Source organism: Actinomadura chibensis NBRC 106107 (assembly GCF_001552135.1).
GTDB lineage: Bacteria > Actinomycetota > Actinomycetes > Streptosporangiales > Streptosporangiaceae > Spirillospora > Spirillospora chibensis.
Window position 1 is genome coordinate 1 of record NZ_BCQP01000053.1, and the last position, 94,912, is coordinate 94,912.

92 protein-coding genes, 1 tRNA gene and 1 pseudogene are annotated in these 94,912 nt (G+C 72.3%); 55 read left to right on the plus strand and 39 right to left on the minus strand.

Features of this window, described 5'->3' with window-relative positions:
- Both ACH01S_RS29250 and ACH01S_RS29255 read left to right on the plus strand, forming a co-directional pair.
- Positions 1-699, plus strand: a 699-nt coding sequence (locus tag ACH01S_RS29250) for a helix-turn-helix domain-containing protein (RefSeq protein ID WP_067898680.1), incomplete at its 5' end; no start/stop codon positions are given.
- Positions 700-709: 10 nt separating this feature from the next.
- Positions 710-1,429: an SDR family oxidoreductase gene (locus ACH01S_RS29255; RefSeq protein WP_067898683.1), complete on the plus strand. Its 720-nt coding sequence runs from the start codon at positions 710-712 to the stop codon at positions 1,427-1,429.
- A 15-nt stretch (positions 1,430-1,444) separates the two neighbouring features.
- On the opposite strand, the gene ACH01S_RS29260 is transcribed toward ACH01S_RS29255, so the two are convergent.
- Entirely contained in the window at positions 1,445-2,464 is a 1,020-nt protein-coding gene (locus tag ACH01S_RS29260) for a TerC family protein (RefSeq protein WP_067898686.1), read from the minus strand.
- A 146-nt stretch (positions 2,465-2,610) separates the two neighbouring features.
- Between ACH01S_RS29260 and ACH01S_RS46935 the strand changes: the two are divergent.
- Positions 2,611-3,150 (plus strand): annotated as a pseudogene (locus ACH01S_RS46935) (DUF2238 domain-containing protein); the annotation flags it as partial.
- Positions 3,151-3,186: 36 nt separating this feature from the next.
- On the opposite strand, the gene ACH01S_RS42705 reads toward ACH01S_RS46935, so the two are convergent.
- Entirely contained in the window at positions 3,187-3,549 is a 363-nt protein-coding gene (locus tag ACH01S_RS42705) for a DsrE family protein (protein ID WP_083981270.1), read from the minus strand.
- A gap of 217 nt (positions 3,550-3,766) precedes the next feature.
- Between ACH01S_RS42705 and ACH01S_RS29275 the strand changes: the two genes are divergently transcribed.
- The 4 genes from ACH01S_RS29275 (at position 3,767) to ACH01S_RS29290 (ending at position 6,564) form a co-directional block, all read left to right on the plus strand.
- The gene (locus tag ACH01S_RS29275; RefSeq protein ID WP_067898694.1) at positions 3,767-4,252 is read left to right on the plus strand and encodes a heme-binding beta-barrel domain-containing protein; all 486 of its coding nucleotides are present in this window, start codon (positions 3,767-3,769) and stop codon (positions 4,250-4,252) included.
- Between the two features lie 336 nt (positions 4,253-4,588).
- A complete protein-coding gene (locus tag ACH01S_RS29280) occupies positions 4,589-5,005 on the plus strand; it encodes a Fur family transcriptional regulator (protein ID WP_067898697.1) in 417 nt (138 codons plus the stop codon).
- A 9-nt stretch (positions 5,006-5,014) separates the two neighbouring features.
- Entirely contained in the window at positions 5,015-6,001 is a 987-nt protein-coding gene (ygfZ, locus tag ACH01S_RS29285; protein ID WP_067898700.1) for a CAF17-like 4Fe-4S cluster assembly/insertion protein YgfZ, read from the plus strand.
- 80 nt (positions 6,002-6,081) lie between these two features.
- Positions 6,082-6,564 (plus strand): hypothetical protein, encoded by a 483-nt coding sequence (locus tag ACH01S_RS29290; RefSeq protein ID WP_067898704.1) that lies wholly within the window; start codon positions 6,082-6,084, stop codon positions 6,562-6,564.
- A gap of 9 nt (positions 6,565-6,573) precedes the next feature.
- On the opposite strand, the gene dtd is transcribed toward ACH01S_RS29290, so the two are convergent.
- Positions 6,574-6,999, minus strand: a complete 426-nt coding sequence (dtd, locus tag ACH01S_RS29295) for a D-aminoacyl-tRNA deacylase (protein WP_067898707.1) — start codon at positions 6,997-6,999, stop codon at positions 6,574-6,576.
- A 19-nt stretch (positions 7,000-7,018) separates the two neighbouring features.
- Between dtd and ACH01S_RS29300 the strand changes: the two genes are divergently transcribed.
- Together ACH01S_RS29300 and ACH01S_RS29305 are read left to right on the plus strand one after the other, a co-directional pair.
- Positions 7,019-7,846, plus strand: a complete 828-nt coding sequence (locus ACH01S_RS29300) for a beta-keto acid cleavage family enzyme (RefSeq protein WP_067898922.1) — start codon at positions 7,019-7,021, stop codon at positions 7,844-7,846.
- Between the two features lie 501 nt (positions 7,847-8,347).
- Complete coding sequence (locus tag ACH01S_RS29305) at positions 8,348-8,737, plus strand: hypothetical protein (RefSeq protein WP_067898710.1); 390 nt, start codon at positions 8,348-8,350, stop codon at positions 8,735-8,737.
- 174 nt (positions 8,738-8,911) lie between these two features.
- Here ACH01S_RS29305 and ACH01S_RS29310 read toward each other — a convergent pair whose 3' ends face one another.
- From ACH01S_RS29310 to ACH01S_RS29330, 5 genes are all read right to left on the minus strand, one after another.
- Complete coding sequence (locus ACH01S_RS29310) at positions 8,912-9,319, minus strand: hypothetical protein (protein ID WP_067898713.1); 408 nt, start codon at positions 9,317-9,319, stop codon at positions 8,912-8,914.
- 40 nt (positions 9,320-9,359) lie between these two features.
- Positions 9,360-10,616 (minus strand): CynX/NimT family MFS transporter, encoded by a 1,257-nt coding sequence (locus ACH01S_RS29315; RefSeq protein ID WP_067898716.1) that lies wholly within the window; start codon positions 10,614-10,616, stop codon positions 9,360-9,362.
- A complete protein-coding gene (locus tag ACH01S_RS29320) occupies positions 10,613-11,302 on the minus strand; it encodes a FadR/GntR family transcriptional regulator (protein ID WP_067898719.1) in 690 nt (229 codons plus the stop codon). Before ACH01S_RS29320 ends, ACH01S_RS29315 begins: the two co-directional genes overlap by 4 nt.
- A gap of 188 nt (positions 11,303-11,490) precedes the next feature.
- The gene (locus ACH01S_RS29325) at positions 11,491-11,889 is read right to left on the minus strand and encodes a hypothetical protein (RefSeq protein ID WP_067898722.1); all 399 of its coding nucleotides are present in this window, start codon (positions 11,887-11,889) and stop codon (positions 11,491-11,493) included.
- A gap of 83 nt (positions 11,890-11,972) precedes the next feature.
- Positions 11,973-13,700, minus strand: coding sequence for a DUF2207 domain-containing protein (locus ACH01S_RS29330; RefSeq protein WP_255220353.1), 1,728 nt, complete (start codon positions 13,698-13,700; stop codon positions 11,973-11,975).
- 102 nt (positions 13,701-13,802) lie between these two features.
- Between ACH01S_RS29330 and ACH01S_RS29335 the strand changes: the two genes are divergently transcribed.
- The 5 genes from ACH01S_RS29335 (at position 13,803) to ACH01S_RS29355 (ending at position 17,190) form a co-directional block, all read left to right on the plus strand.
- A complete protein-coding gene (locus ACH01S_RS29335) occupies positions 13,803-14,843 on the plus strand; it encodes a neutral zinc metallopeptidase (RefSeq protein ID WP_083981272.1) in 1,041 nt (346 codons plus the stop codon).
- A 95-nt stretch (positions 14,844-14,938) separates the two neighbouring features.
- Positions 14,939-15,388 (plus strand): helix-turn-helix domain-containing protein, encoded by a 450-nt coding sequence (locus ACH01S_RS29340; protein ID WP_067898731.1) that lies wholly within the window; start codon positions 14,939-14,941, stop codon positions 15,386-15,388.
- On the plus strand, positions 15,385-15,897 hold the full coding sequence (locus ACH01S_RS29345) for a hypothetical protein (protein WP_067898733.1): 513 nt from the start codon (positions 15,385-15,387) through the stop codon (positions 15,895-15,897). The genes ACH01S_RS29340 and ACH01S_RS29345 overlap by 4 nt, the downstream gene beginning before the upstream one ends.
- Before the next feature lie 169 nt (positions 15,898-16,066).
- Positions 16,067-16,429, plus strand: a complete 363-nt coding sequence (locus ACH01S_RS29350) for a DUF2516 family protein (protein WP_067898736.1) — start codon at positions 16,067-16,069, stop codon at positions 16,427-16,429.
- 41 nt (positions 16,430-16,470) lie between these two features.
- On the plus strand, positions 16,471-17,190 hold the full coding sequence (locus tag ACH01S_RS29355; RefSeq protein ID WP_218010442.1) for an alanyl-tRNA editing protein: 720 nt from the start codon (positions 16,471-16,473) through the stop codon (positions 17,188-17,190).
- A 69-nt stretch (positions 17,191-17,259) separates the two neighbouring features.
- On the opposite strand, the gene ACH01S_RS29360 is transcribed toward ACH01S_RS29355, so the two are convergent.
- Positions 17,260-17,889, minus strand: coding sequence for a TetR family transcriptional regulator (locus tag ACH01S_RS29360; protein WP_067898741.1), 630 nt, complete (start codon positions 17,887-17,889; stop codon positions 17,260-17,262).
- Between the two features lie 71 nt (positions 17,890-17,960).
- On the opposite strand from ACH01S_RS29360, the gene ACH01S_RS29365 reads away from it, so the two are divergent.
- Entirely contained in the window at positions 17,961-20,264 is a 2,304-nt protein-coding gene (locus ACH01S_RS29365; protein WP_067898744.1) for an MMPL family transporter, read from the plus strand.
- A gap of 7 nt (positions 20,265-20,271) precedes the next feature.
- On the opposite strand, the gene ACH01S_RS29370 is transcribed toward ACH01S_RS29365, so the two are convergent.
- Genes ACH01S_RS29370 through mshA form a run of 3 tightly spaced genes read right to left on the minus strand, consistent with a single transcriptional unit; the run spans position 20,272 to position 22,887 of the window.
- A complete protein-coding gene (locus tag ACH01S_RS29370) occupies positions 20,272-21,072 on the minus strand; it encodes a phosphoglyceromutase (protein ID WP_067898747.1) in 801 nt (266 codons plus the stop codon).
- Between the two features lie 28 nt (positions 21,073-21,100).
- Positions 21,101-21,592 (minus strand): type III secretion system chaperone family protein, encoded by a 492-nt coding sequence (locus ACH01S_RS29375; protein ID WP_067898750.1) that lies wholly within the window; start codon positions 21,590-21,592, stop codon positions 21,101-21,103.
- Positions 21,589-22,887 (minus strand): D-inositol-3-phosphate glycosyltransferase, encoded by a 1,299-nt coding sequence (gene mshA, locus ACH01S_RS29380; protein ID WP_067898753.1) that lies wholly within the window; start codon positions 22,885-22,887, stop codon positions 21,589-21,591. The genes ACH01S_RS29375 and mshA overlap by 4 nt, the downstream gene beginning before the upstream one ends.
- 142 nt (positions 22,888-23,029) lie before the next feature.
- Between mshA and ACH01S_RS29385 the strand changes: the two genes are divergently transcribed.
- A complete protein-coding gene (locus ACH01S_RS29385; protein WP_067898756.1) occupies positions 23,030-23,791 on the plus strand; it encodes an SDR family NAD(P)-dependent oxidoreductase in 762 nt (253 codons plus the stop codon).
- Here ACH01S_RS29385 and ACH01S_RS29390 read toward each other — a convergent pair.
- Positions 23,776-24,597 carry a class I SAM-dependent methyltransferase gene (locus ACH01S_RS29390; RefSeq protein WP_246237204.1) on the minus strand — a complete coding sequence of 274 codons (822 nt, stop codon included), beginning with the start codon at positions 24,595-24,597 and terminating at the stop codon, positions 23,776-23,778. The two genes, ACH01S_RS29385 and ACH01S_RS29390, sit on opposite strands and share 16 nt — an antisense overlap.
- Before the next feature lie 91 nt (positions 24,598-24,688).
- Between ACH01S_RS29390 and ACH01S_RS29395 the strand changes: the two genes are divergently transcribed.
- Both ACH01S_RS29395 and ACH01S_RS29400 read left to right on the plus strand, forming a co-directional pair.
- Positions 24,689-25,513: a TIGR03084 family metal-binding protein gene (locus ACH01S_RS29395; protein WP_067898762.1), complete on the plus strand. Its 825-nt coding sequence runs from the start codon at positions 24,689-24,691 to the stop codon at positions 25,511-25,513.
- A gap of 61 nt (positions 25,514-25,574) precedes the next feature.
- Positions 25,575-26,051 (plus strand): universal stress protein, encoded by a 477-nt coding sequence (locus ACH01S_RS29400; protein ID WP_067898765.1) that lies wholly within the window; start codon positions 25,575-25,577, stop codon positions 26,049-26,051.
- Between the two features lie 3 nt (positions 26,052-26,054).
- Here the strand turns inward: ACH01S_RS29400 and ACH01S_RS29405 are convergent, their stop codons facing one another.
- A complete protein-coding gene (locus ACH01S_RS29405; RefSeq protein ID WP_067898768.1) occupies positions 26,055-26,567 on the minus strand; it encodes an O-acetyl-ADP-ribose deacetylase in 513 nt (170 codons plus the stop codon).
- A 261-nt stretch (positions 26,568-26,828) separates the two neighbouring features.
- Between ACH01S_RS29405 and ACH01S_RS29410 the strand changes: the two genes are divergently transcribed.
- A complete protein-coding gene (locus ACH01S_RS29410) occupies positions 26,829-27,692 on the plus strand; it encodes an NAD-dependent epimerase/dehydratase family protein (protein ID WP_067898771.1) in 864 nt (287 codons plus the stop codon).
- 57 nt (positions 27,693-27,749) lie between these two features.
- Here ACH01S_RS29410 and ACH01S_RS29415 read toward each other — a convergent pair whose 3' ends face one another.
- Positions 27,750-28,529 (minus strand): dioxygenase family protein, encoded by a 780-nt coding sequence (locus ACH01S_RS29415; protein WP_067898774.1) that lies wholly within the window; start codon positions 28,527-28,529, stop codon positions 27,750-27,752.
- 98 nt (positions 28,530-28,627) lie between these two features.
- On the opposite strand from ACH01S_RS29415, the gene ACH01S_RS29420 reads away from it, so the two are divergent.
- Entirely contained in the window at positions 28,628-29,125 is a 498-nt protein-coding gene (locus ACH01S_RS29420; protein WP_067898777.1) for a MarR family winged helix-turn-helix transcriptional regulator, read from the plus strand.
- Here the strand turns inward: ACH01S_RS29420 and ACH01S_RS29425 are convergent.
- Entirely contained in the window at positions 29,122-30,333 is a 1,212-nt protein-coding gene (locus ACH01S_RS29425; RefSeq protein ID WP_083981273.1) for a winged helix DNA-binding domain-containing protein, read from the minus strand. The genes ACH01S_RS29420 and ACH01S_RS29425 overlap by 4 nt on opposite strands.
- On the minus strand, positions 30,323-30,961 hold the full coding sequence (locus tag ACH01S_RS29430) for a TetR/AcrR family transcriptional regulator (RefSeq protein ID WP_067898780.1): 639 nt from the start codon (positions 30,959-30,961) through the stop codon (positions 30,323-30,325). Before ACH01S_RS29430 ends, ACH01S_RS29425 begins: the two co-directional genes overlap by 11 nt.
- 126 nt (positions 30,962-31,087) lie before the next feature.
- Between ACH01S_RS29430 and ACH01S_RS29435 the strand changes: the two genes are divergently transcribed.
- A complete protein-coding gene (locus tag ACH01S_RS29435) occupies positions 31,088-31,897 on the plus strand; it encodes a class I SAM-dependent methyltransferase (RefSeq protein WP_067898783.1) in 810 nt (269 codons plus the stop codon).
- A 55-nt stretch (positions 31,898-31,952) separates the two neighbouring features.
- A complete protein-coding gene (locus ACH01S_RS29440; RefSeq protein ID WP_067898786.1) occupies positions 31,953-32,570 on the plus strand; it encodes a TetR/AcrR family transcriptional regulator in 618 nt (205 codons plus the stop codon).
- Positions 32,571-32,927: 357 nt separating this feature from the next.
- On the opposite strand, the gene trpS is transcribed toward ACH01S_RS29440, so the two are convergent.
- The gene (gene trpS / locus ACH01S_RS29445; RefSeq protein WP_067898789.1) at positions 32,928-34,007 is read right to left on the minus strand and encodes a tryptophan--tRNA ligase; all 1,080 of its coding nucleotides are present in this window, start codon (positions 34,005-34,007) and stop codon (positions 32,928-32,930) included.
- A gap of 250 nt (positions 34,008-34,257) precedes the next feature.
- Here trpS and ACH01S_RS29450 point away from each other — a divergent pair, with 250 nt between their 5' ends.
- Positions 34,258-34,746: a MarR family winged helix-turn-helix transcriptional regulator gene (locus ACH01S_RS29450; RefSeq protein WP_067898792.1), complete on the plus strand. Its 489-nt coding sequence runs from the start codon at positions 34,258-34,260 to the stop codon at positions 34,744-34,746.
- 74 nt (positions 34,747-34,820) lie between these two features.
- A complete protein-coding gene (locus ACH01S_RS29455) occupies positions 34,821-36,266 on the plus strand; it encodes a DHA2 family efflux MFS transporter permease subunit (protein ID WP_083981275.1) in 1,446 nt (481 codons plus the stop codon).
- Positions 36,267-36,413: 147 nt separating this feature from the next.
- Here ACH01S_RS29455 and ACH01S_RS29460 read toward each other — a convergent pair whose 3' ends face one another.
- The 4 genes from ACH01S_RS29460 to ACH01S_RS29475 are packed head-to-tail and all read right to left on the minus strand — an operon-like array spanning position 36,414 to position 40,484.
- Positions 36,414-37,322: a M56 family metallopeptidase gene (locus tag ACH01S_RS29460; protein ID WP_067898800.1), complete on the minus strand. Its 909-nt coding sequence runs from the start codon at positions 37,320-37,322 to the stop codon at positions 36,414-36,416.
- A complete protein-coding gene (locus tag ACH01S_RS29465; RefSeq protein WP_083981276.1) occupies positions 37,319-37,702 on the minus strand; it encodes a BlaI/MecI/CopY family transcriptional regulator in 384 nt (127 codons plus the stop codon). Before ACH01S_RS29465 ends, ACH01S_RS29460 begins: the two co-directional genes overlap by 4 nt.
- A 38-nt stretch (positions 37,703-37,740) precedes the next feature.
- On the minus strand, positions 37,741-39,348 hold the full coding sequence (locus ACH01S_RS46845; RefSeq protein ID WP_370671588.1) for a response regulator: 1,608 nt from the start codon (positions 39,346-39,348) through the stop codon (positions 37,741-37,743).
- Positions 39,345-40,484 (minus strand): sensor histidine kinase, encoded by a 1,140-nt coding sequence (locus ACH01S_RS29475; protein WP_067898927.1) that lies wholly within the window; start codon positions 40,482-40,484, stop codon positions 39,345-39,347. The genes ACH01S_RS46845 and ACH01S_RS29475 overlap by 4 nt, the downstream gene beginning before the upstream one ends.
- A gap of 139 nt (positions 40,485-40,623) precedes the next feature.
- Between ACH01S_RS29475 and ACH01S_RS29480 the strand changes: the two genes are divergently transcribed.
- The 3 genes from ACH01S_RS29480 to ACH01S_RS29490 all read left to right on the plus strand — a co-directional run bounded on the left by ACH01S_RS29480 (position 40,624) and on the right by ACH01S_RS29490 (position 43,392).
- Complete coding sequence (locus ACH01S_RS29480) at positions 40,624-42,138, plus strand: glycosyltransferase 87 family protein (protein WP_067898806.1); 1,515 nt, start codon at positions 40,624-40,626, stop codon at positions 42,136-42,138.
- A gap of 628 nt (positions 42,139-42,766) precedes the next feature.
- On the plus strand, positions 42,767-43,006 hold the full coding sequence (locus ACH01S_RS29485) for a ribbon-helix-helix domain-containing protein (RefSeq protein ID WP_067898808.1): 240 nt from the start codon (positions 42,767-42,769) through the stop codon (positions 43,004-43,006).
- Positions 43,003-43,392: a hypothetical protein gene (locus ACH01S_RS29490; protein WP_067898811.1), complete on the plus strand. Its 390-nt coding sequence runs from the start codon at positions 43,003-43,005 to the stop codon at positions 43,390-43,392. The genes ACH01S_RS29485 and ACH01S_RS29490 overlap by 4 nt, the downstream gene beginning before the upstream one ends.
- Positions 43,393-44,308: 916 nt before the next feature.
- Here ACH01S_RS29490 and phoU read toward each other — a convergent pair.
- A complete protein-coding gene (phoU, locus tag ACH01S_RS29495; RefSeq protein ID WP_067898814.1) occupies positions 44,309-44,968 on the minus strand; it encodes a phosphate signaling complex protein PhoU in 660 nt (219 codons plus the stop codon).
- 243 nt (positions 44,969-45,211) lie between these two features.
- Between phoU and ACH01S_RS29500 the strand changes: the two genes are divergently transcribed.
- Positions 45,212-46,471, plus strand: coding sequence for a sensor histidine kinase (locus ACH01S_RS29500; protein WP_067898817.1), 1,260 nt, complete (start codon positions 45,212-45,214; stop codon positions 46,469-46,471).
- A gap of 5 nt (positions 46,472-46,476) precedes the next feature.
- Positions 46,477-47,148, plus strand: coding sequence for a winged helix-turn-helix domain-containing protein (locus ACH01S_RS29505; RefSeq protein WP_483902920.1), 672 nt, complete (start codon positions 46,477-46,479; stop codon positions 47,146-47,148).
- A gap of 239 nt (positions 47,149-47,387) precedes the next feature.
- Here the strand turns inward: ACH01S_RS29505 and ACH01S_RS29510 are convergent, their stop codons facing one another.
- Entirely contained in the window at positions 47,388-48,356 is a 969-nt protein-coding gene (locus ACH01S_RS29510; RefSeq protein ID WP_148344786.1) for a hypothetical protein, read from the minus strand.
- A 175-nt stretch (positions 48,357-48,531) separates the two neighbouring features.
- A complete protein-coding gene (locus ACH01S_RS29515; RefSeq protein WP_067898825.1) occupies positions 48,532-49,365 on the minus strand; it encodes a hypothetical protein in 834 nt (277 codons plus the stop codon).
- A 345-nt stretch (positions 49,366-49,710) separates the two neighbouring features.
- Here ACH01S_RS29515 and ACH01S_RS29520 point away from each other — a divergent pair, with 345 nt between their 5' ends.
- Positions 49,711-50,193 (plus strand): CarD family transcriptional regulator, encoded by a 483-nt coding sequence (locus tag ACH01S_RS29520; RefSeq protein ID WP_067459337.1) that lies wholly within the window; start codon positions 49,711-49,713, stop codon positions 50,191-50,193.
- Positions 50,194-50,227: 34 nt separating this feature from the next.
- The gene (gene ispF / locus ACH01S_RS29525) at positions 50,228-50,698 is read left to right on the plus strand and encodes a 2-C-methyl-D-erythritol 2,4-cyclodiphosphate synthase (protein ID WP_067898828.1); all 471 of its coding nucleotides are present in this window, start codon (positions 50,228-50,230) and stop codon (positions 50,696-50,698) included.
- 568 nt (positions 50,699-51,266) lie between these two features.
- Here the strand turns inward: ispF and fahA are convergent.
- The 3 genes from fahA to ACH01S_RS44635 all read right to left on the minus strand — a co-directional run bounded on the left by fahA (position 51,267) and on the right by ACH01S_RS44635 (position 54,882).
- The gene (gene fahA / locus ACH01S_RS29530) at positions 51,267-52,496 is read right to left on the minus strand and encodes a fumarylacetoacetase (RefSeq protein WP_067898831.1); all 1,230 of its coding nucleotides are present in this window, start codon (positions 52,494-52,496) and stop codon (positions 51,267-51,269) included.
- A 30-nt stretch (positions 52,497-52,526) separates the two neighbouring features.
- Positions 52,527-53,354 carry a hypothetical protein gene (locus tag ACH01S_RS29535; RefSeq protein WP_148344788.1) on the minus strand — a complete coding sequence of 276 codons (828 nt, stop codon included), beginning with the start codon at positions 53,352-53,354 and terminating at the stop codon, positions 52,527-52,529.
- A gap of 61 nt (positions 53,355-53,415) precedes the next feature.
- Positions 53,416-54,882 carry a DUF2637 domain-containing protein gene (locus ACH01S_RS44635; RefSeq protein WP_067898840.1) on the minus strand — a complete coding sequence of 489 codons (1,467 nt, stop codon included), beginning with the start codon at positions 54,880-54,882 and terminating at the stop codon, positions 53,416-53,418.
- Between the two features lie 129 nt (positions 54,883-55,011).
- Between ACH01S_RS44635 and ACH01S_RS44640 the strand changes: the two genes are divergently transcribed.
- The 5 genes from ACH01S_RS44640 to ACH01S_RS29565 all read left to right on the plus strand — a co-directional run bounded on the left by ACH01S_RS44640 (position 55,012) and on the right by ACH01S_RS29565 (position 60,431).
- Complete coding sequence (locus ACH01S_RS44640) at positions 55,012-55,794, plus strand: DUF6585 family protein (protein WP_067898842.1); 783 nt, start codon at positions 55,012-55,014, stop codon at positions 55,792-55,794.
- 177 nt (positions 55,795-55,971) lie between these two features.
- Complete coding sequence (locus ACH01S_RS29550) at positions 55,972-56,811, plus strand: alpha/beta hydrolase (protein WP_067898846.1); 840 nt, start codon at positions 55,972-55,974, stop codon at positions 56,809-56,811.
- 122 nt (positions 56,812-56,933) lie between these two features.
- The gene (gene cysS / locus ACH01S_RS29555; protein ID WP_067898849.1) at positions 56,934-58,328 is read left to right on the plus strand and encodes a cysteine--tRNA ligase; all 1,395 of its coding nucleotides are present in this window, start codon (positions 56,934-56,936) and stop codon (positions 58,326-58,328) included.
- Positions 58,329-58,485: 157 nt separating this feature from the next.
- The gene (rlmB, locus tag ACH01S_RS29560) at positions 58,486-59,403 is read left to right on the plus strand and encodes a 23S rRNA (guanosine(2251)-2'-O)-methyltransferase RlmB (protein WP_067898851.1); all 918 of its coding nucleotides are present in this window, start codon (positions 58,486-58,488) and stop codon (positions 59,401-59,403) included.
- A gap of 122 nt (positions 59,404-59,525) precedes the next feature.
- Complete coding sequence (locus tag ACH01S_RS29565; RefSeq protein ID WP_067898853.1) at positions 59,526-60,431, plus strand: EamA family transporter; 906 nt, start codon at positions 59,526-59,528, stop codon at positions 60,429-60,431.
- Here the strand turns inward: ACH01S_RS29565 and ACH01S_RS29570 are convergent.
- Genes ACH01S_RS29570 through ACH01S_RS29580 form a run of 3 tightly spaced genes read right to left on the minus strand, consistent with a single transcriptional unit; the run spans position 60,415 to position 62,497 of the window.
- Positions 60,415-61,581 carry an RNA polymerase sigma factor gene (locus ACH01S_RS29570; RefSeq protein ID WP_246237205.1) on the minus strand — a complete coding sequence of 389 codons (1,167 nt, stop codon included), beginning with the start codon at positions 61,579-61,581 and terminating at the stop codon, positions 60,415-60,417. The genes ACH01S_RS29565 and ACH01S_RS29570 overlap by 17 nt on opposite strands.
- A gap of 8 nt (positions 61,582-61,589) precedes the next feature.
- Positions 61,590-61,937 carry a YciI family protein gene (locus tag ACH01S_RS29575; protein WP_067898856.1) on the minus strand — a complete coding sequence of 116 codons (348 nt, stop codon included), beginning with the start codon at positions 61,935-61,937 and terminating at the stop codon, positions 61,590-61,592.
- Positions 61,934-62,497, minus strand: a complete 564-nt coding sequence (locus tag ACH01S_RS29580) for a dihydrofolate reductase family protein (protein ID WP_083981278.1) — start codon at positions 62,495-62,497, stop codon at positions 61,934-61,936. The genes ACH01S_RS29575 and ACH01S_RS29580 overlap by 4 nt, the downstream gene beginning before the upstream one ends.
- A 124-nt stretch (positions 62,498-62,621) precedes the next feature.
- Between ACH01S_RS29580 and ACH01S_RS29585 the strand changes: the two genes are divergently transcribed.
- The 5 genes from ACH01S_RS29585 (at position 62,622) to ACH01S_RS42720 (ending at position 68,665) form a co-directional block, all read left to right on the plus strand.
- Positions 62,622-62,694 (plus strand) — tRNA-Thr (locus ACH01S_RS29585).
- A 262-nt stretch (positions 62,695-62,956) separates the two neighbouring features.
- Entirely contained in the window at positions 62,957-63,397 is a 441-nt protein-coding gene (locus ACH01S_RS29590) for a hypothetical protein (RefSeq protein WP_067898859.1), read from the plus strand.
- Positions 63,394-66,654 carry a tetratricopeptide repeat protein gene (locus ACH01S_RS29595; RefSeq protein WP_148344789.1) on the plus strand — a complete coding sequence of 1,087 codons (3,261 nt, stop codon included), beginning with the start codon at positions 63,394-63,396 and terminating at the stop codon, positions 66,652-66,654. Before ACH01S_RS29590 ends, ACH01S_RS29595 begins: the two co-directional genes overlap by 4 nt.
- Before the next feature lie 198 nt (positions 66,655-66,852).
- Positions 66,853-67,944: a hypothetical protein gene (locus tag ACH01S_RS29600; protein ID WP_083981279.1), complete on the plus strand. Its 1,092-nt coding sequence runs from the start codon at positions 66,853-66,855 to the stop codon at positions 67,942-67,944.
- A 43-nt stretch (positions 67,945-67,987) separates the two neighbouring features.
- Complete coding sequence (locus ACH01S_RS42720; RefSeq protein WP_083981280.1) at positions 67,988-68,665, plus strand: metallophosphatase domain-containing protein; 678 nt, start codon at positions 67,988-67,990, stop codon at positions 68,663-68,665.
- A gap of 73 nt (positions 68,666-68,738) precedes the next feature.
- Here the strand turns inward: ACH01S_RS42720 and ACH01S_RS29610 are convergent, their stop codons facing one another.
- Positions 68,739-70,022 (minus strand): hypothetical protein, encoded by a 1,284-nt coding sequence (locus ACH01S_RS29610; RefSeq protein WP_148344790.1) that lies wholly within the window; start codon positions 70,020-70,022, stop codon positions 68,739-68,741.
- A gap of 187 nt (positions 70,023-70,209) precedes the next feature.
- Between ACH01S_RS29610 and ACH01S_RS29615 the strand changes: the two genes are divergently transcribed.
- Positions 70,210-71,388: a hypothetical protein gene (locus ACH01S_RS29615; RefSeq protein ID WP_067898869.1), complete on the plus strand. Its 1,179-nt coding sequence runs from the start codon at positions 70,210-70,212 to the stop codon at positions 71,386-71,388.
- 4 nt (positions 71,389-71,392) lie between these two features.
- Here the strand turns inward: ACH01S_RS29615 and ACH01S_RS29620 are convergent, their stop codons facing one another.
- Positions 71,393-71,842, minus strand: coding sequence for a group II truncated hemoglobin (locus ACH01S_RS29620; RefSeq protein WP_067898873.1), 450 nt, complete (start codon positions 71,840-71,842; stop codon positions 71,393-71,395).
- Positions 71,843-72,000: 158 nt separating this feature from the next.
- On the opposite strand from ACH01S_RS29620, the gene ACH01S_RS29625 reads away from it, so the two are divergent.
- Positions 72,001-73,305, plus strand: a complete 1,305-nt coding sequence (locus tag ACH01S_RS29625) for a cytochrome P450 (protein WP_169809379.1) — start codon at positions 72,001-72,003, stop codon at positions 73,303-73,305.
- Here ACH01S_RS29625 and ACH01S_RS29630 read toward each other — a convergent pair.
- Positions 73,292-74,752 (minus strand): DHA2 family efflux MFS transporter permease subunit, encoded by a 1,461-nt coding sequence (locus ACH01S_RS29630; RefSeq protein WP_067898876.1) that lies wholly within the window; start codon positions 74,750-74,752, stop codon positions 73,292-73,294. The two genes, ACH01S_RS29625 and ACH01S_RS29630, sit on opposite strands and share 14 nt — an antisense overlap.
- A 43-nt stretch (positions 74,753-74,795) precedes the next feature.
- Entirely contained in the window at positions 74,796-75,974 is a 1,179-nt protein-coding gene (locus tag ACH01S_RS29635; RefSeq protein WP_067898878.1) for an FAD-binding oxidoreductase, read from the minus strand.
- A gap of 125 nt (positions 75,975-76,099) precedes the next feature.
- Here ACH01S_RS29635 and ACH01S_RS29640 point away from each other — a divergent pair, with 125 nt between their 5' ends.
- The 7 genes from ACH01S_RS29640 to ACH01S_RS29670 all read left to right on the plus strand — a co-directional run bounded on the left by ACH01S_RS29640 (position 76,100) and on the right by ACH01S_RS29670 (position 84,294).
- Positions 76,100-76,810, plus strand: a complete 711-nt coding sequence (locus ACH01S_RS29640) for a TetR/AcrR family transcriptional regulator (protein ID WP_067898881.1) — start codon at positions 76,100-76,102, stop codon at positions 76,808-76,810.
- A gap of 36 nt (positions 76,811-76,846) precedes the next feature.
- On the plus strand, positions 76,847-77,131 hold the full coding sequence (locus ACH01S_RS29645) for a transglycosylase (protein WP_067898885.1): 285 nt from the start codon (positions 76,847-76,849) through the stop codon (positions 77,129-77,131).
- A 189-nt stretch (positions 77,132-77,320) separates the two neighbouring features.
- A complete protein-coding gene (locus ACH01S_RS29650) occupies positions 77,321-79,345 on the plus strand; it encodes a TerD family protein (protein ID WP_246237210.1) in 2,025 nt (674 codons plus the stop codon).
- 107 nt (positions 79,346-79,452) lie between these two features.
- On the plus strand, positions 79,453-79,785 hold the full coding sequence (locus tag ACH01S_RS29655) for a DUF485 domain-containing protein (RefSeq protein ID WP_067898889.1): 333 nt from the start codon (positions 79,453-79,455) through the stop codon (positions 79,783-79,785).
- Complete coding sequence (locus tag ACH01S_RS29660; protein WP_067898892.1) at positions 79,782-81,458, plus strand: monocarboxylic acid transporter; 1,677 nt, start codon at positions 79,782-79,784, stop codon at positions 81,456-81,458. The genes ACH01S_RS29655 and ACH01S_RS29660 overlap by 4 nt, the downstream gene beginning before the upstream one ends.
- 191 nt (positions 81,459-81,649) lie before the next feature.
- The gene (locus ACH01S_RS43895) at positions 81,650-83,881 is read left to right on the plus strand and encodes a S8 family peptidase (RefSeq protein WP_067898897.1); all 2,232 of its coding nucleotides are present in this window, start codon (positions 81,650-81,652) and stop codon (positions 83,879-83,881) included.
- A 113-nt stretch (positions 83,882-83,994) separates the two neighbouring features.
- Complete coding sequence (locus tag ACH01S_RS29670) at positions 83,995-84,294, plus strand: SHOCT domain-containing protein (RefSeq protein WP_218010443.1); 300 nt, start codon at positions 83,995-83,997, stop codon at positions 84,292-84,294.
- Between the two features lie 35 nt (positions 84,295-84,329).
- Here the strand turns inward: ACH01S_RS29670 and ACH01S_RS29675 are convergent, their stop codons facing one another.
- Positions 84,330-84,983: a MarR family winged helix-turn-helix transcriptional regulator gene (locus tag ACH01S_RS29675; protein WP_083981282.1), complete on the minus strand. Its 654-nt coding sequence runs from the start codon at positions 84,981-84,983 to the stop codon at positions 84,330-84,332.
- Positions 84,984-85,315: 332 nt separating this feature from the next.
- Between ACH01S_RS29675 and ACH01S_RS29680 the strand changes: the two genes are divergently transcribed.
- The 3 genes from ACH01S_RS29680 to ACH01S_RS29690 all read left to right on the plus strand — a co-directional run bounded on the left by ACH01S_RS29680 (position 85,316) and on the right by ACH01S_RS29690 (position 88,429).
- Positions 85,316-85,639 (plus strand): DUF3263 domain-containing protein, encoded by a 324-nt coding sequence (locus tag ACH01S_RS29680; RefSeq protein ID WP_148344792.1) that lies wholly within the window; start codon positions 85,316-85,318, stop codon positions 85,637-85,639.
- A gap of 102 nt (positions 85,640-85,741) precedes the next feature.
- Positions 85,742-86,560: a trehalose-phosphatase gene (gene otsB, locus ACH01S_RS29685; protein WP_067898903.1), complete on the plus strand. Its 819-nt coding sequence runs from the start codon at positions 85,742-85,744 to the stop codon at positions 86,558-86,560.
- Positions 86,561-87,697: 1,137 nt separating this feature from the next.
- A complete protein-coding gene (locus ACH01S_RS29690) occupies positions 87,698-88,429 on the plus strand; it encodes a hypothetical protein (RefSeq protein ID WP_067898905.1) in 732 nt (243 codons plus the stop codon).
- Positions 88,430-88,502: 73 nt separating this feature from the next.
- Here the strand turns inward: ACH01S_RS29690 and ACH01S_RS29695 are convergent, their stop codons facing one another.
- Both ACH01S_RS29695 and ACH01S_RS29700 read right to left on the minus strand, forming a co-directional pair.
- Complete coding sequence (locus ACH01S_RS29695) at positions 88,503-89,096, minus strand: PadR family transcriptional regulator (protein WP_067898908.1); 594 nt, start codon at positions 89,094-89,096, stop codon at positions 88,503-88,505.
- A 170-nt stretch (positions 89,097-89,266) separates the two neighbouring features.
- Positions 89,267-91,525: a serine/threonine-protein kinase gene (locus tag ACH01S_RS29700; RefSeq protein ID WP_148344793.1), complete on the minus strand. Its 2,259-nt coding sequence runs from the start codon at positions 91,523-91,525 to the stop codon at positions 89,267-89,269.
- Between ACH01S_RS29700 and ACH01S_RS29705 the strand changes: the two genes are divergently transcribed.
- The gene (locus ACH01S_RS29705; protein ID WP_067898913.1) at positions 91,524-92,075 is read left to right on the plus strand and encodes an RNA polymerase sigma factor; all 552 of its coding nucleotides are present in this window, start codon (positions 91,524-91,526) and stop codon (positions 92,073-92,075) included. The genes ACH01S_RS29700 and ACH01S_RS29705 overlap by 2 nt on opposite strands.
- 133 nt (positions 92,076-92,208) lie before the next feature.
- Positions 92,209-93,258 carry a sulfotransferase family protein gene (locus ACH01S_RS29710; RefSeq protein ID WP_067898916.1) on the plus strand — a complete coding sequence of 350 codons (1,050 nt, stop codon included), beginning with the start codon at positions 92,209-92,211 and terminating at the stop codon, positions 93,256-93,258.
- Between the two features lie 35 nt (positions 93,259-93,293).
- On the opposite strand, the gene ACH01S_RS29715 is transcribed toward ACH01S_RS29710, so the two are convergent.
- Positions 93,294-94,742 (minus strand): alpha,alpha-trehalose-phosphate synthase (UDP-forming), encoded by a 1,449-nt coding sequence (locus ACH01S_RS29715; RefSeq protein WP_067898919.1) that lies wholly within the window; start codon positions 94,740-94,742, stop codon positions 93,294-93,296.
- Positions 94,743-94,912 lie beyond the last annotated feature (170 nt).

The following is a 94,912-nucleotide window of genomic DNA, read 5'->3' on the forward strand; positions in this document are numbered from 1 at the left end:
TTCCGGATCGGGACGGCGGGCCCCGCCGCGCGCCGCGTGCTGCCGCTGAACCTGGTCACCGTGATCGTCGACCTCGCCGGGCGGGGCCCGCTGGTCTTCGGGGCGCGCGGCGCGCCGCTGGTGCACGCGGGCGCGGCGTGGGAGCACGGCGTCACGGTCGGGCTGACGCCCGCCGGGGTCCGCGCCCTGTTCGGGACGCCGATGAGCGCCCTGACCGGCGCCGTCGTCCCGCTCGGCGACCTCCTCGGCCGCGGCCGCGCCGCCGAACTGGAGGACCGGTTGTCCGGAGCGCCCGGCTGGACGGCCCGGCTCTCCCTCCTCGACGGCCTGCTCGCCGGATGGCTGAACCCGGACGGCGCGGGCCCCGACGCCCCGGCGGCCCGAGCCTGGTGGCGGATCCACGAGGTGGCGGGACGGACGAAGGTGGGCCCGCTGGCGGCGGAACTCGGCATCGGCAGGCGCCGGCTGGAGACCGGTTTCCAGCGGGAGTTCGGCCTGAGCCCGAAGACGGTGGCGCGCGTCGCGCGGTTCCAGCGGGCGGCGTCCGTGCTCGGCGCGCCGTCCGGCGATCTCGGCGCGGCCGCCGCCTGCGGATTCGCCGACCAGCCGCACTTCACCCGCGAGGTCCGGACGATGGCGGGCGTCACCCCCACCGAACTGCGCGCGATTCTTCAATACACCGGACCGCTCGACGGCTAGCGTCCGGGGCATGGTGCTCAACGGCAGGCGGGCGCTCGTGACGGGCGGTTCGCGGGGGATCGGCGCGGCGATCGTCCGGCGGCTCGCGCGCGACGGCGCCCGCGTCGTCTTCAGCTACCGGGACGCGAAGGACGCCGCCGACGCGCTCGTCCGGGAGGTCCCGGGAACGGTCGCGGTCCGCGCCGACCAGTCCGACCCGGCGAGCCTCGACGCCCTTTTCGAGCACGTCGCGGACGGCCTGGACATCCTCGTCAACAACGCCGCGCTCGTCCCGAAGGCGCCGATCCCCGACATCACCTCGGAGTTCTTCGACCGGGTGATGCTGGTGAACGCGAAATTCCCGCTGCTCGCGATGCGCCGCGCGGAGCCCCTCATGCCGGACGGCGGCCGGATCGTCAACATCTCCACGCTCAACACCGTCCTGCCGATGGCGGGGCTGGCGCTGTATTCGGGGAGCAAGGCGGCGCTGGAGCAGTTCACGGCGGTCGCGGCACGCGAATTCGGCGCGCGCGACATCACCGTCAACACCATTTCCCCGGGCGCCACCGACACCGCCGCGCTGCGCGCCGGGAACCCGCCGGAGAGCCTGGAGCAGACCGCCGGGTTCACCGCGCTCGGCCGGATCGGCGAGCCAGCCGACATCGCGGACGTGGTCGCCTTCCTCGCCGGTCCCGACGCGCGCTGGATCACCGGCCAGAACATCCGCGCGACCGGCGGCCTGCTCCTTTGAAGACGGCCTGCTCCGCTAAAGGCGGGCGGGTTCCTCTTCGCGCGGCTTCTTCTCGCGGCGCTTGCGCAGCGAACCCGCCTGCGCCTTCTCGTCCGGATGGTGGTGGACGCGCACCAGGCTCGCCGCCGTGGTGATCATCAGGATCAGCAGGATCACGCCCAGCGAGAAGGGCGTCGGGATCTCGGGCACCGAATGGGAGACGTCCTCGTGCAGGAACTGCAGGATCAGCTTCACGCCGATGAACCCGAGAATCGTCGACAGCCCGATCGACAGATAGACGAGCCGTTCCAGCAGCCCCTCGATGAGGAAGTAGAGGGCGCGCAGGCCGAGGAGCGCGAACGCGTTGGCGGTGAAGACGAGGAACGGATCCTTCGTCACGCCGAACACCGCCGGGATCGAGTCGAGCGCGAACAGGACGTCCGTGCTGCCGATCGCGATGAAGACGAGCAGGAGCGGCGTCATGACGCGCCGCCCGTCCTCGTGGGCGAGCATCCGCCCGCCGTGGAAGTCGTCGCTCACCGGCAGGATCTTGCGGGCGCGGCGGAGCAGGAAGGTGTCCTCCACGTCGGGCTGCTCGTCGCGGTGCCGGACGAGCTGCACCGCCGTCCAGATCAGGATCAGCCCGAACAGCAGGAACGTGAACGAGAAGAGGTTGATCGCCGCCGCGCCGATCGCGATCAGCACCGCGCGCAGGGCCAGCGCCGCCGCGATGCCGAACAGCAGGGTCCGCTGCTGGAACTCGGCGGGCACGGCGAACCGCGCCATGATGATCACAAAGACGAACAGGTTGTCGACGGACAGGCTCTTCTCCACGATCCACCCGGAGAAGTACTCGGTGCCCGCCGTCCCGCCGCCGACCGCCCACACGGCCAGGCCGAAAAGGAGGGCGACCGCGATGTAGAACACCGACCAGAACGCCGCCTCCCGGATCCCGACCCGGTGCGGGCGGCGGACGGCGACCAGCAGGTCGAACACGAAAAGCGCGATTATCAGGCCGATCGTCGCGGCCCAGGCCCAGGCGGGTACGTCGACCATCCGGCTGCTCCACTCGGTTCGGGGCGTCGGCAGTCCTATTTCCGATCCGCGGCGCTTCTACCGCGCGCGGCACGGCGCACGCACTCAGGCGGATATGAGTATCCGCACAGATGTCGCGGCACCGCGCGGCCGGTCATCCTCGACCCATGCACAGTTCTCGCTGGCGGACGCCGGCGCTCGCCGCCAAGGCGTCCCTGGCCGCGCTCCTCGCGCTCGCCGTCGCCTTCCCCGAATGGGACAGGTTCGCTGACAAGGCCATGGGCGCCCGCGCGATCGCCTACCCGGCCGCCGTCATGGTCGTCACCCTCGGCTGGGCGCTGCGGGGGCGCGCCCGGCCGTTCCCCTGGGACATCGACCTCCTCGTCACCGCGCCGTTCGTCATCGACGTCGGCGGGAACGCCGCCGACCTCTACGACACGATCGGCTGGTTCGACGACGCCTGCCATTTCGGCAACTGGGCCCTGCTGTGCGCCGCCGCCGGAATCGCGCTGCGGCGATGGGGCGGCCTCTCGTCCTGGACGCTCGGCCTCTGCTGCGCCGGAATCGGCGCCATCGCCGCCATCCTCTGGGAATTCGTCGAGTACGAGCTGTTCATCCTCGACACCCCCGAATCGGTCACCGCCTACCGCGACACCATCGGGGACCTGATGCTCGGGCTCACCGGCGCGGTCGTCGCGGGCCTCGCCCTCGCCGTCCGCGCCCGTCCGGCGAAGGCCGCCCCATCAGTAGACGAGCGCCTGGACGTCGTCCATCGTGATCTCCTCCACGAAGGTCGGCGCCCCGGCGATGCGGACGCCGGGCAGGACGTCGTCCGGCCCGATCTCGCGGCGGGCGGCGCACTGCGTGCAGAGGGTGACGCGCCCGGCCGTGAGGATGACGGACAGCAGGTCGTCGAGGGGGGTGGCGTGCGGCAGTGAGAACGCGGCCGCGCGCCCCGGCAGCGAGAACCACGCGGACTCGCCGGTCAACCACAGCGACACCGGCACGCCGCTCGCCGCGGCCGCCGCCGCGACCGTGAACGCCTGGTTGCAGCGCTCGGGCGCGTCCGCGCCCGCCGTCACCTTGATCACCAGTGGTCTCGCCATGCCTCGCACTCTAGTCGCGCCGTCCCGCGTAGCATCCCGCTATGGAACGGCGGAGGGGACGGGCATGAGCGGGATGGCGAACGCGGTAATCCTCGTGCTCTTCCTGGGCGTAGCGGCGGTCGCCGCCATCCTCCTCGTGATCCGCCTAGGACGCCTCCGCTAGGACAGACGCCGCGAACTACGGCTACGGCGTCCGCCGCCGCTACGCTCGGTGCCCATGGATCCTGAGCTGCACCCGGACCTTGAGCCCCTGAAATTCCTGCTCGGTACGTGGGAGGGCGCCGGTGTCGGCGGCTATCCGACGATCGAGTCGTTCAACTTCGGTCAGGAACTGTCCTTCACCCACAACGGGAAGCCGTTCCTGATCTACTCCAGCCGGACGTGGCTGATCGAGCCGGACGGCACCCTCGGGCGTCCGCTCGCCACGGAGACGGGGTACTGGCGCGCCCGTCCGAACAACGAGGTCGAGGTGACGCTCGCCCACCCGACCGGGATCGTGGAGATCTACGTCGGGACGGTCGCGTTCAGCCGCGTCGAGCTGCAGACGGACGTGGTCGCGCGGACCCGGTCGGCCAAGGAGGTGACGTCCGGCCACCGCCTCTACGGGATGATCGGCGAGGACCTCGGCTGGGCGTACGACATGGCGGCGATGGGGCAGCAGCTCCAGTCGCACCTGTCCGCGCAGCTCAAGCGCGTCGGGTGAGACCGGCCGGGACGCCCTGGAAATGAGCGATCCCCGGACCTTCCCGCCATGGGGCGGGGCGATGGACAGGACGGGTCCATCGGTCCGGGGACCGGGTAACTGCCTGGTATTCGCCGGTCACCGTCGCGACCGGTTGCCGCCGCGAGCGGCGGCGCCGAGGCGGAACGGCGACTAGCGGACAGCCACCTCGCGAGTCCTACAATCAACCATTGCTTGGACCACCTCCTTTCGCGCGTGACTCGAACGTATGCGAGGGCCGCGCGGGGAGGCAAGTGAGTTTCCGGCGAGCGAACAAGAACCGGATGGGCACCCCGGGCCGGGATCTAGACTCGGAGCATGGTCGAGTCGTGGCAGGAGGAGCTGCGGGCGAAGGGGTACCGGGTCACCCCCCAGCGCCAGTTGGTCCTCGAAGCGGTCACCAACCTGGAGCACGCGACCCCCGAGGAGATCTGCACGGAGGTGCAGCGCACCGCCCGCGGCGTGAACATCTCCACCGTGTACCGGACGCTCGAACTCCTCGAAGAGCTCGGGCTGGTCAAGCACGCGCACCTCGGGCACGGACCGCCGAACTACCACCTTGCCGCCGAGGCCGAGCACATCCACCTGGTGTGCCGGGGCTGCGACACCGTCGAGGACGTCGATCCCCGCGCCGCGGCCGGGCTCGCGGACGTCCTCGCCCGCGACTACGGCTTCGAGACGGACGTGCACCACCTCACGGTCTACGGACGGTGCAAGGACTGCCGCGCGACATAACCTGGACGCATGGAGAGCCCGTTGCTGAAGTCGCCAGGGGCCGTCCCCGCGGACGAGCCCGACCAGGAGGTCGCCGCCCACTACGGGGAGCCGTCCCAGGAGCAGCGCGCCCTGGCCGACGGCGCCGCCTTCGTCGACCGGAGCAACCGGGGCGTCGTGCGGGTCTCCGGGCCCGACCGGCTGAGCTGGCTGCACAGCCTGCTGAGCCAGCACCTGGACGGCCTGAAGCCGTTCGAGCCGACCGAGGCGCTGCTCCTCGGCCCCAACGGGCACATCGAGAACCACCTCTTCCTGATCGACGACGGCGAGGCCGTGTGGGCGCAGGTCGAGCCCGGGTCGGCGGCGCCGCTGGTCGAGTTCCTCGACCGGATGCGGTTCATGCTCCGCGTCGAGGTCGCCGACGTCTCCGCCGAGCACATGGTGATCACCGGCCCCGAGACCCCGGCGGCCGGTGACCTCGCCTGGCCGGACGTCGCCGGGACGGTCACCCGGATCGTCCCGCGCGGGGAGTTCCCCGAGGGGCTCCGCCCGGCGGGCCTCTGGGCGTACGAGGCGCTGCGGATCGCCGGGCACCGGCCGCGCTTCGGGCTCGACACCGACCACCGGACCATCCCGCACGAGGCGGGGTTCGTGGAGACGGCCGTCCACCTGAACAAGGGCTGCTACCGGGGGCAGGAGACGGTCGCGCGGGTCCACAACCTGGGGCGCCCGCCGCGCCGCCTCGTGTTCCTGCACCTGGACGGCAGCGTCGACCGGCTGCCCGCGCACGGCGACCCCGTCGAGATCCCCGGCGGCCGGACGGTCGGGTTCGTCGGGACGGCGGCCCGCCACCACGAGCTGGGGCCGGTCGCGCTGGCGCTGGTCAAGCGGAACGTCCCGGTGGACGCCGAGCTGCTGGCGGGCGGCGTCGCGGCGGCGCAGGAGATCGTCGTCTCGCCGGACACCGGTGCGAACGCCAAGATCGAGCTGCGGCGGCGGCCCGCGCGGCACGGGTAGCACCCGAATCCCCTGGGCAATATCGTCGGGTATAGACGATTTTCAACCGGCCACCGCTCGGGGAGGTGGGGTTCCTACCGATGGTCGCGAACCTGGGGGAGGATGAGCCGTCGGCGTCCCGCAAGGGGGCCCGGCGGCTCCCGCGTAGGGAGTCCGCGCTCGTGTGGTGGGCCCTGTTCGCGGCGTTCGCGGGCGTCGCCCTGTGGCTGCATTCGTGGCGGATAGCGCTGCTCGGGCTGCTCACCTGGTGCCTTTACCAGTTCCTCCTCGTCCCCACGTTGTGCCGGGTGCTGAAAGTACAGGGGCATCCGTGTACGAAACGGGTTCGCGGACGGTTGTTCGCCTGCGGGCCCGCGCATCAGCAACTGAAGTCCGACGCGCTGTGGCGGCTGGTCTGGCTGCGCAACCCGTTCCAGAAAGGCGACGTGGAACACGAGCCTGGTGGGGTCGTCTATTCGTCGGACGTGCGCGGGCGCCTCACCCCGGTCGACAGGACCCTCATCGTCCTCGCCCTCCTCGGGACGATCGGGACGCTCGTCGGAATGGTCTACGGCTTCCGCTGACCGCCGTCCTCAGAACTCCAGGATCAGGGTGATCGGGCCGTCGTTGACGAGCTCGACCTTCATGTCCGCGCCGAACCGGCCCGTCTCCACCTTGGCTCCGAGGCCGCGCAGTTCGTGGACGACCGCGTCCACCAGCGGCTCGGCGACCGGGCCGGGCGCGGCGGCCGTCCAGGTCGGGCGGCGGCCCTTCCGCGTGTCCCCGTAGAGCGTGAACTGGCTCACGACGAGAAGGGGCGCGTTCAGGTCGGAGCACGACTTCTCGTCCTCCAGGATGCGGAGGCCCCACAGTTTCGCCGCGAGTTTCCGGGCCTTGGCGGGGTCGTCGTCGTGTGTGACGCCGACGAGGACCATCAGCCCCGGGCCCTCGATCGCGCCGACGACGCGCCCGTCCACGGACACGCTGGCCTGGCTCACCCTCTGGACTACAGCACGCATGACCATGCATTCTGCCGCCATGGGAGCAACGACGCTCATCACGGTGGCGCCCACGGGCGCGGAGTCCGCGAAGGCGGACGTCCCGGCCCTGCCCGTCACCCTTGAGGAACTCGTCCAGACGGCCAAGGAGTGCGAGGCGGCCGGCGCGGCCGTGATCCACGTGCACATCCGCGACGACGACGCGCGGCCGACGCTCGACCCGTCCCGGCTGCGGGACACGGTGACGGCGCTGCGGGAGAGCACGGGCCTGATCGTCCAGCTCTCCACAGGGGGCGCGGTCACCGACCCCTACGAGGACCGCCTCCGCGTCCTGGACGCGGGCCCCGACATGTGCTCGCTCACCTGCGGGACGGTCAACTTCGGCAGCGACGTCTTCATGAACCCCTGGCCGTTCATGGTGGAGCTCTACCAGCGGACGCAGGAACTGGAGGTCGTCCCAGAGTTCGAGCTGTTCGACCTAGGACACGTCGCCGCGCTGCACCGCCTCCTGGACAAGCACGGGCTTCCCTATGGCGGCCACGTCCACTGCGACCTGGTGATGGGCGTGCCCGGGGGCATGCCAGGCGACGCTCGGACATTGGTAGCCGCAGTGGAGGCACTCCCGTCCGGCTCAACGTGGTCGGCGACGGGCATTGGGCGGACGTCCTTGCCCGTCATGTTCGCGGCCCTCTCGGCGGGCGGACACCTCCGCGTGGGCATGGAGGACACGGTCACCTTGGCGAAGGGCAAGCCGGTGACGGCGAACGTCCAGCTGGTGGAGCGCGCCGCCCAGGCGGCCACGCTCGCCCAGCGCCCGCCGATGCCCTCAGCCGACGCCCGCGCACTTCTGGGCACGAAGTCCCGCTGACCCGCCCCGTTCTTCCCGGCCTCCCCCGGACGCCTTCGGCGCTGTTCGGGTAACTTTCGGTGATCTCCCGATATGGCCGCTATTACCATCGGCGGCTCGGGATTATACCGGTCCATCGGGATAGAGAATTCTCACCCCTCCGTCCATATTGATGCCCCGCGGCCACGTATCACCGCTGGTGGCGGGGGTTCTCGTGCGAGAGTTCCGCGGAGAGTTCGTCCTGATAAGGCCATCTGTTAGCCAATCGGACATGATCGGTATATATGGCGGAACTGCGCGCGCCGGTGTGCAACGAAGTCTGACCGCATGCGGTCAGTAGTGCCGTTTTCCTGGGGGAATGTGGCTGGACCGCCGAGTGGCCGATCATGGACACGGACGGCCTCTTGATCTTGCATCGAATGTGTTCGATAAATAAATCGAACACACGGCGTCCAGTCAGAAGTGGGAGAACGCATGAAATTAAGAGGTGCTCGCCGGGCCGCGGTCGTCACGGGTGCGGCGGTGCTCGCCACCGCCATGAGCGGGGCGGTCACCGCCTCCGCCCGGACCCCGGAAAGCGTCTGCAGCGCAGAAATCTACGCCGGCGCGATCTCTTACAAGCTCTGTAGCAACACCTACTACATCGGATCCACCGAGTACGGCACCGAGCCGTTCGCGGCCATCACGAACCATGGCATCGTGTCGGCCAATGTGACCGTCACGCACCAGCTCTGGAACTACTCGACGAATGCCTGGGAGACCGACTCCAGCGGCGGGAAGCTGGTCGGGGCCGGTTCCTCGACCCAGTACTACAGCCCGTCGCGCCTCTGGCCGTGCGGCACGGACGCGCCGGAGCGCGTCCAGGTCGACTCGGGCGCCTGGGCCGAACTGACCACCCTCGCGGAATGCTGATCTAACCGCACTCACCGGTCGGGTTCAGCCGCCTGAACCGCCTGAACCCGACCCGCGGCGGGCGCGCGCCACCGGTTCCGGCCGGGCGGTGGGCGCCCGCCGCACCCGTTCCGGCCCCGGCGATCCTGGCGCCGCGCTCCGTCCCGTCGACGGGACTTCCCCCACCGGGCCCGCCTAGGACGGCTCGCCGGACTCCGTCGTCTTGGCCTTGAGCTCCTCGAACTCTTCCTTGAAGATCGTCTGCTCGTACAGGACGCCGTCCGGCCACGGGTTCTTCGGCTCCCGGCCGGGCTGCGGGTTGTCGCGCCGGAACTCCTCGTACTGCGATTCCCGGCTCGGCGGGTAGCTGTGCGAGAACATGCCGGGACGGTAGGTGTAGAGCCCGCCCTGCTCCATCCCGCGCCGGTTGTACTGGTCGTTCCGGCGCTCGGGGTGGATCCGCCGCGACGACGCGAGGACGGTCATCGCCAGCCGTCCCACCAGCGCCAGGACGGCCACCACCGGAATGACCCACACCCAGTCGGGCGCGCCGCGGGGAGCGGTGTTGGCCAGGACCGGGTCTGCCAGGATCGTGGCGATCATTTGGGTCCACCTCCCGGTGGGATTTCGGCCTCGCTCGGGGTTATCTAGGGATGTGTCCGCTCATGGACGTGTTAACCCCGTCGGAGGCCCCGTCCGCCCGGGGCGGCGGGCCGCCGACCGTGCGGAGGCGTCCGGCGGCGAGGCCGGGCAGCGCCATGGTGACGCAGACCAGCAGCACGGCGCTCATCGGAACGGTCCAGCCGCCGGTGGCGTCGTGCAGCGCGCCGAGGCCGAGCGGGCCGAGCGCCGCGATCACGTAGCCGACGCCCTGCGCCATCCCGGAGAGCTGCGCGGCGGCCTGCGCGTCGTGCGCGCGGAGCCCGATGAACGACAGCGCGGTCGCGAACCCGAGGCCCTGCCCGAAGCCGAGGACGACCGTCCACACCCACACCGACCCGATCGGCGCCCAGGTGATCCCGGCGAACCCGACCAGGGACACCGCCGCGATGGCCGGGACGAGCGGACGCTGGTCGCGGGCCCGCCGCGCGAGCACCGGCACGGCCAGCGACCCCGCCGCCTGCACCGCCGAGACCAGCGCGAGGACGTATCCGGCGGAGGTCTCGTCCATCCCGCGGTCCTGGCAGATCGTCGGGAGCCAGCCGAGCGACACGTAGGCGAGCAGCGACTGCAGGCCCATGAACACCGTGACGTGCCAGGCCAGCGGCGACCGCCACACCCGCGCCGCCGCGCCGCGCGCGATCGGCGCGGGCGCCGCCGACCGCGCCGCGCGCGCGGCCCGGCGCGCCCGCGGCAGCCACAGCAGCCCGGCGAGCGTGGCCGGGACCGCGAGCAGCCCGAGCGGCAGCCGCCACGACGCGCCGAACGCGTCCTCGACCGGGACGGCCGCCCCGGACGCGGCGGACGCCCCGACCGTGATCGCGACCGTGTAGACGGCGGTCACGGTCGTGATGCGGTCCGGATGGTCGCGCTTGATGATCCCGGGGATCGCGATGTTGCCGATGCTGATCGCGATCCCGGCGGCCAGGGACCCGGCGAACAGCGGGAACGGGGCGTCCAGCAGCCGGAGCAGCAGGCCCGCGACGAGCAGGGCCATCGCGCCGACCAGCAGCGTCTCGCCGCGCGGCGCGCGACGCAGGAACGGCGCGACGAGCCCGTACGACCCGAAGAACACGACGGGCAGGGTGGTGAGCGCGCCCGCGGCCGTCCCGGACAGGCCGAAGGCGTCCCTGATCTCGGTCAGCACCGGCCCGACCGCCGCGACCGCCGGACGCAGGTTGACCGCCACCAGGACGATCATCAGCAGCGATCCGGCCGTGCCGGCCCGCCGCCCCGTCACCCGGGCGCTCCGCCGGTCAGCGACTCCAGGACGGCCAGCGTCGGTTCGACCACGGCGGCGGCGGCCGCCGCGGCGGCCGCCGGGTCGCGGGCGGCGACCGCGTCCAGCACGGCGCGGTGCGCGGCCGGGCCCGCCTCCGGGACGTCCCGGTCCAGCCTGACGTCGCGCATCGACTCGCGCAGGCGCCCGATGGAGAACCGCATCGCCTCGATCAGCACCGGGTTGCCGGACGCCTCCGCGACGCCGAGGTGGAAGGCCGCGTCGGCGGCGCCGAACTCGTCCGGCTCGACGGCCTCGTCGCGGGCGCGCAGCAGCCCCGCAAGCCGCGCGAGGTCGGCGTCCGTGCGGCGGCGGGCGGCGAGCCTCGCCGCCTGGACGTCGTAGCCGAGCTGCACCTCGAAGAAGTCCCGGGCGGACGCGCGGGCCATCCGGTTCAGCAGCGGGCGCGGGTCGGCGGCGCTGCGCACGTACGTCCCGTCACCGCGCCGCACCTCCAGCACCCCGACGTGCGTCAGCGCGCGGATCGCCTCCCGGACGCACGGACGGCTCACGCCGAGCCGCGCGGCCAGCTCCGTCTCCGCCGGGATGCGCGTGCCGACCGTCCAGGAACCGCCGCTGACCTGCGCCTGGAGCTGGTCCAGGACGGCGTCGACGGTCGATCCGCCGGGCACCCGGTTCAAAACCACCCGAACCCCCCAAAAGTAAGACGTCTGACATCTTACCGAGGTGGTTCCGGCGAGTCGGACCCGCGGTGACCGCCAGGAGGGGCCTCAGCGGTCACCGCGGGCTCGGACGACGCCCGCCGGGGCAGGGTGTGGGGCGTGCGAGTCGGCCCCGGCGGGCGTCGCGCTCCTCGCTCTCTTCGGTGGACGTGTCAATGCGGCTTCGGCGGGCCGAACCGGCGCTTCCCGGGTCTCCCGCGACCTCTCGTCCCGCGAGCTCTCGTCCCGTGTCCAGCGGCCGTCTCCTCGGCACGGGCCGCCTCCTCGGCGCGGGCCCGTTCGACGTCCGCGATCACCTCGCGGTACGTGACGGACGGGGCCGGGTCGCGGCGCGACCGCTGGGCCGGGCTGCCCGCGATGATCCCGCCCTGCACCGGCCCCCGGTTCGGCAGTCCCCCGGTCTCCCGGCGCGGGCGCGGCGGCTTGCGCGCCGCGAGCAGCGTCACGAGCACCCAGGCCAGCACCGCGAGGAAGATGACGGCCGGTCCGACGGCCATGAAGTAGGCGTCCCCGACGCGGGTCGAGTTGGCGAGGACGTCGCCGGCGGGCATGAGGCGCCACCTCCTCACCCGCGACCCCTACCCGCCGACAGATCTTTAACCGTCCGACAACGGACAAAAGCCGCGCCGCGCGGTCACATGCCGCGCGACTGGGAGATGGAGCCCGAGGTGGCGAGGGTGAACACGCGCATCGACTCGGCGAACTTCGACAGGTCCCATTCGGCGGGGCCCTCGTACCAGTAGAGGTTGTCGGCGCCCTCGGCCCGCTCGCCCGCGTCCTTGACCGTCTCCGCCCACTTCGGGACGGCGTCGAACACCACCGCGTACGGCAGGAAGCGCGAGAACAGCGCGATCCGCTGCCGCGACGCCACGGCGTCCCCCTCCGGGATGGCGCCGCGCTCCAGGAACGCGCGGAAACCGATCGTGTGCGCGAGGACGGTCGCGCCGCGCGCCGTCTTCGCGGGCATGTACTGGCCGCCGTACGCGAGCGCCGCGCCCGCGATGATCAGCGCGAGCCCGGCGAGCGCCCACTCGGTGGTGAGCGCCAGCGCGACCGTCGCGCCGACGCCGAGGACGGTGATCAGGATGCCGGTGACCGTCCAGCGGGACCGGACGGTGTCGGGCCGCCGCGCGAACCAGCCCTGCTTCACGACGTCCTCGTACATCGCGGACCTGACCTGCGCGAGCTTCGTCGCGAACGTCCCGCCGAGCTCGGACAGCTTCACCGCGTCGCGCGGGGTCCCGTCCGGGGCGGTGAGCAGCGCGTCCAGCAGGATCCGCTCGTAGGGGAGCAGGTCGACCTGCGGACGGTCGAGGCGCCGCAGCGTCCAGTCGGTGCGGCCGGTCCGGGCCCGGTCCTCCTCCTCGATCAGCAGGTAGCCGCGGACGGCGAGGTCCACGATCGTCGCCGTCACGTCGATCACGTCGGCCTGCTCGTCGATCAGCGTGCCGATCTGGCCGGGGCGCACCCCGTCCGGCGGCTCGAACTCGTCGCCCGCGACCGGCGCCTGGTCGCCCTCGGCGGCCTTCTTCACGACGACCCGGGCGTCGCGCCCGCGCAGCAGGTAGAGGGCCGCGACGCCGCCGCCGAGCAGGACGAGCAGCCCGGCGAGCGCCGCGCTCGTCACCGCGTTGACCGAGAACGCCGTCGCCAGCGTGTGGCGGCGCTCGTAGAGGGCGCGGCCGCCGGTCGTCCCGGCCGGGAGGCCCGCGACGACCGTCAGGTACTCGCCCGGCAGCATCCCCTGCTGCGCGTACACGCCCTGCGTGTGCGTGTGGTTCGTGTAGTACTGCGTGCAGCCGATCGTGCTGCCGATCGGGCCGGTGAAGCAGTTGACGCTGCGGATCGCGGCGCCCGCGTCGACCGTCGCGCGCGCCTCGTCCAGCGGGACCTTCCAGCCGCCGATCACCGGCCAGCGCAGCTCCTCCGCCGCGCCCATCGGCGTGATCGCGCCGCGCAGGTCGTACTCCAGGACGACCGTCCTGTCGCCGGTCAGGTTCCCGCCGCCGGACACCTTGAGCGTCGTCCGGGTGCCCTTCTCGGACGTCGCGACCTTCGTCGGGCCGCCGTCCGGGCTGCTCGCCCGCACGTTCTCGATCTTGTAGACGCGGTCCTCGGAGAGGCTCTCGTGGGTGCGGGTCGGGTACGACCGGGTGAACCCGGAACGCCCCGCGAACCGGTAGACGATCGTCTCCTTCACCCGGGTCACGCCGCGCTGGCCCGCGGTGAGGGCTGCCTCGTCCTTCACCACCCGCTCCGCCGCGCCCGCCGCCGACGCCGCGCCGCGCCCCGGCTCCGCGGCGGACGCGGGCGCGCCGACCAGCCCGGACAGCAGGAACACGCCCGACACGGTGGCCGCCACGGTGGCCGCGGATGTCGCAAAGACCGGCCGCGACCGGAACATCGCCGCAAGAGCAGACATGGCCGCAAATGGTATCGGCAAAGCATGCGATGATGCCGTCCTATGGCAGGTCAGTACCCCCCGCCGCCGCCTCCGCCGCGGCCTCCGGCTTCGCCGTACGGGCATCCGGGCTACGGTCCTCCTGCTTACGGGCCGCCGCCCGGGCCGCCGCGTCCGCCCGGCGGGTACGGGCCGCCGCCCGGCCGGCCCTACCGGTACGTGCCGCTGCGCCCGCCGCCGCGGCGCAGCGCGGGCGGGACGATCGCGGGCGTCTTCGGCGGCCTGACCTCGCTGGTCGTCATCGCCATCGTCGCGTTCGCGGTGATCGGCGGGCAGGACGGCGTCGCCGGGACGCGGGCGCCCGCCTCGTCCGGCGGCGGGGCGTCCGTCCGCGAGAAGGCGACCGACAGCAAGCTGTACCGGACGGGCGCGCTGACGCCCGTCGACTGCCGGCTCCCGCGGATCCTGCCGAGCGCCGAGTCCATGCGCCAGTTCATGAACGTGCTGAGCGACTGCCTCGACGCCACCTGGGCGCGGCAGTTCGCGAAGGCGGGCATGGCGTTCGACAAGCCCGACCGCGTGTTCTGGCTGGAGCCGGGGCGCAGCCCGTGCGGGACGTACCCGGCGCCCGGCGCGTCCGCGTTCTACTGCCCGGCCAACAACACGATGTACGTGGGGCTGCGGCACGTGGTGGAGACGTCCGGCGGCGAGCCGCTCACGCACTACGCGGTGTTCGCGCGGGTCATCGCGCACGAGTACGGGCACCACGTCCAGGATCGGGCGGGCATCCTCCTCTACGGCGACCAGCAGATGGAGTCGGGGGACAAGGCGTCGGGCAACGAGGCGAGCCGCCGCATCGAGCTGCAGGCGCAGTGCTTCGCGGGCGCCTTCCTCGGCTCGGAGCGGACGACGCTGCCGATGACGCGCGAGCAGTACGCCGCGCTGCTCGTCGACCTGCGCGGGCGCGGCGAGGACCGGCTCCCCCCGGACGAGCGCGACCACGGCACCGGACGCCACTACGAGGGCTGGGTCATCGCCGGTTTCACCAACGGCAGGCTCACCGTCTGCAACACCTGGACGGCCCCGGCGTCCAAGGTGAGCTGACGCCCACCCGTCCGTAGGCAAACGTGAGCGGTTTCACGGGCAAAGTGCTAGCAAGGCCGCTTGCAATAGCAAGCACCATGACGCAGGGTGGAGACATGGCAGGTTCGAAGGTCGGCTCGATCGGCGAGTACATCCGGGAGCAGCGGACGCGCGCGAAGATCTCGCTGCGCCAGCTCGCGGACGTCTCCGGGATCTCCAACCCGTATCTGAGCCAGATCGAGCGCGGCCTGCGCAAGCCGAGCGCCGAGATACTCCAGCAGATCGCGAAGGGGTTGCGGATCTCCGCCGAGGCGCTCTACGTGCAGGCCGGGATCCTGGAGGCGCGCGAGGCCGACACCGACGTGCAGGCCGCCGTCCGCGCGGACCTTCTGCTCACCGAACGGCAGAAGCAGGTCCTGATCGACATCTACGGCTCGTTCCTCAAGGAGAACGAGGCCGCCGGGGTGTTCCCGGCGGAGGCCGCCGCCGAGGAGCCGGTCGCGGACGAACCCGCCATGCCACAGCGAACCGAACCAGCACAGCACGGAAGGGATGAGGTCGGATGACGCTGGCCAGCAACCTGCGAGAGAACAAGGCCGTCTACGCCGTGGCCGGCGCCGGCGACTTCGCGGTGGAGAAGCTCCGCGAGATGCCGGAGCAGATGACCCGGTACCAGGACCGCGCCCGCGAGCTCTCCGAGCGCTACCAGGGCGAGGTCCGCGAGACCGTGGACCGCTACCGCGGCCAGGTCCGCCAGGCCGCCCGCCGCTACCGCGGCGAGGTCTCCCGGTACCAGGGGCGCGTCGACGCCAGGGACCTGCCCGGCGCCGCCGTCGCGTACGCGACGGAGTTCGGCACCCGGGCCGTCGGGTTCTTCGACGAGCTCGCCGAGCGCGGCAAGCGCGTCGTGCACCGCGAGGCGGTCGACGTCGCCGAGATCACCGACGCGCCGGCGCGCCCGGCGGCCAAGCCGACGCCGAAGCCGGCCGCCGCGAAGCCGGCGCCGAAGGCCCGCGCCGCGCAGCCGCGCAAGAGCGCCCAGACGCGGTCCACCGCGAAGAAGAACGGCGCCTGAGCACGCCCGTCGGGGCCCGGCCGGAACATCCGGCCGGGCTCCTTCGTCTTCCCCGGGCAGGACGGTCGCGGTCGTCCGGTGGACGGCGCGCATAGGGTTGGGGTATCCGAGGCCCCGTGTGCGCGACGCATGAGTCGCCGTCCGAGACGAGCAGGAGCGCTGATCGCCGATGTCGGACTTCAACGTGCTGGACTACTTCTTCTGGCTATTGCTGATCATCGCGTTCGCGATGGAGGCGTGGGCGCTGATCGACTCGCTGACCGTGCCGGAGGGGGCGTTCTCCGCCGCGAGCAAGCAGACCAAGAAGCTGTGGACGATCATCCTGATCGTCGCGACGGTGGTCGGCGCCGCCTACGCGATCGCGCCGGTCGCGCTCGGCGCCAGCCCGATCGCGCTGCTGCTCGGCATCCTCCCGGTCGCCGCGTTCATCGCCGGGGCCGTCTACCTGGCGGACGTCCGCCCGGCGGTCGCCCCCTACAAGAAGAAGGGGCGCGGCGGCTCGTCCCGCTCGGGCCCCTACGGCCCCTGGTAACCGGTGTCGGGTCCCCTCACTAATGTGAGGGGATGGAGAGCATGGGACGCACGGCCCGCCTGGAACTGGACGACCAGGGGCTGCGGGAATGGGAGGCGGTCGTCCTCGACGCCGGGCCGGACGGGATCGTCCTCGACCGGTCGGCGTTCTACCCGGGCGGCGGCGGGCAGCCGCCGGACCACGGGGTGCTGCTGTGGCAGGGCGTCCAGACGCGGATCGCGGGGGTCCGCAAGGGCGACGACCTGGTCCTGATCCCGGTGGAGGGCGACCCGGTCCCGCCGGTCGGCGCCGCCGTGCGGTGCGCGGTGGAGGACGACCGCCGCACCGCGCTGATGCGCACCCACTCGGGCCTGCACCTGCTGTGCGGGGTGGTCTTCCGCGACTACGGCTGCCTCGTGACCGGCGGGAACATGGAGCCGCTGAGCGCGCGGATGGACTTCGACCTCCGCGAGGTCCCGCCGGGGTTCAAGGAGACCGTGGAGGACGCCTGCAACGCCGAGGTCGAGGCCGACCGGCGCATCGACGTCCGGACCTTGCCGCGGGCCGAGGCGTTCGAGATCCCCGACATCATCCGGACGGCGACGAACCTCGTCCCGCCCGAGGTCCGGGACGTCCGGATCGTCGACATCGTGGGCCTCGACACGCAGGCCGACGGCGGCACGCACGTCGCGTCCACGAAGCAGATCGGCCGCATCAGGGTCGCGAAGGTCGAGAACAAGGGCCGCGGCTTCCGCCGCCTCCGCATAAAGATCGAGGACTGACCCCGCGGGACCGGCGCGGCGCGGGCCGGGCACCGGCGGCGGGCGCCTCCGCCGGCCGGTGCCCGGGGCCTACGGGGACGGGCGCGACAGGGCGTCCACCGAGGTCAGGCCGTGCTCGACGATGTCCACGGCGCGGTCGAGGGCGGCGCGCATGGCGTCCGGGTCGTAGCCCGCGCGGCGGCAGTGCGCGATGACGGCCTGCATGCCGCCGACCGCGATGCCGGCCGCGGCGACGGCGTCGATCTCCGCGATGCCCGGACACAACTCGCGCAACAGCGCCTCGATCGCCTCCTGGGTGTGCGTCATCCGCTGCAGCGCGCGGGCCTGGAGGCCGGGGCGCTCCAGGATCAGCGCGATCTGGACGGCCCCGTACTCGCCGTGCTCGGTGACGATCGCCTCCAGGACGTCCACGACGCTGCGCCGGATCGTGTCCATCGGCGACTCGCCGGGGGTGCGGCGCAGCCGCTCGGACACCTCGGCGAGCCGGTCGTCGACCTCGGCGAAGACCACGTCCTCCTTGGACGGGAAGTAGCCGAAGAACGTCCGCGGGGACACCTCGGCCGCCGCGGCGATGTCGGCGATCGTCGTCTCCTCGTAGCCGCGCTCGGCGAACAGGCGCAGCGCGGAGGTCGCGATGGCCCGCCGGGTGCGCTGCTTCTTGCGCTCCCGCAGGCCGGCCCGGGTTCCGCCGCCGTCCATGTGACGGACGTTACCACGACTGCAAAGTTGCAGCTATTGCAAAACTGCACGCTGTCCGGTTTTCTGCGGACATGGCGCGTTTCCTGGACGCCCTCGGACGTCTCTGCGTGCGGCGCCGGCGCGCGGTCTTCGAGCTGTGGTTCGCCGCGATGCTCGGCGCGGCCGTCCTCGGGCTGCTGCACGGCGGCATGTTCGTCCAGCAGAGCACGCTGCCCGGCACCGAGACGCAGCGCGCCATCGACGCCCTGTCCCGCGACTTCCCGGCGATGACCGGCCCGACCGCGACCGTCGTGTTCCACGAGACGCGCGCGGCGAGCCCGGCGGACTGGCGGGTCGCGCTCACCGTCGGCCGGTCGATCGAGAACCTCACGAAACTCGACCGGGTCGCCTTCTGCGAAAATCCCTACGCCCAGGGAATGGGCGGGTTGAAGGACGACGACGCGGTCGTCGTCCGGCTCAATTTCGCCGGGACGATGAGCGATGTCGGCGCCGCCGACCTCGACGCGCTGAACCGCGCCGTGGAGCCCGCGCGAATGGCCGGGCTGGAGGTGAAGTTCGGCGGCATCGTCGCGATGATCCTGAACCAGCCGAAGGGCGGGCCGCAGGAGGGGGCGGGCATCCTGCTGGCCCTCGTTGTGCTGCTGCTGGCGTTCGGCTCGTTCCTCGCGGCGGGCGTCCCGATTCTCGTGTCCCTGTGCGGGCTGGTCGTCGCGTATTCGCTGGTGCATTTCTCGGCATCGCTGTTCCAGATCGCGCCGACCGCGCCGATGGTGGCGGCGATGCTCGGCATCGGCGCGGGAATCGACTACGCGCTGTTCATCGTCACCCGTTACCGACAGCAGCTCGCGGAGGGCGACGACGTCGAGACCGCGGTCGGACGCGCCATGGCCCATTCCGGGCACGCCGTACTCTTCGCCGGGGGAACGGTGGTCTTCGCGATCTGCGGCCTTTTCCTGTCGGGCATCGCGTTCATCGGACGGATCGGCTTCGCCGCCGCGCTCGCCGTCGCCGTCATGGTCGTCGCGGCGCTGACCCTGCTGCCCGCGATCCTCGGCGCGCTGGGCGGCCGCATCGACCGCTACCGCCTGCCGCGCGTCCGCCCCGACCGGAGTTCGCGCAGATGGGAGGCGTGGGGACGGCACGTGGACCGGCACGCCTGGCCCTACGCGATCGGCGCGACCCTGGTCCTCCTGACCCTGTCCGTCCCGACGCTGGACCTGAAGTTCGGCGTGATGGCGGACAGCATGTCCTCACGCCGAATGGAGGCCCGGCAGGCGTACGACATCGTCGCGGAGGAATTCGGCCCCGGGCACTACAGCCCGTTCGTGGTGGTCGCGACGGTCCCCGGGCGGCAAAAGGCCGCGGAACCCGGGAACCCGGTGCCGACCGTCAAAGGCCCCCAAGGACTCAGCGGCCTGACGGGCCCCGCCGCCACGGCCCCGCCACCGCCCGCCCCGCGGCAGCCGAAAGGCGCCCCGGACCTCACCAAGAAGCCCGACAAACGCGCGATCCTCATCGGCCAGGAATTGCGGCAGCGGCTTTCCGAGGCGCCCGGTGTCGTCTTCGCGGGCGAACCCGTCGTGATCGGGACGACCGCGATGGTCCAGGTCGTCCCCCGGGACGCGCCGCACGCCGATTCGACCACCGCCCTCGTCCGCCGCCTCCGCGAGGTGGAGATCCCCGCCGTCCGGGACGCGCACCCCGGCGCGCGGATCTCCCTGGGCGGCGAGAACCCCGCCATCATCGACATCGCGACGACCGTGGGGAACCGCATGCGGAACGTCGTCATCGCGGTCGTGGGCGTCGCGCTGCTGCTCCTCGTCATCGCGTTCCGGTCGATCGTCGTCCCGGTGAAGGCGGCGCTGATGAACCTGCTGTCGATCGGCGCGTCGTTCGGCGTCGTCACGGCGGTCTTCCAGTGGGGCTGGGGCGTCGGCCTGCTCGGACTCGACCAGCCCATTCCCATCATGTCGTTCGTGCCGCTGTTCATGTTCGCGCTGATATTCGGCCTGTCCATGGACTACGAGGTGTTCCTCCTGTCGCGCATCAAGGAGGAATACGAGCGCACGGGCGACCCGCACGAGTCGGTCGTGACCGGCATCGGCGCCACGGCCCGCCTCATCTCGTCGGCCGCGCTCATCATGATCTTCGTGTTCGCGGGTTTCGTCCCGCAGCCGGACGCGACCGTCAAGATGATGGCCCTCGGCCTGGCGGTGGCGGTGGCCATGGACGCCACGATCGTCCGCCTGGTCCTCGTCCCGGCCCTGATGAGCCTCCTGGGCCACGCGAACTGGTGGTGGCCGGGGCGCTCCCGTCCCAGACCGGTCCCTCCGGACCCGGCGCCCGAACAACTCGAACTGAAGGTGCCGAGCTAGCGGCGGGCTACTTCTTCTTGCGGCCCTTCTTCGGCTCCGGGGGCTTGGGGAGGGGCGGGGCGGAGGCGGCGCCCTGGTTCTTGACGGCTTCGATGGCGGCCTTGGCGGCGGCCGGGTCGAGGTACTCGCCGCCGCGCTTCAACGGCGCGAAGTCGTCGTCGAGTTCGTAGACGAGCGGGATCCCGGTGGGGATGTTGAGGCCGACGATCTGCTCGTCGGAGACGTCGTCCAGGTGCTTGACGAGGCCGCGCAGGGAGTTGCCGTGCGCGGCGACGAGGACGGTCCTCCCGGCGGCGAGGTCGGGGACGATCGCGTCGTACCAGTAGGGCAGCATCCGGTCGACGACGTCGGCGAGGCATTCCGAGCGGGGGATCAGCTCGGACGGCAGTTCCGCGTAGCGGAGGTCGTTCACCTGGGAAAGGGGGTCGTCGTCCTTGATGGGCGGCGGCGGGGTGTCGTAGGAACGGCGCCAGATCATGAACTGCTCTTCGCCGAACTCCTCGCGCGTCTGCGCCTTGTTCTTCCCCTGGAGGGCGCCGTAATGGCGTTCGTTGAGCCGCCAGGACCGCTTGACCGGGATCCAGAGCAGGTCGGCGACGTCCAAGGCGATGTTGGCGGTGCGGATGGCCCGCTTCAGCAGGGAGGTGTGCACCACGTCCGGGGTGATGTCGGCGTCGAGCAGCAGGTCGCCGCCCCGGGTCGCCTCGCTCTCACCCTTCGCCGACAGGTCGACGTCCACCCAGCCGGTGAACAGTCCCTCCGCGTTCCAGACGCTTTCGCCGTGCCGCAGCAATACCAGGGTCGCCATGGGCGAAAGCCTATCGGCACGGCGGAACTCAGTCGCGGTTGGCCGGGTCCGCGAACGAGGCGAAGGCGCGCAGGTTGGCGAGGCTCTCGCCGCGTTTGACGCGCCAGTCCCATTCGCGCTGGATGGACGTCTTGAACCCGCGTTCCAGCGCCTTGTCGAAGTTCTCGTCGGAGTAGGTGAGGACGCAGCCGAGCAGCCGGTCGATCTCGTCCGGGGAGACGGACGCGAGCGGCACCCGTCCGACGAGATGGACGTCGCCGACGTCGTCCAGCGCGAACGCCACCCCGTACATCCGGCCGTTCTTCTCCAGCAGGAAACGGTAGAACTCGGCGTGGTTCTCGTCGGGACGGCGGCAGAAGAACGCCTCCACGTGCAGGCTGTGCTCGCCGACGATCAGCCACGTCATGGTGGCGAGCTTGTGCTGCCCGGGGAGCTTGACGAAGAACGCGTTCTCGCGCGGCTCGTCGAACTCCAGCTCGGCCGCCCGCAGGCTCTCCCTGATCGTCTCGACGACGCTCAAGCGGTCACCTCCACCTGCCCGGTCGGCATCGGTCCCATCTCCACAGCACCGGTATACACGTCGAGCAGGTCGTCGACGGTGGCGTCCCACCCGAAGCCGTGCGCGTGGCGGACGGCGCCGCGCGCGAGGCGGGCGTGCAGGCCGGGCTCGGCGTCGAGGCGGCGCAGGACGGCCGCGTAGTCCGCCGGGTCGTGCCCGGAGATCAGGACGCCGGACTCGCCGTCGGCGACCGCCGTGCAGAGGCCGCCGACGCGGGACGCGACGACCGGCGTCCCGCACGCCTGCGACTCGACGGCGACGAGCCCGAACGACTCGCTGTAGGACGGGACGACGGTGACGTCCGCGGCCCGGTACCAGTCGGCCAGCTCGGCCTGCGGCGCCGGCGGCTCGAACCGCGTCACGTCGGAGATGCCGAGCCCGGCGGCGAGGTTCTGGAGCCCCTCGGGGCGCTGCCGCCCGGAGCCGCTCGGCCCGCCGACGACCGCGACGACGAGGCGGCGGCGCAGCGCCGGGTCGTCGGCGAGCATCCGGGCGACGGCGCGGAGCAGGACGTCCGGCGCCTTCAGCGGCTGGATGCGGCCGACGAACAGCAGCACGTAGGCGTCCGGGGGGAGGCCGAGGCGGCGGCGGGCGGGGCCCGGCCCGCGCGGGACGAGCGACGGCTCGGGACGGAACACCGACAGGTCGACGCCGGGGCTGACGGTCGCGACCCGCGCCGGGTCGGCGCCGTAGAGGTCGACGAGCTCGCGCGCCTCCTTGGCGGTGTTGGCGACGAGCTGGTCCGACGACGCGACGACCTGCTCCTCGCCGAGGACGCGCTCGTCCGGTTCCGGCCGGTCGCCGTCCGCCAGCGCCAGGTTCTTGACCTTCGCCATCGTGTGCATGGAGTGGACGAGCGGGACGCCCCAGCGCCGCTTCGCCGCCCATCCGGCCTGACCGGACAGCCAGTAGTGCGTGTGGAGGAGGTCGTAGTGCCCGGGCTCGTGCATCGCCTCGACGCGCAGGATCCCGGACGTGAAGCCGCAGAGCTGGCGGGGCAGCTCGGTCTTGTCCAGCTCCTCGAACGGCCCGGCGACGACGTTGCGGACCAGCACGCCCGGCGCCAGCTCGACGACGGGCGGCAGGGCGCGGCAGGTGGCGCGGGTGAAGACGTCCACCTCGACACCGCGCTCGGCCAGCCGTTTCGCCACCTCGACGACGTACACGTTCAGGCCGCCCGCGTCGCCGGTGCCCGGCTGGTCGAGAGGGGAAGTATGAACACTGACGGTCGCAACCCGGTTGATACGACGCGACACCGGACATCACCTCCGTTGGTGCAACCTATCGACCGTGTCGCCTGTTCCCCCGCCGCGGGGCCCGTCCGACCGCGGGACGCGCGTGCGTTCGATCACGGGACGCGCGTGCGAGCCGCGGGCGCGGGCCTGGGAGGCTGGGCGCATGCGTAAGACGGCGGTAGTGACCGGAGCAAGCAGCGGGATCGGGGCGGCCACGGCGCGTCGCCTCGCGGCGGAGGGGTTCCATGTCGTCCTCGCGGCGCGGCGCCGCGACCGGCTGGACGCCCTCGCCAAGGAGATCGCCGAGGACGTCCCGGGGGCGGGACGGGCCGCGGCCGTGACCCTGGACGTGACGTCGCAGGAGTCCGTGGACGCCCTCGCGGCGGCGGTCGGCGGCTGCCACGTCCTCGTCAACAACGCGGGCGGGGCGCTCGGCCTGGACCCGGTCGCCACCGCCGACCTGGACGAATGGCGCGCCATGTACGAGACGAACGTCCTCGGGCTGGTGCGCGTCACGAAGGCGCTGCTGCCGGAGCTGATCGCGAGCGGCGCGGGCCACATCGTCAACATCACCTCGCTGGCGGCGCACGTCGCCTACGAGGGCGGGGGCGGGTACAACGCGGCCAAGTACGCGGCCTACGCGGCGAACGAGGTGCTGCGCCTCGAACTGGTCGCCGAGCCGGTGCGGGTCACCGAGATCGCGCCGGGCCTCGTGAAGACCGAGGAGTTCTCGCTGGTCAGGTTCCACGGGGACGCGGAGCGGGCGGCGAAGCCCTACGAGGGCGTGCCCGAGCCGCTCGTCGCGGACGACGTCGCCGACTGCGTGGCGTGGGCCGTGACGCGTCCGCCGCACGTGAACATCGACCGGATCGACGTCCAGCCGCGCGTGCAGGCCGCGCCGCACCGGCTTCACCGGGAGGCGTAGGGCGCGACCGCCGTCCAGGGGAAGGTCACCTCACCGAGCCGCCACCTGTTCCTTCCCCCGTAGGGCGGACGGGTGACGACGGGATGCGTCCGCGCGAGCAGCGCGACCGCCTCCACCCAGCGGGCGCGCGGTCCGAACGCCGAGTGCGGCGCGGCCGTCGCCCAGCAGCGGTCGAACGCCGCGAGCAGGTCGTGGACGGGCTCGCCCGGCACGTTCCGGTGGATCAGCGTCTTCGGCAGCCGCTCCGCGAGCGCCGACGGACGCTCCAGCGTCGGCAGGTGCGCGGCGAACGTGATCGTCCGGGGGCCGTCCGGGGTGAGGGTCGCCCAGACCGCGCGGCGGCCGATCTCGTCGCACGTCCCCTCGACGAGGACGCCGGACGGGTCGAGCCGCGCGGCCAGCTCGTCCCAGGCACGCCAGGCCGCGTCCTCGCCGTACTGGCGCAGCACGTTGAACGCCCTGACCAGCACGGGCGGGCGCGGGACCGGCAGCTCGAACCCGCCGCGCCGGAACGACAGGCCGTCCAGGCGGCGGGCGGCGAGCACGGCGACCCCGGCCGCGACGCGCTCGGCGTCGATCTCGACGCCGACGACCTCCAGCCGCGGCGACACGGCGCGCAGCCGGGTGAACAGCTCGACGGTCGTCACCGGGGACGCGCCGTACCCGAGGTCGACGGCCAGCGGGCGCGCGCCCGCGCGCAGCGGTCCGGTCTGGGTGGCGGCGATCCAGCGGTCTACGCGGCGCAGCCGGTTGGGGGCGGTGGTGCCGCGCGTCACCTCCCCGCGCGGCTTCGGGATGGGGGGCACCGGGTCATTGTTCCGTGTCGTCCCTGATGCTCCGTCCGTCGCCATAGGGGGCGGATGTACGGCGGGACGCCGGGCGGGCGATCATAGTCGGATGCCCGACCTGTCCCGCCTGCTCGGCGACCTGGCCGCCGAAGGCGACTCCCTCGACGCGCTGGTCGCGCCGCTGCCCGCCGCGCGCTGGGCGGACCCGACGCCCGCCGAGGGCTGGACGATCGCGCACCAGATCGCCCACCTCGCCTGGACGGACGGCCAGGCGACCGTCGCCGCCACCGACGCCCCCGCCTTCGCGAGACTCCTGGAAGCGGCCCTCGCGGACCCCGGCGACTACGTCGAGGCGGGCGCGCGGGAGGGCGCCGCCGACGACCCGGCCCGGCTCCTCGCGCGCTGGCGCGACGGGCGCCGCCGCGTCGTCGAGGCGCTCGCCGCCGTCCCGGCGGGGGAGCGGCTCCCGTGGTTCGGGCCGCCGATGGGCGCCGCGTCCATGGCGACCGCGCGGCTGATGGAGACGTGGGCGCACGGCGAGGACGTCGCGGAGGCGCTCGGCGTCCGCCGCGCGCCGACCGGACGGCTCCGGCACGTCGCGCACATCGGCGTCCGGACCCGCGACTTCTCCTTCCGCAACCGCGGGCTGGAACCGCCGGACGAGGAGTTCCGCGTCGTCCTCGACGGCCCGGACGGCGACACCTGGACGTGGGGCCCGCCCGGCGCGCGCCAGTCGGTCACCGGCCCGGCGCTCGACTTCTGCCGCGCCGTCACGCAGCGCCGCCACCGCGCCGACCTGGCCCTCGTCGCCACCGGCCCGGACGCCGACCGCTGGCTGGACGTCGCCCAGGCGTTCGCCGGTCCGCCCGGCCCCGGCCGCCCGCCGAGCCGGGAAGGCCGCCCGCCGAGCCGGGAAGGCCGCCCGCCGGGCTGAGAAGGCCGTCCGCCGGGCTGAGGGGACGTTCAAGCCGCGCTCTCGTGGACATCCCTCGCCTATGACGATCCTCATCGCCTACGACGGGTCGGACGACGCGCGGGCCGCGCTCGACTACGCGGCGCGGCACCTGCGTCCCGAGCCCACCGTCGTGATCAGTGTGTGGGAGCCGCTGCTGCTCCAGTTCGCCTGGGCGCCGCTCGTCGCGGAAACGCCGGCCGGTCCCGAGCCCGAGCCGAACGACCGGTTCGAGGAGGAGAAACAGGCGGAACACCTCGCGCGCGAGGGTGCCGACATCCTCAGGGAGGCCGGGCTCACCGACGTGCAGACGCTCGCCGAGCGCGGCGGCGGCCCGGTCTGGAGCGCCATCGTCGACGTCGCGGACGAGCTGGACGCGTCCCTCGTCGTCACCGGCTCGCGCGGCCTCGCGGGCGCCCGGTCGCTGATCCTCGGGAGCGTCTCGACGCGCGTCCTGCACCACGCGCGGCGGCCGGTGCTGGTCGTCCCGCCGAAACAGGAGAAGAAGAAGGCGGGCTGACGGTCAGGCGGCGCCGACGGCGCGCTCGAACGCCTCGTACGCGTCCGCCGTGAACAGGACGAAACGCGCGTCGCGCACCTTGGACGGCGTGGCCCGGACGGTGCCGACCGCGATCCGGGCCGCGTCGTCCACCGGCCAGCCGTAGATCCCCGCCGACACGGCCGGGAACGCGATCGACTCGACGCCGAGCTCGTCCGCGACGCGCAGCGACTCCCGGTAGCAGGAGGCGAGCTGGCCCGACCGGTCCTCGGACGCGGAGTACACCGGCCCCACCGTGTGGATCACCCAGGTCGCGGGGAGCCGTCCCGCCGTCGTCGCGACCGCCTGCCCGGTGGGCAGGCCCCCGCCGTACTGGGACGCGCGCAGCCTGCGGCACTCGTCCAGGATCTCCGGGCCGCCCTTGCGGTGGATCGCCCCGTCCACGCCGCCGCCACCGAGGAGGGCGGAGTTGGCCGCGTTCACCACGGCGTCCACGTCCTGCTCGGTGATGTCGCCCCGGACCAGAGTGATCTTCACGCGCGCCCCTTCTCACGTTGCGGCAGAACCCGTCAGAAGAGAAGAATTCTCCCGCGGGCCGGGCGTGAAACGCGTTCGGGGCCTCCCGGCGGTACGCTCATGGCGGACGGGGCACCGGGGGCGGTTCGGCTCGTCCGACTTCGTCCGGCCGACGCCGTGGGGGGCTCCATGCGGAGGGCCGGACGTGAACAGTGGAACATTGACTGCCTATCCTGCCGTCGAGACGACCACAAAGGCGTGCAAGTCGTGGAGGTTACCCCCTTGAAGATTCTCCTCGCCGGAGCGACCGGAGTCGTCGGTCGCCGGCTGATCCCGCTGCTCGTCCAGGCGGGCCACGAGGTCGCAGGGACGACACGCCGGACCGAGCGCGCCGACCTGCTCCGCGGCCTCGGCGCCACGCCGGTCGTCGTGGACGTCCTCGACGCCGCCGCCGTCCGCGCGGTGCTGGCGGACGTCCGCCCGGACGCGGTGATCCACCAGCTCACCGATCTCAGCGCCGAGGACTTCGCGGCCAACTCCCAGTTGCGCATCGAGGGCACGCGCAACCTGGTCGACGCCGCGCGCGAGGCGGGCGTCGAGACCATGATCGCGCAGAGCATCGCCTGGCTGTACGTGGGCGGCGGCTCCCCGGCCGTCGAGACCGACCCGCTGGACGCCACGCTCCCGCCGTACGCGGGCGTCGCGGCGCTGGAGGAGGCGGTCGCCGAGATGCCGCGCGGCGTCGTGCTCCGCTACGGCGCCCTCTACGGGCCCGGGACGTGGTACGCGCCGGACGGCGCGATCGCCGAGCGGGTCCGCGCGGGCACCCTGCGCCTGGCCCCGTCCTGGACGTCGTTCGTGCACGCCGACGACGCGGCGTCCGCCGCGCTGGCCGCGCTCGACTGGCCCGCGGGAGCGGTCAACATCGTCGACGACGAGCCCGCCACCACGGCCGACTGGCTGCCCGTCTACAGCGCGGCGCTCGGCGCGCCGACGCCGGGCAACGCGGGCAAGCACGCCGCCACGACGGGGCGCCCGGTGTCGAACGAGAAGGCGCTCAGCCTCGGCTGGAAGCCGTCGGTCGCGTCCTGGCGCACCGGCTTCGCCCAGATGGGCGGCGCCTCCGGCGCGGCGGGCGCGGCCTGAACCGGCAAAACGGACGCTCCCGACGGAACGTGACAAAACACAATTAGGGCGGGGTGCTCAGCCGAACTGGAACGAACGCTTGGCGAGCCCGAACCAGTACCCGTCGATCACGGCCCGCCGCCCCTGCCCTCCGGGGTCGGTGGCGGTCGTCGTCGCGGCGCCCAGCGCGACGAAGAGCGGCGCGAAGTGCTCCGTGCGCGGATGGGCGATCCGGACCGCCGGGGCCTTGGCGCGGAAGTCGAGCAGGGCGTCGACGTCGCCGTTCCGCACGGCCTCGTCCGTCCAGGCGTCGAACTCGGCCGACCAGGCGGGCGGGGGCGCGTCCGCGCCGCGCGGCATCTCCCGCAGGTTGTGCGTCGTGAAACCGCTCCCGACGATGAGGACGCCCTGGTCGCGCAGCGGCGCGAGCGCGCGGCCGACGTCGTAGAGCCGCGCCGGTTCCAGTGACGGCATGGACATCTGCAGCACGGGGACGTCGGCGTCCGGATACATCTCCACGAGCGGCACGTAGGCGCCGTGGTCGAGGCCGCGCGTCTCGTCCCGGTGGACGCCGGGGATGAGTTTGCTCACGTCGTCGGCCAGCTCCGGTGCGCCCGGCGCGTCGTACCGGACGCGGTAGTAGTGCTCGGGAAACCCCCAGAAGTCGTACACGAGCGGCACCGGACGGGTGGCGCCGACGGTCAGCGGCGCCTCCTCCCAGTGCGCGGACACCATCAGGATCGCCTTCGGCTTCGGCAGTTCCGCCGACCAGCGGGCCAGTTCGTCCGTCCAGACCGGGTCGTCGGCCAGCGGCGGGGCGCCGTGGCTGAGGTAGAGCACGGGCATCCGGGTCGTCATGTGGTCCCCCCTCTTTTACTTCAGATTTAAACTATATCCGGCGGACTGGTTGAACCTTCAAGTCTTGAAAGTTCAAACTTTTGGGTAGAGTGAGCGATATGACCGAAACGACGGACACGCGATGGCTCGACGCCGAAGAGCAGGAGACCTGGCGCGCCTTCCTGTGGACGTCGCGCCTGCTGAACGAGGCCCTTGACCGGCAGCTCCAGCGCGACTCCGGCATGCCGCACGCGTACTACATGATCCTCGCGATGCTGTCGGAGTCGCCCGGCCGCGCCCGCACCATGACCGAACTGGCCGAAATCGTGTACTCGTCGCCGAGCCGCCTGTCGCACGCCGTCAACCGGCTGGAGGAGGCGGGCTGGGTGCGGCGCGTCAAGCACGGCGCCGACCGCCGCACGACGATCGCCGAACTGACCGACGCGGGGTATGCGGCTCTGGCCGAGGCCGCACCAGGACATGTCGCCGAGGTAAGGCGGCACCTGTTCGACCCGCTGTCGCGGGAGCGCATGCTGGAGTTCCGCGAGACGCTGCACGCCCTCCTCGCCGTCCTCGACCCGAACCGCGAGGCCCCCTGCGCCCGCGACCTCGGCTAGGGGGCCGCGAACTCGATCCTGCGGGTCTTCGCGTCGGGGTGGGCGGCGGAGAGCAGGCGCAGGCCCTCCTCCTCCAGCGCGGTCCGCTCGGGCGCCGGGACCGGGGCGAACGGGGTGACGCGCAGCACCGCCTCCCCGCGCTTCTTCTCGATCTTCCACATGCCGTGGACGAACCCGTCCACCAGGTACGTCGCGCGGATGATGCCGTTCACCGTGAAGATCCGCGCGCGGTGCTCCTCGGTGATGATCCGCGCCCGGTCGGCGTGCGAGAGCAGCAGGTTGTCGAAGTCGGGGACGAACCTGACCGGCGCGGGCGTCCCCGGGTCGGGACGCGGCGCGTCCGGGAGGTCGTAGAGCGTGCGGCCGTTCTCGTCCCGGAAGGCGAGCAGGCGGGGCGCGAGGCGCTCGACCACCTCGCCGAGCCGCGCGAGGCCCGACCAGTGCTGGACGTCCCGGACGCTCGCGGGCCCGAACGCGGCCAGGTAGCGCAGCACCATCTCGTCCAGGGACATCGCGGGTCGCGTCGACGGATCGTCGTCCAGCCAGGCGTCGAGCGTCGTGTGCCGGGCGACGCCCGAAGCGCCCCAGACGCCGCGCGGCGGGACCTGCACCAGCGGCAGCCGCAGCCGGACGGCCCAGCCGAGCAGCGCCGCGTCGTGGTCGGGGAACCGCTCGGCCAGCAGGGCGCGCAGTTCCTTGTCGGTGCGCGGGTCGTCCTCCAGGAGCTTGCGCGCCTCGGCGGTGATCGTGTCGAGGTCGACGCCGTCCAGGTCGGCGGCGCGGGATTTGAGGTGGCCGTCCAGGACGGCCTGGGTCAGCGGGCGCAGCCACCCCGCGTCCCGTGCGCTGACCAGGTGGAGCGTCCCGCGCATGAGCACGATCCGGAGCGCGCGGCGGCTGGTCATCAGCTCGCCGACCTCGGCGAAGTCGAACCCCGCGAGACGGCTCCAGAGGCCGATGTAGGGCGGGTTCGGCGCCTGCGACTGCATGCCGACGAGATGCTCGATCGCGTCCAGCACCGGCATCGCGCGGCGCTCCAGCAGCATCTGCCGCGCCAGCAGCGCGCGGTTCAACGCCCGCCGGTCGAGCGTCTCGGGTCCGGTGGTCGCGGGGGTCGCGGGGGTCGCCTGCAAGGTCTCGGCTATCGCGGTGTCTGCTTCGGCGGTGTCGGTTGTGGCCGGGACGGTGTTCGCGGGGTCAGGCGTCATAGCGGTCCCTGAGCTCGGGCCAGGTGGGCGGAGGGCCCGGCAGTTCGCGTTCGCCGGTGAGGCGCAGCGCGTCCAGCATGAGGGCCAGGTAGCGGTGTTGCAGACGGTTCATGCGGGCGTCGTCGCCGATGCGGATGCCGTGCAGGTACTCCAGGATCACGGAGATGTCGCCGACCTCGATCTCGGGACGCAGCGCGCCCGCCTCCCGGGTGCGCTCCAGCAGCCGCTGCGTCGCGCGGTGGATCTCCTGGCCCTTGCGGCTCATCTCCTCGCTGACCTCGAAGCTGCCCGCGAGCCGCATGGTGAGGGACCCGGCGCCGATGTCGAGGCAGCGGCGCATGAAACCGGCGAACGCCTCCCAGGGGTCGCCGTCGTCGTCCAGCGCGGTGCGGACCTCGGCGAGGTAGCGGTCCATGCCGTCGTCGGCGAGCTTCTGGAGGAGGTCCTCCTTGCTCTTGTAGCGGCGGTACAGCGCGCTGATCCCCACTCCGGCGTGCTCGGCGACCGCCGAGATCGGCGCGCTCGGGTCGGCGGTGAACACCGCCCGCGCCGCCTCCCTGATCAGCTCGTCGTTCCGCGCCGCCTGGGCCTTGCGCCCGCTCATGGGCGCCGGTGCCGTGGTGTCCATGCGTCCCATAGTAAGGGAACGAACAATTCCGTTCTATGAGGGCCGGGGTTGACTTGAGGTTGACGGGTCAGGCAGGGTGAACGTGTGTTCATGAACGCTTGTTCATAACGAGGAAGGGGTCGCTCCATGGAGATCGTCAACACGCACCAGGCCGAGGCGTGGAACGGCTATGAGGGACGGCACTGGGCCGACCACCACGCGCGCTACGACGCCATGAACGGCGGGTTCAACGACTTCCTGCTGGACGGCGCCGCCATCGGCCCGCGCGACCGCGTCCTCGACATCGGCTGCGGGAACGGGCAGGTCACCCGGCTCGCGGCGCGCCGGGCCGGGCTCGGCACGGCGACGGGCGTGGACCTGTCCGGGCCGATGCTCGCCCGCGCCCGCTCCCTCGCCGCCGAGGAGGGCGTCGCGAACGTGACGTTCGAGCAGGGGGACGTCCAGGTCTACCCGTTCGACGACGCCGCGTTCGACGTGGCGATCAGCCGGGTCGGGGTCATGTTCTTCGCCGACCCGGTGGCGGCGTTCGGGAACGTCCGGCGGGCGCTGCGCCCGGACGGTCGGCTCGCGTTCCTCGCCATGGCGCCGCTCGGCGGCACCGACCTCGGGACCGTCCTCGCCGCCCTCCCGCCGCTTCCCGAGCCCGCCATCGGTGAGCACGGGCCGCTGTCGCTGTCCGATCCCGACCGCGTCCGGGAGATCCTGGAGGGCGCCGGGTTCCGCGCCGTCGCCGCCCGCCGGGTGGAGGCCGACCAGATCTTCGGACGGGACGCGGACGACGCCGCCCGCTTCCTCGCCGACTGGGGTCCGATCCGCTACAACTACGGCGGCGGCGATGAGGTCTTCCAGGCGCTCCGCGCCGCCGTGAAGCCGTTCGAGCGGTCCGGGGCCGTCCGGCTGCGCGGCACGTCCTGGCTGGTCACGGCGCGGGCGTGAGGGCCCGCGGCCCGGCCCCGCCGGACGGCGCCCCAGGTCATTACGATGCCGGGTGATGTCACCGAGAAGAGCCGTCGGCGCGGGGGACCGGACCCTGCGCGAGCACCTCATCGCCACCGCCGAGCGGATGATCGCCGAGCGCGGGACGGCGGGCCTCACCGTCCGGGCGATCGCGCGGGAGGCGGGCGTCGCCGACGGCGTCCTCTACAACCACTTCGCGAACAAGGAGGAGCTGCTCGGCCACGCCCTGCGCGCCCGCGCGGACACGATCACGCGCGGCCTCGGCCCGCTCCCGGACGCGGGCACGGGCACGGTCGCGGACAACCTGCGCGTCTACGTCCGGCACGGGCTGACCCTGCACAACGCTCTGCTGCCCGCGCTCGCCGGGCTGATCGCGCAGCCGGACGTCCTCGTCCGGTTCGCGGCGCTGAGCGGCGGGGGCGGCGACTGGCGGCAGCGGCTCGCCGCCTACCTGCGGGCCGAGCGCGACCTCGGCCGCCTCGCCGCCGGGGCCCGCGTCGACGCCGCCACCTCGATGATCGTCGGGGCATGCCACGAGCCGGTGCTGTCGGCGCTGTTCCAGGGCGGCGGCGTCGCACACCCCGTCCCGCCGGGCCCGGACGCCGTGGACGACCTGGTCACCACCGCCCTCGACGGCCTCGCCCCCCGCTGAAACCCACCACCACCCGCCCCGAGGCCGTCCCCGCGCACGCAGAAGCCCGTTCCCCGCACGCGCAGGCCGCTCCCCGCACGCGCAGGCCGTCCCGGCCGCCAGGGGGCCGTCCCGGCGCGCCAGCAGGTCGTTGCCTGCACGCCAGGGGGCCGTCCCGGCGCGCCAGCGGGTCGTTGCCTGTGCGCCAGCAGACCGTCCCGGCGCGCCAGCAGGTCGTTGCCTGTGCGCCAGGGGGGCCGTCCTGGCGCACCAGCGGGTCGTCGCCTGCGCGCTAGGGGGCTGTCCTGGCGCGTCAGTGGGTCGTTCCTGGATGTCAGGAAGTCGTCGCCTGCGCGCCAGGGGGCCGTTGCTCGCACGCTAGGAGGCCATCGCGGCGCGCACCTCCTTGAGCGTCCGGTCGGCGATCTCGTTGGCGCGTTCGTCGCCCTCGGCGAGGACGTCGCGCAGGTACGCCCCGTCCGCGACCAGCTCGGCGCGGCGGGCGCGGATCGGGCGCAGGAACTCGTTCACCGAGTCGGTGACGACCTTCTTCAGCGCGGCGGCGCCGCCGTCCCCGATCTCGGCGGCGACGGCGTGCGGGTCGCGGTCCTGGCAGAGCGCGGCGAGCAGCACCAGGTTGGACACCTGCGGACGGGTCTCCGGCGCGTACGTGATCCGCCGCTCGGTGTCGGTCACGGCGCGCCTGACCAGCAGGGCGGTCTCGTCCGGGCTCGCGGACAGGGCGATGGCGTTGCCGCGGCTCTTGCTCATCTTCTGGCCGTCCGTCCCGAGCAGGCTCGGCGCGGGGGACAGCAGCGCGTCCGGGACGGGGAACACCGGCCCGTACCGCTCGTTGAAGCGGCGCGCGATCGTCCGGGTGATCTCCTGGTGCGGGAGCTGGTCCTTCCCGACGGGGACGAGGTTCGCCTTGCAGAACAGGATGTCCGCCGCCTGGTGGACGGGGTAAGTGAACATCAGCCCGCTGACCGACGCCTGCCGGGACGCCGCGATCTCGTCCTTCACGGTCGGGTTCCGGCGCAGTTCCGCGACCGACACGAGCGACAGGAACGGCAGCATGAGCTGGTTCAGCCCGGGGACGGAGCTGTGCCGGAAGATCGTCGCCGTGGACGGGTCGACCCCCACCGCGAGGTAGTCGGCGACCAGCCCGGTGACGTGCTCGGACAGGTGGTCCGCGACGTCCCGGTCGGTCAGCACCTGGTAGTCCGCGACCAGCACGAACAGGTCGACGCCCGCCCGCTGGAGGCGGACCCGGTTGGCGAGGGTGCCGAAGTAGTGGCCGAGGTGCAGCGGCCCGGTCGGACGGTCTCCGGTCAGGATCCGGAAGGCTCCGGGGTCGGCGGCGATGCTCTCTTCGAGCACGGCGCTGCGCCGCGCGGCCGCCTCGATGGTTTCGGCGTTCTCCGGGGTTTCCGGGGTTTCCGGGGTGGTGCTGTCCATGGGTGTCTCTCCTCGATCTTCGGTGTGCGTCCAGGCGAGCCGTCCGTCCGGCCGGACCGGCCGCCCCCCGGGTCGTCGAGGAAAGGGAAAGGGCCGTCCGGTGGACGGCCCTGCGCGTGCGCGGTTCCAGCCGTCCTAGGACGGCCGCCAACCAAGGCACACGGTGCGCTGCATGCCGTCAAGGATAGACCACGAGATGCGACTGCTCCTAGATAATCTGGAACGGAACCAAAATGGGTAGCCTGGGGGCATGACCTCGATGGCCCCCGCCCGCACCGAGACCGACCTGTCGTTCCTGCTCGACCACACCGGACACGTCCTGCGCAGCCGCATGACGGCCGCGCTCGCCGAGATCGGGCTGACGCCGCGCATGCACTGCGTCCTGGTGCACGCGCTGGAGGAGGAGCGCACCCAGATCCAGCTCGCCGAGATCGGCGACATGGACAAGACGACGATGGTCGTGACGGTGGACGCCCTGGAGAAGGCCGGGCTCGCGGAGCGGCGTCCGTCGTCGCGGGACCGGCGGGCCAGGATCATCGCGGTCACCGAGGAGGGCGCCCGCGTCGCCGCGCGCAGTCAGCGGATCGTGGACGGCGTCCACGAGGCGGCCCTCGGCTCGCTTCCCCCGGCCGACCGCGCCGCGCTGGTCAAGGCGTTGAACGCGCTGGTCAGCGGGCATCTGGCCACGCCGTCCGAGACCGCGACCCCGGCCCGCCGGGCGCGCGAGCGCGCAAAATAGATCCGTCAAGGATCGTCTGTAACAAAACTATCTGCTACGGTCTCTCCTGTCGGCTCTGACCTCAGGAGATGACCATGTCCTCCGTGCTTCGATCCCGCTGGGCGGCGCTCGGCGTGCTGTCCGCCACGATGCTGATGACGATCCTGGACGGCAGCATCGTCACCGTCGCGACCCCCGCCATCCAGGACGACCTCGGCTTCTCGCCCGCCGGGCTGAGCTGGATCATGAACGCCTACCTGATCCCGCTCGGCGGCCTGCTCCTCCTCGCCGGACGGCTCGGCGACCTCGTCGGCCGCCGGACGCTCTTCCTCGCCGGGAACGCCGTCTTCACGGCCGCGTCCGTGCTCGCCGGGGCCGCCACGACGTCCGGTCTGCTGATCGCCGCCCGGCTGCTGCAGGGCGTCGGCAGCGCCCTCGCGTCCGCGGTCGTGCTCGGCATCCTCGTCACGCTGTTCACCGAGCCCCGCGAACGGACCAAGGCGATCGGCGTGTTCAGCTTCACCGGGGCCACCGGCGCGTCCATCGGACAGGTGCTCGGCGGCGTCCTCACCGACGCGCTGAGCTGGCACTGGATCTTCCTGATCAACCTGCCGATCGGGATCGCCACGATCCTGCTGGCGCTGCCCGCGCTGCCGCGCGACCGCGGCATCGGCCGCACCGGCGGCGCGGACGTCGCCGGGGCGCTGCTCGTCACGTCCGGGCTGATGCTCGGCATCTACACGATCGTCAAGGTCGAACGGTACGGCTGGCTTTCCGCGCACACGCTCGGGCTGGGGGCGGTGTCGGTCGTCCTGCTGGCCGGGTTCGTCGTCCGCCAGGCGCGCGCGGCGACGCCCTTGATGCCCTTGCGCATTCTGCGTTCCCGCAATGTGTCGGGGGCGTATGCCGTCCAATTGCTGGCTTTTTCGGCGATGTTCTCGTTCCAGGTGATCGTCGCGCTTTACATGCAGAAGGTCCTCGGATACGACGCGCTGAAGACCGGCCTGGCGATGCTCCCGGCCGCCGTCGCGATCGGCTTCGTGTCGCTGTTCGTCTCGGCGCGGCTGTCGAACCGGTTCGGTGAACGCCTCGTGCTGATGGCCGGGCTCGTGTTCCTGGTCGGCGCGATGGCCTGGCTCACGACCGTCCCCGTGGACGCCGACTACGCCACCGACCTCCTCCCCGTGTTCGTGCTGATCGCCGGGGCGGGACTCGTCCTGCCGTCGCTGACCGGGCTCGGCATGTCCAGCGCCCGGCCGGACGACGCCGGGCTCGCGTCCGGGCTGTTCAACACCGTCCAGCAGGTCGGGATGGCGCTCGGCGTCGCCGTCCTGACGACGCTCGCCGCGTCCCGCACCGCCGACCTCCGCGCCGCCGGACGGGACGAGCCCACCGCACTCACCGGCGGCTACCACCTGGCGTTCGGGGTGTCCGCGTCCCTACTGGTGGCGGCCCTGCTGGTCTCCCTGCTGGTGCTGCGCCGCCCGAATCCCCCGTCGCCCGCCACCGCACCGACGGAGACCGTCCCCACCAACGCCTAAAGGGCAACCGCGATGCCAACCAAACACGACCCCGCCCCGATAACCGCCAACGACCTCAGCCACCGGTTGCGGCGCGCGGGGGCGCGGCTGGGATGGGGGCCGCTGGAGTCGGGCGGCCTGACTGGGCTGGTCTCGGCGCGGGAGGGGTCAGTGGGGGAGGACGAGGAGGATCAAGGGGACGGCGGCGATGACGGGGACGGCGACCGTGGCGGCGAGGCGAGTGGTGCGGGGGAGCGGCTCGGGCTCCAGCAGCCGGTTCACCCGGGCCATCACCGGGATGTTGCCGTGGGACGCGACGCCGAGCGTGCCGGACGGTGCGGCGGCCGGGCGGGCGGCGGCGAAGCGGAGCAGCGCCGTCGCCAGCTCGCGGGCCGGACGGCCGTGCCGGGCCCGATCGTCGGCCGCCATCTCGATCAGCAGCTCCACGGCGTCCAGGCAGCGTCCGACCAGGCGGAACTGGGGGAACACCTGGCGCAGCGACGTGAACGGCAGCAGCACCAGGTCGTGCCGCTCGCGGGCGTGGGCGCGCTCGTGCGCGAGGACGGCGGCCAGCTCGCCGCGGTCGAGGAGCTCCAGCGTCCCGGCGCTGACGACCACCTTGGACGAGCGGACACCCGGTACGCAGTACGCCGCCGCGCCCGGGTGGTCGAGGACGAGCGTCCCCGGTACGGCCGAGTCGCGGCGCGACACCAGCGCGAGCAGCGCACGATGCCGCCGCCTCGCCCGCACGACGCGGACGACCGCGTACATCAGCATCACCAGCAGCACGGCGGTCAGGCTGATCGCGGCGAGCAGCGCGGCGACCTGCACCGCGTTGAGCCGCGCGGCCTGGTCGTCGTACAGGCCGGGCAGCCCGCCGAGGACGCCCTTCCCGTACGGGAGCAGCGCGAGGCCGAGCAGCGCGCCGATCGTGGCGACGCCCCAGCACAGCCCGAGGGCCTGCCAGAGCGCGATCCCGAGACGCGGGGTCCGCCACGTCCACCTGGCTTGGGACAGCAGGTGCGCCCCGCCGACGGTCCCCAGGGAGATCAATGCGAGCAGGGCGGTGCCGGTCATGCCGGAGGTTCCTTGCTTGTGATTCCGGCCAGGGCCTGACGGATCACGTCGATCTCGTCCTCCGAGACGGAGCGCACGAAATGGGCGAGCGCGGCGTCACGGTCGCCGGTCTCGTTCAGAGCGCCCAGCATCAGCTCCGTGACATAGCCCTCCCGGCTCGCGACCGGATGGTAGCGCCAGGCGCGACCGTCCCGTTCACGCTCCAGGAAGCCCTTCTTGGCGAGCCTGTCCAGCACCGTCATGACAGTAGTGTGCGCCAGGTCGCGGTCGCCCGCGAGCGCACGGCTGACATCACGCGCGGTCGCCGCGGGGTGACCGGCGTCCTCCCGCGCCCAGAGGACCTCCATGACCGTGCGTTCGAGCTCTCCCAGACCTTTCACGGCACCCAGATTATCCGAGGGTCCTGACAGTGACCACGTCAGGTAGTACTACCGCCGGTAGAGGGCCCCACGAGGCCCAGTTCGTAGGCGATGATCACGAGTTGGACGCGGTCGCGTGCGTCCAGCTTGGTGAGCAACCGCGCCACATGCGCCTTCGCGGTAGCCAGGCTGATGAACAACTCCTTGGCAATCTCCTGGTTGGACCTCCCACGCCCGACCAGGATCAACACCTCCATCTCCCGCTCCGTGATCCCTTCAACCCGCCCCGCCGGAGACCGCGCCGCGGACACCTGCACGCCCCGCCGCACGACCGCAGCTCCCTCCGCGTGCCCCTGCCCGGTCCTCTGCGAAGGTGCGGAAACCTGAGCGGTCGCCTCCCCAGCCGCAGCGCCCTGCGGAGACGCCACCTGCGAGGGCGCCCGTCCATCCACCTGCCCTGACGTCCGCCCGCCCTCCGACACATGCCCGGGCGTCTGCCTGGCCTCCGACATTCGCTTAGCCGTCCGCCCGCCCTCTGTCGCTTGCCTGGGCTTCCGCTCGGCCTCCGACATCTGCCCAGGCGGCTGCCCGGCCTCTGACGCTTGCCCGGGCGTCTGCCTGGCCTCCGACATTCGCTCAGACATCCGCCCGGCCTCTGATACTTGCCCGGGCGGCTGCCTGGCCTCCGACATTCGCTCAGACATCCGCCCGGCCTCTGATACTTGCCCGGGCGGCTGCTCAGGCGTCCGCCCAGGCTCTGCTGCTTGCTCAGGCGTCCGCCCGGCCTGCGACGTTTGCTTGGACGTCCGCCCGGGCTCTGAGGCTTGCCCAGGCGGCTGCTCGGCCTCCGACACTGGCCCAGAGGTCCGCGCGGACGGTGTCTGTCCAGATGGCCGCGCGGACGTCGGCGTTGACGGGGTCTGGCTGCCGACCGCCGGGGTCTGCGCGGGCCGATGTCCTTGAGTCTCCGAAGACTCAGGAGAACGAGCAGTCGCTCCTCCTGCAGCTTCGCCAGGGTCCTGTGCGGACGCGGGCGTATGTGTGGGCGCCCGTCCCGGTGATCGCGGATCGTCCGGCATTTGAGCGGGCGTTCGTTGGGACGTCTCCCCAGGCGCTCGCGGAGGTGCGGGTCTCTGTCCGGGGGGACGCGTGGGCTCGGGTGTCTGCGCGGGGGTTCTTGCTGGCGGCTGTGAATATGTGGGCGATTGGGCGGGGCGCGCGGCGAATTCTGCGATCAGACGGCGGGTGACGCTTGGCGCGATCAAGGCGTCCCCCTTCGCGACCACGCGGATCGCGGAGAGGATCTCCTCCAACGCCATGTCCTTGACCAGGAAGCCGCTCGCGCCCGCCCGCAGCGAGCCGTACACGTATTCGTCATCGTCGAACGTCGTCAGCATCAGGACGTGCACCTCCCTGGTCAGCGCGGTGATCTGCCGGGTGGCCTCGATGCCGTCCATGTCGGGCATGCGGATGTCCATCACGACCACGTCGGGACGGGCCTCCTCCACCAGCCGGACCGCCTCGGCGCCCGTCCCCGCCTCCCCGGCGATCTCCAGGTCGGGCGTGTCCGCCACCAGCACCCGCAGCCCGGCCCGGATCAGCGGCTGGTCGTCCGCCAGCACGATCCGGATCGGGACGGCCTCCGACGGCCCCGTCGACGCCGTCATCGGACCGTGGCCGGGGCGGGGATGGTCGCCGCCACACGGAAGCCGCCGCCGCGACGCGGTCCGGCCGTGAACCCGCCGTGGAGCAGGTCGACGCGTTCTCGCATGCCCGCGATGCCGTAACCGGCGCCCACCACGCCGCCCCGCCCCTCGTCGTCTATCTCGATGGCCAGATCCTCGTCTCGGTAGGTGATGGTCACGCGGCACTCGTCGGTATCCGCATGCCGGACGACGTTCGTGACCGCCTCTTGGACGATCCGGTACGCGGACAGATCGACGTCCGGCGGCAGGGGTCTTCGCTCGCCGAACCAGCGGAGTTCGACACGAACGCCGGCGTCCTCCGTCGCGCGGACGAGGGCGTCCAGGTCGTCAAGGCCGGGCGTGGGGCCGAGCGGCGCCGCCTCCGGGGCGTCCTTGCGCAGGGCGGTGACCATGCGGCGCAGCCCCGCGAGGGTGTCGCGGCTGGTGACCTCGATGGCGTCCAGGGCGTTGCGCGCCGCCCCCGGCTGCGTGTCGATGACCCGTCCGCCCACCCCCGCCTGGATGGCGATGATGCCGATGCTGTGCGCGACCATGTCGTGCAGCTCGCGCGCGATCCGGAGCCGCTCGGCGGCGACGGCCTGGGCCAGCGCCTGCTCGCGCATCGCCGTCGCGTGCGCGCGCCGGACCTGGATCGAGTTCCCTAGCAGCCAGGTCACGCTGGCCGCCAAGAGCATCGTCGTGATCAAGATGTCGTTGAAGTTCAGAAGGGACAGGACCGCCAGGAACTGGACTGCGAGCGTGACCCCGAAGACGGTGACCGATACTCCGCGCGGGCGGGCGGCGGCGATGTAGCCGACGCCGAGATCGGTGAGCAGGATCAGCAGAGCGGCGACGGTCCCGTTCTGCATTTGGAACAGGCCCCAGGTCCAGGAGAAGAGCAGGATTCCCTGCACGCGGAGCGGATGACGGATCATCAGCACCACGAGCAGTACCGTGAGCGTGGCCGCGGCGACCATCTCCGCCGTCACGTAACCATTGCGACGGCTGATCAGCGCCAGGAGCACGAAGAACGGGTAGAGGACGGCCCCGGACCACACCAGCGCCGTCCACGCGGCATGGCGCGCTCGGGCTGTGCGACTCAGCGGCAGGGCGGACATGCGGCGATCGTAACCGCCGGACCGCGGCCCGCACATTAGCCTTCAGGCTTAATCCTCGAGGCTACAACCGCCCGCCGTTCGCAGATGTAGCCCGTAGCCCAATGCGGAGCGGTGTCGGCCGCGGCCAGCGTTGTCCGGCATGAAGCGTTGGCTGTCATTCGTGCTGGCGATCGAGGTTTTGGGAGTCGTCGTGTTCTCCCTTGCCTACGATTCGCTTGATTTCCGCATCTATTGGCTCGGCGGGCACGTCGTAATGGACGACGCGCGCCTGTACGAGGAGCAGATCGCCGCACACTGGTACACCAACACGCCTTTCATGGCCGCGTTGTTCATACCGGCGGGCGCTATTCCGCTCACGGTCGCCAGGCTGCTGTGGCAGCTCGGTTCGCTGGCGGCGTTCGTCTGGGCGTGCGCGTTGACGTTGAGGCTGTCCGGCAGGAGCGCGTCTCTGAAGGCCGTCGTGGCCGGGGGCCTGCTCCTCGCCCCGGTCTGGCATTCCTTCTTCCAGGGCCAGGTCAACCTGCTCCTGCTCGCGCTCGTTCTCGCTGACATGCACCGTGTCGCGCAGGGACGCGCTGCCGGAATCGGCATCGGCATAGCGGCCGCGATCAAGCTGACGCCCGCCATTTTCGTCGTTTTGCTCCTGGTCACGCGACGTACCAGGGGCGCGTTCACCGCCGCCGGGACATTCGCCATCTGCACTCTTCTCGCGTACGCCATAGCCCCGGACGCGTCCCGCCTCTACTGGCTGCACACCTTTTACGACACGTCTCGGGTGGGCGTTACTTACATCAGTAACCAGTCGCCAAACGGAGCACTCAACCGCATTCTGCTAGGCAACGCCGAAGTGGGGGATTGGTATGTCGCGATTCCATTGACGATCGGCATTGTCGGACTCGCGCTCACTGTCTTCTGGGTAAGGCGAGGGGACTGGCTGACCGCTACGGCCGTCACGGGTGTGACCGGCTTGCTGGTCTCTCCCATTTCCTGGGCGCATCACTGGGTGTGGATTCTCCCCGCCCTGGCGGTGCTGATCCGGAACGGTGACCGCGTCATGGCGGCGTTCGGCTACGTCCTGTTCGCCCTGGCCCCCATGTGGTGGACGCCTCACAACGGCGACCCTCGTGAGTACGGCATCAACCTGCTGACACCGGTCGCCAACTGCTACCTGCTCGCCGGCCTGTTCTTCCTCGCCTACACGGCCGTCCGCCTCCGCCGAACACCACCTAGCGCCCCCGCCCAAGCCCCAGGCCGCGAGCCAGGCTGCAAGCCAGGCTGCGAGCCCCCCACGACCTCGGCACGAAGCCTGCCCGCAGGCCCGCTCCAGCGCCTGCGCGCAAGCCCGACCCAACGCTGGCCTGCGAGCCCGACCCAACGCTGGCCTGCGAGCCCGACCCAACGCTGGCCTGCGAGCCCGCCCCAGCGCTGGCCTGCGAGCCCGCCCCAGCGCCTGACCACGAGTTCGACCGGACGCCTGCCCGCGAGCTCACCCCGGAGCCCGCCCGTGAAGTCGGCCGGACGCCTGCCCATGAGTTTGGCTTGGAGTTTGACCGCGGGCTTGGCCCCCAACCTGAAACATGGACTCGTCCCCAACCCCGGTCCGGAAACCGGCCGCGGGCTCGCCCAAGAGCACGGCCGTGAGTCAGGCCGCTGACCGTGGGCTCGCTTTGGAGGCCTGGCAGTGGGCCCACTCTGGACGCCGGTCTGGGGCTGGCCCGGAGCTCGTCCACAGCCTGAGCCGAAGACTAGTCCGGAGCCTGGTGTGGATCCTTGGCCGAAGACAGGGCCGAAGACAGGGCCGAAGACAGGGCCGAAGACAGGGCCGAAGACAGGGCTGGAGGGGGCTCGGAACTTGGGCGTGGGCCTGGGTTGGCGGTTCGGCCGTGGGGCTTGGCTGGGGGGCGGTTCGGGTGCCGAGGTTCGGACGCGAGGCGCGGCCGTGGGCTTGGCTGGGGGCGGTTCGGGTGCCGGGGGTTGGACGCGAGGCGGGGCCGTGGGCCCGGTGGGCACCATCGGCGGGCTCGGCGGCGCGGCCGTCCAGAGTGGGCTTGATAACGACTACCAGGAGGTTCGGATGGGCTATGCGGTGACCAATTCTGGCTCTGACGTGGGGGTCGGCCGAGCGTGCCGGGCACGCGGCCCTCCGGTCGGTGGCCGTGCCGGTGGACGGCGATGGCGGCGGTGGAGCCGTCCTTACGCCGGTGACGAGGGTGTCCGAGACGGCGAGGCGGAAGGGAAGGCTATACACACTGGGAGGGCCTTCAGTGTGTATTGTGGCGCTCATGGCGAGACTCAACATCACGCTGCCGGACGAGCTTGCCGCCACGTTGCAAGGGCTCGCGGAGGACAAGAAGATCGCCTCCGTGTCCGGCTTCCTCGCGGACGGGGCACGCCTCAAGCTGGCGTACCTGCGGGACGAGTCGACGATCGACGACCTGTTCGGCCCGCCGAGTCCCGATGAACAGGCGATGGTCGACCGGCTGGTTGAAGGCGGCACGCCGAACCGCCGGGACGTCGCGTGATCACCGGTCACGTCTTCGACGCGACCGCACTCCTCGACCTCGCCACCGGCAAGACCGTCTACGTCCGGGCCCGGCTGCGTGCCTCGATCGCGCAGCACGCCACGATCGTCATTCCCGCGACCGCGCTGGCCCGCGCCTGGCAGCTCGTCCCCGATCATGGGCGTGCGGTATTGGAGCGCCTCCCCGGCATGCAGGTCGTGCATGTGGACGACCTGGACGACGTCATCGCACAGCAGACCGGACTCCTCGTCACGACGATCCCGAACCTCGGCATGGACGCGGCACAGGCAGCGTGGTCCGCGCGCTGGCGGCGCTGGCCCCTGGTCACCGCGGAACCCGGGCAGTACGCGGCCGTCCCCGGTGTCCGTGTCGAGCAAATCCCCTAACGCGTCCAGGCAAGTCCCCGACGTAACCGAGCAACCTTCTCAACGCATCAAGCAGACGAGCAGACCTGCAGGCGCACAGGCCAGGGCCCGCAAGGCACTGAACAAGCCCGTGACGCCACAAAGCTTGGCTTCTGGGGCCGTGGGCTTGCCGCGCGGCGGCGCGGGCCGACTGACCGCGTAGCCAGCGCGGGTGGGCTGGTCGAGCCCCTCCTGGTTGTCGTGGGGCCTCGGGCACGGCGCGTGGGCTGGTCGAGCTCGTCTTGGCTGTCGTGGTCTCGCGTCACGGGGTGGGGTTGTTGAGCTGGCCTTGGCTGTCGTGGGGCCTCGGGGCATGGCGTGTGAGGTTGTCGAGCTCGTCCTGGCCGCCGGGCCAGGGAGAGTGGGGTTGTCGAGCTCGTCCTCGCGCCGCCGGGGGGCGGCGGGTCGGGCTCCGGACTTGGGGAGCCTGCTGGCCGCGTTGGGCGCCTCAGGGTGGACGTATTGGGGTGGTGAGCCCGTCATGGCCGCCGTGGGGGCTCAGGGTAGGGCGTGTGGCCGTGCTGGATGGGGTTGACGGTCCGGTGTGGGCTGGCGGAGGTCGTTCTGATCGAAGCGAGCGCTGTGTCAGCGCACGACCTTCTGTCGCGCGGGGCGCGTCGTGTTTCGGGTACCGGGGCCTTTGCGTCACGGGTCTGCGCCGTAGCTAACGCGGAAGGCACCTAGGGCGTGTTTCGAATTTCAAGTTCTTCTTGGTCGATGAACCATCCACCGGAGACCTCACCGCGTCCGGCTCACAACACGCCGACGTTCAACTCACTTCGAAACAGGCCCTAGCCCATGAGCGGTCCGAGCACCCCCGGACGATCCGGCGAGGCGGGGCGGGACCGCGCTGGGAGCGCGTTCGCGTACGGCCCCGCCGCCGGGGGAGGCTGGACGGTCAGACGTCGGTGATCTCTTCTGCGCGTTGGCCCGTCACCAGGTAGACGACGTTCTCGGCGACGTGGACGGCGTGGTCGGCGAAGCGTTCGAAGTAGCGTCCGGCCAGGGTGATGTCGACGGCGGGCTCGACCCCGTGCTTCCACCTCGGGGACAGCAGGATGTCGAAGAGGCGGCGGTGCAGGCGGTCCATCTGGTCGTCGTCGGCGTCGAGTTCGAGGCCCATCTCGACGTCCTGGGACGCGATCACGCTGCCCGTCTTGGCGATCATGCGCTCGGCGATCTGGCCCATCTCCAGGACGGTCGCCTGCAGCTCGGGCGGGACGGCCGACTCCGGGTGCCGACGCCGGGCGGTCTTCGCGATGTGCACCGCGAGGTCGCCCATGCGCTCCAGGTCGCCGCTCATCCGCAGCGCGGTGATCAGCGTGCGGAGGTCGCCCGCGACGGGCTGCTGGCGGGCCATGAGGTCGAAGACCGTCGCCTCGATGTCCGCGTCGATCTTGTTGACGTGCTCGTCGCCGCTGATGACCTCCTCGGACAGCCGGAGGTCGGCGTCCAGGAGGGCGGTCACGGCGCGGGACATCGCGGAGCGGACGAGCCGGGTCATCTCGACCAGGCGGTCGCTGAGGGAGTCGAGTTCCTCGTGGTAGGCGTCGCGCAAGTCAGCAGTCCTTCTGTGTGCGGCCGGGGGCCTGCGGGGCGTACGGGGCGGACGGGGCATGGTACGTGGCAAATCGGGGCGAACCGGACGAGTTTCCGGTGGTCGGGGCGTACTCGCCCACGTCACAGCCTGCCGTGCCGCCATGAACCGGACCGGATATGGAGGTGAACTTTCGGCGAACGGGATCGCTGTGACCAGGGCCTCCGGGTGGGATGGGTCCGGACGCCGCTTACGATCCGTGGTGTGGAGGTCGAGATTGTCGCAAGCCTCACCGGGCTTGCCGGGCTCGCGATCGGGCTCGCCAGCGGATTGGCGGTGAGAGTGAGCGAACGAGCCCAGCAGGCGCCGGTGCCCGCGACGCCGTCCGGCGGGCTGCCGCCGGGCGTGGCGTCCGTCCTCAGCGTGCTGCGGTCGTCGGCCGTCGTCGTGGACGGCGAGGACCGCGTGCTCCGCGCCAGCTCGGCCGCCCGCGCGTTCGGCCTGGTCAGCGGCGATCGCCTGGTGGTGGACGAGGTGCTCGCGATGGCCCGGCTCGTCCGCCGGGACGGCGAGATCCGCGAGACCGAGATCCAGGTCGCGCCGAGCGGGGCGCGCAGCCGCGCGGACGGCCGCTGGTTCGCCGTCCGGGTCGCGCCGCTCGGCTCGCACGGCCTCGTCCTCGTCCTCGCCGAGGACCTGACCGACATGCACCGCACCGAGGCGATCCGCCGCGACTTCGTCGCGAACGTCAGCCACGAATTGAAGACCCCGGTCGGCGCGCTGTCCCTGCTGGCCGAGACGGTCGAGGGCGCGGCCGACGACCCCGAGGCCGTCCGCCGGTTCGCAGGACGGATGCAGTACGAGTCCGTCCGGCTGACCAACCTCGTCCAGGACCTGATGACGCTGTCGCGCGTGCAGGGTGACGAGCCCCTGCCCGCGCTGCGTCCCGTCACGCTGGACGACGTGATGGCCGAGGCGATGGAACGCTGCCAGACCAAGGCGTCCGCGAAGGACATCGAGCTCACCGTCGGCGGCGAGGACGGCCTGCGCGTCCGCGGCGACCAGGAACTGCTGGTCACCGCGCTGCGCAACCTGGTCGACAACGCCGTCGCCTACAGCCCCGAGCACACCCGCGTCGTCGTCGCGACCAAGCGGCGCGACGACGGCCACGTGGAGGTCAACGTGACCGACCAGGGGATCGGCATCCCGGACGCCGAGGTGGAGCGGATCTTCGAGCGCTTCTACCGCGTCGACCCGGCCCGCTCCCGCCAGACCGGCGGTACCGGCCTCGGCCTCGCCATCGTCAAGCACGTCACCAGCAAGCACGGCGGCGACGTGACCGTGTGGAGCAAGGAGGGGCACGGGTCGACGTTCACGATCCGGCTGCCGCTGCTCGACGCCCCGCATCGTCCCGCCGGCATCACTGCGGCGAACAAGGACGCGGCCAAGAACAACGCGGACGCACAAGTTGACGCGGACGCGGGTAAGAACATCCAGAACACCGCCCGGGAGGGAACACCGTGACCCGCGTGCTCGTCGTGGAAGACGAAGAGTCGTTCAGCGACGCACTTTCGTACAACCTGCGTAAAGAGGGCTTCGAGGTGGCCGTCGCCGCCACCGGTCCCGACGCGCTGGACATCTTCGAGCGCAACGGTGCCGACCTCGTGCTGCTCGACCTGATGCTCCCCGGCCTGCCCGGCACCGAGGTGTGCCGGGAGCTGCGCGCCAAGTCCAGCGTTCCCGTCATCATGCTGACCGCCAAGGACAGCGAGGTCGACAAGGTCGTCGGCCTTGAGCTCGGCGCGGACGACTACGTCACCAAGCCGTTCTCCACCCGCGAGCTGATCGCCCGGATGCGGGCCGTTCTGCGACGCCAGGGCGAGGTCGAGGAACTGGCCCCCGCCACGCTTGAGGCTGGACCGGTCCGGATGGACGTCGAGCGGCACGTCGTCAGCGTCGGCGGCGACCCCGTCCAGCTTCCGCTCAAGGAGTTCGAGCTGCTGGAGGTGCTGCTCCGCAACGCGGGCCGCGTCCTGACCCGCATGCAGCTGATCGACCGCGTCTGGGGCGCCGACTACGTCGGCGACACGAAGACGCTGGACGTGCACATCAAGCGGCTCCGCGCCAAGATCGAGGAAGTGCCGTCGACGCCGCGGTACATCGTCACCGTCCGCGGTCTGGGTTACAAGTTCGAGCCCTGACGGATAGGAAGAACGGCCCGTCCAGCGGCTGGACGGGCCGTTCTGTCATAGGCGGGCCGTAGTGTCGTGGACGGCTGCCGCAAGCGAGCCGTCGTGCCAGCGTCCCGGGGCGCGGGCGGGTCAGTGCCCCTGGGGCCCGGTGAGTCAGCGACGCCGAGGCCCGGTGGGTCAGCGACGCCGGGGCTCGGCGGGTCAGCGACCCCGGGCCCGGTGGGTCAGCGACCCCTGGGCCAAGCGGGTCAGTGACCGGCGCCGGGGGATTCCGACGTCGTCGGGGACGTGGACGCGCCCGGCTGGCCCGGCTCGGTGCTCGCGGTCGGCGTCGGGCTGCCGCCGCCCGGCGTCTGCGGGGTCCCGGGCGTCGCCGAGCCGGGGCTCTGGACGGCCGGGGTGGGCAGCGGGTAGGTGGCGAACTCGTCCTGCTGCGGGATGATCGGCACCTGGAAGTCGATGCCGCCCGCCTTCTCGAACTGCATCCGCACGAGGATGGTCGACCCGGCGAGCAGCTCCTGCCGCAGGCTCGGCAGCACGACCAGCGGCTGGTCGCCGCCCGGCGCGGGCGGGACGGTCTGCTGCGGCGCGGACGTGTTGCCCGACGTCGGGCTGGCCGTCGGCTCGGACGTGGAGCCCGGACCCGTCGGTTCGGGCGTCGCGCCAGGCGTTCCGGGCGTACTGGACGCGGTGGGCGTCGTGGGCGCGCCGGACGTCGTGGGCGTGCCGGTCGGCTCGCCCGGCTCGGTGCCGCCCGGCTGCCCGTTCCGCTTCTTCCGGGACGGCGGCGTCGGGCTGGGGGTCGCCGTGGGCTTGCCGAGCAGCTTGACGAACGAGCCCGTCCCGTCCGCGGCGGCGCCCGGCAGCGTGATGCCGCCGCCGTCGATCCGCGCGGGGGCGCCGAACTGCGGGGAACTGACCGAGACGAGGCGGTCCGGGCGTCCCTTGACCTGGTTGATCATCGCGCCGTAGAGCGGCAGCGACAGCCCGGGGGCGATCGGCTGGCCGGGCCGCGGGCCGAGCACGAACATGTTGCGCAGGGCGATCTGCGGCGCCGCGGGCTTGTCCTTCGGGACGGAGACGTTCACGCCGTCCGTGAGCTGCGTCGGGGACGCGGACTGGGGTTCCTCGCCGGCGCCGCAACCGGTGATCACCGGCGCGATGGCGACGGCCCCCGCGACGGCCAGCGTGACCATTCGACGGCTGTTACGGATCACGGCGTCGGTCTCCTCGCGAATGTTCTGCCAAAGCGTGGCATCGAGAATGGCACGAAAGTTGAGAGAGCGGCGTCAGAGACGCCAGAGGAAGCGTAGCGAGACCCAGCCGGAAGCACCGCTTCGGGGTACCCGACACGCCATTTTTCCATGCCCCACTGCCGTCGGCGTGCGGCCGTCAGCCCGACTTCAGCGACTGGACCTTCTCGTTGAGCTCCGGGCCGGGCCGCGGGGCTTGGACGACCTCGTTGACCACCCCGTCCGGCTGGACGAACACCGCGGTGATCCCCGGCCCGGGCGTCCCCGACCCGGGTGTCCCCGGCCCAGGCGTCCCGGGCACGGACTTCCCCGGCAGGGGCGTTCGCGGCGCGCCGCGCGGCGGGGCGTAGGCGGACGCGAGCACGCCCGAGCGGTCGTCGAGGATCTGCGGCGTCCCGTTGTGGGCGGTGCCCGCGCACGCCTTCAGCTCCTTCAGCGACATGCCCTTCTTCCCGTTGACGGGACGCGGATCGGCGACCAGCCAGAAGTTCAGGATGCTCTCCTGCGTCCGGGCGGCGAGCTCGGCCACGACGCTCTCGCACTCGTACGCGGGCGGGACGATGCCGATCACACCGGGCCGCAGGTCGCGCAGGGGCATCACGGTGTGCTCGCCGGCCACGAGGTCGACGGAGCCCGCGGGCAGCAGGCCGCCGACCCGGCCGGGGCTCGCGGACGGGCGCGGCGCGAGCTGGGCGCCGGTCGGACGGGGCGCGGGACGGGGCCCGAACGCGGTCATCAGGACGCCGCTGAGCAGCGCCACGAGCAGCGCACCCGCGATGATCGGGACGGCGACGCCGAACCGCGTCAGCGGGCCGCCGAACCGGCGGATCCGCGCCCGGCGGCGGCGCCGGCGCTCCTCGCGGTGGTAGGCGACCACGTCGCGGTCGAGCTCGCGGGCGTCATCGGGCACCACGACGTCAACGCGGGGCAGCCCGTAGTCGTCGGGCTCCGGGTCGTCGCCGTCCGGCCTCACTCCGCACCTCCGTCCTGGCCACTCGTCGGCTGAGCCGTCCCATTCGGCCCCTTCCGGGCGCTTCGTACCCGCAGTACCCGGCCTGTTCACCTCCAGTATGGGACGCTTCCACATCGCCCGGTGGGGGATGCTTGTAACCAGGGCCGGTTACCGGTAATGACGATCCGGCGCGATCCACGTGGTCCTTCGGCTACCCTGAGTACGGGGAACTGGACGAGGATGCACTATTAAAGGGCTTTGTCAATACCCCAATATGCGGCTTGACCTGGGCATTTGTCTGGAAGGCCGGTTCAGCCACGCAGGTTTCCGTGGTACCCTGGTTCTAGCGGAAGGGGTACTTGTCACATGACTTTCCAGGTCGGCGACACCGTCGTCTACCCCCACCATGGGGCTGCTCGGATCGAGGCCATCGAGACTCGCACCATCAAAGGTGAGGAAAAGACCTATCTGGTCTTGAAGGTCGACAAGGGCGACCTGACAGTGCAGGTCCCGGTCGAGAACGTCGAGGACGTGGGTGTCCGTGACGTCGTCGGCCAGGAGGGTCTGGAGAAGGTGTTCGAGGTGCTTCGCGCACCCTACACCGAGGAACCCACCAACTGGTCCCGCCGGTACAAGGCGAACCTGGAGAAGCTCGCCTCCGGTGATGTGAACAAGGTCGCCGAGGTCGTTCGCGACCTGTGGCGGCGCGACAAGGAACGCGGACTGTCCGCCGGCGAGAAGCGCATGCTCGCCAAGGCGCGGCAGATCCTGGTCAGCGAGCTCGCGCTCGCCGAGAAGACCAACGAGGACAAGGCAGAGGCTCTGCTCGACGAGGTCCTGGCCAGCTGAACGGCCGGATGGGTTGAGCGCACGGCTTCCACGGGTGGGCGTCGGTACCGACGTCCACCCGTTCTCGTCCGAGCCGCGTCCGCTGTGGGTGGGCGGGCTCGAATGGCCCGGTGAGGGCCACGGCCTCGCCGGGCACTCCGACGGCGACGTCGCCGCGCACGCCGCGTGCGACGCGCTGCTGTCGGCCTGCGGGCTTGGCGATCTCGGCGCCATCTTCGGGACGGCCGACCCGCGCTGGTCGGGCGCGTCCGGCGTCGCGCTGCTGCGGGAGGTGGCGCGGCTCGTCCACGAGGCGGGGTTCACCATCGGGAACGTCGCCATCCAGGTCGTGGGGAACCGTCCCAAGATCGGCAAGCGGCGCGGTGAGGCGGAGAAGACCCTGTCCGAGGCGCTCGGCGGAGCGCTGGTCACCGTCACCGCCACCACGACGGACGGCCTGGGCCTGACGGGCCGCGGCGAGGGCCTGGCCGCAATAGCCACCGCCCTCGTCCTCCCACCAGCCTGACTCCGGCCCAGCCTGACTCCGGCCCACCAGCCTGACCCCCGCACCGGCGTGATGCCCGCCCGCCCGGCTGAGCCCTGCTCACTACCCTGAGTCCGGCCCATCGGCCTGACTCCCGCACCAGCGTGATCCACGCCCACCCGGCTGAGCCCTGCCCACTAGGCCGAGTCCGGCCCGGCCTGGTCCCGCGCCAGCCTGGTCCCCGCCCACTCGGCTGAGTCCGGCCCACACCCGGTTGAGCCCTGCCCACTAGCCTGAGCCCGGCCCACTAGCCTGGCCCCGCCCACCCGGCTGAGCCCGCCCACCAGCGTGATCCCCGCCTACCCGGCTGACCTCCGCCCCCCGGGCGCTCGCGTCGCGGCCGAAATGGGACGCTTTTCCGGCTGGTTATCCACAATCTCGCAACTCGTTGTCGTCCGGGGCCTGGGCGTTTGACGATGGTGGTAGCCGGTCCGCCCCCGGGTGGGAGGGGCTTGGTTTTTTGGGTGTTGGGGGTGGAGGTGTGGCTGACAGGGCGGGTCGTCCCGCTGGTCTGGGCGGGACTCTCCGCTGGTCTGGGGTGCCCCGGTTGTCATACGGGCTCAGCTGGTTGTGCTGGGTAGACCGTGCCTGTCACTTCGCCCAGTGTTATCCGGGAGCCCTTCGCGCCCGGTGCCTGGGCTCGGAGCGTCACCGTGTCGCCGTCCTCCAGATACGTGCGTTTCGTGCCGTCCGGGAGTTCCAGCGGCTCGTCGCCGTTCGCGGTCAGTTCCAGCAGGCAGCCGCGCTGGTCGCGGTCCGGGCCGGAGACCGTCCCGGACGCGAACAGGTCGCCGGTGCGCAGCGGGGCGCCGTTGACGGTGGCGTGGGCCAGTTGCTGCGGCGACGTCCAGTACATGTCCGCGAACCGGGGACGCGCCACCACCTGGCCGTTGATCAAGACCTCCAGGTGCAGGTCGAGGCCCCACGGCTCGGCGCAGCGCAGGTACGGCAGCGGCTCCGGGTCCTGGACGGGCGGCGACACCCGCGCGGGCTCCAGCGCCGCGACCGGGACCACCCACGAGGAGATCGACGTCGCGAACGACTTGCCGAGGAACGGGCCGAGCGGCTGCGACTCCCACATCTGCACGTCGCGCGCGCTCCAGTCGTTCACCAGCACGAACCCGAACACATGGTCGCGGAACGCGCCCGCCGGGACACCCCGCCCCGGAACAGACGGCACTCCCGCCACGAACCCGACCTCCGCCTCGAAGTCGAGCCGCGTCGACGGGCCGTACGTCGGTTCCGGCTCACCCGGCGTCCGGCGCTGCCCGGACGGCCGGATGATCGGCGTCCCCGACGGGTACACGGTCCCGGCGCGCCCGTGGTAGGCGACCGGCAGCCGCTTCCAGTTGGACGGCAGCGGTTCGCTCCGCGGGCGCAGGATCCGTCCCGTGTTCCTGGCGTGGTGCTCGGACGAGAAGAAGTCCACATAGTCCGCCACCTCGAAGGGACGGAGCAGCGACACGTCCGCGACGGGGATCAGGCACGGCTGCACTTGCTCGCGGAACCCCTCGTCGGTGAGCAGTTCGACGAGCCGCGCCCGGTTGGCCTCCCAGACGGGACGTCCCGCCACCATGAAGGCGTTCAGCGAGCCGGACGCGAAACACCGGCGGTCGTCCACGAGCCCGGCGGCGGACAGCGCGGCCAAGTCCAGGACGAACCCGCCGATGGCCACCCCCACGCGGGGCAGCTCACCCGGACGGGAGAACACCCCGTACGGCAGATTCTCGATGCCGAACCCGCCGTCCGCGCTACCCGGAACCCACGAATCGGTCGTCATGCCGCTATTTCTTCCCCTCCGTTTCCCCTTTCATCCAGTGATGGAAATCGGGCGGAGAGCCCCCAGCGCGGTCTCGATTCCGGGCGTTCCGTAGGCGGACAGCAGGCGCCGCGCCCCAACGGCCTCCTCCTCGCCCAGCGTCAGCAGGTCGGTGATCACGTCGCCGGGGTCGGCGCGGGAGAGCGCGTCGCGGACATCCCCCTCCCCGGCTCCGGCCGCGGCCGTGGCGGCGGCCAGCAGGGCGTGTACGGGGCTCGGCCCCTCCCGACCTCCCTCCTGACCGCCCTCCAGGACGAACGGCAGCTCGCGTTCCGCGCAGGCCGAGATGAACGCGGCCAGCCTCTCCACCGCGCAGGACGTTCGGTAGGCGGCGCCCAGCGGGGCGCCCCGCTCGCGGGCGGCGGCGACGCGGTCGAGCGCGTCCCGCCAGCCGGGCGACGGCCGCACCTCGATGTGCGCGGGCGCGCCGGACGGCAGCCGGGCGATCGTCACGGCGGCGGCCCGCGCCTGGTCCGCGTCCCCGGGGAGCGGGATCCGCAGTGCCGTGACGCGGACGCGCGGCTCGCCCTGGGCGGCCTCCAGCGTCGCGGACAGGTCCTGAATTCCGGTGTCGGCCACCAGGCCGAGGTCGAGCAGATCTTCCGGGACGAGCCGCGTCCGCAACTCGGCGAACCGCGACGCCGGGCAGAGGAACCGTCCGGCAGCGGGATGCCGGGCGACGCGGCGGTAGGTCGGGAGCGCCTCATCGAGCCCAACGCGCTCCCCGCGAACCCGATCCGGCCGGACGCCATCAGGCGGGACGCGGTCCGGTGGGAAGAGCGCGGCGTCGTCGAGCAGCCGAGCGAGTAGGGCGCTCATAGCCCTATGACTACCCGGCCGCCGGAGACCTCACCGCGGGCGGCGGCCGGGTTCGCGCCGCTCAGCCCGCGGGCGGGACGGGGCCGCTGCGGAAGTTGCTCGACGGGGGCGGGTTCCAGTCATCGTCGTCGTCGGCGGCTGCCGGGCCCTCGGCGGCGTCCGGGTCTTCGGCGCGGTCGGCCGGAGGGTCGTCGTGCTCGTCCTCCTCGGCCGGGCGCCGTCCGGGCATCGGGATGTCGGGACGCGTCGTCGCCGCGGCCGGACGCTCCTTCCGCTCGACGCGGTCCCTCCCGCGGACCAGCTCAACGTCCGTCGGCAGCAGCGCGGGCGCGTGCGGCGCCTCGGGCGCCTCGGACGCGTTGGCGGAGTCGATCGGCGACCGCGGCTCCGGCAGCGTGTCCAGCGGCGGCGGCCCCTCCTCGGACGGGACGCCAGACTCAAGCGACGGCCCAGGCTCAAGCGACGGCCCGGGCTCAAGCGAAAGGCCCCGCTCGAACGGCAACCCCCGCTCGAACGGCAGCCCCCGCTCCACCGGCAGTTCCCGCTCCACCGGCAGTTCCCGCTCCACCGGCAACTCCCGCTCCAACGGCAACTCCCGCTCGGACGGCAGGTCCCGGTCGAACGTAAGGCCCGGCTCGGACGACAGGCTCTGCCCGGACGTCACGTCCCGACCGGACGCGAGGCGCGGCTTGAAGCCCAGTCCGGAGTCCTCCTCCTCCGCGTCGTCCTCCTCCACGTCCTCGAAGATCTCGCGTTCGAAGGCGTTGGCCCTCTCGGTCTCCGCCCGCGGCGCCGGTTCCTCGGGCGCGAACGGGATGAGCGAGTCGCGCTCGTCCACGAAAGGCTCCGGCGCCCGGCCCGCCTGCTCCGCCCGGTCAGCCCCGCCCGCCCGGTCCATCTGGCCCGCTCGATCCATCTGGCCCGCTCGGTCCATCTGGCCCGCTCGATCCATCTGGCCCGCTCGATCCATCGGGTCCGTGCGGTCGGTGCCCGCCTCCAGGGCCAGCGGCTCGGGTGAAGCCGGTTCGAGGACCTTGACGTGGCCGCGCTGCGGCTCGACCGGCGGCGTCTCCGCGGCGGCCGGACGTCCCACCCGGATCTGCTTGAACATCGTCAGCCACAGCCACACCGCGATCACCAGCATGACGTGCGGCGCGACCGCGACGCCCGCGCGGACGGGGTCGCGGGGCAGGTCGCCGAGGCCGCGCAGCGAGTCCTGGACGGAGATCGCCGCGCCCCCGCCGAGCAGCAGGAGCAGCAGCACCCAGCGGGGCAGCCGTGTCCACCAGCGGGCGTTCCGGGTGATCACGAGGGACAGGATCGTCAACGCGGTGAGGGTGTCGGCGATCGCCGGGTAGAGCGGCGCCCAGCGGCGGCCGACGCCGCCGAGCCGGGCGAGGTCGCGGAGCACGTCGTAGGTCAGCGCGAACGCGGCGCCCGCCAGCGCGGCGACGACCAGGCCCGCGACGGCGGTGAGCACCCGGCGCTGCGCGGGGGTGAAGGACGGCCGGGTGGGATCTGTTGGCATGTCTCTCGTTCCGGGAAAAGGGGCGCCTGCTGAGGGTCCTGAGGCGAGATTAGCCAGCCCGCACCGCGAGACCCGCCCATTCCGGACGATCACTTTGCCGTGCGCGCGATATGCACTGAGACGTAACGTATGGACGACCGCCCGTACGCACGACGGCGACCATGCGAGGAGGCAGCGATTACGGGGGATCGGCTCGGCGAGCCGGTCCGGACGTTCGACGGCCGGGCCGCGGCGCGCCGCAGATGGGCCTGGCTGGGGCTGCTGTGCGCGGCGTCCCTGGCGCTGGTCCCGGCGGCGATCGTCTACCTGCGCGACGAGGTGTGGTGGGTGGGCGTCCCGGCGCTGGTGCTGTCCATGGGCTACGCGGCGGCCGTCGGCTGGGTCGCGGGACGCGACCGTCCGCGCGTCGGCGGCCGGGCCGTGACCCTCCACACCGGCGGCCTCTCCGTCGTCCGGCGCCGCGACGAGGCCCGGTACACGTGGGACGAGCTGGTGTCCGTCACCGTGTCCGGGGTGAAACCCGAGCCGGACGCGCCGACCCGCTGGACGTTCACCCTCGTCGCGGACGACGGCCGCGTGCTGCGGCTCGGCGACGACCTCCCCGAGGTGCGGACGCTCGGCGCGGCGGTCGCCGCCGAGGTGACGGCGCGGATCGTCCCGCGGCTGCTGGCGGCCGTGCAGGCGGGCGAGACCGTCCGGATGGGCCCGTTCGACATCGACCTCGACGGCGTCGAGAAGGAGGGCGACCGCCTCCCGTGGGACGCCGTCGACGACGTCGCGGTCGACAACGGCCTGGTGACCGTGCACGCCCGCAAGGGCCCCGACCTGATGACGATGGCCGCCCAGATGCCGGATGCGCTCGCGTTCACCGCCCTGTGCCACCAGGTCAGGGACCTCGCCAGACCTTCTTGAGGAATTTTCCGGGGGGTATGTCAAGAACCCGTCCGCGGCTCCGATCCATTCGTGACGGCGCCCCACGAGGGCCGGGACGCAGATGCGACCCGTGTCGTGCCGGACGCCCCGGCCCGAGGGACGCCGACCGGCTCGACCCCGCCGGGAAACCCGGCGGAGATCTCGAAAGGACATCCGATGGAAGTGCGCACTCTTGACGTTCCGGGCGCGAGCCTGCACTACGAGGTCCGCGGGGCCGGGCCCGTCGCCCTGCTGATCTGCGGCGGGATCTACGACGCGGCCGCCTACGCGGGGCTCGCCGAGCGGCTCGCCGACCGGTACACGGTGGTGACCTACGACCGGCGCGGCAACTCGCGCAGCCCGCTCACCGGGCCGCCGGTCCCGCAGCGCATCGAGGAGCACGCGGACGACGCGTCCCGGCTGCTCGCCGAGGTCTCGCCGGACGCGCCCGCGTTCGTGTTCGGCAACAGCTCGGGCGCGCAGATCGGGCTCGCGCTGGCCGAGCGGCACCCGGAGCAGGTTCGCGTGCTCGTCGCGCACGAGCCGCCGCTGCTGTCCCTGCTGCCGGACGCCGCGCACTGGGAGTCCGTGCTGGCGGACGTGGAACGCGCGTACGCGGACGGCGGCGCGGGCGCCGCGATGGGCGTGTTCGGCGCGGCGATGGGCATGGGCGGCGGCGACGAGGACTCCGGGGACTCCGGGGGCGGTGAGCCGCCGTCTCCCGAAATGCAGGAGATGTTCGCGCGCCTGGAGAAGAACACCGACTTCTTCATCGGCTACGAGGTCCCGCCGTTCGGGCGCTGGACGCCGGACGTCGGCGCGCTGCGCGGGTCGTCCGTCCCGATCGTGCTCGTCGCGGGGGAGGAGTCGGCGGGGGAGCCGCCGCACCGGTCCGCGCACGCGCTGGCCGAGCGGCTCGGGACGCCGGTCGAGACCTACCCCGGCGGCCACGGCGGCTTCGGCCTCTCCGCCGACGAGTTCGCCACCCGGCTGGACGCCGCCTTCTCCGCGTCCTGACCGGGGAGGTGCCGAGGGAAGGGGCTCCTGACCTGGAGGGCATAGATCCTTATGACCATTTGGCATATGGGATGGCACGCGATGTGACGCGCGGCCGTGCGCCCATCCAATAACCTGGTTTCGTGAGTCTGCGCCTTTACGACACCGGCACCCGTAGCGTCCGCGCGTTCGAGCCCCTGGAAGAGGGCCGCGTGGGGATGTACGTGTGTGGCGCTACTCCGCAGGCCGCCCCGCACATCGGCCATCTGCGCTCGGGCGTGATCTACGACGTGCTGCTGCGCTGGCTGCGCGCGTCCGGCTACGAGGTGACGTTCGCGCGCAACGTCACCGACATCGACGACAAGATCATCGCGGTGGCGGCGGAGCGGGGCGTGCCGTGGTTCGCGGTCGCCGAGGGCAACCAGCGGGTCTTCACCCAGGGCTACGACCTGCTCGGCTGCCTGCCCCCGACGATCGAGCCGCGCGCCACCGGGCACGTCCCGGAGATGATCGCGCTGATCCGGCGGCTGATCGACAAGGGGCACGCCTACCCGGCGGGCGGCGACGTGTACTTCGACGTGAAGTCGTGGGCCGACCACTACGGCGAGCTGTCGAACCAGCGGCTGGAGAACATGCGGTCCACGGGCGACACCGTCAACGAGGACTGCAAGCGCGACGTCCGCGACTTCGCGCTGTGGAAGGGCGCGAAGCCCGGCGAGCCGTCCTGGGAGACGCCGTGGGGGGACGGCCGCCCCGGCTGGCACCTGGAGTGCTCGGCGATGTCGACCAAGTACCTCGGTCCCGTGTTCGACATCCACGGCGGCGGCGTCGACCTGATCTTCCCGCACCACGAGAACGAGATCGCCCAGTCCCGGGCGGCGGGCGACGGGTTCGCCCGCTACTGGCTGCACAACGGGCTCCTCACCGTCGACGGCGAGAAGATGAGCAAGTCGGTCGGCAACGTCGTGCTGCTGCCCGACCTGCTCGGCAAGGCGCGCCCGGTCGAGGTCCGGTACTACCTCGTGTCGGCGCACTACCGCTCGCTGATGGACTACACCGACGCGGCGCTCGCCGAGGCCGTGTCCGCCTACCAGCGGATCGAGGGGTTCGTCACGCGCGCGACGGAGGTCGTGGGCGCGGTCGCGCCGACGTCGCCGCCGCCCGAGTTCGCCGCCGCGCTCGACGACGACCTCGGCGTGCCGCACGCGCTGGCGGTGCTGCACGAGGCCGTCCGGGACGGCAACAGCGCCCTCGCGTCCGGCGACCGCGGCGCGGTGCGGGAGCGGCTCGGCGCCGTCCGGGCGATGGCGGACGTCCTCGGGCTCGACCCGCTGTCGCCGCAGTGGGCCAGGTCCGGCGAGGACGACCTGCGTCCCGTCGTGGACGCGCTCGTCGCCGTCGCGCTGGAGCAGCGGCAGGCCGCGCGCGCGCGGAAGGACTACGCCGCCGCCGACGCGATCCGCGACAGCCTGTCCGAGGCGGGGATCGTCGTCGAGGACACCCCGCAGGGCCCCCGCTGGGAGCTCAAGCGCGGCTGACCCTCCGCGGGACGGCGGGGCCCGCGCGGCGGATAAAATCGGGTGTTCGCGGGGGTGCGGTGTTCGTGGGGGTGCGGAGCCGTCCCGCCGAGATCCCAGCCGCCCGGGCAGCCACGTCGACGGGCGAACCACCACCGTCGCTAGGGGCGAATCGACCATGGCCAAGCGCAAGGGCAAGGGACCGACTCCGAAGGCCGAGGACCGGCACTGGCACGCCAAGCGCCAGAAGGCCCGCGCCGTGAAGAGCGCCCGCCGCACCGGCACCCCGACGCTCGGCCCGGGCGGGCGCGACAAGCCCGCCGAGGCCCCCGAGCGCGCCCGCCGCCCGGCCGGGGCGCGGCGCGCGAACGGCGAGGTCCCCGAGCTGGTCACCGGGCGCAACCCGGTCGTCGAGGCGCTGCGCGCCGGGGTGCCGGGCAGCGCGCTGTATGTGTCGTCCAGCTCCGACGAGCGGGTCCGCGAGTCGATCCAGCTCGCCGCCGACCGGGGTGTCCCCCTGCTGGAGACCGGCAAGAACGAGCTCGACCGGATGACCGACGGCGCCGTCCACCAGGGCATCGCGCTGCAGGTCAAGCCGTACCGGTACGCGCACCCCGACGACCTGCTCACCGGGTCCGCGCCGCTGATCGTCGCGGTCGACGGGATCACCGACACCCGCAACCTCGGCGCGATCGTCCGGTCCGCGGCCGCGTTCGGCGCGGCGGGCGTGGTGGTGCCGGAGCGGCGCGCCGCCGGAGTCACGGCCGGGACGTGGAAGTCGTCGGCCGGGACGCTCGCGACCGTGCCCGTCGCGCAGGCCACGAACCTCACCCGGCAGCTCAAGGCGTACCAGAAGGCGGGCTGCTTCGTCGCCGGACTGGACGCGGGCGGCGGTGTCGCGGTCGCCGACCTGGAGGTCGCGTCCGGGCCGTTCGTGCTGGTCGTCGGCTCGGAGGGCAAGGGCCTCGGACGGCTCGTCGGCGAGACCTGCGACCTGCTCGTGACCATCCCGATGCCGGGCCGCGCCGAGTCGCTGAACGCCGGTGTCGCGGCGGGGATCGCGCTGTACGAGGTCAGCCGCCTGCGCTCCCGGTGACCCCGGCCGCGCGCGGTGACGTTGCTCACTACCGACAATCTTAACGTTCAGATAGTTGACGCCGCTTTTCCCCTCATGTTGTTATCTCAACGTTGAGATAACAACATGAGGGGTTGAGCCAGATGACCGCCATCGCGGCGCCGCCGGGCGTCCGGTCCCGCTACGCGACCGACGTCGCCCTGGCCGCCTTCGCGCCCGCGAGCTGGGGCACCACCTACGTCGTCACGACGACGCTGCTCCCGGACGGCCGTCCGCTGCTCGCCGCCACGCTCCGCGCGCTGCCCGCCGGGCTCGTCCTGCTCGCCGCCACCCGCCGCCTGCCGCGCGGCGACTGGTGGTGGAAGTCGGCCGTCCTCGGCATGCTCAACTTCGGGGCCTTCTTTCCGTTGATCTTCTTCGCCGCCTACCGGCTGCCCGGCGGGGTCGCCTCGACGATCGGCTCCGTCCAGCCGCTGGTCGTCGCGCTGCTGTCGATCGGCGTGCTGCGGGTGCGTCCCGCCCGCGCCGTGCTGTACTCGGCGATCGCCGGGACCGGCGGCGTCGCCCTGCTGACGCTTAGCGCGGACGCCCGGCTCGACCCGCTCGGCATCGGCGCCATGCTGACCGCGACGTCCCTGATGGCCGCCGCGATCGTGCTGGCCAAGAAGTGGGGCCGTCCCGAGGCGCCGGACGGGCGCCCCGAGTCGCCGCTCGTCATGACCGGCTGGCAGCTCACCGTCGGCGGCCTCGCCCTCGCGCCGCTGACGCTCGCCGTCGAGGGCGTGCCGTCCTCGGTGAGCGGGGAGAACGTCCTCGGCTTCGGCTACCTCGGGATCGTCGGGACCGCCGTCGCGTACGCGCTGTGGTTCCGCGGGATCGACCGGCTGCCGCCCACGTCCGTCTCGCTGCTCGGCCTCACCAACCCGATGGTCGCCACCGTCGCCGGGCTCGTCATCCTCGGGCAGACGCTCACGCCGCTCCAGCTCGTCGGTTTCACGATCGCGCTCGGGGCCCTCGTCGCCGGGCAGACCCTCAACCGCCGGACGTGACGCTCCGCCGCCGCTCCCGCAGGAACGCCAGCTCGGCCTCGTTGTCCGTCCGTTCGATCGCCGCGTCGTAGGAGGCGGCGGCCTCCGCGTCCCGGCCCAGCCTGCGCAGCAGATCCGCGCGGACGGCGTGGAACAGGTAGTAGGCGTCGAGGTCGAGCCCGTCCACGATGGCGAGCGCGGGCTCGGGGCCATCGACCTCGGCCACCGCGACGGCCCGGTTCAGCGCCGCGACCGGCGTCGGCGCGATGGCCATGAGCTGGTCGTAGAGCTGGACGATCTGGTCCCACCGCGTGTCCTCCGGCCGCGCCGCGTCGCTGTGCACGGCGTTGATGGCCGCCTGGATCTGGTACGGCCCCGGCCGGTTCCGCCGCAGGCACTCCCGGACGAGCGCCTGCCCCTCGCGGACCAGGTCGTCGTCCCAGCGGCGGCGGTCCTGGTCGGGGAGGAGGACGAGCCGCCCGTCCCGCGTCCGCGCGGGCTTGCGCGACTCGATCAGCAGCATCAGGGCCAGCAGGCCGAGGGCCTCGGGCTCGTCCGGCATGAGCTCCGCGAGGACGCGGCCCAGCCTGATCGCCTCGGCGGCGAGGTCGTCGCGCCCGCCGTATCCCTGGTTGAACACCAGGTAGACGACCGCGAGTACCCCGGACAGGCGCTCCGGCAGGTCGGCCTCGTCCGGCACCCGGTACGGGATGCGCGCGTCCCGGATCTTGGCCTTCGCGCGCACCAGCCGCTGCGCCATCGTCGGCTCCGGCACGAGGAACGCCCGCGCGATCTCCGCCGTCGTCAGCCCGCCGAGCAGCCGCAGCGTCAGCGCCACCCGCGCTTGGAGCGCCAGCGCCGGATGGCAGCAGGTGAAGATCAGCCGCAGCCGGTCGTCCCGCACGGCGCCCTCCTCCACCGGTTCCGCCACGTTGACCAGCGCGGCCTGGGCGTGCTTGCCGTCCCGCGCGGCCTCCCGGCGCAGCCGGTCGATCGCCTTGTTCCGCGCCGTCGTGATGATCCATCCCGCGGGCGCCGGGGGCGGGCCGTCCACCGGCCACCGCCGCACCGCCTCCGCGAAGGCGTCCTGCACCGCCTCCTCGGCCACGTCGACGTCGCCGAACACCCGGACCAGCACGGCCACCGCGCGGCCGTGCTCCTCCCGGAACACCCGGTCGATCAGGCCTCGCCCTGGAACGGCCGCACCTCCATCGGAAGCCCCGTCCGCCGGACGTACCTGGCCGCGATCTTCAGCGCCGCGTCCAGGTCGGCGGCCTTGATGATGATGAGCCCGCCGATGTGCTCCTTGCCCTCCGTCCAGGGCCCGTCGGTCGCGACGACCTCCTCGCCCCGCGGCCGCACCACCGTGCTCGCGTCGGGCTCGTGCAGGCCCCGCCCGAACACCCACGCCTCCTGCGCCTCCAGGTCGCGCCGGATCACCGCGAGGTCCGCCATCACCTCGTCCAGCACCTCGGGCGGCGGACGCTCGCCCACGGGCTGGATCATGTTGAGCGCGTACAGCTTCATGCTTCCTCCCTCTTCCGGTACGTCGCGATCACGACCCCCGTCGTCGTGACCACCGACCCGACGAGCCGCATGTCCACGGCGACCCCGTCGAACAGGCGCTGCCCCGTCCCGAGCACCCGCGGATGGGTCATCAGCAGCCACTCGTCGACGAGCCCCCGCCGCATCAGTTCCCGCGCCAGGGCGCCGCTCCCGATCACCGTCAGATCCTCCGCGATCTTCGGCACGTCGCCGACGTCCTCGACAAGCACCGAGTTCTCCCAGGGGAGTTCCCGCATCGTGGTCGTCACCACGTACTTCCGGGCCCGGTTCAGCGTGTCCGTGTACGGGTTGTCCTTCTGGTGGGGCCAGTAGGCGTGGAGACTCAGGTACGTCCGGCGTCCGAGCAGGACGCCGCCGTCCCGGCCCATGCGCTTCCCCATCTCCGAGCCCATGACCTCGTCGTTCCCCGGAACGGCCCACCCACCGTGCGCGAACCCGCCCCGCACGTCCTCATCGGGCGACGCGGGCGCCTGCATGACCCCGTCCAGCGACAGATGCTCCACCACGACGATCTTCCCCACGGCTCCTCCTCCAGACGACGGCCTTCACCCCCTACACGAACGCCGCACGCCCAGATCGACACCGCCCCGGAAAAACCGTCCCCCCGTCCCCCCACCAGTTCGACTACGATGCGTGGACGAGCCGGCCGGCGTAGCTCAATCGGCAGAGCATCTGTCTTGTAAACAGAAGGTTAGGGGTTCAAGTCCCCTCGCCGGCTCCCACGTCAGAGGCCCCTTCCTCGCTTGGGAGGGGCCTCTTTGCTAACGGTGGTCGTCCGGTGCCGTCGCGCTGGTTCGTCCGGCCGCCGTCGCTGGGGGGCCGGGGCGTCCGGATAGCAATCTTTCTGCGTATTGGTTGATGCGTTTTCTGTATTCGTGTTGGGCTGTATTGGCTCCTTCTCTGGGATGTGGTGTTCTGCATCTTTCTTGCGAGCCCTGTGGTACTAGTCTGGCTTTTCCGTGGTGGCAGGGGGTAGCGGGATGTTGAATGAGGCGTTGGCCGCATTGGCGGCGTCGGCGGGGACCGGGGTGGTGACCGCGATGGTCACCGACGGGTGGCAGCAGGTCCGCATGCGGGTGGTGAAGGTGCTGGGTCGGGGTGATCCGGGGGAGGAGCAGCGCCAGGAGACTCGGCTGGAGCGGGCCCGCCGGGAAGTGATCGAGGCACCGGAGGAGCAGGCCGAGGACGTCCGTCAGCGGCAGGGAGAGGCGTGGCGCACGCGGTTTGAGGATCTGCTGGAGGACAGGCCCGAGGCGGAAGGCTCGCTGCGGGAACTGGTGACGTTCCTGAGCGAGCATGCTGGGCCCGCGGCGGGTGCGGTGCAGGTCAATGCCCGCGCCTCCGGCAACGCGCAGCAAGCGGTCCAGGGGCAGGGGGTGCAGACCAACACCTTCAACGCTCCTCCTGCCGCCTCGTCATGACTGCTGCCGACCCCGGTCTTCCGCTTCCGGGCGGGGTCGGAGCGCAGGCGTCCGGCCGCGCGAATCAGGCCGTGCAGGGACAGGGCGTCCAGAACAATTTGTTCGCGCAGCTGCTGCAATCGGGAGAGGCGCACGGCCCGGCGCAGGTGCAGGCGCCGCCGGGGACCAACAACCTTCCCCGGCCTGCCAGCGAGGTGTTCGTGGGGCGGGACGATGCCCTACAGGTGCTTGGTGCCCGGTTGGGTGAGCCGGGCGCTGAGGTGGTGGTTACTCAGACGGTCTACGGGCTGGGCGGGGTGGGCAAGTCTGAGCTGGCTTTGCAGCACGCCCACGCCCACCTGGACCACTACTGCCTGGTGTGGTGGATCACCTCGGACGGGCCTGAGCGGATCAACGCCGCCCTGGCCGCCCTGGCCGTTCGGCTGCACGCGCCCTTGGGGGCCGCCGGGGTGGTGCAGGAGGAGGCGGCGCAGTGGGCGCTGGCCTGGCTGCAGGCGCATACCGGATGGTTGCTGGTGCTCGACAACGTCGAGGACCCCGCGCACATCCGGGGACTGCTGGGGCAGCTCCACACCGGACATATCGTGATCACCACTCGCCGCCGGGTGCGGTGGCCCGGTCAGGTCACCCAACTGCCCCTCGATCTGCTCACCGAGGACGCCGCCGTTGAACTGATCACCAGGGTCACCGGACGCGGTGGGCAAGCCGACCAGGAGGCGGCTCGGGAGATCGCGCGCGAACTGGGGTTCTTGCCGCTGGCGCTGGAGCAGGCCGCCGCCTACATCGATCACGTCCGGATCTCCCCGGCCCGCTATCTGAGCAAGCTCCAGGCCCGTCCCGCTCACATGTACGCCGCCAGCGCGGAGGGCGGAGACGCCGAACGCACCATCGCCCGCTTGTGGGACCTGCATTTCGAGGTCCTCCAGCAGCGCCACCCGCACGCTCTCACCCTGCTGCGAATCCTGGCCCATTACGCTCCCGACAACATTCCCCGAGTTCTGGTCACCGACTACGGCGAGAGCCCGGACGACGGTGAGGGGGCGGTGCCGGACGTCGAGGAGACGCTGGCGCTGCTGGACTCCTACAGCATGATCAACCTCACCGACCGCACCATCTCCCTGCACCAGCTCATGCAGACCGTCCTGCTCACCACCACCGGCGACCACGCCGCCCGCGACACCGCGCTGAGCTGGCTTGACCGCGCACTGCCCGGCCAACCCGACATCAACATCGATGGATGGCCCGCGTACTGGACGCTGATCCCGCACGTCGACAGCATCGCCACCCACTTCCGCGCCGACGACAGCCAGCCTCTCCTCCTCGCCAGGGTGCTAGGCCAGAGCGCGCTGTTTGAGAACACCCAGGGTCTCTACCAACAGGCCCTCGACCGCGACCTCCAAGCCCTGGCGATCACCGAGGCGGCGCTGGGCCCCGACCACCCCGACACCGCCAGACGGTTGGGGAACCTCGCCGCCACCTACGGTGAGCTGGGCCGTCACACCGATGCCCTGCCGTTGGAGGAGCGGGCGTTGGCGATCGTCGAAGCGGCGCTGGGCCCCGACCTCCCCGACACCGCTCTTCGGTTGGGCAATCTCGCGCGCACTTACAGTGAGCTGGGTCGTTACGCCGATGCGTTGCCGTTGGAGGAGCGGGCGTTGGCGATCAGCGAGGCGGCGCTGGGTCCCGATCATCCTGACACCGGGCTGCGGTTGGGGAATCTCGCCGCCACCTATTGCGAGTTGGGTCGTTACGCCGATGCCCTGCCGTTGGAGGAGCGGGCGTTGGCGATCAGTGAGGCGGCGCTGGGGCCCGACCACTCCGTCACCGCTCTGCGGTTGGGCAACCTCGCCGCCACCTACAGCAGGCTCGGCCGTTACGCCGATGCGTTGCCCTTGGAGGAGCGGGCGTTGGCGATCAGCGAGGCGGCGTTGGGCCCCGACCATCCCGCCACCGCCAGACGCTTGGGCAACCTCGCCGCCACCTACGGCGACCTGGGCCGTCACGCCGATGCCCTGCCCCTGAAGGAGCGGGCGCTGGCGATTATCGAGGCGGTGTTGGGCCCTGACCATCCCGACACCGCTGTGCGGTTGGGGAACCTCGCCGCCACCTACAGCGAGCTGGGACGTCACAGTGAGGCCCTGCCCCTGAAGGAGCGGGCATTGGCGATCAGCGAGGCGGTGCTGGGTCCCGATCACCCCGACACCGCTTTGCGGTTGGGCAATCTCGCGCGCGCTTACAGCGAGTTGGGTCGTTACGCCGATGCCCTGCCCTTGGAGGAGCGGGCGCTGGCGATCACTGAAGCGGTGCTGGGCCCCGATCACCCCGATACCGCCAGACGGTTGGGGAATCTCGCCGCCACTTACGGCGACCTGGGCCGTCACGCTGATGCGTTGCCCTTGGAGGAGCGGGCGTTGGCGATCAGTGAGGCGGTGTTGGGTCCCGACCACTCGGCCACCGCTCTGCGGTTGGGGAACCTCGGCGCCACCTACAACGAGTTGGGTCGTCATGCCGATGCCCTGCCTCTGAAGGAGCGGGCATTGAGGATCAGCGAGGCGGCGTTGGGCCCCGTTCATCCCGACACCGCTCTGCGGTTGGGGAACCTCGCCGCCACCTACAGCGACCTGGGTCGTCACGCCGATGCCCTGCCTTTGGAGGAGCGGGCGCTGGCGATCACTGAGGCGACATTGGGTCCCGATCACCCCGACACCGCCAGACAGCTGGGGAATCTCGCCGCCACCTACGGTGAGCTGGGTCGTTACACCGATGCCCTGCCCTTGGAGGAGCGGGCGTTGAGGATCAGCGAGGCGGTGTTGGGTCCCGATCATCCCGACACCGCTCTGCGGTTGGGGAATCTCGCGCGTACTTATAGCGAGTTGGGTCGTTATGCCGATGCGTTGCCTTTGGAGGAGCGGGCGCTGGCAGTTATCGAGGGGGCGTTGGGACCTGACCATCCCGACACCGCTGTGCGGTTGGGGAACCTCGCCGCCACCTACAGCGAGCTGGGCCGTCATGGCGATGCCCTGGTCCTGAAGGAACGGGCGTTGGCGATCAGCGAGGCGGCGCTGGGGCCCGACCATCCCGCCACCGCCAGGCGCTTGAGGAACCTCGCCGTCACCTACAGCGAATTGGGTCGTCACGCTGACGCGCTCTCGCTGGCGGAGCGGGCCCTTGGCATCGCAGAGGCCGCGCTAGGCGGTGACCATCCCGACGTCCATTCGTCGCGGGGTTTGGTCCGGCGCCTAGAGCACACCGAGTGACCTCGCGCCGCGGCGGGCCGATGCCGTTGGACGTCTGGACGGCGGTGGCCGTTAATGGCCTTGATCATAAGGGCGGCGGAGCGGAGGGTTTGTCTTATCTGGGACGACGCTCCGGAGCGGTGAAAACCGAAGCGAGATGGCCTGTTGTGGCGCGATGGCGTGATTGTCAGGACGGGCAGTCATCGATGTAATGATCTTATGAAAAATCTTCGGAAGGTGGAAAGTCTGTTCACGGTGGGGATTGTCACCGTCGCGTTAGCGATGGTTGAACTGCCGGTGAACGCGGACGCGGCCGTCTCGTCCGGGAGGCGTGTCGTCAGTCTCGGAGTGCTGCCCGGGGGGACGACCAGTCGGGCCACCGCCGTGAACGACGAAGGTGTCATTGTCGGTTACGGCGACACGGCCAGCGGTCAGAACCACGCCATCCGGTGGAACCGCAGGGGGCGCGTCGTCGACCTCGGTACGCTTCCCGGCGGTACTTACAGTTACGCCTTCGGAATCAACGACCGCGGTGACGTCGTCGGCTACGCGAACACCGCCGGTGGTGACGACCGTGCTGTGCGCTGGGCGGCGAATGGAAGCATCACCGATCTCGGCAGCCTCCCGGACCACGCCGGCAGCTACGCCTACGCGATCAACGACAAGAGGGACGTGGTCGGCAGTGTTCCGATCCGGTCCAGGATCTACCATGCGGTGAGATGGCAGGCGGGCGGCGCTGTTTCCGACATCGGGACGGAATCCCCGCTGGGAGCGACCTCCGCTGTCGCGATCAACAATCGCGGTGTGGCGGCCGGTTATACCTACGAAGTGTCGCCGGGACATTTCATTGAGGCCGTTACCTGGGCCGCGGGGGGAACCACGCCGGTGGTGCTTCCGGCGGTGGGCGGAGCCAATCTGCGCAGCAGCGCCTACGGCATCAATGACCGGGGCGTGATCGTCGGCTATTCGCAGTCCGGGTCCGGTGCGCCCACCAATTATCCTTTCCACGCGACCCTGTGGGGGCCCGGCGCGGCGCCCGCCGACCTCGGGACGCTGCCCGGCGGCGACTACAGCAGGGCGAATGGCGTCAACGGCGCGGGCGTCGTCGTCGGCACTTCGGCGACCGGCACTTCCGGCGAGCAGGACGCGGTTGTGTGGCGGCGAGGGAAGAACGGCTGGCGTATCGTGCCGCTGCCGCAACTGGCCGGTGGCAACTCCAGTGAGGCGACGGCGGTCAACGACGACGGCGACGTGGTCGGTGAAGCGTCCACGGCGGACGGTCAGGGCGTCGCGGTTCGCTGGGAGGAATGATTCGGCCGCCTGACCGGAGTCGCGGGGTCAGTACGCTTGGCGTGTGCGGATTGTCGCGGTCGCGGATACCCACACCTATCATCGCGAGCTCGTCGTCCCGGCCGGGGACGTCTTCGTGCACGCGGGTGATCTGTGTCGGCGCGGCAAAGAGCTGAGGGAACTTGAGGACGCCGCCGACTGGATTCACGGGCTTCCGCATCCGGTGAAGGTGGTCGTCGCCGGCAACCACGACTGGGTTTTCCTGGACGACCCCGTTCGTGCCCACGCCGTTCTGGCCGACCGCGGCATCCGCTACCTGGAGGACAGCGGGACGGAGATCGACGGCGTCGCGTTCTGGGGCAGTCCGTGGCAGCCGGAGTTCAACGAATGGGCGTTCAACCTTCCCCGGGGGCGTGCCCTCGCGGAGAAATGGGCGCTGATTCCGGACGGCGTCGATGTGCTGATCACGCACGGGCCGCCGCTGGGGATCGGTGACGCGAACGCCTATCCCGGACGGCACGGTTGTGAGGACCTGCTGGCGCGAGTGCGGCAGGTCCGTCCGAAACTGCACCTGTTCGGTCACATCCACCAGGACGGCGGGCTCTGGCGCCACGGGCGGACGACCTTCGCCAATGTCACCACATGGGAATGCGAGCGCGGCCCGACCGTCGTCCGGCTGGACGCCTCGGGCGCGGTGGGGGAGATCGTCCCTCCGGCGCGCGGCGATACCGGGGCTCGGTAGGGCGCGGGCCGGTGAGCCCCGGCAGCCGAATTCCGCCTTTCTCGGAGACCATTCCGGCCTGATGGCCGGTGGGTCAGGGGGTGCGGTCTATCAGGAGGTCGGTTTGCCAGCGGGACTTGTTCGGGAGTTGGGCCGTCAGGGTGACCGAGGAGAAGTCGGTCACCGGGGACGTGGTGCCCTGGAGGGAAACTGAGGATTGGCCCGCTGGGATCGTCACCTGGGTGGGAAGGCGGGCGAGGCTCGGGTCGCTGCTCTCCAACTGGATCGTCATCGGGCTGCTCGTCGCCGCGCCCAGTTGGATGGTGGCGTCGAAGGGCTGGCCGCCGGTGATGAGCCAGGGCTCGATGTCGAATCCGGTGAGGCCGGGGTGGGCGGCCATGGTGTGGCTGCGGGTTCCGACGCCCTCGATGTTCGCCGTGAGGGTCAGGGGGCCGTCGATGTCGGGCGGCAGCGCCACCTCGACCTGATATGTGCCGCTCGTTCCTTCGAGGAACTCCATCGGGCCTGGCGGGTACTGGAGTTTCGGGTTGTTGGAGCTGAAGGTGACCTTGATGCCGCCGTGCGGGACGGGATTCGGCAGGTTCAGCGCCATGTTGAAGTAGAAGCCGCCATAGGCCTCGGTCGGTCCGGTGAAGGTCCAGTCGCCCGGGTCGTAGTTCCACGCCAGGAGTTTGAGGACGTTGCCGACGCGCTGTCCCGGGAGCTTGGCCGTAATGGTGGCCTTCGCGTCCGCGGGAACGCGCGTGCTCTTCAGGAGCGGCGGCGGGACGCTCATTCCGAGGGCGCCGCGCGGGACGGTGATGCTCGGCGGGACCTTCACGGCCGGGTTGTCGCTCTCCAGCGCGATCGTCGTCCCGCCTTCGGGGGCGGGGCCGTTCAGGCCGACGGTGACCGAGGGGCGGTCGCCGCTGACGATCGTCGAATGGCCGCCGAAGTCGACGAACCGCAGTCCGGGACGGAGCGCCAGCCGCTGCGTCAGCGCCCGGCCGCGCAGCCGCGCCGTGAGCGGGACGCCGAAGTCGCCGTAGACGTAGTCCGGCTGGAACGTGCGGATGGGAAAGGTCGCTTCCGTCGCTCCGGAAGGGACCACGACCTTCGCCGGAACGCTCACCCACGACGAATCCGCCGACGTCAGCGCGACGGTGAGCGCGACCGGCGATGTGCAGTCGACCTTCACGGTGCCCTGCGCCCTGCCGCCCGAGGGGATCTTCTCGGCCGGGAGGACGAGGGCGTCGAGCCGCGGTCCGCAGGGCGCCGGGGACGTCCGCGCGGCGGCCGGAGCGGCGAGACCGACGACCAGGAGCACGGCCCCGGCGAGGACGCCCGGGGTCGTCTTCCAACTGGCTGAGCGATTCATGGCCCACGCCTTTCCGAACAGCGACAGACGGCTGATCGGCAGGATCGTAGCCGGGTGGACCGGTGTCCATGTCACATCTTGATCAAGATCCAGGTCTGCGGTGACAACGACTCCCGTTGGGCCTGTCCGAACGGCGGCGGGCGTGCTGAGAATGTCCCGCGAAGATCTTGTGAAGGGACGTGCGCCGATGAAACTGCGGGACGAGGTCGAGGCCGTTATCCGGGCCTGGGACGCCTACGAGGTCGAACACGGCGGGGCGCCCGTCATTGATTTCGATTGCGATCCCGGGGGGACCGCCGCGCCCGCCGATCGGCTCACCGTCCTTCGGCGGCTCGCCCGGCTTCGTCCCGACGCGGACGGGGTTCTCGCGGCCCGTATCGACGCTGATCTCGCCTATCTCGGGACGCTGCTCGGGGAACGGCGTCCGCTGGACGAGTACATTCGCGAAACCCAGGGGTGCGGCGCGGGCGGCTGGCCCGAGGAGTATGTGGCCGAGCGCGCCGAACAGGTCCGTAAAGCGCTGGGTGAACTCGGTATCCGGTGGGGCGCGTCCGCCAATGCGGAACTGCGCGAAGCGGAAGGGCTACTCGACGTCAGCGAGGCCCCGGACGCGATTCGGGAGGCCGTGAGTGAATTGGAGCCCGTCGTCCGGGAGGCGACCGGGAGCACGGCGCCGTACCGGTTGACGATCGAGACCGCGGAAGTGGACGCCTATTGGGCGTTCTGGCTCGACGGAGCCGGGCAGGACGTGCGGCTCCAGCTCAACCTCCGCAATGTGGAGTTCACGCAGGCGGGCGCCCGGCAGTTCGCTCTCCATGAAGTTCTCGGGCACGGTCTGCAATGCGCCGGATACACCGCGGTGGCCGCCGCCGAGGACGTTCCGTGGGTGCGGCTGCTCAGCATTCACGCGCCGCACCAGGTCATGCAGGAAGGGCTCGCGCAAGCGTGGCCGCTGTTCCTGCTCCCCGAGGACAAGGTGCTCATCGCGCGGCTCCGGGTCGCTCATTACTGCCAGCTCGTCCTCGCCCAGGTGCATGTGTCGATCAATCACGGCGCGTCCGCGACGGAATGCGCCGACTATCTGAAGGCCGCCGTTCCGTGGTGGACCGAGGAGACCATTGCCCGCTACCTCGCCGACCGGGGCCTCGACCAGCAGCACCGCACTTACATGTGGGCCTATCCGGCGGGCTTCGACTGGTTCATGGCCCTGGCCGAGGCCGCGGACGCGGAGCTTTCCCGGAAAGTGCTCCGCGCGTCCTACCGGGCTCCGCTCACCCCGTCCGATCTGGCGGAACTCTGGCCGTCCGGTCCGCCCGTCGGCGGCCCGGGAGGGCCGGTCACGCTGCCCAAGGCCCCCGCCCTTTAGGGCTTCAGGAGTTCTCGGACGGCCAGGTCCACTGCGGGACCTCGCGCAGCGGGTGCAGTTCCTCGTCGGTTTCGGCGAGGGAGTTCTGCTTGGCGACCTCGGTGCCGAACTCGACGTGTTCGCGGAGCGCCTGGCGGAAGGGCGCGTCGGCGGGAAGTCCGGCGGTGTCGGCGGCGGCCAGGTAGAGCTCGACGAAACGGAGCCGCTGCGCCTCGGTGATCCTGAGATGGCGGTGGACGTCGATGAGGTGCGAGAAGCCGCCCATTTCGCGGGAGAAGGTGTCGGGGCCGCCGAACGTCTCGGCGGTGAAGGCCGTCAGGCGGTCGACGTGCGTGGGGCTTCCCTCGCCGAACAACGGCTGGAGCAGCGGGTCGGCGAGCACGCTCGAATAGAAGACGTCGATGAACCGGTGGAGCCCTTCGTGACCGCCCGCGTGCTCGTACAGCGATTCCATGATTACATCATTACCTTCTTGTAGACGCCTGGCTCAGTTATCGCAGCCGAGCACCCGCTTGTCGAGGGATTCGCCGAACCCGGACGTCCGCCCGGCTGAATTCGTCGCCGGGCACGGGCGGCGCGCGTCCAATGGACGGCCGGGGTTACCGTTGGCAGATGCTTGAACACGGTGCCGCGGGCCCGCGGCCCGGGCTGGACGCCGCACGCTGGTGGGCGCGGATGGCCCGCGATCCGATGCGCACCTACGGGGAACTCGCCCGGCATTACGGCGACGCGGTGAAGGTGCCGTTCGGCGTCCGGCGGTCGTTCTTCCTGCTGTCCAGGCCCGAGCACGCCGAACGGATCCTGGTGGCCAACCAGGACAATTACGTGAAGGCGTTCACCTACCGTCCGCTGCGCGCCGTCCTCGGCGACGGCCTGCTGACCAGCGAGGGCGAGACATGGCGGCGGCATCGGCGGCAGGTGCGGCCGGTGTTCGCGCACCGGCACGTCATCGGATTCGCGCCGCAAATGGTCGAGTCGGCGGCGGGCGCGGTGCGCCGGTGGCCGGACGGCGTCAAACTCGACGCGGCCGACGAACTGCGCAGGCTCACCCTCGACATCGTCGGACGCGCCCTTTTCGGCAGCGAACTCGCCAAGGAGTCCGGCCGGACGGGACGTTCCCTCGCCGTCCTGCAAAGGGCCGCGGTCATCGGGACGTTCCTGCCGGTGACCACGGCGCGGCGCGGCGTCTACCGGCGGGTGCCGAGACTCGGCGGCGCACTCGCCCAGCTTGAGGGCCTGGCGCGGCGCGTCGTCGAGGATCCGTCCGGCGGCGGGGAACTGCTGAACCTGATCAGGGAAAGCGGCGAGTTCGGCGAGGCGGAACTGCGCGACGAGGTCCTCACCCTGCTGCTCGCCGGGCACGAGACCACCGCCGCCTCCCTCGCCTGGACGTTCATTCTGCTCTCCAGATACCCGGCGGCCCGCGAACGGCTGGAGGCGGAGGTCGACGAGGTCCTCGGCGGCCGCGAGCCGAAGGCCGAGGACGTCGACGTGCTGCCGTGGACGAAGGCCGTCCTGTCCGAGGCGATGCGCCTTTACCCGCCCGCCTGGACCATCGAGCGCGACTCCCTCGCCGCCGACGTGGTCGCGGGCGTGGAGATCCCGGCGCGTTCGACGGTGGCCGTCCCGCCCTACCTCCTGCACCGCAACCCGGACATCTGGCCGAACCCCGAAGGCTTCCAGCCGGAGCGCTTCCTCGGCGAGCAGAACCGGCACCGCTACGCCTATCTGCCCTTCGGCGGCGGCCGCCGCATCTGCGTCGGCGCCGGGTTCGCGATGCTGGAGGCGACGCTCGTCCTCGCGACGATCAGCCGCACGCACCGCCTCGACCTGGTGCCGGGCACGGCGGTGCCCGGCCGGGCGGAGATCACGTTCCGGCCGGCCGGGCCCGTGCCGATGAGGGTCATCCGGCGCTAGCCCGCCGGGGCAGCAGCAGCGCGGGGACGAGCGCCACCGCGCCGACGACCAGCGCGACCCAGAACGCGTGGCCGAACGCCTGCGCGAGCAGCGGTGCGACGGCGATCCGCGCCGCGTCGGGCAGCGGGGCGAGCGCCGACCCGGCGAGGCCCGGCGACCGGGCGGTGATCTCGTGCTGCAGGATCACCGCGAGCGCCGTGGTGCCGACGGACGCGCCCATCCGCTGGAGCGTGTTCAGCGCGCTCGTCGCGCGCGGGATCAGCGCGGACGGCAGCGCCTGGTAGGCCGCCGCCATCGACGGCATGATCGTCGCGCCGAGGCCGAGGCCGATCACGAACAGCGCGGCGGCCAGCAGCACCGGCGACGTGTCCGCGTGGATCTGGGTGTACGCGGCGGTGCCGACGAGTCCGAGCACGATCCCGGCGGGGACGACGACGCCCGCGCCGACCCGGTCGGTGACGCGTCCGGCCAGCGGCATCGCGACGGCGGCGCCGAGCGCCTGCGGGACGAGCAGCAGCCCCGTCGCGAGCGGCCCGTGCCCGCGCACGACCTGCCAGTACAGCGGCAGCAGCACCAGCACCCCGAACAGCGCCACCGCGACGACCACGTTGGTGACGGCGGCGGCCGCGAACCCGCGGTGCCGGAACAGCGAGATGTCGATCAGCGCGTCCCGGCCGCGCGCGTGCAGCACGTAGAGGCCGATGAGCAGGGCGGACGCGCCGAGGATCGTCCAGGTGCGGGCCGAGTCGAGCGCGCCGGGACGTCCCGCCTCGCTGGTGCCGTAGACGAACGCGGTCACCCCGGCGCACAGCAGGACCAGCCCGCGCAGGTCCAGCCGCGCCGGACGCGGGGCGGAGCGCGGCAGCAGCCGGACGGCGGCGACCACGGCGGCGATCCCGAGCGGCAGGTTGGCGAAGAAGATCCAGCGCCATCCGGCGGTGGTGATGATCAGCCCGCCGACGACGGGCCCGGCGACGGAGCCGAGCAGCATGGGCATGCCGATGAAGCCCATCACGCGTCCCATCCGCTGGGGCCCGGCGGCCTGCGCGAGGATCGTCTGCGCCACCGGGATGATCATCCCGCCGCCGACGCCCTGCACGACGCGGAACGCGATCAGGCTGGGCATCGACCAGGCGGCGCCCGCGAGCGCGGAGCCCGCGAGGAACAGCACGAGCGCGCCGATCCACACGCGCCGGGCGCCGAACCGCTCGGTGGCCCAGCCGGTGACCGGGATGACGCCCGCGAGCCCCAGCATGTACCCGGTCAGGACCCACTGGACGGTGGTGATGGACGCGCCGTAGTCCTCGGCGAGGGCGCGGGTCGCGACGTTCACGGCGGTCGCGTCGACGATCGACATGATCGCGCCGAGCACCACGACGGCGCCGATGGCGACGAGCCCGCGGTCGAGGCCCTGCGCGGGTTGCTTGGACGTGACGGTTGCGGTCATTTCGGTTACCTCGCAATGGTCAAGCGGACTTTCGGGCGGACGTTCAGGCGGGCTCGATGTTGTGGTTGCGGTGGAACACGTTCTGCGGGTCGTAGGCCCGCTTGATCTCGCGCAGCCGCCGGTGGTTCGCCGGGGTGTAGGCCGTGGCCGTCCTGGAGGGGTCGCCCAGGAAATTCAGGAAAGAACCGCCGGTCGCGTGGGCGGCGAGGGGCGCGGCGTCGGCGGCGGTGCCGTCGACGGTGAGCGAGAAGGGGACGTGCCGGTGCCCGACGGGCCCCGCGTCCGGGCCGGGACGGGCCATCGCGCCGCCCCAGTGCCGCACCTCGACCGTGGCCGCGGAACTGCCCGCGATGGCGGCGATCAGCGAATCGGGTAGGTCGGCGCACAGGTGGAAGTGGAGCGGCGGGGTCCCGCCGAGGGACTCGGTCGCCGCGTACGGCATCGGGCGGAAGTCGTCGTGCAGCGGACGTCCGGCGGCGTTCCGCAGTGACCGGAGCGCGCGGATGGCCTCGGCCGGGTCGCCCGAGTGGACGCCGCGGACGGCGACGACCCGCCCGTGTACGGGGTGGTCCGTCACGGCGACCGTCACGCTCAGCTCGTCGGGACGGCCGGCGGACTCGTCCCGGAACCGGCTGAGCACCTCACCGGCCCGGTCCGCCGGAAAAAGCGCGGTGCCCGCGTAAACCGTGGAAACCGGGTGGAGCCGGAACTCCAGCGAGGTGACGACGCCGAAGTTCCCGCCGCCGCCGCGCAGCGCCCAGAACAGGTCGGCGTTCCGGTCGGCGGCGGCGGTCAGCGCCCGGCCGTCCGCGGTGATCACGTCGGCGCGCAGCAGGTGGTCGGCGGCGAAGCCGAACCGCCGGGCGAGCCAGCCGACCCCGCCGCCGAGCGTGTAGCCGGTGACGCCGACCGACGCGTGCGACCCGGACAGCGGCGCCAGCCCGAGCGGCGCGGCGGCCGCGATGACGTCGCTCCATCGCGCCCCGGGCCCGACGCGGGCGGTGCGGCGCTCGGGATCGATCAGCACGCGGGCCATGCGGGACGTCCTGAGCAGCAGCCCCTCGTCCGGCGGGACGACCGTGCCGTGCCCCGTGGCCTGCACGGTCAGCGGCAGGCCCCGGTCGCGGGCGGTGAGGATCGCGGCGCGGACGTCCGCCGGGCCGGTGGCCTGGACGATCCGGACGTCGCCGGTGCGGTCGCGGGTGGCGGTCGTGGCGCTCATATCCAATCCTTCCGGAGGTTTTCTCTCCACTTACTTCGCCACGGTAACACCGACCGGAGGGATTGTCTCCACTTGGACGCGATTATTTGGAGGGGAAACCTCCACATGCTTGCTAGGCTGGCCCCATGGGTCAGCAGCCGAACGGCGCGGGCCGTCCGCTGAGGGCGGACGCGCGCGACAACCGCAACCGGATCCTCGCCGCCGCCGCCGAGGTGTTCGTCGAACAGGGGCCGGGCGCGCCGCTGGAGGAGATCTCCCGCCGCGCCGGGACCGGCATCGCGACGCTGTACCGGCGGTTCCCCGACCGCCCGGCGCTCACGAGGGCCGTCGCACTCGACGCCCTACAGCGCACCACGGCCGAGGCCAAGCGCGCGCGGGACGAGGAGCCGACCGCGTTCGCCGCACTCGTCCGCTATATGCACCGCGTCCTGGACATCGGGATCGGCGCCGTGTTCCCCGTCCTCCTGGCGGAGATCCCGTTCGAGGACGCGGAGATCGCCGCCGCCCGGGACGACGGCGTCGCCGTCATGGAGGCGCTCGTCGCCACCGCGCAGGAGGACGGCGACCTGCGTCCGGACGTCACGCACGGCGACGTCGGCATGATGCTGGTGCGGCTGTCGCGCCCGATGCCCGGCCCGATGCCCCGCGACGTCGCCCTCCAGGTCGCGCACCGCCATCTCGACCTGCTCGTGGACGGGCTGCGCGCGTCGTCCCGGCGCCCGGACGCGCTCGGCGGCCCGGCGCTGACCTTCGGCGACCTGCGCTCCATGGGCGGCGAGCCCCCCGAGCCCCCCGAGCCCCCCGAACGCGCCGAACGCGCGGACGCCGACCGCTGATGTGACGGCGTCCCCCGAATGGGCACAAGGGACGCCATGAACATCTCTGGGATCATCAGCGCGATCATCATCGGCGGGATCATCGGCGCGCTCGGCCGGCTGGCCCTGCCGGGACGCCAGCCCATCGGCGTCCTCATGACCATCATCGTCGGCATCGTCGCCGCGATCATCGGGACGGCGATAGCCCAGTCGGTCGGCGTCGCCACGACCAGGGGAGTCGACTGGATCGAGCTCGTGTTCCAGATCGGCCTGGCGGTCCTCGGCGTCGCGATCGTCTCCAGCCTGCAGGCCCGCCGCAGGCAACGCCGAATGCCCCGCTGACCGGCCCCCACGTCACGACCGGCTCACTTTCCGTGGCCGGAGTCCGCCATTTCCGTGGCGGCCGGTCACGTTCCGCGCATCCCGGTGGCATCCTCGGATCAGGCCCGCTCCCGGCTGTGGCGTCCGTCACAGTGGCCGCCGACGCGTGGGGTTCCATGCAGGTCGAGAGGGGAGTCACGCGTGCAGCGGATGCTCAAGGGAGCCAATGTCGAGCTGGCGACGCTGACGGACGCGGCGGGTCCGGTCACCGTGGCGCTGCGGTGGTCCGATCCGTCCGGGAGCGGGGAGGCGGACGTGGCGGCGCTGCTGCTTGGCCCGTCCGGCAAGGTCCGGGACGACGCCGACTTCGTGTTCTACAACCAGCCGTCCACGCCCGACGGGTCCGTCCAGTTATTGGGGAAGTCGCCGACCGGGGGCGGCAGCGAGGACCGCATCCTGCTCGACCTCGACGCCCTCCCGCCCGACGTCGAGCGGGTCGTCGTGACGGCCAGCCGCTACGCGGGGGCGACGTTCGGCGACCTGGACGACCTCGGTCTCGCCCTCTTCGACAGCTCCGGCGCGGCCCTGATCGAGTTCGACATCGCCGACGCCGCTGCCGAGACCGCGTTCGTCTTCGGCGAGCTGTACCGGCGGGGCGGCGGCTGGAAGTTCCGGGCGGTCGGCCAGGGTTACGCCTCGGGCCTCGGCGGGCTCGCGGGCGACTTCGGCATCACCGTCGACGACACCCCGGAAGCGCCGGACACCCCGGAAGCGCCGGACACCCGGGAAACCTCGGAAACCGCACGCGTCCAGGGCGACGGCGAGCCGCACGAAGACCCCGAGCCGCCCGCGACCCCCGCCCAGCCGGAAGCAGCCGCCCAGGACGCCGCCCCCGCCGACGAACCGGCCCCGCGCCGGGACACCGACGGCGGACGGCCGTCCCGCCGCGTCCGGACGGCGAAGAAGCGGACGACCCTGCCGAAGGCGGCCGGGGCCGACCTGGCCGACCATCCGTCCTGGCAGGCGGCGCGGCTGTTCTCGGTCGCCGGGCTGCGCAACGACCACGAGCGGGAGGCGCGGGCGACCTCGACGCTGCTGGCCGTGATGACGCAGGTCCCGGAGTTCGGACGCCGCCTGACCGCCCGGTTCAACGCGCCCGCCGGGACCGTCCGGACGTTCGTCGAGACCTCCTTCAAGGTCGGCGACGGCAAGGTCCGCCCGGACGGGGTGATCCGCGTCGCGCGGGCGGGCCGGATCTGGACGGCGCTGGTCGAGACGAAGACCGGCGGCAGCCCGCTCAAGGCCGACCAGGTCGAGGCGTACCTGGACGTCGCCGCGCGCAACGGCTACGAGACCGTGATCACCCTGTCCAACGACCTGGCCCTCGGCGACGAGCATCCCCTCACCGTCGACAAGCGGCGGCTGCGGAAGGTCGCGCTGCGGCACCTGTCCTGGGCGGAGGTCGCGCACGAGGCGCACATGCTGTGCCACCACCACGGCCTCGCGAACCCCGTCCACACGTGGATGCTCGGGGAGCTGCTGCACTACCTGCGGCACGACGGCGCCGGATGCCACGGCTTCCAGGACATGGGCCCGTCGTGGGTGCCGCTGCGCAACGCCATCGGCGCGGGCACGCTGCGTCCCGGCGACAGGCACGCGGAGCGCGTCGCGGAAAGCTGGGAAAAACTCGTCCGACAGCTGTGCCTGCGGCTGAGCGGGGAGACGGGGCTGAACGTCGCGCCGGTCGCGCGGCGCGGGCGCGGCGGGGCCGCCGGGCGGCGGGCGGAGGTCGTGCGCTCCCTGGTCGAGTCCGGCCGGATGGACGCCGAGCTGCGGATGCCCGACGCGGCCGGTCCGGTGCGCGTCGAGGCCGACCTGCGGACGGGCCAGATCGAGACGGCGGTGGAGGTTCCGTCGGCCGTCCGGGCCCGGCCGCTCACCCGCGTCCAGTGGCTGCTCCGCCAGTTGGACGACGCGCCCCCCGAGTTGCGGATCGAGGCGCTCGCCGACGGACGCGCCGAGGGCCCGTGCGACCTGCTCAAGAACCTGCGGAGCGAGCCGGGCCTGCTCGTCCCCGGCGACGGCGGGGAGATCGCGTCGTTCCGGCTCACGCTGCCGACCGGCATGGGCGCCAAGCGCGGCACCGACGAGACGGGCTTCGTGCGCAGCGTGGACGTCGCGGTCGACCGCTTCCACCAGTTGGTGCTGCGGGCCGTCCGGACCGAGCAGAGGTGACCTGCGGCGATGCCCATCTTGGCAAACCGGGCTCGCCGGACGTGAATGTTTGATCTCATAGTGCGACCGCGTTGGTGCGGAGAGTCACGTCCGGTCAGGGGGGCCAGATGGTGGGGGACTCGAAGGTCGGGGGGCAGCGCGAGCGGGGGCCGGTCGCGGCCCGCTACGCGCCCGTGGCCGGGTACGAGGGGTTCCGGCTGCTCAGGAGGCGGTACCGGCGGTCGGCGCTGGTCGCCGCGACGGTCTTCCTCGGGTGGTATTTCGCGTATGTCGGCCTGTCGGCGTTCGCCCGCGGGTTCATGGCGCGGACGGTCGCGGGCGAGGTCAACGTCGCGCTGCTGCTCGGGCTGGTGCAGATCGTCTCGACGTTCGCGATGGCCGGGGCGTACCTGGCGTACGCGCGGCGGCGGCTCGACCCGCTGGCCGGTGAGCTGCGGTGACGGGCCGGCTGACCGGTGACGCGCTCACGTTCGGGCTGTTCAGCGTCCTGGTGCTGGGCACGCTCGGGATCACGGTCTGGGCGCGGGCGACCACCCGCGGCGCCGACGACTTCTACGCGGGCGGGCGGACGTTCTCCGGCCCGCAGAACGGGATCGCGCTCGCGGGCGACTACATGTCGGCCGCGTCGTTCCTCGGCATCGCCGGGCTGATCGCGCTGTCCGGATACGACGGGTTCCTGTACTCGATCGGCTTCCTGGTGGCGTGGCTCGTGGCGCTGCTGCTGGTCGAGCTCATGCGCAACACCGGGCGGTTCACGCTCGGGGACGTCCTGACGCAGCGCGTCCGGCGGCAGCCGCCCGTGCGCCGCGCCGCCGTCGTCTCCACCGTCACGGTGTCGGTGTTCTACCTGCTGGCGCAGATGGTGGGGGCGGGGGCGCTCGTCTCGCTGCTGCTCGGCATCCACCGGGGCGAGAGGTTCCTCGGGATGTCCGCCTCCGCCGCGCGGACGGTCACGATCGTCGCGGTCGGCGCGCTCATGATCCTCTACGTGGCGTTCGGCGGGATGAAGGGCACGACCTGGGTGCAGATCGTCAAGTCCGCGCTGCTCATGGCGGGCGCGGCGGTGCTGACGGCGCTGGTGCTCGGCCGGTTCGGGTTCGACGTCGGCGCGCTGCTCGGCTCGGCGGCGGACGCGAGCGGCAAGGGCGACGCGTTCCTGCGCCCCGGGCTCCGCTACGGGCAGGACGTCCCCGGCGACGCCTACCAGACGATCGTCAACAAGCTCGACTTCATCAGCCTCGCGCTCGCGCTGGTGCTCGGCACGGCGGGGCTGCCGCACATCGTCAACCGGTTCTTCACCGTCCCGGACGGCCGCGCCGCGCGCCGGTCGGTGGCCTGGGCGATCGGGCTGGTCGGCGCGTTCTACCTGATGACGCCCGCGCTCGGCTTCGGCGCCGCCGCCCTCGTCGGCCGGTCGAAGATCGTCGCGCAGGACCCGTCCGGCAACACCGCGGCGCCGCAGCTCGCGCAGGCCGTCGGGGAGCACTACGGCGGACGCGTCGGCGGGGACGTCCTGCTGGCGTGCATCGGCGCGGTGGCGTTCGCGACGATCCTCGCCGTCGTGTCCGGGCTGGTGCTCGCGTCGTCGACGTCGCTGGCGCACGACTACTTCGGGCAGGTGCTGATGCTCGGCCGCCCGCGCGAGTCGCAGGAGGTGGCGGTCGCGCGGTTCGCGGCGTTCCTCGTCGGCGCGCTGGCGATCGTCCTCGCCGTCGCGGCCCGGAACCTGAACGTGGCGTTCCTCGTGGCGCTGGCGTTCGCGATGGCGGCGGCGGCCAACCTCCCGGCGCTCGTGCTGACGCTGTTCTGGCGGCGGTTCAACTCGGCCGGGGTGGTGGCCGGGATCTACGGCGGGCTGGTCAGCTCGCTCGTGCTGGTCGCCTTCTCGCCGGTCGTGTCGGGGAAGACCGACCCGGTGACGGGGGAGAGTTTGTCGTTGTTTCCGGCGAGCGTCGATTTCCATCTGTTCCCGCTGGAGAATCCGGGGCTGGTCTCCATCCCGATCGGGTTCCTGTGCGCCGTCGCCGGGACGCTCCTCGGCCGCGAGAAGGCCGACCCCGAGCGGTACGACGACCTGTCCGTCCGCGCGCTCACGGGCGCGGGCGCGCACTGACCGGCGCCCGCCGACCGGCGTCGGCGAAGCGTCGGCGCGGCGTCGGCGCGGGGTCGGCGCGGGGTCGTCACGGCGGAACACCCGCGCTGTCACGGAATGTGCCCGAGCGCCCGGGCGACGGCCGGTTCGCGTGGCAGAATGTCAGACCGCCGCGGAGCGCGGCGGTCTGCCGGGAGGGGAGGTGCGGCGGCGTGTCCGAAGCCGGTCGACGCCGTTCAGCGCGCGGCCGGCGGGCGGCGGCGCGCAGGCCGGACCCGTCCCTTCGGGGAGCGCGTGCCGCGGCGTACCGCGCCGCCGGAGCCCGGACGACCGCGGCCCTCGCGCTGGCGGCGCTCGCGGGCGCGGTGGCCGTGCCCGTGGCGATCGTCCCGGGCGGGCCCGCCGGGGCGCGGGAGCGGACGGTGCGCGGCGCCTCGTCGGGAACGTTCCCGGGCGCCCCGGCCGACCAGATCCGCGCCCGCGAATGGCACCTGAACGTCCTGCGCGCGACCAAGGCGTGGAAGTACTCGCGCGGGCGCGGCGTGACGGTCGCCGTCCTCGACACGGGCGTCGACGCGCGCCATCCCGACCTCACCGGGCGCGTCGTCAACGGGCCCGACCTGACCGGCGGGGTGCGGCGCCCCGGCTCCCGCTACTGGGGCCTGCACGGGACGTCCATGGCCAGCATCATCGCCGGTCACGGCCACGGCCCCGGGCTGGCACAGGGGATGATGGGCGTCGCGCCGCTGAGCCGCGTCCTGTCGGTGCGGGTGACGCTGGAGAACGACGACCCGCTGCGCCGCGACGACGGGCAGCAGGCGGGCGGCAGCGAGCACGACGCCGTCGCGCAGGGCATCCGCTACGCGGTCGACCACGGCGCCGACATCATCAACATGTCGCTCGGCGGCGGACGGCAGTTCTACAACGGCACCGCGTCCCAGGCGAGCGCGATCAAGTACGCGCTGGGCAAGGGCGTCGTGCTGATCGCGTCGGCGGGCAACGACGGGTCAGGGGCCAACCGGAAGAACTTCCCCGCCGCCTACCCCGGGGTCATCGCGGTCGGCGCGCTCGACCGGCGGCTGCGCCTCTGGAAGGACAGCAACCGCCGCTCCCACGCCGCCGTCTGCGCCCCCGGCGTGGACATCGTCAGCGCCGACGCCAGCGGCGGCTACGTCGTCGGGACCGGCACCAGCGCCTCGTCGGCGATGGTCGCGGGGGTGGTCGCGCTCGTCCGGTCGCGGTATCCGAAGCTGACGCCCGCCGAGGTGCGGCAGGCGCTGATCGAGGGGTCGCCCGCGCGGCCCGGGCACCCGACCGGCTCGGCCACCTGCCGCGGGACGGTCGACGCGCAGCGCGTCCTGTTCGCCGCGCACCGGATCAACAAGACGTCCCGGGGGGCGGTGGCGGAGCCGCCCGCGTCCCCGACCGCGCTGCCGGCGGCGACGACCGCGGACGACGGCGACGACCTGCTCCTCCCGATCGTGCTCGGCGGCGGCGGGCTGCTGGTCTTGGTCGGGCTGCTGCTCGGCTGGCGGCAGCGGCGCCGTCCGGACGACGCGCCCGCCGAGACCGACGCCGTCCCCGACTACGGGCTGCCGTCCGCGCCGCCCGTGCCGCGCGAGCCCGCCGCGGCGCCGCCCGTCCCGGGCTGGGACGCGCCCGCGCACCCCGGTCCGGCCACCGCGCCGCCGGATGTCGTGTCGCGGGACGCCGTGCCGCCGGACGTCGTGTCGCCCGACGTCGCGGCTGAGGACGTCGCGCCGGTCAACGTGCTCTGGCAGAGCGCCGAGGCGTTCCCGGAACCCCTGCCGCCCGGGGACGTCCCGCCGCCGGAGCCGCCGTCCGGGGAGGAGCGCGCCGGGGGTTCGCCCTTCGACCCGTCGCCCCTGGACGGTTCCTGGGACGGCCTGTCCTGGGACCACGAGCCGTTCCCCGGCCGCGACGAGCCCGAGCCGCCGCCGAAGCAGCCGCCGATGATGACGAGCGAGCTGCGCCCGTTCGACCCGAGCGAGTTCCTGGACAGCGGCCTGAACGGTTTGAATGGACTGAACGGCCGCAACGGGCTTAACGGGCACGGCGCGAACGGGAACGGCCGCAACGGCGAGCACCTGAACGGCGGCGGCGCGTCCACGAACGGAAACGGGCACGGGAACGCGAACGGGCACGGCAAGGCCCCGGCGGCGGAGGAGCCGATCCTCGATGACGACGACTGGGAGTCGTTCCGCCGGAGCTCGCTCGACGAGTCCGACCGGCCCGAGGGCGGCGGCACCGCTCCGCTTCCCGCGCTACCGCCGGAGCCCCCGAGCGACCCGCCTCCTCCCGTGGACGACGGCCCGCAAGGCGCCGCCGAGCCGCCCGAGCAGCCCGGCGACGAGCCCCGGGGACGGCATTCGCGCCGCGCGCGCCCGTCCGACGACGAGGAGTACCGCCCGCCCTGGTGGTGAGCGCGGTACTCCGCCGGGCGTAGCGCGGGAGTCTCCGGCCGGACGATGCCGCGCCCCGGACCCGTCGCCGAGCATCGACCCATCGGAAGAAACACGGGAAGGGTCGATGAACGATGTTGACGACACTCGCGACGCAGGCGACCGCACTGCACCCGGGCCCCTGGAACGACGGCGGGGACGCTCCCGCCTTCTGGCCCGTCTTCCCCATCGGGTTCGGCCTGTTCTGGCTGGCCGTGCTGGGGACGGTGTTCTACCTGATCCGCCGCCGGACGAGCGACCACGCCGAGGCGCGCGCCGCGGCGGCCGATCCGCTCGCCAAGGCGCGGTCGCTCCTCGCGGAGCGGTTCGCGCGCGGCGAGATCGACGAGGACGAGTACCTGATGCGCTCCTCCACCCTCCGAGACGGAACCTGACGAGGCGGAGCGGGAGGCCGGCGCCGCGGGCGCGGTCAGTCGCCGCCCCGGTCGGCGCCGGCCTCCTCGAAGATGCGCTCGATGCCGTCCGCGTACTTCGGCGCGCGGGCGGCGGCGTCCGCGAACCGGGTGAGGAGCACGGCGAACTCGGAGCGCTCGGCCGCCGTCCAGCCGGACATCAGCTCGTTCAGGTAGGCGCGGCGGAACCGGTCGGCCACCTGCTTGACGCGGCGGCCCGCGTCGGTCAGGTCGAGGTTCGCGCGGCGCGCGTCGACCGGGGACGGCCGCCGCGACAGCAGCCCCGCGTCGAGGGCGTGCCCGACCAGGCGGCTCGCGGTGGACGGGTCGATCTCCAGCCGGTCGGCGACGGCGCCGACCGTGACCTCGTCGCAGGGCGGCCCGTCCGCGCGGTTCGGGTCGGCGGCGGCCTCGCTCAGGGCGGCGACCGCGTTCACCACCATGAGGTTGGAGATCTGGAGCGGGCGGCCGCCCGTCCCGGCGGACGTCATCGCCCGGACGCGCTTCATCAGGTCGGGCTTGGCCCAGACGCGGCGCAGGTGGAACAGCGCCGTCGAGATGTCCGTGAGGACGGGATCCGGACTCCGGACCGGATCAGGACGCGGTCCGTCGTGCGCCGGGGGCGCGTCCGGCCGCGCGGGCCGTCCCTTGGCGGGGGTCTCCGTCGCCATGCGATGGTCTCCGTTTCATGCCTCTCATGCCGGACGCCGGACGCTGGGCCCTCCACTCTAACGCATGTAGAATGCACATTTCGGATACGGCTGTGACGGATGGTCGCACTGGGACACACGGCGTTGTAGATCCGCAGGTGAAGCGGGATGTGATGCACTGAACCACCGGGTCTCGTTCCCCGGGAACCGCCGGAACTTGTCGGCGCGGACGCGTAACATGACACCCGCCCGAACCCGGACGACCCGGGATCAGTAACCACAGAGGGGACCTGATGCGAGCGGCGAACGCCCCCGGTGACCCCCGCGGTGACGTCCCCCCACAGGACGGAAGCATGGACGACGGCCCTGCCGCACGACCCGTGACCGACGACGAAGGCGGGGCGCACGACGCCGCGTTCCCCGCAGACCGGCTCTCCGAGCGCGACCGCCAGATCCTCGCCTTCGAGCGGCAGTGGTGGAAGTACGCCGGAGCCAAGGAACAGGCCATCCGCGAGACGTTCGACATGTCGGCGACGCGGTACTACCAGCTCCTGAACATCCTGATCGACCGTCCCGAGGCGCTTGAGTGCGACCCCATGCTCGTCAAGCGCCTCCGCCGGGTGCGGACGCAGCGCCAGCGCAGCCGCGCGGCGCGCAGGCTCGGCATCCGCCCCTGACCCGCCCGACCCTCCTCCCGGCGGGACCGCCGCGAACCCGTATCCCGGCGCGCGGGGCGTGAGCCTGGCGGCCCGCCCGGCGTAGACGGTTCACTGGTCCCCGTGAACTCTCCCCGCTCTGCCACGGCCGCCGGCACGGACGGCCTGGACGCGATACGCAAGGCCCCGGCGGCGGCCGTGCTCGGCTTCGACTTCGACGGCACCCTCGCCCCGATCGTCGACGATCCGGCCGCCGCCCGGGCGCATCCGGGCGCGGCCCCGGCCCTCGCCCGGCTGGCCCCGCTGGTCGGCGCGCTGGTGATCGTCACCGGACGGCCCGCCGCGGTGGCCGTCGAGTACGGCGGCTTCGAGGGGATCGACGGGCTCGTCGTCCTCGGGCAGTACGGGCTGGAGCGCTGGGAGTCCGGCGCGCTGACCGAGCCGGAGCCGCCGCCCGGCGTCGCCGAGGCCCGCGCCAAGCTGCCCGGCGTGCTCGCGGCGGCGGGCGCGGCGCCCGGCGTCTTCGTCGAGGACAAGCGGCACGCGCTCGCCGTCCACACCCGGCGGTGCGCCGAGCCGGAGGTCGCGCTCGAACGGCTGCGGAGCCTCGTCGCCGCGCTCGCCGAGCGGACCGGGCTCGTCGTGGAGCCCGGACGGTTCGTCCTCGAACTGCGGCCGCCCGGCATGGACAAGGGGCGGGCGCTGCGCTCTTTCCTCGACGAGCGCGGGGAGCGGCCGTCCGCGGTGCTGTTCGCGGGGGACGACCTCGGCGACCTGGCGGCGTTCGACGCGATCGAGGAGCTGCGCGCGGACGGCGTGCCCGGCGTCCTGGTGTGCAGCGGCTCGACCGAGGTCACGGCGCTCGCCGAACGCGCCGACCTGGTCGTGGACGGCCCGCCCGGCGTCGTCGCCCTCATGGAGACGCTCGCCGACCGCCTCTGACGACCGCGCGGCTCTCCGCCGGGCCTCGCGGGTCGGTAGTGGGACGGGTGACAAGAGTGGTCACCGGTTTTGTCGAATCCCGCGCGACTCTGGTGGTGGTCATCGACCTCTGGTCCAATTGCACCAAAATATGGTGGATTGCGGTATGTGTGGCTCAGGGGGAGCCGCGCGACGGACCGGGGAGGCTCGACGGTGAACACGGAACGGGGAGTCCCGCGCCTAGGCGACATCCGACACACCCCACCGCACGGCACCCCGGCCAGAGCCACCCCCGTGGACGGAACGCCGGTCCGCCCAACCTCCGGCCGCGCCCCGATACCACCCGACGCCCCGACCAGCCCCATCCTCCACGCCCCACCCCCCACCGGCCCGCAGATCACCGTCCCGCCGCCCGGCGACCCGGTCACCGGCCCGCAACCGCCTCCGAGCGCGCAGTCCGCCGCTCCACCCACCGGCCCACAGATCACCGGCCCGAAAATCACCGTCCCGCCCCCCAGCGCCCCGCTGCCAGGCGGCCCCGAGGCCACCGGCCCGCAACCGCCTCCGACCGCGCAGGCCGCCGGTCCGACCACCGGCCCGCAGATCACCGGGCCGAAGATCAACATCCCGCCGCCTGGCGGCTCCCAGGCCAGCGGCCCGCAACCGCCTCCGAGCGCGCAGCCCGCCGGTCCGACCACCGGCCCGCAGCTCAGCGTCCCGCCGCGTGGCGGCTCGGTCACCGGGCCGGAATTGCCTCCGGGCGCGCAGGCCGCTGGTCCGACCACCGGCCCCCAGATCAGCGTCTCGCCGCGTGGCGGCCCGGCCGCTGGGCCGGAATTGCCTCTGGGCTCGCAGGCCGCCGGGCCGAGCACCGGGCCGCAGGTCAGCGTCTCGCCGCGTGGCGGCCCGGTCACCGGGACGCAACTGCCTCTGGGCTCGCAGGTCGCCGCTCACCCCACTGGGCCGCAGAGCGGCGTTGGTGGGGCGCGACGGGATTCGAGGTCGCATGGCACGGGGCCGCAGGCGAGTGTGGGGGCGCGGTCGGTCGGGGGGCGGGCGCGTCCGACCGTCGAGGCGCCGGAGCCGGGAGACCCCTACATCGTGCAAGACGAGGCGTCGGCCGCGCCTGGCTCAAGGGGGATCCGGGCGACGAGCGGTGTGCAGGTGCGTCTCGGGCAGCGCGGACGCGAGCGCGAGCGTGCGCGCGGCCGCCGCCGGGAGCGCGCCCCGGCGAGTCGGCGCGGCGGGCTGGTCGCGGCGGGCGTGCTCGTCCTCGCCGGGCTGGTCACGATCGGGGTGGTCCTGACGCGCGGCGGCGGGGACGGCGGGACGGGCGCCGAGCCGTCCGCCGCCGGAGCGCGGCCGGGCGAGACGGGCGCGCCGCTGCCCCGCGCCGGGACGCCCATCGAGGTCGGCACGGCCGACGGTTCCAGGTACAGGCTCGCCGCGGTGACCGGCGGGGTGGGCGACAGCGTGGTGACCACGTTCCAGTCGTCGCCGCCGTCCGGGACGGCGTTCGCCTACATCGAGTACCTGCTGACCAACCCGACCGGTAAGAAAGTCCTGCTCGACTATCCCGGCGACGTCTTCGTGAGGCGCGACCTCGTCACGCCGGACGCGCGCGGACGCTGCATGCCGCAGGCCGGTGTCCCAGAGAAGATGTGCACGCCGCCGACGCACAGCCAGGTCGTGCGGAGGATCCGGGGCGGCGCGCTGATCCCGGGCGACGGCGGCGACAAGTTCATGCCCCCGGGCGGGACGTACCTGGTGCGCGCCACGGTCGACGTCCCCGTCCGGCGGAGCATCACCCGCAAGGACATGGGCCTCTACGTGTGGAAGCAGCTCTACATGGCCGACCAGCTCGCCAAACCGGCCCCGTTCCCGCGCTGATCCTGCGCCGCCGCGGCCGTGAGACGCGAAACCGCCGCGGCCGTCGGGCCGCGGCGGTTCCGTCCGATGGCGTTCACTCGGCTTCGGGGTCGTCGGCGAGGATGCCGTAGAGGCGGCGGCGGGCGTCGTTGACGACGTCCAGCGCGCGCGCCTTCTGCGCCTCGCTGCCGACCGCCAGCACCTGCTGGAGGGCGACCATGAGCTGGCCGACCGCCTCGCGGCCGCGCAGGACGTTCTCGCCCGCGGCCTCGGTGACCTCGTCCCAGGGGGCCGTGGTCTGCGCCGACGCCGCCTCGCGGCCCGCGTCGGTGAGGGCGAACAGCCGCTTTCCGGCGTCCTCCCGGCTGGTGACCAGGCCCTCGTCCTCCAGCATCTGGAGGGTCGGGTAGACCGAGCCGGGGCTCGGCCGCCAGACGCCGCCGGTGCGGCCGTCCAGCTCCTGGATCATCTCGTAGCCGTGCATCGCCCGCTCGGCGAGCAGGGCGAGCAGGGCCGCCCGGACGTTGCCGCGCCGGGTGCGCCGCCCGCGTCCGCCGCGCCCGCGGTGGCCGGGACCGGGGCCGAACCCCGGACCGCCGGGCCCCCACGGGCCGAACGGATCACCGCGCCGTCCGCGCTCCTCGGGTCCGCGCCGTCCGCCGCGCCTTCGCATCGTGTGGTCTCGCATCGCAGTCTCCTTCGCTCTAGATCGGTTGCGATGCATTAACGATATATCGAAAACCGGTCGCGATGCAACATCGAGTGTCCGGGCATGCGGAAACGGCGGCCCGGCGCGGGCCGCTCGCTGAGAGATGCCGGGACGACGCCCCCCGCGGCCTCAGCCGCGTTCCGGGGGCGTCAGGGGCCGGTGACCTTGAGGCTGTCGAGGATGCCCGTGGTGGCGTTTCCGCCGTCCGTCTCCTTCACGCGGACCCACAGGCCGAACTTTCCGGACTTGTCGCGCAGCCCGACCTCGGTGACCGAAGGCGTGCCGGTCTTGCAGGCGGTGAAGCGGGTGATCGTCCCGCTGAGCGCCTTGTCGGGGGACGTGTAGTTCTCCGGCGCGGCCTTCGTGCACTGCCCGTGGACGGCCGCGTTCGGCGGCGGAAGCTGGTTCGGGCGGACGTCCGTCGTCACGCCGATGAAGACGCCCGGGCCCTTCCCGTCGCCCAGGAACGAGGCCTTGTCCGGGGTCGCGCGCAGCACCGGACGCGCCTGCGCGTCGTTCAGCCCGACCGTGGACGGCGTCCAGGTCGGCTCCTGCTGCTTCGGCCACGCCTTCGGCACCGCCGCCTTGATCTTGCCGGACGCGTCGGCGATCGCCACGAAGTCCTTCGGGACGCCGCCCGGCTTCCCGTCGTCCTTCTTCTTGTCGTCGCCGCCGGAGAAGAGCACCCCGAGCGTCAGGCCGCCGATCAGCGCGACGGCGAGCACGGCCGCCGTGATGATCAACGGGGTGACGAACTTCTTCGGCCCGCCACCGCCTGGTCCGGCGGGTCCGCCGGGCCCGGACGGTCCGCCGCCTCCGCCGCGGAGCTTGCCGAGGAGACCGCCCTGCTTGCCGCCCGGCCCTTGCCCTTGCCCCTGGACCGGTCCGGGGGGCGCCTGGAAACCGGTGGGCGGCGGCGGAGCCTGCTGGCCACCGAACCCTTGCGGACCGCCGGGGCCGGGGGCGCCCGGGCCGCCCGGGCCCATCTGCGGGATGCCCTGCGGCGGCGCGCTGTTCTGCGGGCCCGGCATCGGGAACACGGCGGTCTTGCCTTCCCCGCCGCCCTGCCCGCCGCCCTGCCCGGGGGGTGGCTGCGGGGGTCCCTGGTACTGGATCGTCCGGTCGTTGTCGAGGTCGGGCGCCGTGGACGGCTCGCCCTGCCCGAAGCGCACGCCGCCGCGCCCGCCGGGATCGTCCACGATCGTCTGCTCCCCGGCCGCCGGACCCGCCGGACCCGGCGGAAGGCGCATCTCGGACGTCCGGTCGTCGTCCTCCATCGGCTGGTCGAGCCGCGTCCTGAGGTCCTGCCGCCCGCCCTGCGCGGGTCCCTGCGGCGGCGGGCCCTGCGCGGGCGCCTGACCCTGGACGGGCGTCGGCGCGCCGGGCCGCAGGCGGGCCCCGTCGTGGTAGAAGTCCTGGACGGTCGCGTCCGCGTCGAGGACGGGGACGGGCGCGGGCGGCCCCGGCCGCGCGTACGACGGCGACCCCGCCCCAGGCCCGGCCGCACCCGCGCCAGCGGGACCCGGCCCAGGCGCGCCCGCACCGGCCGCTCCCGGCGTGGACGTCGGGCGGAGCGTGGAGAGGGCCTCGGCGAACGCCTCCGCGGTCGGCCACCGCTTCTCCCGCTCGACCTCAAGCGCCCGCAGGATCACCTGGTCGACCGCGGGCGGCACCCCTTCGCGCAACTCGCTCGGCGCCTTCTTCACCGGAGCCGGGCCGGGCGCGCGTCCGGCGACCATGTGGTACGTCAGCGCGCCGAGCCCGTACACGTCGGCGCGGACGTCCAGCCCGCCCCCGAAGCGCGCCTGCTCGGGCGACATGTACCCGGGCGTCCCGACCGGCAGCGTGAACGCCCCGGACGCGTGCGCGAGCGCCTTCGCCAGCCCGAGGTCGGCGATCAGCAGCTTCTCGCCGCCGTCCGGCGTCGACTGGAACAGCACGTTGGACGGCTTCAGATCGCGGTGGATGACGCCGAGCGTGTTGATCACCTCGACGCCGTACGCGATCTCCTCGGCGAGCACGATCGCCTCGGTGACCGGAAGTGGCCGCTCGCGCATCCGGTCGCCCAGAGTGCCCCGGTCTGCGTAGGACATCACGAAGTAGGGACGCCCATCCGGAAGCTCGCCGATGTCATGGACGCGGACCAGCCGCTCGGAGTCGGCACGCCGGAGAATCCGGGCCTCCTCCAAGAACCGGTTGCGTACGTCCAGATCGTCGATCAGGCTTCCGGACAGGACCTTTATCGCGACCTGGGACTCCAGAGCGTCATCGTGACCCAGCCACACAGAGGCGAACGCCCCCGAACCCAGGACGCGATCGATCCGGTAACGGCCTACTGATGGTGGGAAAGACACTCCCGTATCATCCCAACAACGGGGTGAGTGCGCGAACAAGCATTGAGGCGGCATGGCATTCGACGAGAGGACCGAGGAGCTTGCGGTCAAGGCCGCGCAGGGTGACCAGAGCGCCCTCAACGAGCTCCTCCGCAGGATCGAGCCTGACGTGCTGCGGCACAGTTCCCGGTTCCTGCCCTGCCGGCAGGACGCCGAGGAGGCGTGCCAGGACGCCCTGCTCCAGGTCGCGCGGAACATCCACCGGTTCGAGGGCCGGTCGCGGTTCAGCACCTGGCTGCACGTCGTCGTCGCCAACTCCGCCCGGTCCACCTACCGGTCGCTGAAGCGGCGGTCGGTGGAGCAGGCGGGCGAGCTTCCGCAGCAGCGTCCCGACCCGCGCCGGACCAGCGTCATCGCCGGTTCCCGCGTCGACATCCTGGACGCCATGGAAGACCTGGAGGCCCGCAAGCCGGACCTCATCCAGGCACTCGTCCTGCGGGACGTGTCCCAACTGGAGTACGCGGAGATCGCCGAGCAGCTCGGCCTGCCCCTCGGCACGGTCAAGTCGCGCATCCACGAGGCACGCAAACAGGTCAGGCAGACCCTGGGCGAGTCCTACACCTGACCTAGCCCGAAGAGCTCGGAGCCACCCGCACCCACCCGTGCGGGTGGCCGGGCGTCAAAGCTCGGTCATCGGGGCGCAACGGTGCGGCCATGCCCCGGGCGACCCGGCCGTCCGCGCCGGAACCATGCCGTGCATGTCTTCAGGTCCGGCCCAGCGCGACCATCGTCCGATCTTCATCCTCGGCTGCGCCCGGTCGGGGACGTCCCTGCTGCAACTGATGCTGCACTCCCATCCGCGCATCGCCGTCCCCGCCGAGACGAGGTTCGTCCTCCCGGCCTATACGGCGCGGTGCGAGTTCGGTGACCTGACGGTCAGGGAGAACAGGCGCGAGCTGGCGGACTGGATCACCCGCGACCGGTCCACGAAGTTCCGCACGCTCGGTTTGGACGCGTCCGAAACCACCGAGGAGATCGTCGCCGGGCCGCCCACGCTGGGCTCCGCGGTCGGCACCGTGTTCGGCGCCTACGCGCGCCGGTTCGACAAGCCGCGCTGGGGCGACCGGCGGCCGGGCTACGTCCGGTACGTGGGGCCGCTGCTGCGGATGTTCCCGGACGCCCAGTTCGTCCACCTGGTCCGGGACGGCCGCGACTGCGTCGCCTCCCTGCTGGAGAGGCCCTGGTACGACCAGGACGTCCACCACGCCATCTCCGCGTGGCGGGAGGCCGTCGACCGGGGCCGCCGCCTCAGCGCGCGCCTGGGCCCGGACGCCTACTACGAAATGCAGTACGAGCGGCTCGTCGCCGATCCCGCCGACGAGCTGGCCAGGCTCTGCGCCTTCCTCGGCGAGGACTTCGACCCCGCCATGGCGCACCCGGAGCGCGCCGCGACGCGGACCGTCCCCGGGCGCGGCGCCCGGCACGGCCGGACGAAGGGCCCCGTCACCACCACCCGCGTCGGGTCGTGGGCGCAGCGCCTGCACTCCTGGGAGATCAGCCTGGCGGAGGCCGCGTTCGGCCAGCGGCTCGCCGAGTTCGGCTACGAGCCGAGCGGCCTGCCGAAGCCGCCCGCGTCGCAGCTCGCCAGATTCGCCAAGGTCAGCGCGCACCGCCGGATGGCGCAGCGCAAGGACGCCCTGCGCGAGCGCTGGCGCCGCCACCACGAGCCGAACCCCGTCGAATGCCTCCTGGCCAGGGAGCCCGCCGCGCGACCGCGAGCCGCGTCCGAGAGCCCGCTCGCCATCTGACCCGGCCGCACGCGCGACGGGCTGGCCCGCGAGGTTCAGTCGAGGGCGGCGAGCTGGTCGGCGAACCAGCGGCGCGGGGGCAGCGCGGTCGCGGCGGCGGCGAGGCGGGCGCAGCGCTCGGCGCGCTCGGCGCGGGGCATCAGCAGGGCGCGGTGCAGGGCCTCGGCGGTCTGCGACACGTCGTAGGGGTTGATCGTCAGCGCGTCCTCGGACAGTTCGGCCGCCGCGCCCGCCTCCCGGGACAGCACCAGCGCGCAGCCCCGCTCCGACAGCACCGGTCCCTCCTTCGCAACCAGGTTCATCCCGTCCCGGATCGGGTTGACCAGCAGGACGTCCGCGAGCCCGTAGGCGGCGAGGGAGCGCGGGTAGTCGTCGTTGACCTGGACGATCAGCGGGTCCCAGTCCGCGGTGCCGAACTCGTCGGTGATCTGCTTGGCCGTCCGCTCGACGGCCTCGGTGTACTCCCGGTACTCGCGCAGGTCGTAGCGGGACGGGTACGCGAACGCGAGGTGCACCACCCGTCCGCGCCATTCGGGATGGTTGGCGAGCAGCTCCCGGTAGGCGGCGAGCCCGCGCACGATGTTCTTGGACAGTTCCGTCCGGTCGACGCGGACGATGAGCTGACGGTCGCCCACCTGTTCGCGCAGCGCGCGCGCCCGTTCGACGACGTCCTGTTCGGCGGCGCGTTGGCGCAGGGCCGTCCCGTCGACGCCGAGACCATGGACGCCTACGCGCGTGACGTGTCCGCCGCACGAGACGGTACGCGAGACACGGTCGACCCGAGCGCCCGGCAGCAACTCGCAGCAGTCAAGGAACGCCGAAGCCCACCGCTCTGTGAGGAACCCCGCGTGGTCTGCCCCGAGGATGCCCAGCAGGATCTGCGTACCGATGTCGTCCGGGAGGAGGCGGAAGTAGTCGGGCGGCGCCCACGGAGTGTGCGAGAAATGCACGATCCTCAGGTCGGGACGTCGCTCGCGCAGCATCCGGGGTGCGAGCGACAGGTGGTAGTCCTGGATCGCGGCCTTCGCGCCGGGCGCGGCGTCCCGCGCCAGGGCGTCCGCGAACGCCGCGTTGTACGCCTCGTAGGACTGCCAGTCGCGCCGGGCGTGCGCGTCGAAGTGCGGGCTGCGCGGCGTGTCGTACAGCAGGTGGTGGACGAACCACAGCGTCGAGTTCGCCACGGCGTTGTAGGCGCGGTGGAACGTCCCCGCCGGGATGTCGAGCATCCGCACGGCCGCGCCGCCCGTCTCGTACCCGGCGAGGTCGAGACGGCCGTCGGGGGAGCGGCGCGCGGCCGTCCGATCGGCCTCGCCCAGGCTCGCGCACACCCACAGCACGTCCGGCGACGCCTCCCCGCGGGCGGCCGCTATCCCGGCGAGGCCGGAGACCAGCCCGCCGCCGCCGCGCCGCATCGCGAGCGCGCCGTCCTCCGACAGCGAGAACGACACCGGACCCCGGTTCGACGCCACCAGCACTTGGCTCATACCGGCAGGGTCTCAGTTGGGACCGGGGCGCTTCAAAGCACCCCGCGTGGTGCGCGCCGCCCCGCCGGACGGGTCCCGCGCGTGATCAAGAACTCGTCCGGGTAACGTCTCAAGGGCCGGACCCACCTGTCTTGCATCCGGTCAGTTCATGTAAAGTCACGCATACAAGA

Excerpts from the sequence above, each read along its gene's own strand:
- ACH01S_RS29255 (WP_067898683.1), top strand. The coding sequence starts at position 710 with ATGGTGCTCAACGGCAGGCGGGCGCTCGTGACGGGCGGTTCGCGGGGG.
- ACH01S_RS29260 (WP_067898686.1), bottom strand. The coding sequence starts at position 2,464 with ATGGTCGACGTACCCGCCTGGGCCTGGGCCGCGACGATCGGCCTGATA.
- ACH01S_RS42705 (WP_083981270.1), bottom strand. The coding sequence starts at position 3,549 with ATGGCGAGACCACTGGTGATCAAGGTGACGGCGGGCGCGGACGCGCCC.
- ACH01S_RS29275 (WP_067898694.1), top strand. The coding sequence starts at position 3,767 with ATGGATCCTGAGCTGCACCCGGACCTTGAGCCCCTGAAATTCCTGCTC.
- ACH01S_RS29280 (WP_067898697.1), top strand. The coding sequence starts at position 4,589 with ATGGTCGAGTCGTGGCAGGAGGAGCTGCGGGCGAAGGGGTACCGGGTC.
- ygfZ (WP_067898700.1), top strand. The coding sequence starts at position 5,015 with ATGGAGAGCCCGTTGCTGAAGTCGCCAGGGGCCGTCCCCGCGGACGAG.
- ACH01S_RS29290 (WP_067898704.1), top strand. The coding sequence starts at position 6,082 with ATGGTCGCGAACCTGGGGGAGGATGAGCCGTCGGCGTCCCGCAAGGGG.
- dtd (WP_067898707.1), bottom strand. The coding sequence starts at position 6,999 with ATGCGTGCTGTAGTCCAGAGGGTGAGCCAGGCCAGCGTGTCCGTGGAC.
- ACH01S_RS29300 (WP_067898922.1), top strand. The coding sequence starts at position 7,019 with ATGGGAGCAACGACGCTCATCACGGTGGCGCCCACGGGCGCGGAGTCC.
- ACH01S_RS29310 (WP_067898713.1), bottom strand. The coding sequence starts at position 9,319 with ATGATCGCCACGATCCTGGCAGACCCGGTCCTGGCCAACACCGCTCCC.
- ACH01S_RS29325 (WP_067898722.1), bottom strand. The coding sequence starts at position 11,889 with ATGCCCGCCGGCGACGTCCTCGCCAACTCGACCCGCGTCGGGGACGCC.
- ACH01S_RS29335 (WP_083981272.1), top strand. The coding sequence starts at position 13,803 with ATGGCAGGTCAGTACCCCCCGCCGCCGCCTCCGCCGCGGCCTCCGGCT.
- ACH01S_RS29340 (WP_067898731.1), top strand. The coding sequence starts at position 14,939 with ATGGCAGGTTCGAAGGTCGGCTCGATCGGCGAGTACATCCGGGAGCAG.
- ACH01S_RS29345 (WP_067898733.1), top strand. The coding sequence starts at position 15,385 with ATGACGCTGGCCAGCAACCTGCGAGAGAACAAGGCCGTCTACGCCGTG.
- ACH01S_RS29350 (WP_067898736.1), top strand. The coding sequence starts at position 16,067 with ATGTCGGACTTCAACGTGCTGGACTACTTCTTCTGGCTATTGCTGATC.
- ACH01S_RS29355 (WP_218010442.1), top strand. The coding sequence starts at position 16,471 with ATGGGACGCACGGCCCGCCTGGAACTGGACGACCAGGGGCTGCGGGAA.
- ACH01S_RS29360 (WP_067898741.1), bottom strand. The coding sequence starts at position 17,889 with ATGGACGGCGGCGGAACCCGGGCCGGCCTGCGGGAGCGCAAGAAGCAG.
- ACH01S_RS29365 (WP_067898744.1), top strand. The coding sequence starts at position 17,961 with ATGGCGCGTTTCCTGGACGCCCTCGGACGTCTCTGCGTGCGGCGCCGG.
- ACH01S_RS29370 (WP_067898747.1), bottom strand. The coding sequence starts at position 21,072 with ATGGCGACCCTGGTATTGCTGCGGCACGGCGAAAGCGTCTGGAACGCG.
- ACH01S_RS29385 (WP_067898756.1), top strand. The coding sequence starts at position 23,030 with ATGCGTAAGACGGCGGTAGTGACCGGAGCAAGCAGCGGGATCGGGGCG.
- ACH01S_RS29395 (WP_067898762.1), top strand. The coding sequence starts at position 24,689 with ATGCCCGACCTGTCCCGCCTGCTCGGCGACCTGGCCGCCGAAGGCGAC.
- ACH01S_RS29400 (WP_067898765.1), top strand. The coding sequence starts at position 25,575 with ATGACGATCCTCATCGCCTACGACGGGTCGGACGACGCGCGGGCCGCG.
- ACH01S_RS29415 (WP_067898774.1), bottom strand. The coding sequence starts at position 28,529 with ATGACGACCCGGATGCCCGTGCTCTACCTCAGCCACGGCGCCCCGCCG.
- ACH01S_RS29420 (WP_067898777.1), top strand. The coding sequence starts at position 28,628 with ATGACCGAAACGACGGACACGCGATGGCTCGACGCCGAAGAGCAGGAG.
- ACH01S_RS29425 (WP_083981273.1), bottom strand. The coding sequence starts at position 30,333 with ATGACGCCTGACCCCGCGAACACCGTCCCGGCCACAACCGACACCGCC.
- ACH01S_RS29430 (WP_067898780.1), bottom strand. The coding sequence starts at position 30,961 with ATGGACACCACGGCACCGGCGCCCATGAGCGGGCGCAAGGCCCAGGCG.
- ACH01S_RS29435 (WP_067898783.1), top strand. The coding sequence starts at position 31,088 with ATGGAGATCGTCAACACGCACCAGGCCGAGGCGTGGAACGGCTATGAG.
- ACH01S_RS29440 (WP_067898786.1), top strand. The coding sequence starts at position 31,953 with ATGTCACCGAGAAGAGCCGTCGGCGCGGGGGACCGGACCCTGCGCGAG.
- trpS (WP_067898789.1), bottom strand. The coding sequence starts at position 34,007 with ATGGACAGCACCACCCCGGAAACCCCGGAAACCCCGGAGAACGCCGAA.
- ACH01S_RS29450 (WP_067898792.1), top strand. The coding sequence starts at position 34,258 with ATGACCTCGATGGCCCCCGCCCGCACCGAGACCGACCTGTCGTTCCTG.
- ACH01S_RS29455 (WP_083981275.1), top strand. The coding sequence starts at position 34,821 with ATGTCCTCCGTGCTTCGATCCCGCTGGGCGGCGCTCGGCGTGCTGTCC.
- ACH01S_RS29460 (WP_067898800.1), bottom strand. The coding sequence starts at position 37,322 with ATGACCGGCACCGCCCTGCTCGCATTGATCTCCCTGGGGACCGTCGGC.
- ACH01S_RS46845 (WP_370671588.1), bottom strand. The coding sequence starts at position 39,348 with ATGACGGCGTCGACGGGGCCGTCGGAGGCCGTCCCGATCCGGATCGTG.
- ACH01S_RS29475 (WP_067898927.1), bottom strand. The coding sequence starts at position 40,484 with ATGTCCGCCCTGCCGCTGAGTCGCACAGCCCGAGCGCGCCATGCCGCG.
- ACH01S_RS29480 (WP_067898806.1), top strand. The coding sequence starts at position 40,624 with ATGAAGCGTTGGCTGTCATTCGTGCTGGCGATCGAGGTTTTGGGAGTC.
- ACH01S_RS29485 (WP_067898808.1), top strand. The coding sequence starts at position 42,767 with ATGGCGAGACTCAACATCACGCTGCCGGACGAGCTTGCCGCCACGTTG.
- ACH01S_RS29520 (WP_067459337.1), top strand. The coding sequence starts at position 49,711 with ATGACTTTCCAGGTCGGCGACACCGTCGTCTACCCCCACCATGGGGCT.
- fahA (WP_067898831.1), bottom strand. The coding sequence starts at position 52,496 with ATGACGACCGATTCGTGGGTTCCGGGTAGCGCGGACGGCGGGTTCGGC.
- ACH01S_RS29535 (WP_148344788.1), bottom strand. The coding sequence starts at position 53,354 with ATGAGCGCCCTACTCGCTCGGCTGCTCGACGACGCCGCGCTCTTCCCA.
- ACH01S_RS44635 (WP_067898840.1), bottom strand. The coding sequence starts at position 54,882 with ATGCCAACAGATCCCACCCGGCCGTCCTTCACCCCCGCGCAGCGCCGG.
- ACH01S_RS44640 (WP_067898842.1), top strand. The coding sequence starts at position 55,012 with ATGGACGACCGCCCGTACGCACGACGGCGACCATGCGAGGAGGCAGCG.
- ACH01S_RS29550 (WP_067898846.1), top strand. The coding sequence starts at position 55,972 with ATGGAAGTGCGCACTCTTGACGTTCCGGGCGCGAGCCTGCACTACGAG.
- rlmB (WP_067898851.1), top strand. The coding sequence starts at position 58,486 with ATGGCCAAGCGCAAGGGCAAGGGACCGACTCCGAAGGCCGAGGACCGG.
- ACH01S_RS29565 (WP_067898853.1), top strand. The coding sequence starts at position 59,526 with ATGACCGCCATCGCGGCGCCGCCGGGCGTCCGGTCCCGCTACGCGACC.
- ACH01S_RS29575 (WP_067898856.1), bottom strand. The coding sequence starts at position 61,937 with ATGAAGCTGTACGCGCTCAACATGATCCAGCCCGTGGGCGAGCGTCCG.
- ACH01S_RS29590 (WP_067898859.1), top strand. The coding sequence starts at position 62,957 with ATGTTGAATGAGGCGTTGGCCGCATTGGCGGCGTCGGCGGGGACCGGG.
- ACH01S_RS29595 (WP_148344789.1), top strand. The coding sequence starts at position 63,394 with ATGACTGCTGCCGACCCCGGTCTTCCGCTTCCGGGCGGGGTCGGAGCG.
- ACH01S_RS29600 (WP_083981279.1), top strand. The coding sequence starts at position 66,853 with ATGAAAAATCTTCGGAAGGTGGAAAGTCTGTTCACGGTGGGGATTGTC.
- ACH01S_RS29610 (WP_148344790.1), bottom strand. The coding sequence starts at position 70,022 with ATGAATCGCTCAGCCAGTTGGAAGACGACCCCGGGCGTCCTCGCCGGG.
- ACH01S_RS29615 (WP_067898869.1), top strand. The coding sequence starts at position 70,210 with ATGAAACTGCGGGACGAGGTCGAGGCCGTTATCCGGGCCTGGGACGCC.
- ACH01S_RS29620 (WP_067898873.1), bottom strand. The coding sequence starts at position 71,842 with ATGGAATCGCTGTACGAGCACGCGGGCGGTCACGAAGGGCTCCACCGG.
- ACH01S_RS29625 (WP_169809379.1), top strand. The coding sequence starts at position 72,001 with ATGCTTGAACACGGTGCCGCGGGCCCGCGGCCCGGGCTGGACGCCGCA.
- ACH01S_RS29630 (WP_067898876.1), bottom strand. The coding sequence starts at position 74,752 with ATGACCGCAACCGTCACGTCCAAGCAACCCGCGCAGGGCCTCGACCGC.
- ACH01S_RS29635 (WP_067898878.1), bottom strand. The coding sequence starts at position 75,974 with ATGAGCGCCACGACCGCCACCCGCGACCGCACCGGCGACGTCCGGATC.
- ACH01S_RS29640 (WP_067898881.1), top strand. The coding sequence starts at position 76,100 with ATGGGTCAGCAGCCGAACGGCGCGGGCCGTCCGCTGAGGGCGGACGCG.
- ACH01S_RS29645 (WP_067898885.1), top strand. The coding sequence starts at position 76,847 with ATGAACATCTCTGGGATCATCAGCGCGATCATCATCGGCGGGATCATC.
- ACH01S_RS29650 (WP_246237210.1), top strand. The coding sequence starts at position 77,321 with ATGCTCAAGGGAGCCAATGTCGAGCTGGCGACGCTGACGGACGCGGCG.
- ACH01S_RS29655 (WP_067898889.1), top strand. The coding sequence starts at position 79,453 with ATGGTGGGGGACTCGAAGGTCGGGGGGCAGCGCGAGCGGGGGCCGGTC.
- ACH01S_RS29670 (WP_218010443.1), top strand. The coding sequence starts at position 83,995 with ATGTTGACGACACTCGCGACGCAGGCGACCGCACTGCACCCGGGCCCC.
- ACH01S_RS29675 (WP_083981282.1), bottom strand. The coding sequence starts at position 84,983 with ATGGCGACGGAGACCCCCGCCAAGGGACGGCCCGCGCGGCCGGACGCG.
- ACH01S_RS29680 (WP_148344792.1), top strand. The coding sequence starts at position 85,316 with ATGGACGACGGCCCTGCCGCACGACCCGTGACCGACGACGAAGGCGGG.
- ACH01S_RS29695 (WP_067898908.1), bottom strand. The coding sequence starts at position 89,096 with ATGCGAGACCACACGATGCGAAGGCGCGGCGGACGGCGCGGACCCGAG.
- ACH01S_RS29705 (WP_067898913.1), top strand. The coding sequence starts at position 91,524 with ATGGCATTCGACGAGAGGACCGAGGAGCTTGCGGTCAAGGCCGCGCAG.
- ACH01S_RS29700 (WP_148344793.1), bottom strand. The coding sequence starts at position 91,525 with ATGCCGCCTCAATGCTTGTTCGCGCACTCACCCCGTTGTTGGGATGAT.
- ACH01S_RS29710 (WP_067898916.1), top strand. The coding sequence starts at position 92,209 with ATGTCTTCAGGTCCGGCCCAGCGCGACCATCGTCCGATCTTCATCCTC.
- ACH01S_RS29715 (WP_067898919.1), bottom strand. The coding sequence starts at position 94,742 with ATGAGCCAAGTGCTGGTGGCGTCGAACCGGGGTCCGGTGTCGTTCTCG.